The sequence below is a fragment of the Mycobacterium sp. ZZG genome, from assembly GCF_054786995.1.
Genome location: NZ_JBTBFV010000004.1, coordinates 1 through 114,606, shown reverse-complemented (window position 1 = coordinate 114,606; position 114,606 = coordinate 1). Strand labels below are relative to the sequence as shown.

Genomic DNA, 114,606 nt, shown 5'->3' with positions numbered 1-114,606 from the left:
GCTGGACGAGATCACCTACGACAACGACGTCCGCGTCGTGGTCCTCACCGGCGCAGGCGCCGGGTTCTCCTCCGGTGCCGATCACAAGTCAGCCGGCTCCGTGCCGCCTGTGGAGGGTCTGACCCGGCCCGCCTTCGGCTTGCGGTCGATGGAGGTGCTCGACGAGGTGATCCTGGCGCTGCGACGGCTGCACCAGCCGGTCATCGCGGCCGTCAACGGCGCCGCGATCGGAGGCGGCCTGTGCCTGGCGCTGGCCGCCGACATCCGGGTGGCGTCCACCGATGCGTACTTCCGGGCCGCCGGCATCAACAACGGCCTGACGGCCAGCGAGTTGGGCTTGAGCTACCTGCTGCCGCGGGCGATCGGATCCTCTCGAGCGTTCGAGATCATGCTGACCGGTCGTGACGTCGACGCCGAGGAGGCCGAGCGCATAGGACTGGTCTCGCGCCGGGTTCCGGCGCAGGAACTGCTGCCGACCTGCTACGACCTCGCCGCACGCATCGCGGCGTACTCGCGTCCCGGTACCGAGCTGACCAAGCGCACGCTGTGGAGCGGGCTGGACGCCGGATCGCTGGAGTCACACATGCAGACCGAAGGCCTGGGGCAGCTCTACGTCCGGCTGCTGACCACCAACTTCGAGGAGGCGGTGGCAGCCCGCAAGGAGAAGCGGCCGCCGCGCTTCACCGACGACAAGTGAGCGATTGGCCATCGATTGGCCTCAGCCCGGCACCAGCAACTAGCCTTTCAGAAGCCACCCGCGGCATGGGGTATCACCATGCCCTCGTTTCCCTCAGGAGCATCAGCGTGATCACCGCCACGGACCTCGAGGTCCGCGCAGGAGCGCGCACGCTGCTCGCCATCGACGGGTCGGCGCTGCGTGTGCAGCCCGGCGACCGGATCGGACTGGTCGGCCGTAACGGCGCCGGCAAGACCACGACGATGCGCATCCTGGCCGGCGAGGGCGAACCGTACGCCGGCTCGGTCACCCGCACGGGTGAAATCGGTTACCTGCCACAGGATCCCAAAGAGGGTGATCTCGACATGCTGGCGCGGGACCGGGTGCTCTCGGCGCGTGGCCTGGACACCCTGCTCTCGGATCTGGAGAAGCAGCAGGCGTTGATGGCCGAGGTCGCCGACGACGCCGCTCGCGACAAGGCCGTCCGCCGGTACGGGCAGCTGGAGGAGCGGTTCGCCGCGCTCGGGGGCTACGCCGCCGAGAGCGAGGCCGGGCGGATCTGCGCGAGCCTCGGGCTGCCTGACCGGGTCCTCACCCAGCCGCTGCGCACCCTGTCCGGTGGTCAGCGCCGCCGCGTGGAGTTGGCCCGGATCCTGTTCGCCGCGTCCGAGAGCGGCAGCGGGTCGGCGACCACACTGCTGCTCGACGAGCCCACCAACCACCTCGATGCCGACTCGATCGGCTGGCTGCGCACGTTCCTGCAGAACCACACCGGCGGACTGGTCGTCATCAGCCACGACGTCGATCTGCTGGCCGACGTCGTCAACCGGGTCTGGTTCCTGGACGCCGTCCGCGGCGAGGCCGACGTGTACAACATGGGCTGGCAGAAGTACCTCGACGCCCGCGCCAGCGACGAGCAGCGGCGCCGCCGCGAGCGCGCCAACGCCGAGAAGAAGGCGGGCGCGCTGCGGGCGCAGGCCGCGAAGATGGGCGCCAAGGCCACCAAAGCCGTTGCAGCCCAGAACATGCTGCGTCGTGCCGAGCGGATGATCGCCGAGCTGGACGCCGAGCGGGTGGCCGACAAGGTGGCCCGGATCAAGTTCCCGACCCCCGCGCCGTGCGGCAAGACCCCGCTGGTCGCCAAGGGCCTGACCAAGACGTACGGCTCACTGGAGATCTTCACCGGCCTCGACCTGGCCATCGACCGCGGTTCGCGCGTCGTGGTGCTCGGGCTCAACGGTGCGGGCAAGACCACGCTGCTGCGCCTGCTGGCCGGAGTGGAGACCCCCGACGCGGGCGGGCTCGAACCCGGGCACGGACTCAAGATCGGGTACTTCGCGCAGGAGCACGACACCCTCGACAATCTCGCCACGGTGTGGGAGAACATCCGGTCCGCCGCCCCCGACACCGGGGAGCAGGATCTCCGGGGCCTTCTGGGCGCGTTCATGTTCACCGGTCCGCAGCTCGACCAGCCTGCCGGCACGCTGTCGGGCGGTGAGAAGACCCGCCTCGCGCTCGCCGGACTCGTCGCGTCCACCGCGAACGTGCTGCTGCTCGACGAGCCGACGAACAACCTCGACCCGGCTTCGCGGGAACAGGTGCTCGACGCGCTGCGCAGCTACCAGGGTTCGGTGGTGCTGGTGACCCACGATCCCGGCGCCGCCGAGGCGCTCAACCCGCAGCGGGTGCTGTTGCTGCCCGACGGCACCGAGGACTTCTGGTCCGACGAATACCGCGACCTGATCGAACTGGCCTGAGAATCCGCCGCCGCCCTGTGTCAGGCGTCACCCGGCTGGGTATGCGAACGCTACATCCGTGCACAGCAGCGGGGAAGGCGTCGAAGGTGAACAAGAACGGGAAGTCGAGAGATCAGCTGATGACCGAACTGCGCAGCGCCTACGAGCGCGGCGCCAGTATCCGGTCGTTGGTGGCCGAGACCGGCCACTCCTACGGCTCGATACACAGCATGCTGCGGGAATCGGGTACGACGATGCGTAGCCGGGGCGGCCCCAACCACCGCGGTCGCAAGGCCAGCTAGTCACTGCTGGCGGACCGAGTCCTCCACCAGATCCAATACGGCGCCGAGCCTTTCGGGATCGTCGCCGGAGGCCAACCGCGCGACCAGCCCGTCGAGCACCAGCTCCAGGTAGGTGCGCAGCACCTCTCCCGGCACATCGTCACGCAGCCGCCCGGCCTGCTTCTGTCGGCGGAGCCGCTCGGCGGTGGCCGCCGACAGCTCGGCCGACCGTTCCGACCAGCCCCTGCTGAACGCCGGGTCGTTGCGCAACTTGCGCGCGATCTCGAGCCGGGTGGCCAGCCAATCGAATTGGTCGGGCGCGGCCAGCATGTCGCGCATCACCTGGATCAAGCCCTCGCGCGCCGCGACATCGGCCATCCGCTCTGCGTCCTCACGCGCCAGTTCGAAGAACAGCGTGTCCTTGTCGCGGAAGTGATGGAATATCGCACCGCGCGAGAGCCCGATCGTCTGCTCCAGTCGGCGGACCGTGGCCCGGTCGTAGCCGTACTCGGCGAAGCACCGCCGGGCACCGTCGAGGATCTGGCGGCGGCGTGCCGCCAGATGATCGTCGGTCACCCGAGGCATGTCAGATGCTCAGGCCTTCAGCATGTTCCGCAGCACGTACTGCAGGATGCCGCCGTTGCGGTAGTAGTCCGCCTCACCGGGGGTGTCGATCCGCACCACCGCGTCGAATTCCACCGTCTCGCCGCCGTCCTTGCTGGCCTTCACGTGCACCGTCTTCGGCGTCTTGCCCTCGTTGAGGGCCTCGATGCCGGTGATGTCGAAGGTCTCGGTGCCATCGAGTTTCAGCGACGCCGCCGACTCCCCTTCGGGGAACTGCAGCGGGATGACGCCCATGCCGATCAGGTTGGACCGGTGGATCCGCTCGAACGACTCGGTGATGACTGCCCGCACGCCCAGGAGGCTGGTGCCCTTCGCCGCCCAGTCGCGCGACGAGCCCGAGCCGTACTCCTTGCCGCCGAGCACCACCAACGGGATGTTGTTCGCGGCGTAGTTCTGCGCGGCGTCGTAGATGAACGCCTGCTCGCCGCCCTTGGTGAAGTCGCGGGTGTAGCCGCCTGAGACGTCGTCGAGCAACTGGTTGCGCAGCCGGATGTTGGCGAAGGTGCCGCGGATCATCACCTCGTGGTTGCCGCGTCGCGAGCCGTAGGAGTTGTAGTCCTTCTTGTCGACGCCGTGCTCGTCGAGGTACTGGGCCGCCGGAGTGCCCGGCTTGATGCTGCCAGCGGGGGAGATGTGGTCGGTGGTCACCGAATCACCCAGCAGGGCAAGCACTCTGGCGCCCTTGATGTCGGTCACCGGTTCCGGCTCGGCGGGCATACCGTCGAAGTACGGTGGCTTGCGGACATATGTCGAGTCCTCGTCCCACTCGAAGGTGTTGCCGCTCGGCGTCGGCAGGTTGCGCCACCGCTCGTCGCCCTTGAACACGTCGGCGTAGTTCTTCCGGAACATCTCGGTGTTGATGGCCGAGGCGATGGTGTCGTCGATGTCCTTCTGCGACGGCCAGATGTCCTTGAGGAACACGTCGTTGCCGGCCTCGTCCTTGCCGAGCGGCTCGGTTTCGAAGTCGAAGTCCATGGTCCCGGCCAGCGCATAGGCGATCACCAGCGGCGGGGACGCCAGGTAGTTCATCTTGACGTCCGGGTTGATGCGGCCCTCGAAGTTGCGGTTACCCGACAGCACCGCCGTCACCGAGAGGTCGGCGTCGTTGATCGCCTTGCTGATGTCCTCGGGCAGCGGGCCGGAGTTGCCGATGCAGGTCGTGCAGCCGTAGCCGACGAGGTAGAAGCCGAGCTTCTCCAGATACGGCCACAGGCCGGCCTTTTCGTAGTAGTCGGTCACGACCTGCGAACCCGGCGCCATCGTGGTCTTCACCCACGGCTTGGACGTCAGCCCTTTCTCGACCGCGTTGCGGGCCAGCAGGGCGGCACCCAGCATCACCTCGGGGTTGGAGGTGTTGGTGCACGACGTGATCGCCGCGATCACCACCGCGCCGTGATCGATGATGCAGTCGCCGCGCTCGGAGTTCTTGATCTCCACCGGTTTGCTCGGCCTGCCGTTCGAGCCGACCGCCGCGGACGGGATGACGCTGTCCTCGTCGGCGAACGACAGCGCGACCGGGTCGCTGGCCGGGAACGACTCGTCGACGGCCACATCGACCTTGGTGTATTCGACGGGCATGTGCTCCTCGACGTAGTTGTGAATGTCCTTGCGGAACGCGGCCTTCGCGTCAGACAGCGGGATGCGGTCCTGCGGACGCTTCGGCCCCGCGATCGATGCGACCACGTCGCCGAGGTCGAGCTCGATGTACTCAGAGAACTTCGGCTCCCGCGTCGGGTCGTGCCACAGTCCCTGTTCCTTGGCGTACGCCTCCACCAAAGCCAGCTGCTCGTCGCTGCGGCCGGTCATCCTCAGGTAGTCGATCGTCACCTCGTCGATCGGGAAAATCGCTGCGGTGGAGCCGAATTCCGGGCTCATGTTGCCCAGGGTGGCGCGGTTGGCCAGCGGCACCTCGGCGACGCCCTCGCCGTAGAACTCGACGAACTTGCCGACCACACCGTGCTTGCGCAGCATCTCGGTGACGGTCAGCACGACGTCGGTCGCGGTGACACCGGGCCGGCGCTCGCCGGTCAGCTTGAAGCCGACGACACGGGGGATGAGCATCGAGACCGGCTGGCCGAGCATCGCGGCCTCGGCTTCGATACCGCCGACGCCCCAGCCGAGCACGCCGAGGCCGTTCTCCATCGTGGTGTGGCTGTCGGTGCCGACGCAGGTGTCCGGGTAGGCGACGCCGTCGCGGTTCATCACGACGCTGGCCAGGTACTCGATGTTGACCTGGTGCACGATGCCGGTGCCGGGCGGCACGACCTTGAAGTCGTCGAACGCGCCCTGGCCCCAGCGCAGGAACTGGTAGCGCTCACCATTGCGCTCGTACTCGATCTCGACGTTGCGCTCGAACGCGTCGGGGCGGCCGAACAGGTCGGCGATCACCGAGTGGTCGATGACGAGGTCGGCGGGGGCCAGCGGGTTGACCTTCTGCGGGTCGCCGCCGAGCTCGCCGACCGCCTCGCGCATGGTGGCCAGGTCGACGATGCACGGGACGCCGGTGAAGTCCTGCATGATCACGCGGGCGGGGGTGAACTGGATCTCGATGCTCGGATCGGCCTGCGGATCCCAGTTCGCGATCGCCTCGATGTGATCCTTGGTGATGTTGGAGCCGTCCTCGGTGCGCAGCAGGTTCTCCGCGAGCACCTTGAGGCTGTAGGGAAGTTTCTCGGTACCGGGGACCGCGTCCAGGCGGTAGATCTCGTAGCTGTTGTCTCCGACCTTCAGCGTGTCCTTCGCCCCGAACGAGTTCAGGGATGAATTCTTGCTGCTCACATCAACTCCCGGATTTCGACCATCGCCGCGACGGGCTGTGTCGGCGGCGTTTGTAACCTTAACAGTACGCTTGTCCTATATGTAACCCCAGGCCGGCACCCAGTCTCGTCCTCGGTCCAGCGTGCTGCCACCCGTGCCGGGTACCCAGAATGTCGCGCCCGTGTCGTGTGCGCGGCGCCTCGGCGGTCGGCTACGGTTGCTGCCTGTGACCGGACCGCTCTTCGTGCCGTTCCTGCCGACCTACATCCCGCCGGAGTTGTGTCAGACCGTGGGCATCGACCCGGCCTCACCCGGCGCGCCCGACGTGTGCATGGACGTGGTCGGTGCCGACGTCGCCGAAGCGGGCGTCAGCGCCCGGGGGCTGGATCCGGCGCAGGTGTCGCAACTGCAAGAGGTGGTCGCCGACGCCGGGAATCAGGGCATCGATCTGAAGATCGTGGTGATCGGGGCAAATCCGCCGATCCACACCCCGCTGCGCGACATCGCGACCGAGGTCGGCGCGGACAACCCCGGCGCCACCGTGCTGGTGCTGAGCCCGTCGTTCGCCGGCACCTACAGTCCTGAGTTCGACCGGGTGACCCTCGAGGCCGGCGAGGATCTGGCCAAGACGGGTAATCCGGTGCAGTCGTCGAAGAATTTCGTGGGGGAGTTGACGGAGTCTCACTTTCCGTGGACGCCATTCACGATTGTCCTTGTTTTAGCGGTCACTTTGGCCGTGGTGGGCATCCGATTCCTGCAGAAATGGGGCAAACGTGCCTCTGATTCAGATATGCCTGCCGCCAGCTCTGAATGACGCTGCGCTGCGGCGTCAGCAAATTCAATGATTACCGTTTGATAACGCCGATTGCAATTACATTGTTGTAATTTGTGGCTAAAGTTTCCTTAGCGTCAGATGTGACGTACGGTGCAATCGGTGCCTGATGTTGCGGTTGTTCCTCATGTGACTTCTGTTCTCTAGGCGCCCGGACCTGTGCCGACACGTAAGCGTGGAGCCTGAGGAGACTTGAGCCGAATGAGACGCACCCCCGGCAGCGCCTCCGCCTCGCGGCTGTGCGCGGCGTCGCTCGCCATGGGAATGGTGATCACGCTGCCCAACCTCGCGCCGCAGTTGGCGCTCGCGCAGCCCGCCCAGCAGAGCGGCCTGGCCCGGCTGGTGACCGACGTCGCGACCGTCAACCAGAAACTCCAGGACCTCGGCGCGCAGATCCAGATGCAACAGGAGAGCGTCAACAAGGCGATCCTGGACGTGCAGACCGCCCGGGAGAAGGCCGAGTCCGCGCGGCTGGAGATCGACGCCAGTGCGCAACGCGTCAAGGACGCCAACGCCGCGATCGCCGCCGCGCAAGACCGGTTCGACACCTTCGCCGCGTCGATGTACGTCAGCGGGCCTTCGAGCTCGTACCTGAGCGCATCCGACCCGTCGGACATCCTGCACACCGCCGCCACCGGGCAGGCCCTGTCGATGAGCTCGCAGAAGGTCATGGCCGACCTGCAGCGGGCGCGCACCGAACAGGTCAACCGAGAGTCCGCGGCACGGCTGGCCAAGCAGCAGGCCGACGACGCCGTCAAGGCGGCCGAGACCAGCCAGCAGGACGCCGTGGCCGCGCTGACCAACGCTCAACAGACCTTCAAGGCCCAGCAGGCCGAACTCGACCGGCTCACCGCCGAACGTGCGCAGGCCCAGGCCAAACTGCAGGAGGCCAGGACGCTGGCGGCGCCGTCCGGGACGGCGCCCTCCGCGCCGTCGGGCGGCACCCCGTCCGCCGCGCCGGTGGGTGCGGCCAAACCCGCCCCGGCCGGCGCGCACCCGGACTGGGACGTCGACCCCGCCACCGGTAACCGCGAGACCGCCTGGGACATGACCCTGCCCCAGATCCCGAGCGCATTCGTCAGCGGCGATCCGATCCAGATCATCAACGCGGTCCTGAAGATCATCACCACCTCGTTGAAGGTCACCCAAGAGCTCGGCCGCAAGTTCCTGCAGAGCATCGGCCTGCTGCCGACGCCGACGGGTATCACCAACGGGGCCATCCCGACGCTGTACGGCAGGCAGGCCACCGAGTACGTGATCAAGCGCGGCATGTCCCAGTTGGGTGTGCCGTACTCGTGGGGCGGCGGCAACGCCTCGGGCCCGAGCCGCGGAATCGACCGTGGCGCAAACACTGTCGGCTTCGACTGCTCCGGGCTGATGCTCTACATGTTCGCCGGAGTCGGCATCAAGCTCGACCACTACTCGGGTTCGCAGTACAACGCCGGCCGCAAGGTGCCGTCGTCGCAGATGCGCCGCGGCGACATGATCTTCTACGGCCCCAACGCCAGCCAGCACGTCGCCATGTACCTCGGTGACGGGCAGATGCTGGAAGCGCCGTACACCGGCTCCGTCGTCAAGATCTCGCCGGTGCGCACCAGCGGTATGACCCCGTACGTGACCCGAATGATCGAGTGGTGATCGCCCTGCGTCGCTTCGTCATCGCGTTGGCCGCTGCCGCCGCGCTGCTGGCCGGGGCCGTGGCCCCGGCCAACGCCCAACCCAGTCTGTGGGATCCGCTTCTTCCGATGCGGCCCAGCGCCGGGGCGCCAGGTGATGCTCTGGCGATCGCGAATGCGTCGCTGGCCGTCACCGCGCAGGCTACCCAGGCCACCATGGGCATGGGCCGCAAGTTCCTGCAGAGCCTCGGTCTGGTGCCCCCCGACGCGCCCAGCGTCGCACCCGGCAGCGTGCGAGGTGCCGCCGCCGTCGAGTACGTCATCAAGCGCGGCGCCTCCCAGCTCGGCACCCCCTACTCGTGGGGCGGCGGCAAGCCGACGGGCCCCAGCACCGGCGTGGAGCGCGGCGCCAACACCGTCGGGTTCGACTGCTCCGGCTTCACCCAATACTCCTTCGCCGGCGTCGGCGTGCTGATCCCGAAGTATTCGGGCGATCAGTTCAACACCGGTCGCCGCGTCCCGATTCAGCAAGCCAAGCGTGGAGACCTCTTGTTCTGGGGTCCCGGCGGTAGCCAGCACGTCGCCATCTATCTCGGCAACGGCAAGATGCTGGAGTCCGGAGGCACCGCCGACAAGGTGGTCGTCAGCTCGGTCCGGATGGCGGGCCTGCAGCCGACGGTGCAGCGCATCATCGAATCCTGAGTGTGGCCTGAGTTAAAGCTGAGCAACCCGGGCGACGTCGACGGATCTGCGCACGCCTGGAATAGTTGACGGCGAGCGCACGGCCATGACCGGCCGGTGCCGCGATGAAGCCGCGATGAACCAGTTGTACGGCGCATGTGGAAGGAATGTTTGATGACCTCACCGAGTGGACCGCCGCAGGGCGCTGGAGGATTTCCCGGACCGGCCCCGACTCAGGGCTACTCCTCCGGTGCGCACGCCGCGGGTGCGGCGCAGTCCAACGGTGGCCTGCAGAACGAGGTGCACACGCTGGAAAGGGCGATCTTCGAGGTCAAGCGCATCATCGTCGGACAGGATCAGCTCGTCGAGCGGATGCTGGTCGGCCTGCTCGCCAAGGGGCACGTCCTGCTCGAAGGTGTGCCCGGGGTGGCCAAGACGCTGGCCGTCGAGACCTTCGCCAAGGTCGTCGGCGGAACGTTCGCCCGTATCCAGTTCACCCCCGACCTGGTGCCCACCGACATCGTCGGTACCCGCATCTACCGGCAGGGCAAAGAGGAGTTCGACATCGAACTCGGCCCCGTGGTGGTCAACTTCCTGCTCGCCGACGAGATCAACCGTGCGCCGGCCAAGGTGCAGTCGGCACTGCTGGAGGTGATGGCCGAGCGCAAGATCTCCATCGGCGGCAAGACCTTCCCGCTGCCCAGCCCGTTCCTGGTGATGGCCACCCAGAACCCGATCGAGCAAGAGGGCGTCTACCAGCTTCCGGAAGCGCAGCGCGACCGCTTCCTGTTCAAGTTGAACGTCGACTATCCGTCGCCCGAGGAAGAGCGCGAGATCATCTACCGGATGGGTGTCAAGCCGCCGGAGCCCAAGGCGATCCTCAACACCGGCGATCTGCTGCGCCTCCAAGAGGTCGCTGCCAACAACTTCGTCCACCACGCGCTCGTCGACTACGTGGTCCGCATCGTCACCGCGACCCGCGAGCCCGAGAAGTTCGGCATGCCCGACGCCAAGGCGTGGATCGCCTACGGCGCCTCCCCGCGTGCTTCGCTGGGCATCATCGCGGCGTCCCGGGCGCTGGCCCTGGTGCGCGGCCGCGACTACGTGATCCCGCAGGACGTCGTGGAGATCATCCCGGACGTGCTGCGGCACCGCCTGGTGCTCACCTACGACGCGCTGGCCGACGAGATCTCCGCCGAGACGGTGGTCAACCGCATCATGCAGACGGTCGCGTTGCCACAGGTCAATGCCATTCCGCAGCAAGGTCATTCGGTGCCGCCCGTAGTGCCGGCCGCGGCCGGCGCGGCGAGCGGTCGCTGACCTGGTGACACGCTCAAGCCGGTCTGTCGACCTGCCGTCGATGCAGCGCGGGGAGATCCGGGACCCTGCGCTGACGGCGGCGCTGCGCAAGCTCGAGCTGACGGTGCGCCGCAAGCTCGACGGCGTGCTGCACGGTGACCACCTCGGGCTGCTCCCGGGCCCGGGATCCGAACCGGGGGAGTCGCGGGTCTACCAGCCCGGTGACGACGTCCGACGGATGGATTGGTCGGTGACCGCACGGACCACCCATCCGCACGTGCGGCAGATGATCGCCGACCGGGAACTGGAGACCTGGCTGGTGGTCGATGTCTCGGCCAGCCTGGACTTCGGCACGGCCAACTGCGAGAAGCGTGACCTGGCCGTCGCCGCGGCGGCGTCGATCGCGTTCCTCAACAGCGGCGGCGGCAACCGGATCGGCGCGATCATCTCCAACGGCGAGACGATGCGCCGCGTGCCCGCACTGTCGGGTCGGATGCACGAGCAGGAGTTGTTGCGGGCGATCGCCACCACGCCGCGCGCGCCGGTGGGCGTGCGCGGGGACCTGGCCGCGGCTATCGACGCGCTGCGCAGACCGGAACGGCGCCGCGGCATGGCGGTGATCATCAGCGACTTCCTCGGCCCGATCAACTGGATGCGTCCGCTGCGCGCCGTCGCCGGCCGGCACGAGGTGCTCGGTATCGAGATCCTCGACCCGCGCGACATCGAACTGCCCGACGTCGGTGATGTCGTGCTGCAGGACACCGAGACCGGCCGGACCCGCGAGTTCACCATCGACGAGCAGTTGCGCACCGACTTCGCCAAGGCCGCTGCCGCGCACCGGGCCGATGTCGCGCGCACCCTGCGCCGTTGCGACGCGCCGCTGCTGACCCTGCGCACCGACCGGGACTGGATCGCCGACGTGGTCCGCTTCGTGGCGAGTCGGCGCCGCGGCGCCCTCGCCGCGCGGTGATGAGGCCCACCATTGCTGATGACGATGACTGATAAACACGAAATGACAAGTGCCGTATGACTTTGCCGTTGCTCGGACCGATGTCGCTGTCGGGTTTCGAACACCCCTGGTTTTTTCTCTTCTTCATTGTCGTCCTCGGGCTGATCGCTCTTTACGTAATCGTGCAGCTGTCCCGCCAGAAGCGGATGCTGCGCTTTGCGAACATGGAGCTGCTGGAGAGCGTGGCCCCGAAGCGGCCCAGCCGCCTGCGCCACCTTCCCGCGGTGCTGATCTTCCTGTCGCTGGTGTCGTTCACCATCGCCATGACGGGCCCGACGCACGACGTGCGCATCCCGCGCAACCGGGCCGTGGTGATGCTCGTCGTCGACGTGTCCCAGTCGATGCGTGCCACCGACGTCGCCCCCAACCGGCTCGTCGCCGCGCAGGAGGCCGCCAAACAGTTCGCCGACCAGCTGACCCCCGGCATCAACCTCGGGTTGATCGCCTACGCGGGTACCGCGACGGTGCTGGTGTCGCCGACCACCAACCGGGAGGCGACCAAGACCGCGATCGACAAGCTGCAGCTGGCCGACCGCACCGCCACCGGCGAGGGCATCTTCACCGCACTGCAGGCCGTGGCCACCGTCGGCGCGGTCATCGGTGGCGGTGACGAACCGCCGCCGGCGCGCATCGTGTTGATGTCCGACGGCAAGGAGACCGTGCCGTCCAACCCGGACAACCCCAAGGGCGCCTACACCGCGGCGCGCACCGCCAAGGACCAGGGCGTGCCGATCTCCACGGTGTCGTTCGGCACACCCTACGGGTACGTCGAGATCAACGACCAACGCCAGCCGGTGCCCGTCGACGACGAGATGCTCAAGAAGATCGCCGACCTCTCCGGAGGGGACGCGTTCACCGCGTCCAGCCTGGAGCAGCTCAAACAGGTCTTCACCAACCTGCAGGAGCAAATCGGTTACGAGACCATCAAGGGCGACGCCAGCGTGGGCTGGTTGCGGGTCGGCTCACTGCTGCTGGCGCTGGCCGCGCTGGGAGCGCTGCTGATCAATCGGCGGCTGCCGAACTGAGTAAGGCGATTTCTTAAGAATGGTGGGCAACGGCTAAGTTGACGAACATGACTGTCGCTGAGAACCCCGCCGACACCGAAGCGCACTCCACGGGCGGCCGTCCCACGTTCGTGTCGCGTTCTGTGCTGGTGACCGGCGGTAACCGCGGCATCGGCCTGGCGATCGCCCAGCGGCTGGCCGCCGACGGCCACAAGGTCGCCGTCACCCACCGCGGCTCCGGCGCGCCGGAGGGCCTGTTCGGTGTCGAGTGCGACGTCACCGACAACGACGCCGTCGACCGCGCGTTCACCGCGGTCGAGGAACACCAGGGTCCGGTCGAGGTGCTGGTGTCCAACGCCGGCATCTCCAAGGACGCGTTCCTGATGCGGATGACCGAGGACAGGTTCACCGACGTCATCGACGCCAACCTCACCGGTGCGTTCCGGGTCACCCAGCGGGCATCGCGGACCATGCAGCGCAAGCGGTTTGGCCGGATCATCTACGTCGGGTCGGTGTCGGGCATGTGGGGCATCGGCAACCAGGCGAACTACGCGGCGTCCAAGGCCGGCCTGATCGGCATGGCGCGTTCGATCTCACGCGAGCTGTCGAAGGCCAACGTCACCGCGAACGTGGTGGCACCCGGTTACATCGACACCGAGATGACCCGCGCGCTCGACGAACGCATCCAGAAGGGCGCGCTGGATTTCATCCCGGCCAAGCGCGTCGGCACCGCCGCCGAGGTCGCCGGCGTGGTCAGCTTCCTGGCGTCTGAGGACGCGAGTTACATCGCCGGCGCGGTGATCCCCGTCGACGGCGGCATGGGAATGGGCCATTAGCGCGACCGTGACAACAGGGTCACCAGCCCCGACGGCACAGCGCATGAGAAGAGATAAGGACTTTTCACGATGACAGGGTTTCTCGAAGGCAAGCGCATCCTCGTCACGGGGATCATCACCGACTCCTCGATCGCGTTCTACATCGCCAAGGTCGCCCAGGAGGCCGGCGCCGAACTGGTGCTGACCGGCTTCGACCGGATGAAACTGATCCGTCGCATCGCCGACCGCCTGCCCAAGCCTGCGCCGCTGATCGAACTCGACGTACAGAACTCCGAGCACCTGGACACGCTCGCCGACCGGGTCACCGCCGAGATCGGCGACGGCAACAAGCTCGACGGGGTGGTGCACTCCATCGGCTTCATGCCGCAGACCGGCATGGGCATCAACCCGTTCTTCGACGCCCCCTACGAGGATGTCGCCAAGGGCATCCACATCTCGGCCTACTCGTACGCGTCGCTGGCCAAGGCGGTGCTGCCGATCATGAACTCCGGCGGCGGCATCGTGGGCATGGACTTCGACCCGACGCGCGCGATGCCTGCTTACAACTGGATGACCGTCGCCAAGAGCGCTCTGGAGTCGGTCAACCGGTTCGTCGCCCGGGAAGCCGGCAAGGTCGGTGTGCGGTCCAATCTCGTTGCTGCAGGACCGATCCGGACGCTGGCGATGAGCGCCATCGTCGGAGGTGCGCTCGGCGAGGAAGCCGGCGCCCAGATGCAGCTGCTCGAGGAGGGCTGGGATCAGCGCGCGCCGCTGGGCTGGAACATGAAGGACCCGACACCGGTGGCCAAGACGGTGTGCGCATTGCTGTCCGACTGGCTCCCGGCCACCACCGGGACGGTCATCTTCGCCGACGGCGGCGCCAGCACCCAGTTGCTGTGACATCCCGTGACGTTTGACGCCCTGCTGCTGTTGTCGTTCGGGGGACCCGAGGGCCCCGAGCAGGTGATGCCGTTCCTGGAGAACGTGACCCGCGGGCGCGGCATCCCGCGGGAGCGGCTGGAATCGGTCGCCGAGCACTACCTGCACTTCGGTGGGGTCTCGCCGATCAACGGCATCAACCGGGACCTGATCACGGCGATCGAGGCCGAACTCGCGCGGCGCGGCGTGGCACTGCCGGTCTACTTCGGTAACCGCAACTGGGAACCGTACGTCGAAGACGCTGTTGCTGCGATGCGGGACAACGGTATTCGTCGTGCTGCGGTGTTCTCGACGTCGGCGTGGGGCGGCTATTCGGGGTGTACCCAGTACCAGGAGGACATCGCCCGCGGCCGTGCCGCTGCCGGGCCCGAGGCGCCTGAGCTCGTCAAGCTGCGTCAGTACTTCGACCATCCGCTGTTGATCGAGATGTTCGCCGACTCCATCAGGGCCGCCGCGGCGACCCTGCCCGCCCAGGTGCGCGACCAGGCTCGTCTGGTGTTCACCGCGCACTCGATCCCGCTGCGGGCGGCATCGCGTTGCGGGCCCGACCTTTACGAGCGTCAGGTGGGCCACACCGCAGCGTTGGTGGCGGCCGCCGCCGGATTCCCGGAGTACGACCAGGTATGGCAGTCGCGGTCGGGTCCGCCCCAGGTGCCGTGGCTGGAGCCCGACGTCGGCGATCACCTGAAGGCGCTGGCGGCCGACGGTGTCGCGGCGGTGATCGTCTGCCCGGTCGGTTTCGTCGCCGACCACATCGAGGTGGTCTGGGACCTGGACAACGAGCTCGCCGAACAGGCCGCCGAGGCCGGCGTCGCGTTCGCGCGGGCGTCGACACCCAACGCCCAGCCCCGCTTCGCGCAACTCGTGGTCGACCTGATCGACGAAGTACGCCTTGGCCTTCCGGCGCAGAGAGTCGGTGGGGGACTGGTGCCGGGTTACGGCAGCAGCGTCAACGGCGCGCTGTGTACGCCTGACTGTTCGGCCTGAGCCGCCCCGCAGGGCAGTCTTTCATCGCCGCTCGGAGCCGTCGGCGGCTGTCCACGCGTACGGCAGGAACTTGCCGTCGAACGTGACCACCACCCGGTCACCGTCGGGATGGGTCTTGCGCTCGACCTCGACGCTGAAGTTGATCGCGCTCATGATTCCGTCGCCGAACTGCTCACCGATGAGCTCCTTGATCGCGCCGCCATAGACCTGCAGCGCCTCGTAGAACCGGTAGATGGTCGGGTCGGTCGGTACCGCGGTCGGCAGCCCGCCCCGCATCGGCACCGCAGCCAGCACCGGGACTGCCGACTCGTCCAGCCCGAGGATGTCGGCGAGGAGCTTTCCGGACCGCTCTGGCACCGGGTGCTGACCCAGCAGCGCCGCGATGGTCCACACCACCGGTCTGTCGATCGCGTCGGCGAGCTGCTGCCAGGTCAGGCCCTTGGCCACCCGGGCCGCCACGATCGCGGCGGTGACGTCATCGCGGGTCATGCGTTGGCCTTGACCGGGATGTCGAAGTCCGCTGCGCCGGCGGGCCGGTTCCATTCCCCGCCGGTGCGGGCGTGGGTGGCATACAGCGTGAGCCCGACGAACGCCAGGCCTCCCACGAGATTGCCGACGACGGTGGGGATCTCGTTCCAGATCAGGTAGTCGGCGACGGAGAAGTCGCCGCCGAGCATCAGTCCCGACGGGAAGAGGAACATGTTCACCACCGAGTGCTCGAAACCCATGTAGAAGAACAGCATGATCGGCATCCACATCGTGATGACCTTGCCGGACACCGACGTCGACATCATCGCCGCGACGACTCCGGTCGACACCATCCAGTTGCACAGCACCCCGCGTATGAACAGCGTCAGCATGCCTGCGGCACCGTGGTCGGCGTAGCCGACCGTGCGGCTGGACCCGATCTCACCGAGTCGCAGGCCGACCTCGTTGGGATCCACGGTGAATCCATAGGTCAGTGTGACGGCGATCATCACCGCGACGGTCAGGGCCCCCAGGAAGTTGCCGAGGAAGACCAGACCCCAGTTGCGCAGCATCGAGCCGACCGTGACGCCCCGCCGCTTGTCGAGCAACGCGAGCGGCACCAGCGTGAAGACCCCGGTGAGGAGGTCGAACCCCATCAGGTACAGCAGGCAGAAGCCGACCGGGAACAGCACCGCGCCGAGCAGCGCGTTGCCCGTCTGCACGGTGATGGTGACGGCGAACGCGGCGGCCAGAGCGAGAATCGCGCCGGCCATGTACGCGCGGATCACCGTGTCCCGGGTCGACATGAAGGCCTTGTTCTCGCCGGCGTCGATCATCTTGATGACGAACTGCGGCGGGTCCACGTAGGACATGACGTCGCTCTCCTTGAATTCTGTGCGGCGGCCGGCCCGCGAGGGCCGTGGCCCGGACTGCCGGTGCCCGCGTCATCGGTGACACCAGAGGCGTTTCTGCCGCGAACCAGCATCACCGGCCGCTGTGACCCCGGTGTGAACTCATTGACAGGATCGCGTCACAAAGACATCACCGTGGGGTGCGGACTGCCGTGAGGTCCGGCCGGTCGGCGCAGGTGCGCGTCGAAGGTGTCTTCCGTTCTCGCTGCAGCACAGCAGGATTGGCCAACAGGGTGGGCGCGACGGCCCAGATGTGCGCCTGAGGGGCGGTGTGTCAGGGCCGCCAGGCGGAGTGCAGCACCGCGTCCACCGCGGCCAACCGGGCCGAGCGCACCACGGTGGCCAGCGGCCGCAGCGCGTCGCTGGCCAGCTGAACCTCGGACGAACTCTGCAGTCCGATCGGGATCAGTCCGGAACTGACGGTGATGATGGCGTCGATGTGCGCGGCGTTCTCCAGCACCCGCACCGCCCGGGTGGGGGCGTGGTCGGGGATGCGGTGCATGCGCGTGGCGTCGAGGACCTGCTCGACAAGCCGGCGCGGATCGGCGACCTCGCCGCCCGGGGCGCCGGCGCGCAGCGCGCCCAGCGCGTCGGCGGCTGAGCGCACCGCGTCGCGCAACTGATACTCGGCCTCGCCGAGATCGAAATGACCCGCGGGCGGCGCCGACGAGAACGAGTACACCGTCCACGACAGCCCGCTCAGTTCCGCCGAGAACTCGAAATCGTCGTCGGGATCATCGGGAAAGCTGTCCTGGTATTCGAAGTCGGGCACCAGCCCGATCGCTCCGTCGATCCCGTTGACCGTCACCGCCTCGCCGGAGGCGATGGCGTCGCGACCGAACTGCGTCCCCGGCGGCAGGCCGCGCACGTCGCCGGGAACGGGCAGCGTCAACGCGATCGTCGGTTGCGCATCGCTGCGGCCGGCGGCGGTGCGGATCGTCTGCAGCAACGACATCGAGGCGGCGTCATCGAGATCGGGCCACGACAGCCCCGTGCGTTCGGCGGCCACCGAATCGTAGGCCGTGACCGAATGCTTTGGCGTCCACTGGGATAACGCGTCAAGGACATCGTCGGGCGCCGCCGCGCCTGCCAACCAGGCGTTGGCCCATACCGAGAGTGAAACACTGGGGCACCACATGATGGCTGCAGTGTAGTTGTTAGCCGCTGATCCGGTAGGTTGCCGCGTTAGGCTGGCGTCATGCCTGTCCCGCTGATCTGGCTGATCGCAGCACTGGCGCTCGCCGGCGCCGAGGCGCTCACCGGCGACATGTTCCTGCTCATGCTCAGCGGTGGCGCTCTGGCCGCGGCCGGGTCCAGCTTCCTGCTCGACTGGCCGGTCTGGGCCGACGGCCTGGTGTTCCTGATCGTGTCGGTGCTGTTGCTGGTCGGGGTGCGCCCGGCGCTGCGTCGCCGTCTGGCGTCCGGCAAGGGTCTGCCCGAGCCGGTGAAGGCACTGGAGGGCAAGAGCGCGCTGGTGCTCGACCGCGTCGCCCAGCACGAGGGTCAGGTGAAGCTCGAGGGCGAGGTGTGGACGGCCCGGCCGTACAACCAGGACGACGTCTACGAACCCGGCGATCACGTGACCGTCGTGCACATCGACGGCGCCACCGCGGTCGTCTCCAAGATCGTCTAGGGAAGGAGTTCCACGTGGATGGCGCTATCGCAGGACTGATTCTGCTGGCCGTGCTCGTCGTCTTCGCGGCGGTGGTCGTCGCGAAATCGGTCGCGTTGATCCCGCAGGCCGAGGCGGCCGTGATCGAGCGCCTCGGGCGTTACAGCAAGACGGTGTCCGGGCAGCTGACGCTGCTGGTGCCGTTCATCGACAAGATCCGCGCCCGGGTCGACCTGCGCGAGCGGGTGGTGTCGTTCCCGCCGCAGCCGGTGATCACCGAGGACAACCTCACGGTGAACATCGACACCGTCGTGTACTTCCAGGTGACCAATCCGCAGGCCGCGGTCTACCAGATCAGCAACTACATCGTCGGAGTCGAGCAGCTCACCACCACCACGCTGCGCAACGTCGTGGGCGGCATGACGCTGGAGCAGACCCTGACGTCGCGCGACTCGATCAACGGGCAGCTGCGCGGTGTGCTCGACGAGGCCACCAACCGGTGGGGACTGCGGGTGGCCCGCGTCGAGCTGCGCAGCATCGATCCGCCGCCGTCGATCCAGGACTCGATGGAGAAGCAGATGCGCGCAGACCGCGAGAAACGCGCGATGATCCTGACCGCCGAGGGCAGCCGGGAAGCGGCCATCAAGCAGGCCGAAGGCCAGAAGCAGGCGCAGATCCTCGCCGCCGAGGGCGCCAAGCAGGCCGCGATCCTGGCCGCTGAGGCCGATCGACAGTCCCGGATGCTGCGCGCCCAGGGCGAGCGGGCGGCCTCGTACCTGCAGGCGCAGGGGCAGGCCAAGGCCATCGAGAAAACGTTCGCGGCGATCAAGGCCGGCAGGCCGACACCGGAGTTGCTCGCTTACCAGTACCTGCAGACTCTGCCGGAGATGGCCAAGGGCGAGGCCAACAAGGTGTGGCTGGTGCCGAGCGACTTCGGTTCGGCCCTACAGGGATTCACCAAGCTGCTGGGCGCGCCGGGGTCCGACGGGGTGTTCCGCTACACGCCGTCGCCGGCCGACGACACGGCGCCGAAGTCCGACGACGAGGAAGTCGCCGACTGGTTCAACACCGAGACCGATCCCGCGATCGCGCAGGCCGTGGCCAAGGCCGAGGCCGAGGCGCGCACCCCGGTCCAGGGGGCCGGACTTCTGTCGGCTCCGGAGGCGCCCGGCCAGTTGGCTGCGCCGCGGCACGGGGCGCCGGAGCAGTGAGCGCGCTGACCTCGCCGCGCACCTACGCCGTGCTCGCCGCGGTGCAGGCCGCCGACGCGGCGGCGTGTGTCGGCCCGATCGCGCCGGTCAAGAAGGCGTTCGACGACGTCGGCCTGCCCGAGGAACTGCGCCCGTTGATTCCGGTGGTGAAGGCCGCCAGTGCGGTGGGGTTGCTGTCGGTGTTCCGCTGGCCGGCGCTGGCCCGGCTGACCACGTTCATGCTCGCGGTCTACTTCACGCTCGCGGTCGGCTCCCACGTCCGGGCCAGGGACTGGAGCCCGGGTCTGGTCGCGGCGTCGTCGCTGCTCGCGCTGTTCGGAGCGATGACGGTGAAAGGGCCGGACGTCAGGACGCCGTGACCGGTGTCTGGCTGCGCCGGTGGGTCCTGATCTCGTAGATCAGACCGGCCACGCCGAGCGCCGCGGTGCAGACCGACACCACCAGCAGCAGCGGGCTGACCCGTCCGGTCAGCGCGTCGCCGAAGATCACGATGGCCGATGTGCCCGGCAGCACGCCGGCCAAGGTGGCCAGCGTGTAAGGCACCACCCGCACCGATGACGCCCCCGCGGCATAATTGAGCACCGAGAACGGCACGGCCGGAATCATCCTGGTGGCGAGTACGACGGGCCAGCCCCGCTCCCGCAGCCGCCGGTCGACGGCGTCGACGCGGGGATGTGACACCCATCGGCTGACCTGCCAGCCCACGGTGCGGACCAGCAGCAGCGCGATGATCGCGCTGAGCGTGCTCGCGGCCACTGCGATCGGGATGCCCAGCACCGGGCCGAACAACAGTCCGGCGGCGAGTGTGAACGCGGTACGCGGAAACGGGAAAACCGTGACCACGACGTGCGCGGCGAAGAACGCCAGCGGGAACCACGCTCCGACCGAGGTGGCCCAGTCCCGCAGCTGCAGCGCGGTCGGTAGCGGCACGAACAGCGCAACTGCGACGAGAATCACAATCCCGCCCAGGACCGCGGCGAGCTGTCCCCGCGGTGCCGTCTTCAGCGTGGCGACGACCGTGGCACCGACGGTACGAAGCGTGCTGACTACGGATTTCACGCTTACCAAGAGTACGGGGGCGTAGCTGATGCGCTCGGCGACCGCTCCGGTGCCGTGCGCCACCGGCGCACGCTGGTGTGATGGCCATCATTTAGCCTGATGGCTGTGCAGAAACCCAGCGCCGGCGCTGCCGGTGGAGTAATCGACGCCGATCTGGACCGGTGGCGCTCCGCTGTGGCGGGCGTTCTGGCGAAGTCTTTGAAGCGGGATCCCGCCGACCTGCCGGCCGAGCCCGAGCGTCTGCTCGATTCGGCCACCTACGACGGATTCCCGGTCAAGCCGCTCTACACCGCTGCCGACGAAGGTGCCGAGCCCGCCCTGCCGGGCCGGTGGCCGTTCGTGCGCGGCGGCGACGCCCTGCGGGACACCAAGTCCGGGTGGAAGGTCGCCGAGGCGTTCCCGGCCGAAGCCGGAAGCGTCGCCGAGGCCAACGGTGCCATCCTGCTGGCGCTGACCGAAGGTGTCAGCGCGCTGGTGCTGCGGGTCGGTGACACCGCCGGCGCGGTGGCGCCCGGCGACCTGGAGCGGTTGCTCGACGGGGTCTACCTGGACCTGGTGCCGGTTCTGGTGGAGGTCGCCGGCGACGGGTCGGCCTTCCGCGCCGCCGCCGATGCGCTGCTGGCGCTGCTCACCGGCCTTGACGAGGACCAGCGTTCGCGGCTGTCGATCGACCTCGGCGCGGACCCGCTGACGGCGCCGCTGGCCGGCCACCCGGCGCCCGAGGCCGCCGACGTCGTGGCGATCGCCCGGAAGGCGCTGGAGTACGACACGCACGTGCGGGCGGTCACCGTCGACGGTCCGGCTTTGCACAACGCCGGCGCCAACGCCTCCTGGGAACTCGGTGCCTCCGTCGCCGCGGGCGTCGCCTACCTGCGGCTGTTGACCGACGCCGGGCTGTCGACGGCGCAGGCGCTCGGACAGATCAGCTTCCGTGTCGCCGCCGACGACGACCAGTTCATGACCATCGCGAAACTACGTGCTGCGCGCCAACTCTGGGCCCGCGTCGCAGAGGTGGTCGGCGAACCCGAAGCCGGGGCGGCCACCCTGCACGCCACCACGTCGCTGCCGATGATGACCGCGCGGGACCCGTGGGTGAACATGCTGCGCACCACCGTGGCCGCGTTCGCCGCGGGAGTCGGGGGCGCCGACACGCTCGTGGTGCACCCCTTCGACGTCGCGATCGATGGTGGATTCCCCGGTACGGCACGCAGTTTCGCGCGCCGTATCGCCCGCAACACCCAGCTGCTGCTCCTCGAGGAATCCCACCTGGGGCAGGTGCTCGACCCGGCGGGCGGCTCCTGGTTCATCGAGGACCTCACGCGCAGCCTCGCCGAGCAGGCTTGGCAGAACTTCCAGGAGATCGAGGCCCGCGGCGGATTCGAGGCGGCGCGCGAGCACATCAGCGCCCGCATCGCCGAGGTCGCCGAGCGGCGCGCCGACGACATCGCGCACCGGCGCACCGCCGTCACCGGTGTCAACGAATTCCCCAATCTGGACGAAGTGCCGCTGCCCCAAGGGGATCCGCTCCCGAACGTGCAGCGCTATGCGGCGGCCTTCGAGGCGCTGCGGCACCGTTCGGACGCCCATCTGGAGAAGACCGGTGCCCGGCCGAAGGCGATGCTGCTGCCCCTGGGGCCGTTGGCCGAGCACAACATCCGCACCACCTTCACCGCGAACCTGCTGGCCTCCGGCGGGATCGAGGCCGTCAACCCCGGCCCCCTGGACGCCGCTGCCGTCGGGGCCGCGGTCACGGAGGCCGGTGTCACCGAGATCGCGGTGATCTGCGGCACCGACGCCCGCTACGCCGGTGAGGTGTCGGCCGTCGTCGACGCTGCGCGCGCCGCCGGGGTGGCACACGTCCTGCTGGCGGGACCGGAAAAGGCGGTCGCCGAAGCCGATTCGAAGCCCGACGGCTACCTCACCGCGAAGATCGACGCGGTGAGCGCTCTGTCGGACCTGCTGACCCGATTGGGGGCATGACATGACCGTGCACGATGTCGCCGGCGAGCAGGCCGGCGCTGCCGGGGCGAACAGCATCCAGAGCTTCGCCGACGTCCCGCTGCAGGGGGACACCACGGTGAGCTCGCCGACCCCGTCGGACGTCGACGGCCAGGTGTCCGCGGCCGCGGCCGCACACGGGTACACCGCCGACCAGTTGGACTGGTCCACCCCGGAAGGCATCGACGTCAAGCCCGTCTACATCGGCGCCGACCGTGACTCGATCGTCGAGGCGGGTTACCCGCTGCACAGCCTGCCCGGCGAACCGCCGTTCGTGCGCGGCCCGTATCCGACGATGTACGTCAACCAGCCCTGGACCATCCGCCAGTACGCCGGGTTCTCGACGGCCGCGGAGTCCAACGCGTTCTACCGGCGCAACCTGGCCGCGGGACAGAAGGGTTTGTCGGTGGCGTTCGACCTCGCCACCCACCGCGGTTACGACTCCGATCACCCGCGCGTCGCCGGCGACGTCGGCATGGCGGGCGTGGCGATCGACTCGATCCTCGACATGCGCCAGCTCTTCGACGGTATCGACCTGTCCTCGGTGTCGGTGTCGATGACCATGAACGGAGCCGTGCTGCCCATCCTCGCGCTGTACGTGGTGGCCGCCGAGGAGCAGGGTGTGCCGCCGGAGAAGCTCGCCGGGACCATCCAGAACGACATCCTCAAAGAGTTCATGGTCCGCAACACCTACATCTATCCGCCGAAGCCGTCGATGCGGATCATCTCCGACATCTTCGGTTACACCAGCGCGAAAATGCCGAAGTTCAACAGCATTTCGATCTCCGGCTACCACATCCAGGAGGCGGGCGCGACGGCCGATCTGGAGCTCGGTTACACGCTGGCCGACGGTGTGGAGTACATCAAGGCCGGCCTGGACGCCGGGCTGGACATCGACAAGTTCGCGCCGCGGCTGTCGTTCTTCTGGGGCATCGGCATGAACTTCTTCATGGAGGTGGCCAAGCTGCGCGCCGGCCGGCTGCTGTGGAGCGAGATGGTGTCGCAGTTCGACCCCAAGAGCTCCAAATCGTTGTCGCTGCGCACCCATTCGCAGACCTCCGGCTGGTCGCTGACCGCCCAGGACGCGTTCAACAACGTGGCGCGCACCTGCGTGGAGGCGATGGCCGCCACCCAGGGGCACACGCAATCCCTGCACACCAACGCCCTCGACGAGGCGCTCGCGCTGCCCACCGACTTCTCGGCCCGCATCGCCCGCAACACCCAGCTGCTGCTGCAGCAGGAGTCGGGCACCACACGCCCGATCGACCCGTGGGCCGGTTCGTACTACGTCGAGTGGCTGACCTATCAGCTGGCGGAGAAGGCGCGCGGCCACATCCGCGAGATCGCCGAGCACGGCGGTATGGCGCAGGCCATCAACGAGGGCATCCCGAAGCTGCGCATCGAGGAGGCGGCCGCGCGCACCCAGGCGCGCATCGACTCCGGACAGCAGACCGTGATCGGCGTGAACCGCTACCAGGTCGACGAGGACCACGAGATCGAGGTTCTCAAGGTCGAGAACAGCCGGGTGCGGGCCGAGCAGATCGCGAAACTGGAAAAACTCCGCGCGGAAAGGGATGAGCGCGGGACACAATCCGCGCTGGCCGAGCTGACCCGGGCCGCCGCGGCGACCGGTACCGCCGGAGTGGATGGCCTGGGCAACAACCTGCTGGCGCTGGCGATCAACGCCGCGCGCGCCAAGGCCACCGTCGGCGAGATCTCGGATGCGCTGGAGAAGGTGTACGGCCGGCACCAAGCCGAGATCCGCACCATCGCAGGGGTTTATCGAGACGAGGTGGGTATGGCGAGCAACGTGAGCAGCGCGACCGAGCTCGTCGAGAAGTTCGCCGAGGCCGACGGCCGCCGGCCCCGCATCCTGGTCGCCAAGATGGGTCAGGACGGCCACGACCGCGGCCAGAAGGTCATCGCGACCGCGTTCGCCGACATCGGCTTCGACGTCGACGTCGGCTCGCTGTTCTCCACCCCTGAAGAGGTCGCCCGACAGGCGGCTGACAATGATGTCCACGTCGTCGGGGTGTCCTCGCTGGCGGCCGGTCACCTCACGTTGGTACCTGCGCTGCGCGACGCGCTGGCCGAGGTGGGCCGGCCCGACATCATGATCGTCGTCGGCGGGGTCATCCCCCCGGGTGACTTCGACGAGCTGTACGCCGCCGGCGCGACCGCGATCTTCCCGCCCGGCACCGTCATCGCCGATGCCGCAATCGGGCTGCTGAACAAGCTGGCCGAACGACTCGGGTACAGCTTGAGCTAGATGAATCAGCCGGTCCACGAGCTCGCCGACCTCGCAACCGCTCTGCGCAGCGGCGACCGCTCGGCCCTGGCGAGGGCGATCACGCTGGTCGAGTCGACCCGCCCCGACCACCGGCAGAAGGCACAGGAGCTGCTGCTGGAGCTCATGCCCGAAGCCGGCAGCGCGCTGCACGTGGGGATCACAGGCGTGCCCGGGGTCGGCAAGTCGACGACGATCGAAGCGCTCGGCATGCACCTCATCGAGCAGGGGCACCGGGTGGCGGTGCTTGCGGTCGACCCGTCCTCGACGCGGACCGGGGGATCGATCCTCGGTGACAAGACCCGGATGGCGAAGCTGGCGGTGCACCCGGACGCCTACATCCGGCCCTCACCGACGTCGGGAACCCTCGGTGGGGTTGCCAAGGCCACGCGCGAGACGATCGTGCTGCTCGAAGCCGCCGGCTACGACGTGATCCTGGTCGAGACGGTTGGAGTCGGGCAGTCCGAGGTGACCGTCGCCAACATGGTCGACACGTTCGTCTTCCTCACGCTGGCGCGCACCGGCGACCAGTTGCAGGGCATCAAGAAAGGGGTGCTCGAGCTCGCCGACATCGTGGTGGTCAACAAGGCCGACGGTGAGCACGCCGTCGAGGCCAAGGCCGCCGCGCGCGAACTCGCCGGGGCCATCAGGCTGATCTATCCCCGTGAAACGCTCTGGCGTCCACCGGTTCTGACGATGAGCGCGTTGACCGGCGCCGGGCTCGCGGAGCTCTGGCAGACGATTCTCAGACACCGTGACGTGCTCACCGGGGCCGGACAGTTCGAGGCCAGGCGGCGCACCCAGCAGGTGGAGTGGACATGGTCGATGGTCCGTGACACCGTGCTCGACCGAGTGCTGTCGAGTCCCGGGGTGCGCGCGATCCGCGGTGAGGTCGAGCGTCGGGTTCGCGACGGCGAGCTCACCCCGGCGCTGGCCGCGCAGCAGATCCTCGACGCGGTCGAACCGGCACCGAAAAGCTCCGGCTAACGAATAGGTAAACTCCCGTTAGTTTGCCGCGTGCCGGGGTAAATTTACCCTCGTGACGGGCGTAGACAACCCGGAGCGCGGTGCGGCGCTCTCTCACGGCCATGGTGCGGCTCTGCCCCGCGGCCTACAGGGCGCTGCCGACCCCAATTTCTCCTGCGCTGTGCGCGCGTTCGCGCAGCTTTTTCCGTGGCGCCGCCTCGGCGGCGGAGCGCTGTCGGTGTACCTCGACGGCGAGCCGGTGGTGGACGTGTGGACCGGGTGGGCCGACCGCAAAGGCACCCGGCGCTGGACCGCCGACACCGCACCGATGGTGTTCTCGGCGACCAAAGGGGTCGCGGCCACTGTCATCCATCGGCTGCACGACCGGGGCCTGATCGACTACGACGCGCCCGTCGCCGAGTATTGGCGGGAGTTCGGCGCAAACGGTAAGGCGACGATCACGGTGCGCGACGCCCTGCGTCACCGGGCGGGGCTGTCTCAGCTCAACGGTGTCGCCAAAGCCGACCTGCTCGATCATCTCGGGATGGAGGACAGGCTCGCCGCGGCGCCGCGAAGCTGGCTCCACGGCAAGCCTGCCTACCACGCGTTCACGTTCGGCTGGCTCCTTTCCGGACTTGCCCGTGCGGTTACCGGCAAAGGGATGCGGGAGCTGATCCGCACCGAAGTGGCCGCCCCGCTGAACACCGACGGACTCCATCTGGGCCGGCCGCCGGTGCAGGCCCCCACGCAACCCGCCCAGATCATCGGTCCGCAGACGCGGTTGCAGAATCCGGTGTTCAACCTGGTGGCTCCGCGCGTCGCGGCGTTGCCGTTCTCGGCCGCGTTCGGCGCGATGTACCTGCCCGGGGTCAAAGCGCTGGTGCAGGGAGACACCCCGCTGCTGGACAGCGAGATTCCCGCCGCCAACGGTGTCGCGACCGCGCGGGCGCTGGCCCGCATGTACGGCGCGATCGCCAACGGCGGACGGATCGACGGCACCCAGTACCTGTCCAGCGAGACCGCGGCCAAGCTCATCGGCAGGACGAGCCTGCGGCCTGACCACAGCATGATCATGCCGCTGTCGTTCCACCTGGGTTATCACGGTCTGCCCTTCCCCGGGATCCTGCCCGGGTTCGGTCATGTCGGGCTCGGCGGCTCGCTGGGATGGGCCGATCCGCAGACCGGGCTGTCCTTCGGCTACGTACACAACCGGCTGCTCACTCCGCTGGTCGTCAGCGATCAGGCCGGCTTCGTCACCACCGCGGCCCTGATCCGTCGCGGGGCCGCGCTGGCCCGCAAGAACGGCTACCGCCCGGTGCGCGAGTACGGCGCGCCGTTCACGGAGGTCACCTCCACCGCGGTATGACCGCCGGGCTCAGCGGTTCGCCGTGGTGAACCAGCGGGTCTTGATTCGCCACGAGTAGGCGGACGTCAACGCGAAACCAGCGCCGCAGGCGCAGGCGAACACCCAGACCAGCGTGGTGCCCTGGACGGTCTGCAGCTGGGGGACGAACGCGGTGGTGATGCGCACCACGCAGGCGCCGATCCCCATCGCCGACGCGAACAGGTAGACGTTGGCGACCTGCCGGGACCGCGGGTCGGTGCGCAGGACCATGAGCGCTCGGATGCCGTAGCCGAGCAGGTAGATCAGCATGCCGCAGAGCAGCAGCCAGTACACGTTGAGCCAGAAGTCGGTGGGCACGTCGAAGAAGTCCCGGCGGTAGACCGAGGCTCCGTTACCGAGCCAGAACGCGGCCAGCAGAAGCGGGATGCACACCGTCGCCGGACGCTCGATGTGCTGACGGAACCGTTGCTGCAGGGCGTGGTCCTGTTCCAGCCTGCCCAGAGTGTTGTAGACGACTGCCGACGCGGCGACGATGTAGCAATCGTGGCCGAGATAGTCCTCCAGGTTCCACTTCCCGGTCAGGGAGTACAACAGCGGGCCGAGGGTCTCCGAGGCCAGGGGCGACATCAACAACACCGCCATGCCCTGCAGCGCAATGTTGAGCGTCGCGGCGACCTCCCAGCGGCACGACCAGGTGACGCGGCGAATCCACAAGCTCCACGCGATGCACATCAATGTGATCGCGATGAGTGATGCCAGAGCCATAGGGAATCGCTTTCGAGCGGGCCGTTGTCAGCAAATTGTATGCGCTGAAAGGCCTAAAGGGGAGGAGCGTCCATCCGCGGTGTCAGTTCCGAGAGTCGCGTGCGGCGGGTTGTTTCCGCCTTGGTGGTGGTCCCCGGCAGGGTGCTCACCGCTGGGCCGACCGGGCCGGTCGCCTCGATGTACTGCCACACCTCCTGCCGGCTCATCAGGCCGAACTGAATCTGCAGGTCGGGGTAGCTAAGCGCGAAGCGGTCGGCGACCAGTCGCAGTTCCTCGGCCGAGGGGTAGTCGGCCTCTTTGATCCGCCGGTAATAGGTGCTGCTGGAGATGCCGAGCGCGTCAATGATGTCCTTGGCGTCGATCTCTCCGTCGAGGAGATAGTCGAGCAGGGCTTTCAGCTGTCTGCCGTTCTCATCAGTGCGGGGCATTTGTCCACCATAATGTGCGATCCCTCGTTTGGGCAGCCCCTCCCGGCAAATAGATAACACGCCCTTTATTGACATGGCCGTCACAGTTTTGGGAGCGGTCTCCCAAATTTGGGACATTCGCTGTACGGTTAGCCACATGGTCGCTCCATACATCTCGGACGAGGTCAAACAAGGGCCCGTCCACTCCGCGCCGGTAGCGCTGGAGGTGTTCGATCGCCCCGCGATCGACGTGCTGCCCGCTCGGTCACGCAAATTCGCCACCACGCCGTCGAGCGAACTGACCGAGGAACTCGACGGTGCGGCGGAATGGCTGGGCGTGCAGGTCGAGGAGATCTTGCTGGCCGCCCTCGCGCGCACCTTGGGCCGCACCCGCGGTGACGGGTCCGTCGCCGTCGACGTCACCGGCGGTCATCGCCGGCTCAACCACCGGGTCTCCATGTTGTGCGCGACGCAGATGCCGATGGCTCCGACCGAGATGCTGCAGGGCGCCCACAGCGCGCTGGCGGCGGCGCCTGGTCATCCGGTGGCGCAGTCCGAGGTGCTGCTCAACGTCGCCGACGGTGCGGACGACGGGCCGAGCGCCCGCGCGCTGGAACTCCGGGTCCAGCGGGTCTCCGGATTGCTGCACATCGACTGGTGGTACGACGAGTCCCGCCTCGACGAGTACTCCGTCCAAGAGATGGCCGAGCAGTTCCCGCTGGCCGTCATCGAGATCACCTCGGACGCAGCGGCGCCGCTGTAGACGCGCCCGCTAAACTGGGACGATCGGCGTCGATCCGGTCATCACCGGGGAGCCTTCGGAAGAACAGCGGGAGCCGCAGTGCTCACGCCCAGTAGAACCGAACGGGTGGGCCCGTCATCGCCCTGACTTGAGTGGCGCACCTTGGTGGTGCGCAAGCGGGGTGGTACCGCGGCGCTCGCGCACCGGCGCGACGTTCGTCCCCGTGCCTGAAGTCGACATGGCACGAGGAGCACGACGTCCGTGACCGCATATCCGAAGCCCGCCGCCGGCGCCCCGAAGTTTCCGGAGCTGGAAGCCGAGGTGCTGAGCTACTGGGACAGCGACGACACGTTCCGGGCCAGCATCGCGCGCCGCGACGGCGCCCCAGAGTACGTCTTCTACGACGGCCCGCCCTTCGCCAACGGGCTGCCGCACTACGGGCATCTGCTGACCGGCTACGTCAAGGACATCGTGCCGCGCTACCAGACGATGCGCGGATACAAGGTGGAGCGCCGGTTCGGGTGGGATACCCACGGTCTGCCCGCCGAGCTGGAGGTACAGCGCCAGCTCGGCATCACCGACAAGGCCCAGATCGAAGAGATGGGCATCGAGAAGTTCAACGAGGCCTGCCGTGAGTCGGTGCTGAAGTACACCGACGAGTGGCGGGCCTATGTCACCCGGCAGGCCCGCTGGGTCGATTTCGACAACGACTACAAGACCCTCGACATCGGTTTCATGGAATCGGTGATCTGGGCCTTCAAGCAGTTGTGGGACAAGGGTCTGGCCTACGAGGGCAACCGGGTGCTCCCGTACTGCTGGAACGACGAGACGCCGCTGTCCAGCCACGAACTGCGCATGGACGACGACGTCTACCAGAATCGGCAGGACCCGGCCCTCACGGTGGGGTTCCGGATCACGTCGGGCGATCTCGCGGGCGCCTACCTTCTGATCTGGACGACGACGCCGTGGACGCTGCCGTCCAACCAGGCGGTCGCGGTCAATCCCGACGTCACCTATGTCGTCGTCGAGTCCGACGGCAAGCGATTCGTACTCGCCGAGGCACGGCTCGGCGCCTACGCACGCGAACTCGGCGAGGAGCCGACCGTCGTCGCCACGTACCACGGCCGCGAGCTTCTCGACGTGCACTACGCGCCGCCCTTCCCGTATTTCATGGACTCGCCGAACGCTTTTCGAGTACTGCCTGCAGAGTTCGTCAGTACCGAAGACGGCACCGGTCTGGTGCACATGTCGCCGGCATACGGCGAAGACGACATGGCGACAGCGCAGGCCGGCGGCATCGAGGCCGTCACGCCGGTGGACGCCAAGGGGCGCTTCGACGCGAGTGTGCCCGACTACGCCGGTCAACACGTGTTCGACGCGAACCCGCAGATCATCCGCGACCTGAAGAACGGCACCGGGGCGGCGGCGGTCAACGGTGCGGTGCTGCTGCGCCACGACACCTACGAACACTCCTACCCGCACTGCTGGCGCTGCCGGAACCCGCTGATCTACCGCGCGGTGTCGTCGTGGTTCATCAAGGTGACGCAGTTCCGGGAGCGCATGGTCGAGCTCAATCAGCAGATCACCTGGTATCCCGAACACGTCAAGGACGGGCAGTTCGGCAAGTGGCTGGCCGGCGCGCGCGACTGGTCGATCTCACGGAACCGCTACTGGGGCACGCCGATTCCGGTGTGGAAGTCCGACGATCCGGCCTATCCGCGAATCGATGTCTACGGCAGCCTCGACGAGCTCGAGCGTGATTTCGGGGTCCGGCCGGACAACCTGCACCGGCCCTTCATCGACGAGCTGACCCGGCCCAACCCCGACGATCCGACCGGGAAGTCGACGATGAGGCGCATCGAGGATGTGCTCGATGTGTGGTTCGACTCCGGGTCGATGCCTTTCGGGCAGGTGCACTACCCGTTCGAGAACCAGGACTGGTTCGACGGAGTCGATTCCGCCGACCCTGACAAGCGGGTTGTCGGGCATTTCCCCGGCGACTTCATCGTCGAGTACATCGGCCAGACCCGCGGCTGGTTCTACACGCTGCACGTCCTGGCCACCGCGCTGTTCGACCGCCCGGCGTTCCGCACGAGCGTGTCGCACGGCATCGTGCTCGGCAACGACGGCCAGAAGATGAGCAAGTCGCTGCGCAACTACCCGGACGTGTCCGAGGTGTTCGACCGCGACGGTTCCGACGCCATGCGCTGGTTCCTGATGGCCTCGCCGATCCTGCGGGGCGGCAACCTTATCGTCACCGAACAGGGCATCCGCGACGGTGTCCGCCAGGTACTGCTCCCGCTGTGGAACGCATATTCGTTCCTGGCGCTCTACGCGCCGGAGAAGGGCACCTGGCGCACGGACTCGACGCACGTGCTGGACCGCTACATCCTGGCCAAGCTCGCGGTGCTGCGCGACGATCTGACCGCCTCCCTTGACGTGTGCGACATCTCGCAGGCGTGTGACCAGCTGCGGCAGTTCACCGAGGCGCTGACGAACTGGTATGTGCGACGGTCGCGTTCGCGGTTCTGGGAAGAGGACCGCGACGCCATCGACACGCTGCACACCGTGCTCGAGGTGACGAGCCGGTTGGCCGCGCCGCTGCTTCCGCTGATCACCGAGGTGATCTGGCGCGGCCTGACCGGGGAACGGTCGGTGCACCTGACCGACTGGCCGGAAGCCGGCGCGGTGCCCGCCGATCCGCAACTGGTCGCCGACATGGACCTGGTGCGCGAGGTCGCCTCCGCGGGGTCGTCGCTGCGTAAGGCGAAGAAACTCCGCGTGCGTCTGCCGCTGCTGAAACTGACTGTGGCCGTGCAGGATCCGAAGAGGTTGGAACCCTACCGGGATCTCATCGCCGATGAGCTCAACGTGAAGTCCGTCGAACTCACCGATGACATCGCCGGCCACGGCCGCTTCGAGCTGACCGTCAACGCCCGGGTCGCCGGACCGCGCCTGGGCAAGGACGTGCAAGCGGCGATCAAGGCGGTCAAGGCGGGGGAGGCGGTCGTCAACGACGATGGCACGCTCACCGCGGGCCCGGCTGTGTTGCGGCCCGAGGAGTACAGCTCGAGGCTGGTCGCCGCGGATCCCGAGTTCACCGCCGCGCTGGCCGACGGAGCCGGGCTGGTGGTGCTCGACGGCACCATCACCCCGGAGCTGGAAGCCGAGGGCTGGGCCAAGGACCGGATCCGCGAGCTGCAGGAGCTGCGCAAGTCCACCGGACTTGACGTCTCCGACCGCATTTCGGTGGTGATCTCGGTGCCGGCCGAGAACGAGCAGTGGGCCCGGACCCACCGCGATCTCATCGCGGATGAGATCCTGGCGACCAGTTTCGAGTTCGGCGATCCCGCCGACGCGACCGAGATCGGCGACGGCGTGCGGGTGGCGATCAGCAGAGCGTGACGGCCCGCGCGGCGGTGGGCCGGCGAGGGTCACCCCGCGCTGACGCGGGCGCTGCGACCGGAGAACGCCACCACGTCACCCGGATGCAGCTGCCTGCCGCGGCGCTGCTCGGTGTCGCCGTTGACGGTGACCAGGCCGTCGGCGATCACCGACTTGGCGTCGGCGCCCGAATCGATCAGCCCTGACAGCTTCAGGAACTGACCGAGCCGGATCGATGCGTCCCGGATCGCGACGTCGGCCGGCTCACTACTCGGGTGTGCCATACCGCCACGGTATCCGGCACCGCCTAGCATCGGCGGATGTGGCCGCCCGATGGGTCCTGCACCTGGACATGGATGCGTTCTTCGCTTCCGTGGAACAGCTGACCCGGCCCACGCTACGGGGCAGACCTGTGCTCGTCGGCGGGCTGGGCGGGCGCGGGGTGGTCGCGGGTGCCAGCTACGAGTCTCGGGTTTTCGGTGCCCGCTCGGCCATGCCGATGCACCAGGCCCGCCGGCTGGTCGGCGCCGCCGCCGTCGTGCTGCCACCCCGCGGAGTGGTCTACGGACTGGCCAGCCGCCGGGTGTTCGAGACCGTGCGGGCCAAAGTGCCTGTGCTCGAACAGCTGTCGTTCGACGAGGCGTTCGGCGAGCCGGCCGAGCTGGTGGGCGCCGCGCCGGCCGAGGTCGCCGCGTTCTGCGAGGAACTGCGAGCCGAGGTGGCCGAGGCCACCGGGCTGGTCGCCTCTGTGGGCGCCGGGTCGGGCAAGCAGCTGGCCAAGATCGCGTCGGGACTGGCCAAACCGAACGGCATCACGGTGGTGCCCCGCGACGAGGAGCGGGCGCTGCTCGACAGGCTGCCGGTGCGTCGGCTCTGGGGCATCGGGCCGGTGGCCGAGGAGAAGCTGCACCGGCTGGGTATCGAGACCGTCGGCGAGTTCGCCGCCCTCACCGACGCCGAGGTGGGCAACATCCTCGGCCCCACCGTGGGACCCGCGCTGCACCGGCTGGCGCGCGGTGTCGACGACCGGCCGGTCGCCGAGAACGCCCCGGCCAAACAGATCAGTGCGGAGTCGACCTTCCCCGAGGACCTCACCACGATGTCGCAGCTCGCCGACGCCGCGGGGCCGATCGGCGAGCACGCGCACCGGCGGCTGCTCAAGGACGGACGTGGGGCGCGCACCGTCACCGTCAAGCTCAAGAAATCCGACATGAGCATCCTGACAAGGTCGGCTACGTTGCCCTACGCCACCACCCACGCGGGCACCCTGATCGCAACAGCGCGGCGGCTGTTGCTCGACCCGGTGGAGATCGGGCCCATTCGTCTTATCGGCGTCGGCTTTTCGGGTCTCTCGGAGGTGCAGCAGGAGTCGTTGTTCCCCGACCTGGAGCTGATGGCCACCGAAGAGGTCGCCGGGGACGGCGCACCGCAACCGGCCGCGGATCTTGCCCCGGCCGCGCCGGCGTGGCGTGTCGGCGACGACGTCGCGCACCGCGACCTCGGGCACGGGTGGCTGCAGGGCGCCGGTCACGGGGTGATGACGGTGCGGTTCGAGACCCGAAGCAGCGGACCGGGACCGGCGCGCACGTTTCGCGCCGACGACCCCGACATCACGCGCGCGAACCCGGTGGACAGCCTGGACTGGCCGGAGTACGTCGAACAGCTCGCCCGCCGGGACAGCCCGTAGCGCTCAACCCCAGCGGGCGAAGACCGGTGCGGGGTCGGCCGCCGCGGCCAGCGACGCCATCAGCAGCACCCGGGCCTGCGGCGGCCGCAGCCGGGGCGCCACGAACGCGCCCGCGTCCACCAGAGCGCGCCCGGGCCCGTAACCGGGGCTGACCGCGCCGCCCGGGACACGGGTGGACACCGCGACGGCGAGCCCGCTGCGGCAGTGCCGGCGGACGCCCTCGATCAGGGCCGCGCCGGCGTTGCCCGCGCCGAGCCCCTGCAGCACGACGCCCCGGGCGCCGGCGGCCACGCACGCATCGAGTGCGACGGTGTCCGCGCCCGGGTACGCGGCGACGATGTCGACGCGCGGAGCGTCCGCGGCGCGCAAGGCGCCGAGATATGGGCGGGTCTTTCCGCCGTCGACGCGATGCCCGGTGAAGCTCTGCAGGTCCGTGGTCGCGACCTTGCTCAGGCCGAGGGCGCCGAACACCTCACCGGCGAAGCTCACGACCACACCGCGTCCGCGGGACTCGGGTCGGGCCGCGACGGTCAGCGCGTCACGCAGGTTGGCCGGACCGTCGGCGTCCGCCGCGTCGGCGCTGCGCTGCGCGCCGGTCAGCACCACGGGTGCGGCGCCGTCGTAGGTGAGCTCGAGCCAGAGCGCGGTCTCTTCCATCGTGTCGGTGCCGTGGGTGATGACGATGCCGGTCGCGCCGGCGCGGGCCGCCTCGTCGACCGCGGCGCCGATCCTGTCCCAGTCGGGCGGGGTGAGTTGCGAGCTGTCCACCGTCAGCGCGTCGACGACCTCGACGTCCAAGCCGGCGGTCAGGTCTGCGCCGGACCGGGTCGGGCGCTTCACCCCCTCGGCGTCGGCGCTCGTCGAGATCGTGCCTCCGGTGGCGATGACAACCAGGCGACCCATGGGTGGGATTCTCGCCCATCACCGCTTTGCGATGATGGACGCGTGACAGACGAATCGTCGGGACCGGTCGAACCCACGACCGGCGAGGAGTCGGCGGCGACGCCTGCGCCGCGCCGGCTGCGCCTGCTCTTCACCGTCGCCGGGGTGGTGCTCGTCCTGGACATCGTCACCAAGGTGCTCGCGGTCAAGCTGTTGACGCCGGGTCAGCCGGTGTCGATCATCGGCGACACGGTGACGTGGACGCTGGTGCGCAACTCGGGGGCGGCCTTCTCGATGGCGACCGGCTACACCTGGGTGCTGACCCTGGTGGCCACCGGGGTCGTCATCGGCATCATCTGGATGGGCCGGCGGCTGGTGTCGCCGTGGTGGGCGCTCGGGCTGGGTCTGATCCTCGGCGGCGCGATGGGCAACCTGGTCGACCGCTTCTTCCGCTCGCCCGGACCGCTGCGCGGCCACGTCGTGGACTTCCTGTCCATCGGGTGGTGGCCGGTGTTCAACGTCGCCGACCCGTCGGTGGTCGGCGGCGCGATCCTGCTGGTGGTGTTGTCGCTGTTCGGATTCGATTTCGACACCATCGGACGGCGCCGGCCGGACGGCGGCGACGGCACCGTGGGGCCGCGCCCGCCGGAGGGCGGCGACGAGAACGGATGACGACGCGATCGATGCCGGTTCCCGAGGGGCTGGCGGGCATGCGGGTGGACGCCGGGCTGGCGCGCCTGCTCGGGTTGTCCCGGACGGCGGCCGCCGCGATCGCCGAGGAGGGCGGCGTCGAACTCGACGGAGCGCGGGCCGCCAAGTCCGACAAGCTGACCGCGGGTGCCTGGCTCGAGGTCACCCTGCCCGAGGCGCCCGCGCCGGTGGAGAACACCCCGGTCGATATCGAAGGCATGGAGATCCTGTACGCCGACGACGACATCGTCGCGGTCGACAAACCGCCGGGGGTCGCCGCGCATGCCACCGTCGGCTGGCACGGCCCCACCGTGCTCGGCGGGCTCGCCGCCGCCGGCTTCCGGATCAGCACCTCGGGCATTCACGAGCGGCAGGGCATCGTGCACCGTCTGGATGTCGGCACCTCCGGCGTCATGGTGGTGGCGCTGTCCGAGCGGGCGTACACCGTGCTCAAGCGCGCATTCAAGCAGCGCACCGTCGAGAAGCGTTACCACGCGCTGGTGCAGGGCCACCCGGATCCGTCCAGCGGCACCATCGACGCGCCGATCGGCCGGCACCGGGGCCACGACTGGAAGTTCGCGGTCGTCGAGGACGGCCGGCACAGCGTCACCCATTACGACACACTGGAAGCCCACCAGGCGGCCAGTCTGCTCGACATCGAGCTGGAGACCGGGCGCACCCATCAGATCCGGGTGCACTTCGCCGCGCTGCATCACCCCTGCTGCGGCGACGTGACCTACGGCGCCGACCCGACGCTGGCGAAAAGGCTTGGGCTGGAACGTCAGTGGCTACACGCCCGGTCGCTGGCGTTCGCGCATCCGGCCGACGGCAGACGGGTCGAGATCGCCAGTCCCTATCCGGCCGACCTGCAGCACGCGCTCGACGTGCTACGCGGTCAACACCGGTGAGGTCGGGTCTGCTCTTCGGCGCGGGGGCCTACATGATGTGGGGTCTGTTCCCGGCGTTCTTCCCGCTGCTCAAACCGGCGGGAGCAGTGGAGATCCTCGCGCACCGCATCATCTGGAGCTTCGCGCTGATGGTCGTCGTCGTCGCGGTGGTGCGACGGCTCGGCGACCTGAAACAGATCGACCGCCGCACCTGGCTTCTGCTGATCGCGGCGGCCGGGCTGATCTCGGCGAACTGGCTGATCTACGTGTACGCGGTGAACAACGGGCATGTCGTGGACGCGGCCCTCGGCTATTTCATCAACCCGCTGGTGGCCATCGCGCTCGGGATGGTGATCTTTCGCGAGAAGCTCAACCGCTGGCAGGTCGCCGCGCTGGCGGTCGCGGTGGTCGCGGTGGTGATCCTGACGGTGCAGGTGGGGCAACCGCCGCTGGTGGGCCTCGGTCTGGCGCTGTCGTTCGCGCTGTACGGCGCGGTCAAGAAGTCGGTGCGCACCGATCCGCGGGTGAGCGTCGGCCTGGAGGCCGCGATCGCGACACCGTTCGCCGTTGCGTACCTGGTGGTGTTGCAGAGCGGCGGGAACGGCACGCTCACCGGCCACGGCGCCGGCCACGTCGCACTGTTGATCCTGTCCGGAGTGCTGACCGCGCTGCCGTTGCTGCTGTTCGCGGCGGCCGCACAGCGTCTGGCGATGGTGACGCTGGGGCTGCTGTTCTATGTGACGCCGGCGATGCAGCTGTCATGGGGAGTGCTGGTCGGGGGCGAGCCGATGCCGCCGATGCGGTGGGTGGGTTTCGCCCTGATCTGGTTGGCGCTGGTGGTGTTCACCGCCGACGCGGTTCGCCGTACTCGCGCCGAGCGGCGGTCGTCTCAGCCCGCCCCGGTGTGAACTTTGCGCAGTTTGCCGTTGACCGTCTCTCAGCTATGTCATAGCGTTTGCCCGTGGAGGACGACACCCCGGCGGCGCCTGCGGTTCGCAAGCGCGGCCGCCCAGTGGGTGCCGATTCCGAGCAGACCCGCCGCTCGATCGTGCGCGCAGCCCGCGACCTGATCGCCGACCGGGGCTACCACGCTGCGACGTTCCAGCAGATCGCGGCCCGGGCCGGGGTCAGCAGGCCGACGCTGCACTACTACTTCTCCACCCGCGAAGAGCTCTACGAGGTGCTGCTGGCCGACGCCCGCGAGCAGCTGGAGCGCTGCGCCGCCGACGCGATGCGGGAGGTCTCGCTCCTCCCGCAGCTGGCGGCGTTCACCGCGGGAATGCAGCGACTGGGCGCCGCCCAGCCGGCACTGGTCAAGATGGTGATCACCGCCAGGATCGACCATCACCGCGGCACGCACCGCCACGACGCCGCGACCGCTGTCGTCACGGCCTCGCACGCGTTCTACGACGCTGTGGTCGTCGACGCGGTGCGCCGCGGCGAGCTGCCCCCCGACACCGACGCGCATGCGGTCGCCGACATGCTCGGCGCGCTGTTCTGGGGGCTGGCCTTCCATGCGGGGTTCGTCGCAGACGCCCACGGCGCACAGGACGCCGATCCGATTGCCAGGCAATTGTTTCTCGTGCTCGGCTGCGGATTGCTGAATCCGCAGAGGGCGGCAGCCGTCGACGCGTGATCGGAAGAACGCGAGACACGCAGCCCGACACGCCGGGCGCTGTCGGCCGGCGGTCCTAGACTGGCTTGCCTATGAGCGGCTCATTCGTGCATCTGCACAACCACACCGAGTACTCGATGCTCGACGGCGCCGCGAAGGTCAAGCCGATGCTCGCCGAGGCCCAGCGGCTGGAAATGCCGGCGATCGGCATGACCGACCACGGAAACATGTTCGGCGCCAGCGAGTTCTACAACGCCGCCACCGACGCCGGCATCAAGCCGATCATCGGTGTGGAGGCCTACATCGCCCCGGCGTCGAGGTTCGACACCAAGCGGGTGCTGTGGGGTGACCCCAGCCAGAAGAGCGACGACGTGTCGGGCAGCGGCTCGTACACGCACATGACGATGGTCGCCGAGAACGCCACCGGGCTGCGCAACCTGTTCAAACTGTCGTCGTTGGCCTCGTTCGAGGGGCAGCTGGGCAAGTGGTCGCGCATGGACGCCGAGATCATCGCCGAGCACGCCGAGGGCATCATCGCCACCACCGGCTGCCCGTCCGGCGAGGTCCAGACCCGGCTGCGGCTGGGGCACCGGCAGGAGGCGCTGGACGCGGCCGCCAAGTGGCGGGAGATCTTCGGCCCGGAGAACTTCTTCCTCGAGCTGATGGATCACGGTCTGGAGATTGAACGGCGGGTTCGCGACGGCCTGCTGGAGATCGGGCAGAAGCTCGGCATCCCGCCGCTGGCCACCAACGACTGCCACTACGTCACCCGCGAAGCGTCGCGCAACCACGAAGCCCTGCTGTGCGTGCAGACCGGCAAGACGCTGTCGGACCCGACGCGGTTCAAGTTCGACGGCGACGGCTACTTCCTCAAGTCCGCGGCGGAGATGCGGGCGCTGTGGGACGACCAGGTGCCCGGCGCGTGCGACTCGACACTGCTGATCGCCGAGAGGGTGCAGTCCTACGCCGACGTGTGGACGCCGCGCGACCGGATGCCGATCTTCCCGGTGCCCGAGGGGCACGATCAGGCGTCCTGGCTGCACCACGAGGTGATGGCCGGCCTGGAACGGCGCTTCCCGGGGGCGGTGGGCCAGGAGTACATCGACCGCGCCGAGTACGAGATCAAGGTCATCTGCGACAAGGGCTTCCCGTCGTACTTCCTGATCGTCGCCGACCTGATCAACTATGCGCGCTCGGTCGACATCCGGGTCGGACCGGGCCGCGGGTCGGCGGCCGGGTCCCTGGTGGCCTACGCGCTGGGCATCACCAACATCGACCCGATCCCGCACGGGCTGCTGTTCGAGCGCTTCCTGAACCCGGAACGCCCGTCTGCCCCCGACATCGACATCGACTTCGACGACCGGCGGCGCGGTGAGATGCTGCGCTACGCGGCGAACAAGTGGGGCAGTGACCGCGTCGCTCAGGTCATCACCTTCGGCACCATCAAAACCAAAGCTGCACTGAAGGATTCGGCGCGCGTCAACTACGGCCAGCCGGGCTTCGCGATCGCCGACCGGATCACCAAGGCGCTGCCGCCGCCGATCATGGCCAAGGACATCCCGCTCTCGGGTATCACCGACCCGAACCACGAGCGGTACAAGGAGGCTGCCGAGGTTCGCAGCCTGATCGACACCGACCCGGACGTGCGGACCATCTACGAGACCGCGCGCGGGCTGGAGGGGCTGGTCCGCAACGCCGGCGTGCACGCCTGCGCGGTCATCATGAGCTCGGAACCGCTCATCGACGCGATCCCGCTGTGGCGCCGGCCGCAGGACGGCGCGGTCATCACCGGCTGGGACTACCCGTCGTGTGAGGCCATCGGGCTGCTGAAGATGGACTTCCTGGGGCTGCGGAACCTGACGATCATCGGGGACTGCATCGAGAACATCAAGGCCAACCGCGGTACCGATGTCGACCTGGAGTCGCTGGCCCTCGACGATCCGTTGGCCTATGAGTTGCTCGGCCGCGGCGACACGCTCGGGGTCTTCCAGCTCGACGGCGGGCCGATGCGCGACTTGCTGCGCCGCATGCAGCCCACCGAGTTCAACGACATCGTCGCGGTGCTGGCGCTGTACCGGCCCGGCCCGATGGGCATGAACGCCCACAACGATTACGCCGACCGCAAGAACGGCCGCCAGCCCATCAAGCCGATCCATCCCGAACTCGAGGAACCGCTCAAGGAGATCCTGGCCGAGACCTACGGCCTGATCGTCTACCAAGAGCAGATCATGTTCATCGCCCAGAAGGTCGCCTCCTACACCATGGGTAAGGCCGACGCGCTGCGAAAAGCCATGGGTAAGAAGAAACTCGAGGTGCTCGAAGCCGAGTACAAGGGTTTCCGGGAGGGCATGACCGCCAACGGTTTCAGCGAGGGCGCAGTCAAGGCGCTGTGGGACACCATCCTTCCGTTCGCCGGCTACGCGTTCAACAAGTCGCACGCCGCGGGGTACGGCCTGGTGTCGTACTGGACGGCCTATTTGAAGGCCAACTACCCGGCCGAGTACATGGCGGGCCTGCTCACCTCGGTCGGCGACGACAAGGACAAGGCCGCGGTCTACCTCGCGGACTGCCGCCGGCTGGGCATCACCGTGCTGCCGCCGGACGTCAACGAATCGGTGCAGAACTTCGCCTCCGTCGGCGACGACATCCGTTTCGGCCTCGGCGCGGTGCGCAACGTCGGCGCGAACGTCGTTGCGTCCCTTGTCCACACGCGCGACGAGAAGGGCAAGTACACCGACTTCTCGGACTACCTGAACAAGATCGACATCGCCGCCTGCAACAAGAAGGTGACGGAATCGCTGATCAAGGCCGGCGCGTTCGATTCGCTGGGCCATCCGCGCAAAGGTCTGTTCCTGGTGCACACCGACGCGGTGGACTCGGTGCTCGGCACCAAGAAAGCCGAGGCCATGGGTCAGTTCGACCTGTTCGGCGGCGGCGACGGCGGGACCGGCTCCGACGCGGTGTTCACCATCAAGGTGCCCGACGAGGAGTGGGAGGACAAGCACAAGCTCGCCCTCGAGCGGGAGATGCTCGGCCTGTACGTGTCCGGCCACCCGCTCAACGGGATCGCGCATCTGCTGGCCGCGCAGGTCGACACCCAGATCCCGGCCATCCTCGACGGCGACGTCGCCAACGACACCCAGGTCCGGGTCGGCGGCATCCTCGCCTCGGTGAACCGCCGGGTCAACAAGAACGGCCTGCCCTGGGCGTCGGCGCAGCTGGAAGATCTCACCGGCGGGATCGAGGTGCTGTTCTTCCCGCAGACCTACTCGATGTTCGGCGCCGAGATCGCCGACGACGTGGTGGTGCTCGTCGGGGCCAAGGTCGCGATCCGCGACGACCGCATCTCGCTGATCGCCAATGAGCTTGTGGTGCCGGACTTCTCCAGCGCGCAGGTCAACCGTCCGGTCGCGGTGAGTCTGCCGACGCGCCAGTGCACCGTCGACAAGGTGTCGGCGCTCAAGCAGGTGCTGGCGCGGCATCCCGGCACCGCGCAGGTTCACTTGCGGCTGATCAGCGGGGAGCGCATCACCACGCTGGAACTGGACCAGTCGCTGCGGGTCACACCGTCCTCGGCTCTGATGGGCGACCTCAAGGAACTGTTGGGCCCGGGCTGCCTCGGGGGGTAAGCCCGCCGGCGGCGCGCCGTTTCAACTCGTGGCCCCGGGGTATTCGCGGCGGATTGCCGACCGGAAAGGCTACGAGTATGGACGCATTGACCTTCCTCCGCGCGGATCACAAGAGCGTGCTGGGCATGCTGGAGGTGCTCGACGGCGCGTCCTCGGGATCCGCGGCCCAGATGAGCGGGCTGAAAACCATGGTGAAGAACCTTGTCATCTCCGAGTCGCAGCACGAGGCGATCGAGCAGCAGTTCTTCTGGCCGGTCGTCCGCGATGTGCTCGGGAACGACGGCGAGGAACTTGCCGACCGTGCGATCGAGCAGGAACAGGCGGGAAAGAACCTGCTGCAGCGACTCGAAGACGGCGCGCCCGGCGAGCATGACTACCACGAAGCCCTGCAGGAGTTCGTCAAGGCCGGCCGTGAGCACATCAGGTACGAGCAGGACGTGGTGTGGCCGAGGTTCCGGGCGGCGGTCAGCCGCGAGGACCTCGAGACGCTGGGCGAGAAGCTGGAGGCAGCGAAGAAGATCGCGCCGACACGGCCACACCCTGACACCCCGGGCAGCTCCACCGCGCAGAAGACGATGGGTCTCGGCGCCGCGGTCGTGGACCACGTGCGCGACGCGGTCAGTGGCCGTGACACCGAGAACCCACCCGACCCACAGACGCACTGACCTCGCAGCGAAGGCCGGCGCCGCTATTGCACGGCGCCGACCTTGCTCATGAATCAGGTTGCCGGACTGTGTTGTTCATGGGTGAAGGGCTTCTCGCTGCGCACGGCGGGCTGGCCCTGCGGACTCCGTTGCGCGCCCTTGTTCTTGCGTGTCTCCCCGCCGAGCCACTGCTCGGCCGGGTTCTCGACGTACTTCCATTCCATGCCTTGTGGCCACGGCCCCTGACCTTCGTTCCACGGCCCGCGCACCGATCCCTGGCCGTTGGACATGTTGAAGGCGACGTTCTGGAAGCGGTCGTCGCCGGGCAGTTGGCCCGGTGGGAAGTTGACCGGCAACTCGTTGAGCGCGGCGGTGAATTGCTGGTAGTGGGTGACCTCCCTGGTCATGAGGAAGGTCAACGTGTCCTGCACTCCCGGATCGTCGGTGAACTGCTTGAGGTATTCGTAGACGATCTTCGCCCGCGACCGCAGCCAGGTTGCTGCGCAGGTCGACGGTCGGGTCACCATTGGCGTTGACGAATGTGCCCTGCCAGGGGACGCCGGCGGAGTCCCTGACGTCGGGCCCGCCGCCGGTGAGCGTGAAGTACAGCGGGTTGACCGCGACGCTGTGGATGATGTCGTCGCGACCGTCACGGCTGGCCATTGCCGGCATCCAGTCGCAGCGCTCGTTGGCCATCTTCAGGTCGTCGTTGAGCCCGTCGAGGAGCATGGTGATCATCGATCCGACCATCTCCAGATGGCTGAACTCTTCGGTGGCGATGTCCATGAACAGGTCGTACATCTTCGGGTTCTTCTGCCGGAGGACGAAGGCCTGCGTGAAGTACTGCATCGCGGCTTTCAGTTCGCCGTTCGCGCCGCCGAATTGCTCCTGCAACAGTGTGGCGAAGCGGGGATCCGGCTTCTCGACGCGTACCTCGAACTGAAGGTCCTTGTTGTGAATGAACATAAAAGACTCCCGCGCTGATCGATTGACAGATCGGCGCCGAGTACCCGAGAGGGCGGGTGTTAAACAGATCACACCCGGCCGCAGCGAGGCGATCCGCTCGGGACCGTGCCTAGTGTCGCAGCGAGCAGGCCAGGCCCAGAGTCAGCCACAGCACGGTGGCGACGCCGGCGCCGCTGAGCACTGCGGGACCGGCGGACAACGTGACCCCGCCGACGACGACGAACGTCAGCAGTCCGAGCAGCAGGGCGAGCACCTTGTACGCGGGCCACGCGACGCCGGCGATCGAGAACGACGCGGCCGGACGGGCCACGACGGCTCGGAAGTGTTCGGCGGTCGTCATACGATTGACGATAGCTCGTATCAGAAGTTTCGGCCACCCGAAACGCTGGTTGAGGAGCGGCTTATTTTGTTAGCTCGGCTAGCGGATCGACGCGGCGCATTTTCCCCGGGACGGGGTGCGGTGGCACCATTATCCGGTGTCCGCAGAGCTGAGCAGCAGTCCCCGTATCGATCCCGCCGCGCCGTTGCGCGCCGTGGACATCGACGAGGCCGCCAAGCGAATTTCGGGCGTCGTGTCCCAGACGCCGCTGCAGCTCAGTGACCGACTGTCGGCGCTGACCGGGGCGCAGGTGTACCTCAAGCGCGAGGACCTGCAGGCGGTCCGCTCCTACAAGCTGCGCGGTGCCTACAACCTGCTCATGCAGCTGAGCGCCGAAGAGAAGGCCGCCGGTGTGGTGTGTTCCTCGGCCGGCAACCACGCGCAGGGCTTCGCGCTGGCCTGCCGGTCGATGGGGGTGCGCGGCCGCGTGTACGTCCCCGCCAAGACCCCGAAGCAGAAACGCAACCGGATCCTCTACCACGGCGGCGAGTTCATCGAGTTGATCGTCGGCGGCAAGACCTACGATCTCGCCGCCCAGGCGGCCCTCGACGACGTCGCGCGTACCGGCGCCACGCTGGTGCCGCCGTACGACGATCTACGCACGATGGCCGGTCAGGGCACGATCGCGGTGGAGATCCTCGATCAGCTCGGCGCCGAACCGGATCTGGTGGTCGTGCCGGTCGGCGGCGGTGGCTGCATCGGCGGCATCACCACCTATCTGGCCGAGTGCACCGCGACGACGTCGGTTCTCGGTGTCGAACCCGCCGGAGCGGCGTCGCTGGTCGCTGCGCTGGCCAAGGGTGAACCGGTCACGCTGCCGGAGGTCGACCAGTTCGTCGACGGCGCGGCCGTCGCGCGGATCGGCGCCCGACCCTTCCAGGCGCTGTCAGCCGCCGGCGACATGGTCTCGATCACCACGGTCGACGAGGGTGCGGTGTGCACCGCCATGCTCGATCTGTACCAGAACGAGGGGATCATCGCCGAACCCGCCGGCGCGCTGTCGGTGGCCGCGCTGATGGATGCCGACATTCAGCCGGGGTCCACGGTGGTGTGCCTGATCTCCGGCGGCAACAACGACGTGTCCCGCTACGGCGAGGTGCTGGAACGCTCGCTGGTTCATCTCGGTCTGAAGCACTACTTCCTGGTCGACTTCCCGCAGGAACCGGGCGCGCTGCGCAGGTTCCTCGACGAGGTGCTCGGACCGAACGACGACATCACCCTGTTCGAGTACGTCAAGCGCAACAACCGCGAGACCGGTGAGGCGCTGGTCGGCATCGAGATGGCCTCGGCATCAGACCTGGAGGGTCTGCTGGCGCGGATGAACGCCTCGGAATGCCACGTCGAACTCCTGGAACCGGGGTCGCCGACCTACCGTTACCTGACCTGACGCCGGAGCACTGCGACCGAGTGCCCCCCGATACGGGTGCGGCCGTCCTCGACCGCGGGTTCCTCCCAGGCCAGCACGACCTCGCCCGCCACCGGGACCTCGACGGGGTCCGCTCCGAGGTTGCACACCACCGCGAGCGCTCCGCGATGCATCACGAACCAGCGGGCGGCCTCGTCATAGTCGATATCCAGATGGTCCAGCCACGGGTCGGCCATGTCGGGTTCACGGTGCCGCAGCGCGATCAGTCCGCGGTAGAACTCCAGCAGGCGCGCGTGCTCGCCGGTGCCGCGCTCGTCCCACTTCAGCTTCGACCGCTCGAAGGTCGCCGGATCCTGAGGATCCGGGATTTCGTCGGCGTCCCAACCGTGTTCGGCGAACTCCCGCTTGCGGCCCTCGGCGGTCGCCCGCGCCAGCTCGGGCTCGGGATGCGAGCTGAAGAACTGGAACGGTGACGAAGACCCCCACTCCTCGCCCATGAAAAGCATTGCGGTGTAGGGGGATCCCAGCGCGAGGGCAGCCTTGACGGCCAGCTGTCCGGTGGTCAGGTTCTGCGACGGCCGGTCGCCGATCGCCCGGTTGCCCACCTGGTCGTGGGTGAGTGTGTAGGCCAGCAGGCGGGTGGCCGGGATCTCGGAGGTGTCGAGCGGCCGGCCGTGCCGGCGACGGCGGAACGACGAGAAGGTGCCGGCGTGGAAATACCCGTGCCGCAGCGTCTGGGCCAGTGTCTTCAGGCTGCCGAAGTCACCGTAGTAGCCCTGACGCTCGCCGGACACCGCGGTGTGGATCGCGTGGTGGATGTCGTCGTCCCACTGCGCGGTCATGCCCAGGCCGCCCCGGTCACGCGGGGTGATCAACCGCGGGTCGTTCATGTCGCTCTCGGCCACCAGCGACAGCGGCCGGCCGAGTTCAGCTGCCAGAGCGTCGGTTTCGGCTGACAGCTCCTCGAGGATGTGGATCGCGGTGGTGTCGACGAGCGCGTGCACGGCGTCCAGCCGCAGTCCGTCGGCGTGGAATTCGCGCATCCAGCGCAGCGCGCAGTCCAGAATGTAGCGCCTCACCTCGTCGGCCCCGGCGTCGGCGATGTTGATCGACTCGCCCCACGGGTTGGAGCCGCTCGACAGGTATGGCCCGAATTTCGGCAGGTAGTTGCCGGAGGGGCCGAGATGGTTGAACACCGCGTCGATCAGCACCCCCAGCCCGCGGGCATGGCAGGCGTCGATGAAGCGGATCAGGCCGTCAGGACCGCCGTAGGGCTCGTGCACCGCGTACCACAGCACGCCGTCGTAGCCCCAGCCGTGGGTGCCGCCGAAAGCGTTGACCGGCATGAGCTCGACGAAGTCGACACCGAGATCGACCAGGTGGTCCAGTCTGCTGATCGCCGAGTCGAAGGTGCCTTCGGGGGTGAAGGTGCCGACGTGCAACTCGTAGATCACCGCGCCTTCGATCGCGCGGCCCTGCCATCCGGCATCGCTGGGCGCGTCGGGAGCGGACCGCCACAGCTGTGAGCGTTCGTGCACCCCGTCGGGTTGCCGGGGGGAGCGAGGATCGGGCAGCACCTTGGGGTCGTCGTCGAGCACGAAGCCGTACCGCGCATCCTGGGCGGCGTCGACGACGGCGCGCCACCAACCGTCCTCGCCGCGGCGCATCGGGTGCAGCGTGCCGTCGACGTCGAGCTGCACCCGTTCGGGACGCGGCGCCCACACGCGGAATTCGTGGTCAGGCATCGTCACGCACCAGCAGAGCCACGGGAAGGGCGGTGAACAACGTCGCGGCGGGCACTGAGCCCCGGTGCGTTGCGCCGGTCAGGCGGTCGGTCCAGGTCCCGTCGGGAAGTGTCAGGGCGGTGTCGCCCCAACCGGTCTCCTCCAGGCGTGCCGTCCAGCGGCCGGCCGCAACCACGACGTCGTCGCCGCGCTGGAAGGAGACGACGTGCTCTGCGGCGCAGCCGTCGGCGAGCAACGGGCGGTACCGGCCGGACAGGAACGTTTCGGGGCGTTCGCGGCGCAGGCGCAGGGCCGCGCGCACCACCCGGATCTTCGGATGGTCTCCGGCGGCCAGCGCCTGACGCCGGGCGTCATAGTCCACCGGACGCCGGTTGTCCGGGTCGACGAGGCTGTCCTCCCACAGCTCGGTGCCCTGATAGACGTCCGGGATGCCGGGGGCGGTCAGCGCGATCAGCTTCTGGCCCAGGGCGTCGTTGCGGCCGTGGATGTCGAGGCGGGCCACCAGTGCACTCATCTCGAGCCCGATCGGACCGTCGATGACGGTGTCCAACCAGTCGTGTACGGCACGTTCGAACGATTCGTCGGGATCGTTCCACGACGTGTGCAGCGCTGCCTCGCGGATCGCCTTCTCCGTGTAACCGTGCAGGCGTTGCCGCAACGAGTCCGTGACGTTGCCGTCGGCGGGCCAGACTCCGAAGACGTTCTGCCACAGGAAAAGGCCGGTCACCGGGTCCGGCGGGGGAGCACTGCGCTGCCAGCCCTGCACGAGTTCGGACCACAGCGACGGCACCTGGGACAGCACCCCGATGCGGGCGCGGACGTCTTCGCCGCGTTTGGTGTCGTGGGTGGTCAGCGTCGTCATGGCCTGCGGCCACAGCGCGGCGCGCACCGAGGCGCGCTGGTGGAACTCGGCGACACTGACCCCGAAACGGTCCGGCTCGCCGCCGACCTCGTTGAGCGACACCAGCCGGGCGTCGCGGTAGAACAAGCAGTCCTCCATCGACTTCGCGGTGGCGGCGCCGCAGAGCTGCTGCAGCCGCACCTCGACCTCGCGATGGGGCAGTGCGGTGGCGAGCAGCGCCAGCGGCTCGGCCAGATCTGGTTGGGCGGAGGCGGTTTCGGCGATGGCCAGCGGCAGCACGCCCGACAGCGCCCGGTAGTCGGACCGGTAGACGCCGACGTGGCTGAGCAGCGCGGCGATCGACTCGGGCAGGCGGTCGTGGTCGCGGCCCACGGCGGCGGCGACGGTCCGGCGCAGCCGGGCGAGCTCACTGGCGAGCGTGACCGTGACGGCCTGCACCTTCAGTGCACGCGCGTGTGCGTGAGCCGCGGCGTGGTCCACCCCCGCAGACTCGACCAGTTCGGTCAGCGCCTGCGCCCCGGACGGGTCGATGAACACCCCGCCGCTCTCGCGCAATGCGTCGTAGCCGGTGGTCCCCGCGACGGGCAGCCCAGTGTCCAGCGCCTCGTCGACCGCGAGGATCTTCTCGATCACGATCCATGCCTGCGGTCCGGCCAGCTCCCGTAGCCAGTCGAGATAACCTGCGGGATCGGACAATCCATCCGGATGATCGATACGGATTCCGTCGACCACGCCTTCATCGAACCACCGCTTGACCTCGGCGTGCGTGGCGTCGAAGACCGCACGGTCCTCCTGGCGCAGTCCGGCCAGCGAGGTGATCGAGAAGAACCGACGGTAGCCGCACACGTTGTTGCGCCAGCCGGTCAGCTTGTAGTGCTGCCGGTCGTGTACCTGCGCACCCGTGCCGTTGCCGGTGCCCGGTGCGATCGGCCAGGTCCGGTCACCGAGGCGCAGCACGCCGCCGTCGACGGTCAGATCCGCGACGTCGTCGTCGGATCCGAGCACCGGCAACACGATTCGGCCGTCGGGGTCCAAGGTCCAGTCGATGTCGAAGTAGGAGCTGTACTGCGATTCGCGGCCGTGGGTCAGCAGATCCCACCACCACGCGTTCTGCTCGGGTACCTCCACGCCGACGTGGTTGGGCACGATGTCAACCACGACCCCGAGCCCTGCCGCACGCGCCCGCTGCACCAGGCGTTCGAACCCTTCGGCGCCACCGAGTTCGGCGGAGATCGTCGTCGGGTCGGTCACGTCGTATCCGTGGGTGGAGCCTTCTCCGGCCGTCAGGATCGGTGACAGGTACAGGTGGGAGACCCCGAGGTCGGCAAGGTAGTCGATGAGGTTCTCGGCGTCGGCGAAGGTGAACGCCTCGCCGCTGGCCGGTCCGCGCATCTGCAGCCGGTAGGTCGAGAGCACGGCCATGTCAGGCCGTCTTACGCAGGACGAGAAGCGAGCGCGGTTCCACCGAGACCGTCTGCCCGGCAACCACTTCCAGCGTGCTCACGCCCTGCGGGTCGGCGGTGTCGATCGCGCCGGCCCACTCGTTGGCGTAGTCGCCGCCGGGTACCACGAACTCCAGCGCCTGGTCGTGGGCGTTGAAGCACAGCAGGAATGAATCGTCGGCGACCCGCTCGCCACGCTCGTCGGGCGCCGGGATCGCGTCGCCGTTGAGGAACACCGACACGCACTGGAAGCCCGAGCCCCAGTCTTGCTGGGTCATCTCGGAGCCCGACGGGTTCAGCCACGCAATGTCGCGGATCTGTTCCCCGGTGCGCAGCGGTTTGCCCTCGAAGAACCGGCGGCGGCGGAACACCGGGTGGTCGGTGCGGAACTTGATCACCTTGCGGGTGAATTCCAGCAGGTCGGCGTTCTTCTCACACAGCGACCAGTCCATCCAGGACAGCTCGGAGTCCTGGCAGTACACATTGTTGTTGCCCTGCTGGGTGCGGCCCATCTCGTCGCCGTGCGCGAGCATCGGGGTGCCCTGCGACAACATCAGCGTGGCCAGGATGTTGCGCATCTGCTTACCGCGCAGCGCGAGGATCTCCGGGTCGTCGGTCGGGCCTTCGACTCCGCAGTTCCACGAGCGGTTGTGGCTCTCCCCGTCGCGGTTGTCCTCACCGTTGGCCTCGTTGTGCTTCTCGTTGTAGGACACGAGGTCGTTGAGGGTGAACCCGTCGTGGCAGGTGACGAAATTGATGCTGGCACTTGGCCGTCGGCCGGTGGCCTCGTACAGGTCTGACGACCCGGTCAGCCGGGACGCGAACTCTCCTAGGGTTGCGGGCTCTCCCCGCCAGTAATCACGCACAGTGTCGCGATACTTCCCGTTCCATTCGGTCCACAAACCTGGGAAATTACCGACCTGATAGCCGCCTTCGCCGACGTCCCACGGCTCGGCGATCAACTTGACCTGACTGATCACCGGGTCCTGCTGGATGATGTCGAAGAACGCCGAGAGGCGGTCGACGTCGTAGAATTCGCGGGCGAGCGTGGAGGCCAGGTCGAAGCGGAACCCGTCGACGTGCATGTCCAGCACCCAGTACCGCAGGGAATCCATGATCAACTGCAGGGTGTGCGGGTGCCGGGCGTTGAGGCTGTTACCGGTGCCGGTGAAGTCCTTGTAGTAGCGCAGGTCGCCGTCGAGCAGACGGTAGTACGCGGCATTGTCGATTCCGCGGAAGTTGACCGTCGGCCCGAGATGATTGCCTTCGGCGGTGTGGTTGTAGACCACGTCGAGGATCACCTCGATCCCGGCTTCGTGGAACGCGCGCACCATGGTCTTGAACTCGGCCACCGCACCGCCGGCGCTGCGGGTGGCGGCGTACTGGTTGTGCGGGGCGAAGAACCCGAAGGTGTTGTAACCCCAGTAGTTTCGCAGTCCGAGATCGAGCAGTCGGTGGTCATGCATGAACTGGTGCACCGGCATCAGTTCGATCGCGGTGACGTTCAGTGACTTCAGGTGGTCGATGATCGCCGGGTGGGCGAGGCCGGCGTAGGTGCCGCGCAGTTCGTCGGGAACCCCGGGATGTGTTTGCGTCATCCCCTTGACGTGCGCTTCGTAGATCACTGTCTCGTGGTAGGGGGTGCGCGGCGGCCGGTCCGAACCCCACTGGAAGAACGGGTTGATCACCACGCTGGTCATGGTGTGACCGAGTGAGTCGATGCGCGGGGGGACTCCGCCGCTGGCTGGGTCGTCGGCCTCCAGATCGAACGAGTACAGCGCCTGCGAGAACCGGAAGTCGCCGTGGAAGGACTTGCCGTACGGGTCAAGCAGCAGCTTGCTCGGATCGCACCGGTGTCCGGCGCCGGGATCCCACGGGCCGTATACCCGGAACCCGTACCGCTGGCCCGGGGTGATGGTGGGCAGGTAGCAGTGCCAGACGTACCCGTCGACCTCGTCGAGGTTCACCCGCTCTTCGCTGCCGTCCTTGCCGATCAGGCACAGTTCGACCCGTTCGGCGACTTCCGAGAACAGCGAGAAGTTGGTTCCGGCACCGTCGTAGGTGGCGCCGAGCGGGTACGGGCTTCCGGGCCAGACCGCGTAGACAGACGAACCCTCGGCCGAGGCCATCAGTCGGACCACCATCCGGTGGCGGCGGCGATCTGGCGGCCGAGTTCGGCGGTCATCGTGCGCATGTACGTCGACGAGATGTGGTGCGCGTCGTGATACAGCAAGACGTTGCCCTCCACAGCCCGGCAGTAGTCGGCGCGACACACCGCATCGCTCATGTCGAGCGGCTTGAGCAGCGGAAAGCGTTTGACATAGTCCAGCGTCGGGTTGCGATCCGACAGTACTTCGGAGCGCTCGATGCCGCACGACACGGCGTCGCCGCCGTCGGCGAGGCAGTCCGACGGGAAGAACGGTTCACCGTCCCGCACCATCCACGGGGTGTCACGCATGGCCAGAACCGGAATCTTGTGTTGCGAGAACGCTTTCCAGATACCGAGATAGCTCGATGGCATCACGTCGCCCGGTTTGATGTTCCACGGCCGGGTGGACGTGGTGAACACGAAATCCGGCTTGTTGGCGATGATCTTCGGCAGCACCCGGTCGTTCCACTGGCGGCACTTGGGATAGGGATCGTTGTTGCCCATCACCAGGGGCATTTCCTCTGTCGTCAGCGGGCAGCCCATCTTCAAGTAGGTGACGACCTTGAAGTGGTGGGTACGCCCCAGCAGGTCCAGCGCGGTGATCCAGTGCTCGGCGTGCGAGCCGCCGGCCAACGCGATGGTCCGGGAGGCCGACGGGTCACCGTAGGTGCAGTTGATGACGCCGACGTTGTCGAAGTCGCTGATGCACCCGTCCAGGGTGGATTGCGGGATGTCGTTTTTGGCCTCCAGTGCCGTCGGACGCATCGGCAGGGTCGGCACGCGGGCGTTGTTGACCAGCGCCAGTGCTCCCGGGTAGTCCCGCAGCGGCAGCGCGGCCAGTTCCTCGCCGTGGGCGCGTAACACCGTGACGTGCTCACGCCAGGTGAACGACGTCGCCGTCAGCGCCACGCCGAGCAGTGCGACGGTAGAGCCCAGCACGATCGTCGGGCGGCGCAGCCGCGCCGTGAACGGGACCTTGGTGATCGGCGCGGTGGCCGCCGCCGTACCGCGGGCGCGCAGGGGCTCCTCGACGAAGCGGGTGGTCAGCCACGCGAGCACACCCGAGACCGCCAGGATGCCTGCACCCTCAAGGAAGGTGACCCGCGTACCGCCCGTCTGGGCCAGGTAGAAGATCAGCAGCGGCCAGTGCCACAGGTACAGCGAGTAGGCCATCGCGCCCAGTGCCACGAACGGTTTCGAGGCCAGCAGTCGGTTCGGCGCCGGGATACGGCCCTTGGTGTGCGGATCGGCGTACCGGTTGGCGGCGGTGAGGATGAACAGCACGGTCGCCCCGACCGGCACCAGCGCCCACGGCCCGGGGAATTCGCGTACCCCGTCGATCAGCGCGCCGCAGGACAGGATCGCGCCGAGGGCGACGACCGCCAACAGCGTGCGCAGCCACATCGGGCAGCGCACGTAGGGCACCACCGCACCGATCAGCGCCCCGAGCAGCAGTTCCCAGGCGCGCGCGACGCTGTCGTAGTAGGCCGTGGCCTGGTCGGCGGTGTGCGCGTGGATCGCGTAGACGAACGACGCGACGATCAGCGCGATGAGCAGCACGACGAACGCGGCCCGTGCATGCCGGCCGAACAGCCGCCGAAACACCCACGCCGACACCATGATCAGCGCAAGGAACGCGATGTAGAACTGGCCCTGCACAGACATCGACCAGATGTGCTGCAGCGGGCTGACCGTCTCGCCGGCGCGCAGGTAGTCCGAGGCCGTGCGGGCCAGCTCCCAGTTCTGGTAGTAGCCGAGGCTGGCCAGGCTCTGGTCGGCGAAGGTCTCCCACCGGGTGGAGGGCTGGATCAGGATGGTCAGCACCGCCGACACCGCCAGCACCACGACCAGGGCGGGCAGCAACCGCCGGACCAGCCGGGTGACCTCGGGCACCGGACGCAGCGACACCCCCGGCGTCAGCGCTCCGCGTAGCAGCCGGCCACCGAAGAAGAAGCCGGACAAGACGAGGAACACGTCGACGCCGCCGGAGACCCGCCCGAACCACACGTGGAACACCGCCACCAGGGCGATGGCGACCCCGCGCAGACCGTCCAGGTCGTGCCGGTAGAAGCCTGAGTTGCGGGTGCCCATGCCGGAGCCGCGCGCCGTGCGCGCAGCCTGATTCGGGCCCGGGGCGGTGGGGGGCGCCGGCCGGGCGGGGGCGAGGGTCATCATGGTCGACGGCTAATCTACCGAAGGTGCCTGCGTTGACGCCTATCGAGATCAGCGCCATTGACGCCGCTCACATCTGGCATCCGTACAGCCCCATCGGCGCCGACGCGCTCGCACCGGTGGTCGCGGTAGGCGCCCGCGGAGCGTGGTTGACGCTGGTCCATCAGGGCCGTGAGGTCCGGGTTCTCGACGCGATGGCCTCGTGGTGGACGGCGGTGCACGGGCACGGCCACCCCGTGCTGGATGCGGCGATCACCCGGCAACTCGCGACGATGAACCACGTGATGTTCGGGGGATTGACCCACGAACCCGCTGCGCGGCTGGCCCAACTGCTGGTCGACATCACCCCGGCGGCCCTGGAGACCGTCTTCTTCAGCGACTCCGGGTCGGTGTCGGTCGAGGTGGCGGTCAAGATGGCGCTGCAGTACTGGCGCAGTACCGGTCACGTCGGCAAGAGCCGGTTGATGACCTGGCGCGGCGGCTATCACGGTGACACCTTCACTCCGATGAGTGTGTGTGACCCGCAGGGCGGCATGCACGAGCTGTGGACGGGGCAGAACTCGCTGCTCGCCGACCAGGAGTTCGCTCCGCCGGTGCCCGCCGGCTACGACCCCGACTACGTCGACGCGTTCGCCGCGCAGCTCGCCGCCCACGCGCACGAACTCGCGGCGGTCATCGTCGAACCCGTCGTGCAGGGCGCCGGCGGGATGCGGTTCCACGACCCCCGCTACCTGGCGGAGCTGCGCCGCCTGTGCGATGAGCACGGCGTGCTGCTGATCTTCGACGAGATCGCCACCGGCTTCGGCAGGACCGGCGCGATGTTCGCCGCCGATCACGCGGGGGTGTGCCCGGACATCATGTGCGTAGGCAAGGCTCTGACCGGCGGATACCTGACGCTGGCCGCCACCCTGTGCACCCGCGACGTCGCCGAGACCATCAGCACCAACCCGCCGGGGGCGCTGATGCACGGCCCGACGTTCATGGCGAACGCGCTGGCCTGCGCGGTGAGCGTGGCGTCGGTGGAGTTGTTGCTGTCCACGGACTGGCAGGCGCAGGTGCGCGGTATAGAGGAAGGACTGCGCGAAGGCCTCGCGCCGGCGGCGGCGCTTGCCCACGTCGCCGACGTCCGCGTACTCGGCGCGATCGGCGTGATCGAGCTCGACCGGCCGGTGGACCTGGCGGTAGCCACCCCGGTGGCGATCGAGCACGGAGTCTGGCTCCGGCCGTTCCGCAACCTGATCTACGTGATGCCGCCCTACATCTGCACCCCCGCGGAGATCGCGCAGATCACCTCGGCGATGGTCGAGGTCGCGCGTGCACTAACCTGAACGGTGTTCAACTGCCGGCCCGCCGGCGTGTTCAACTGCCGGCCCGCCGAGGAGCACCGTGACGCGCGTAGACCTTTCGCCGTTGGCCTGGCTCGACGAGGTCGAGGCGCAGCGGCGTGCCGCCGGACTGCGGCGCTCCCTTCGCACCCGCGCGCCGGTGGGCGCCGAACTGGACCTGGCCTCCAACGACTACCTCGGTCTCTCCCAGCACCCCCGCGTCATCGACGGCGGTGTCGCGGCGTTGCGCACCTGGGGCGCCGGTTCGACCGGCTCCCGCCTGGTGACCGGCAACACCGAGCTACACGAGGAGTTCGAGAACGCGCTCGCGAGGTTCGTCGGCGCCGAGTCCGCGCTGGTGTTCTCCGCCGGGTACACCGCCAACCTGGGTGCCGTCGTCGCCCTGTCGGGTCCCGGCTCGCTGCTCGTGTCCGACGCGTTGACGCACGCCTCACTGGTGGACGCCTGCCGGCTGTCACGGGCCCGCGTCGTGGTCACACCGCACAACGACGCCGCCGCCGTCGAGCAGGCGCTGGCCGACCGCTCCGAGGAGCGCGCCGTCGTGGTCACCGACTCGGTGTTCTCCGCCGACGGCGACCTCGCGCCGCTGCGCGCACTGCACGCCGCCTGCCGCCGGCACGGCGCGCTGCTTATCGTGGACGAGGCGCACGGGCTCGGTGTGCGCGGGGCGGGCGGTCGCGGACTGATCGACGAGGTCGGATTGGCAGGTGCGCCCGACATCGTCATGACCACCACGCTGTCGAAGGCGCTGGGCAGTCAGGGCGGGGTGGTGCTGGGGCCCGCCGCGGTGCGCGCACATCTCGTCGACGCGGCCCGTCCCTTCATCTTCGACACCGGTCTGGCACCCGCCGCGGTCGGCGCCGCCCACGCCGCGCTGCAGGTGCTGATCGAGGAACCCTGGCGGGCCCAACGCGTCCTCGACCACGCCGCGACGCTCGCCACACTCTGTGGCGTGCCGGAGGTGCCCACCTCGGCCGTGGTGTCGGTGATCCTCGGCGAGCCAGAGGTCGCCTTCGGCGCGGCCGCGGCCTGTCTCGAACACGGGGTACGTGTCGGTTGCTTCCGCCCCCCGACGGTGCCCGCGGGTACCTCCCGGCTGCGGTTGACCGCGCGCGCATCGCTGACCGACGACGAGATGACCCTGGCTCGCGACGTCCTCACCCATGTGCTGGGCGCCCGATGAGCGTCCTGGTCGTCACCGGAACCGGGACCGGCATCGGCAAGACGGTCGCCACCGCTGCGCTGGCGTGTCATGCGCGCCTGGCCGGTGTCGAGGTCGCGGTGTGTAAACCGGTGCAGACCGGCACCCAGGACGGCGACGACGACCTCGCCGAGGTGGCTCGACTCGCCGGGATCGGTGAACTGTATCCACTGGCGAAGTTCCCCGAACCTCTCGCGCCGCTGGCCGCCGCGCAGCGGGTCGGCGCCGAACTGCCCACCCGCTCTCAGATCCTGGACCTCGTCGCCGCCGCGGACGGTCCGGGCCGGCTCACCCTGGTCGAGGGCGCGGGCGGACTGCTGGTGGAGATCGGTGCCGACGGCACGACGCTGCGCGACGTCGCCGCCGACCTCGGCGCACCGGTGCTGACCGTCGTGGCGCCGGGTCTGGGCACGCTGAACCACACCGTCCTGACACTGGAAGCCTTGGCGCACCGGCAGATTCCGAGCGCCGGCCTGGTGATCGGCGCGTGGCCGGCCCAACCCGGTGTCGCCGAGATTGACAACCGCGACGCGCTGGCCCGTCTGGGCCCTGTCCGCGCGGCCTTGCCCGCCGGTGCCGGGTCGCTCGGACCCGCGGATTTCGAGCGTCTGAGCGCGGACGCATTCGACCGGAGCTGGGTCCAGAGCCTGGTGGCCTGATGGTGCACTCCGTCGAGCTGCTGTTCGACGCCGGGACCGAGGTCGCGGTGCGCGAAGTCTGGGATGAACTGGGCCGCAACGGGGTTCGCAGCTTGTCCGGGCACCGCTCGCCGACGAACCGGCCACATGTGACACTGACCGTCGCCACCAAGATCGACGCCGGCGCCGACGATGCGCTGCGCCCGCTGCTCCAGCAGTTCCCGCTGAGCTGTGTGATCGGTGCGCCGATGGTCTTCGGCGGCGGACGCTCCGTCACGCTGGTGCGCCTGCTGGTGCCGAGCCGGGAACTACTCGGCCTGCACGCCGAGGTTTACCGGGTATGCCTGCCGCACATCTCCGAAGGTGTACTGCCGCATTCCGATCCGGGCCGGTGGACACCCCACGTCACGCTGGCGCGCCGGGTACCCGTCGAGAGGCTACCCACTATCTTCGCGCTGCGCCGTCTCTTCCGGGACATCGAGGCGACCGCGGTCGGGCTGCGGCACTGGAACGGTGACGACCGCGTGGAGCATCGCATCTGAGCGCGGCCCGGGCGGCAGCAGCGGCGTCGAGATCGGGTTGCGATGACGCAGAGCGACACGTGTCGGTGAGTCAGGAAGGCGGGTCCGCGTCATACCGCGTCAGACCCGTTCCCGCGGCGGTATTCATCTCGATGCCGTCGAGGAGCAGGTGCAGGCCGAACCTGAATCGGGCGCTGGGATCCTCGGTCCACACGGTCTCGACCACATCGGCCCCGGCGGCATCCCACTGCAGGCGCGACTGCTCGTCGACGGTGAAGCCGAGCACGTAGTAGAGGACCGTGCGGGCGGCCAGCTCGGCGTGGTCGGCGCCCACGCCCGCCTCGGCCGTCGCCTCGGCCAGACGGCCCAGCAGGTGCGTCATGGCATCGGACCGGCCGGCCGCGAAGCTGGCCGACACCAGCTCCGCCCCGTCGGTGTGTGAGAGCAGGGCGTCGCGCAGCGCTGCGCAGGCGGTGCTGACCCGGGTGCGCCAGTCACCGCCGACCTCGCCGACAGGCTGCAAGATCCGGTCGGCCACCGCGCCGAGAAGCTGCTGCTTGTCGGCGAAGTGCCAGTAGAGCGCGCCGGGGGAGACGTTGAGCTCACGGGCCAGCCGCCGCATCGACAGGTCGGCGATCCCGTAGTCGTCCAGCAGTGACGTCGCCGCGTCGACCACGTCCCGTTTGTGGAGCTGCACGGCGATACCCTAACCTGAACGGTGTTCAACTGTCGGCCCGGCCGACGTGTTCAACTGTCGGCCCCGCCGACGTGTTCACCATTCAGACGGAGGACTTTCGGTGACCGACATTCTGGCAGTGGCACGTGAGCAGGTCCTGGAGCGCGGCGAAGGCCTCGATCAGGACCAGACGCTTCAGGTGCTCCAGCTGCCGGATGACCGACTCGACGACCTGCTGGCCCTGGCCCACGAGGTGCGGATGGCGTGGTGCGGCCCCGACGTCGAGGTCGAGGGCATCATCAGCCTCAAGACCGGCGGCTGCCCCGAGGACTGCCACTTCTGTTCGCAGTCGGGCCTTTTCGCCTCGCCGGTGCGCAGCGCCTGGCTGGACATCCCGAGCCTGGTGGAAGCCGCCAAGCAGACCGCCAAGACCGGGGCCACCGAGTTCTGCATCGTCGCCGCCGTCCGCGGCCCCGATGAGCGGCTGCTCGCTCAGGTCGCCGCCGGCATCGAGGCGATCCGCAACGAGGTCGACATCCAAATCGCTTGCTCGCTGGGCATGCTCACCCAGGACCAGGTCGAGCGGCTCTCAGCGATGGGCGTGCACCGCTACAACCACAACCTCGAGACCGCCCGGTCGTTCTTCACCAACGTGGTGACCACCCACTCCTGGGAAGAGCGTTGGGACACACTGCAAATGGTGCGTGAAGCCGGCATGGAGGTGTGCTGCGGCGGCATCCTCGGCATGGGGGAGACTCTCGAACAGCGCGCCGAGTTCGCTGCCAACCTGGCCGAGCTCGACCCCCATGAGGTCCCGTTGAACTTCCTCAACCCGCGGCCGGGCACTCCGTTCGGTGACCTCGAGGTGCTGCCTGCCACCGAGGCGCTCAAGGCCGTCGCTGCGTTCCGGCTGGCGCTGCCGCGCACCATGCTGCGGTTCGCCGGCGGTCGCGAGATCACCCTGGGCGACCTCGGCGCCAAGCAGGGCATCCTGGGCGGCATCAACGCCGTCATCGTCGGCAATTACCTGACCACGCTGGGCCGGCCCGCCGAGGCCGATCTCCAGCTGCTCGACGACCTGCAGATGCCGATCAAGGCGCTCAACGCGACGCTGTAGTCCGACGGCACGGTAGAACCGATCAGGTGATGGTCACCGACAGCACAGAGCTCCCCACGCCGGTAGGCGCGGGCGTGTTCAACGTCTACACCGGCGCCCAGGCGGGCAGCGCGGTCCCCACAGCGGCCCAGCTGGGCCTGGAGCCGCCGCGGTTCTGCGCCGCGTGCGGCCGCCGGATGATCGTTCAGGTTCGCCCCGACGGCTGGTGGGCCAAATGCTCGCGGCACGGGCTGGTGGACTCCACCGACCTGGACCGGTACCGATGACCGGTCAGGCCGCCGCGCCGGCGGTCTCCCGCACCCGCGCGATGCTGACCGCCGTGGCCGGGCTCGCCGCATCCGGAATCGTCGTCGGCGCGCTGTGGGCCTGGCTGGCACCGCCCATCCACGGGGTGATCGCGTTGACCCGCAGCGGCGACCGGATCAAGGCCGCGCTCGGCGCCGAGTCCGACCACTGGTTCACCTCGGCCGCCCTCGTGGTCGGCATGCTCTCGGTGCTCGCCGTCGTGGCAGCGGTGCTGGTGTGGCAGTGGCGGGCACATCGCGGACCGGCCATGGTCGCGGCCCTGGCGGTCGGTGCAGTCGCCGGGGCGGCGACCACCACCGGCGTCGGCGCGCTGCTCGCACATCTGCGCTACGGCGACATCGACCTCGCCGCCGCGCCCGTCTCCGAGCAGCAGCGGGTGCACTACATCACCGAAGCTCCGGCGGTGTTCTTCGGCCACTCACCGCTGCAGATCGCGGTGACGCTGCTCTATCCCGCGGCGGTCGCCGCGATCGTGTACCTGCTGGCCGCGGTGGCGACCCCGCGCGACGATCTCGGCGCATGGCCTCCGATCGAATATCCCGTCGGGACTACTGGTCGAACCGGGACAGGGGTTGACGTTCCACCCGTCGTCCCAACATCACCTGCGCCGTGATCTTGCCGAGGGTCAGCATGCCGCGGTAGGTCGACGGGTTCAGCAGCGTCGGCCACTTGGTGCGCGAGATGTGCGTGCGCAACGGCCGCCCCGCGAACCGGTCGCGCAGCCAGCGCAGGGTCATCGGCGCCGACATCGGGTGCAGCAGCAGGTGTTCGCTGAGTGCGTCGCGATGGTAGGTGACGCTCGCGCCGCCCCTGGTGTAGGTCTGGGTCAGCTCGTCGATGTCGTCGACCGAGATGATCCGGTCGTGGACGGCCTGAACGATCAGCACCGGGACCTTCGGCGCCGCGGTGCCGAGTTTGATGCTGTCGAACACGTGCTGGACTTCGGGCGAGAGGAGGATCTCCTCGAGCGGACGGTCGATCATGTGGGCCATGTCCTTGCCGGCGAGGCTGAGCATGGCGTGGGCGGTGGTCATCTTCTCGATGCGGGCGAGCATCGCCTTGCCGTCCTCGGTGGCGTGCTGCTGGATAATGCGGTTCAGGTCGGGATAGATGTGGGTGAGCGCGGCCACCACCATGGCCGGCAGCCCCGAGTAGATGCTGCCGTTGAGGCGGCGGAACGCGTGTCCGAGGTCTCCGACCGGTGAGCCCAGGACGGCGCCGACCACGTTGAGGTCGGGGGCGTAGCTGTCCTGGACCTCGGCGGCCCACGCCGACGCCAGTCCGCCACCGGAGTAGCCCCACAGGCCCACAGGGGCGTCCTGGGACAGCCCCAACGGCGCGTGGTTGACGGCCGCGCGGACCCCGTCGAGCACGTGGTAGCCGGGCTCGAACGGGGCGCCCCACATGCCGGCGGTGCCCTCGTGGTCGGGAACCGACACCGCCCACCCCTCGGCGAGTGCGGCGGCGACGAGCAGGAACTCGAACTGCGCGACGGAGCCGAGGGCCTTGGCGCCGCGCCGCAGCGCGTAGGACGGGAAACATCGTCCCGCCACGGCGTCGATGGCGCACTGGTAGGACACGATAGGCATGGGCCGGTCCGAGGTCCGCTCGGCCGGGACCACCAGGGTGGTCACAGTGGCCTGCGGCTCTCCGTTGAGGTCTGTGGTGCGGTAGAGCAGCTGGGTGGCGTGGAATTTCTGAGGTATCACCCCGAGGAACGCCAGCTCGACGTCGCGGGCACGCAGCACTGTGCCGGGACGGGCGTGTTCAAAGCCCTGCGGGGGTTCGTAGAAGGGATCCTTGGCCGGGAGCATCGGCCGGGACCTGGGCTGGAGCGGTTCATGAACCGGTTGGCCGATCCACTCGGCGTCGGTCGACCGTGCCACATTGCCCACGTCCATCTAGGCATTCTTACTTAAGAAGCCCTTAAGAAGCCAGTCGACTCACCCGGGCGGACGCAACGCGGCGAACTCATCGGTGACGCGGTACCGCGAGTCCGTGAACCGGTAGAGCGCGGCCGGGCGACCGCCACTGCGCCCGGAGCGGGCCGTGGTGCCGGTGCGGGTGATCACCCGGCGGCGCTCCAGCACTCGTTGCAAGTTGGTCGCGTCGACTGGGTGCCCGAGGGCCGCGCTGTAGATGTCACGAAGCGTCGACAGGGCGAATTCCGCTGGCGCCAAAGCGAATCCGATGTTCGTATAGGACAGCTTGGCGACCAGCCGGTTATGCGCGTGCGCCACCATCGGACCGTGGTCGAACGCCGTTGCGGGCAGATCGCTGACCGGGTGCCAGCGGGTGTCCGGCGGTAGCTCCGGTGTGGCGGGGGAGGGCACCAGGCCGAGGAACGTCGAGGCGATGGTGCGCGGCCCGGGGACGCGCTGCGGTTCGGAGAAGACGGCCAGTTGCTCCAGGTGGGCCAGCTCACGCAGATCCACCTTCTCGGCGAGCTGGCGCCGGACCGAACTCGTCAGGTCCTCGTCCGGGCCCAGGCGGCCACCTGGCAATGCCCAGCGGCCCTTCTCCGGATCCAGGGCACGTTCCCACAGCAGCACGTGAAGTGCGGGTTTGCCGCTGGTGGCCGGTGAGGCGCCCTGCCGCACCTGGAACACCGCGGCGAGTACCTCATGCTCGGTGCTAGTATGAGCCATGTTTTCGATTGTAAGTCGAAAACCTCGATGACGTGAAGGAGTCAGCGATGACGGTGCTCGCTGGAAGGCTCGACGCGGAACTGACGGACCGCATCGTGGACGGCCCGGGCGGTTTCTCGGGCGTCGACGGGGACGAGGCGTGGGCCGCCGAAGTGCGCCGTCTCCTCGACCTGCGGGGCGCGACACTGCTGGCGCACAACTACCAGCTGCCCGCCATCCAGGACGTCGCCGACCACGTGGGCGATTCGCTCGCGCTGTCGCGGATCGCCGCGGAGGCCCCCGAGGACACCATCGTGTTCGCCGGCGTCCATTTCATGGCCGAGACGGCCAAGATCCTCTCGCCGGAGAAGACGGTACTGATCCCGGATCAGCGGGCCGGGTGCTCGCTGGCCGACTCCATCACCGCCGAGGAATTGCGGGCGTGGAAGGCCGAGCACCCCGGTGCGGTGGTGGTGTCCTACGTCAACACCACCGCCGCGGTGAAGGCCGAGACCGACATCTGCTGCACGTCCTCGAACGCCGTCGAGGTCGTGGCCTCGATTCCCGAGGATCGCGAGGTGCTGTTCTGCCCCGACCAGTTCCTCGGCGCGCACGTCCGCCGGATGACAGGCCGCAAGAACCTGCACGTGTGGGCCGGGGAATGCCATGTGCACGCCGGAATCAACGGTGACGAGCTTGCTGACCAGGCGCGCAGCCATCCCGATGCCGAGCTGTTCGTTCATCCTGAATGTGGTTGCGCCACTTCGGCTCTCTACCTCGCCGGCGAGGGCGCCTTCCCCGAGGATCGGGTCAAGATCCTGTCCACCGGTGGCATGCTCGACGCCGCCCGCAAGACCGGGGCCCGCCAGGTGCTGGTGGCCACCGAGGTGGGCATGCTGCACCAGTTGCGGCGCGCCGCACCCGACATCGACTTCAAGGCCGTCAACGACCGTGCGTCGTGCCGGTACATGAAGATGATCACCCCGGCCGCAATGCTGCGCTGCCTGGTCGAGGGGGCCGACGAGGTCCATGTCGATCTCGACACCGCCGCGCTGGCGCGTGCCAGCGTGCAACGGATGATCGAGATCGGGCAGCCCGGCGGCGGGGAATGACCGCGCCGGCGTGCGGCGGGGCGGGCGTGTGGCGCCAGCGGGCCGACGTCGTCATCGTCGGCACCGGGGTTGCCGGGCTCGCCGCCGCACTGGCGGCGCACCGGCGCGGCCGCAAGGTTCTGCTCCTGAGCAAAGCCGGTGAGACAGCCACCTTCTACGCCCAGGGCGGGATCGCGGTCGTCCTGCCCGATGCCCTGCGGGCAGACGGCGACTCGGTCGACGCCCACGTGGCCGACACGCTGGCCGCCGGCGCCGGGCTGTGTGATCCCGAAACGGTCCGCTCGATCGTCGCCGACGGCTCTCGCGCGGTCTCCGACCTGGTGGCTGCCGGCGCCCGTTTCGACGAGACGGCCCCTGGGCGGTGGGCACTGACCCGGGAGGGCGGCCACACCCGGCGGCGCATCATCCACTCGGGAGGGGACGCCACGGGTGCTGAGGTGCAGCGTGCGCTCGACTACGCGGCAGCGACACTGGACATCCGCCGCAACCACGTCGCGTTGGACCTGGTGGTCGACGGCAACGCGGTGGCGGGGGTGTCGGTGCTAAGCCCCGACGGGTTCGGCGTCGTGTACGCGCCGTCGGTGATTCTCGCGACGGGCGGTCTGGGGCATCTGTACTCCGCCACCACGAACCCCGACGGCTCGACCGGTGACGGCGTCGCGCTCGCCCTGTGGGCCGGCGTGCCGGTCGCCGACCTCGAGTTCATCCAGTTCCATCCGACCATGCTCTACACCGGCCCGGGCGGTGGTCGGCGTCCGCTGATCACCGAGGCCCTGCGCGGCGAAGGTGCGAAACTGATTGACGCCCAGGGTCTTTCAGTGACAGCCGGGGTGCACCCGATGGGGGATCTGGCCCCCCGTGACGTGGTGGCGGCGGCAATCGAGACGCGGTTGTCCGACACTGGGGATGCGTGCGTTTATCTCGACGCGCGGGACGTGGCCGATGTCCCGGCGCGGTTCCCGACCGTCTACCGGGCGTGCCTGCAGGCGGGAGTCGATCCCGTCCGGCAGCCGATCCCGGTGGTGCCCGGCGCCCATTACAGCTGCGGCGGCGTGGTCACCGACGTGTACGGGCGCACGCAACTCGCGGGGCTCTTCGCCGCCGGGGAGGTCGCTCGCACCGGCATGCACGGCGCCAACCGGCTCGCCTCCAACAGCTTGCTCGAGGGGTTGGTCGTCGGCGGGCGCGCCGGTCAGGCGGCGGCCACCCACGCCGAATCTGTCGGCCCCAGCCGGGTGATGGATCCCGCCCCGGTGATCCGGCCCGTCCTGCCGCGCGCCGAGCTGCAGCGGGTGATGACCCGGCACGCGTCGGTGGTGCGCCACGGTGACGGGCTGAGGGAACTGATCCGCCGGCTCGATACGGCGACGCCGCGCGCGCTCCGGTCGCTGGCGGACTTCGAGGACGCGGCGTTGACCGCGGTAGCCGGCGCGGTGGCGGCCTCGGCCCTGGCGCGCACCGAAACCCGTGGCTGCCACCACCGTTCGGACTTCCCCGACCCGGATCCGGTGGCGGTCACCTCGGTGGGCGGGGCGGCCCGGGCCGCTGCGGTGGTGGGATGCCGATGACGCTCACCGACACCGAGCTCACCGAGGCTCGCGCCGTGATCGTGCGCGCGCTCGACGAGGATCTGCGCTACGGACCCGACGTGACGACACTGGCCACCGTGCCCGCCGAGGCGCGCACCACCGCGTCGATGGTGCCCCGCGAACCTGGTGTGGTTGCCGGCCTAGACCTGGCGCTGCTGGTGCTCGACGAAGTGCTCGGCGCCGGCGAATACCAGGTAAAACACCGGGTCGCCGACGGCACCCGGCTGGACTCCGGCGAGGTCGCGCTCGCCGTGGAGGGTCCCACGCAGGGTCTGCTCACAGCGGAGCGCACGATGCTGAACCTGGTGTGCCATCTGTCCGGCATCGCGACCGCCACGGCGGCCTGGGTCGAGGCGGTCTCCGGCACCGGAGCGCAGATCCGGGACACCCGCAAGACGCTGCCCGGCCTGCGGGCGCTGCAGAAGTACGCGGTGCGGGTCGGCGGCGGCACCAATCACCGGCTGGGCCTGGGCGACGCCGCGTTGATCAAGGACAACCACGTCGCCGCCGCCGGTTCGGTGGTCGCCGCGCTGCGTCAAGTACGTTCGGCGGCACCGGATCTGCCGTGTGAGGTGGAGGTCGACTCGCTGGAGCAGCTCGACGAGGTGCTCGCCGAGGATGTGGAGCTGGTGCTGCTCGACAACTTCCCGGTGTGGCAGACACAGATCGCGGTGCAGCGCCGTGACGCGCGCTCACCGGGCACCAAGCTGGAGTCCTCGGGCGGTCTGGCCTTGGAGAACGCCGCCGACTACGCCGGCACTGGCGTGGACTATCTGGCGGTCGGGGCGCTGACCCACTCGGTGCGGGTGCTCGATCTCGGGTTGGATCTGTAGACCATGAAAGTGTCGCCGGCCGTCGCGATGTTCGCACTCACCACTGCGGTGCTGGCTCTGGGGGTCGCGGTGTGGGCCCTGCTGCGCACCGTGGACTCCGGACCCGACTACACCGACCAGCAGCGCGCCGAGGCCACGGCGGGGATCTGCGCGGCGTTCCAGACTGTGCGCACCGGCGTTGCGACCAACACCAACGTCGAGGCGCCGGGCGACATCGCCGGGGCGCTGGCAGCCGCGGCCAACGCCCGGGTGGCGCTGCTCGACGGCGGGCAGTACCTGCTGGCCCGGCTGGACCCGGCCACCCCCGGCGACCTGGCTGGGGAGGTGCGCCGGTTCGCCGACCAGCTGATGGACATCGGCGCCGCGGCCACCGCAGGTGTGCCGAACGACGATCCGGCGCAGGCGGCGCGGCTGCAGGACGCCGAGGCGGCGAGCACCGCGATCAGCGGCCGCTGCCGATAGCGGTCAGGCCGGCGCCGACCCGCGCCGCAGCAGCGACAGCACCACGGCGGCGCCGGCGAACAGCCCGGAGAACACCCGGTTGAGCAGGGTCTGCTGACGCGGGGTGCGCAACCAGGCGAGCAGGCGCACGGCCAGTCCGCTGTAGAGGCCCATCACCACCACGTCGACGGCGACCATCGTCACGCCGATCGCGACGTACTGCGGCAGCAGCGGCGCCGTCGGCACCACGAACTGCGGCATCACAGCGAGGAAGAACAGCAGACCCTTCGGGTTGGTCGCGTTCACCAGGAAACCCCGCACCAGCAGCGACCTGCGTCCCCCCGGGACCGCACGGTCCACCTGCGCGCTCAGGTCGACGGCCGCACTGCGCCACTGCCGCACCGCCAGATAGATCAGGTATGCCACCCCGATCCACTTGATGACGGTGAAGGCGAGGACCGAGTTGGCAACCGCCGCACCGAGGCCGATCGCGACCAGGGTCAGCTGCAGCATCAGGCCCACCTCGAGACCGGCGATGCTCCAGTAGCCCCGCTTGACGCCGTGCGCCATGCCGGTGGCCATCGACTGAACGGCCCCGGCACCCGGCGACACCGCGATCGCGACCGCCGCGCCGACGAACGCCAGCCACATCTGCCACGTCATGGGATCGAGTGTGGCAGGTCCGGTCAAGCGATATCGGCGACGAAAACCCCCGACCGTTTTGCCAGCATCTGCGCCACCCGCGGCAGCGTCGGATCCTCGGTGCCGGCCGGCAACACCCGCGGCCGGACCAGGTGCAGTGAGCTGCGGCCGATCTGGATGTCGGCCTCGCCGGCCGCCAGCACGTTTTTGACCCAGTTCGTCTTGCCGTGCGCCAGCCCGATCGCGAGCACCGAGCCCTTGCGGTACGGCGTGACGATCGTCTCGTAGTCCGTACCCGAGGTGCGGCCCCGGTGCTTGATCACACCGAGTCCCGGCATCCTCTTCGACAGCGGCCGCAACAACGGGTTGATGTACTTGATCTGCAGTTTCTCGAACCACGGCGGGAAGATCATCGGCACGCCGGGCGCGTTGTTCGGGTGGGTGTTCCTGGGGGTCCGCTCGGACATGACGCCTCCGATACCGATTTGTGCAGCTCTGGGACAATGGTCAGCGTGAATGTATCGCCAGGGCTCCTGCGGCGCATCGATCTGCGCGGCACGACATTGTCGGCGGCCCGCCTGCGCTCGGCACTGCCGCGCGGCGGTGTCGACGTCGACACCGTCGTCCCCAAGGTCAGGCCGATCGTCGACGCGGTCGCCGCGCGCGGAACCGACGCCGCACTCGAATACGGCGCCTCCTTCGACGGCGTCCGTCCCGATCGGGTGCAGGTGCCTCAGGACAAACTCGCCACGGCGCTCGCCGTGCTCGATTCCGATGTCCGTGCCGCGCTGGAGGTCGCGATCGAGCGGGCCCGCGCCGTGCACGCCGATCAGCGCCGCACCGACACCACGACCACACTCGCCCCGGGCGCCACCGTGACCGAGCGCTGGGTACCGGTCGAACGGGTCGGGCTCTACGTGCCCGGCGGCAACGCCGTCTATCCGTCCAGCGTCGTGATGAACGTCGTCCCGGCGCAGACCGCGGGGGTGGACTCCCTGGTGATCGCGAGCCCACCCCAGGCGGGGAACACCGAGCCGTTCACCGGGCTGCCGCACCCGACGATCCTGGCAGCGGCCGCGCTGCTCGGCGTCGAGGAGGTGTGGGCCGTCGGCGGCGCCCAGGCCGTCGCGCTGCTGGCCTACGGCGGCACGGACACCGACGGGCAGACCGAACTGGCGCCGGTGGACATGATCACCGGGCCCGGCAACATCTACGTCACCGCCGCCAAGCGCATCTGCCGTTCACAGGTCGGTATCGACGCCGAAGCCGGCCCCACCGAGATCGCGATCCTGGCCGATCACACCGCCGATCCGGTGCACGTTGCGGCGGACCTGATCAGCCAGGCCGAACACGACGAGATGGCCGCCAGCGTGCTGGTCACCGACAGCACTGAGCTGGCCGATGCCACCGACCGTGAGTTGGCGGTGCAGCTGGAGACCACCGTGCACCGCCGACGGGTCACCGCGGCGCTGAGCGGGCAGCAGTCGGCGATCGTGTTGGTCGACGACCTCGACGCCGGGGTGCGCGCCGTGAACGCCTACGCCGCCGAGCACCTCGAGATCCAGACCGTCGAGGCCGCCGGCGTCGCAAGCAGAATCCGTTCTGCCGGCGCGATCTTCGTCGGGCCGTACGCACCGGTGAGTCTGGGTGACTACTGCGCCGGGTCGAACCATGTGCTGCCCACCGCCGGCTGCGCGCGGCATTCCAGCGGACTGTCGGTGCAGACGTTCCTGCGTGGCATCCACGTGGTGGACTACACCGAGGCGGCGCTCAAAGACGTGTCCGGTCACGTGATCACGCTGGCGCAGGCCGAGAACCTGCCGAGCCACGGCGAAGCCGTGCGGCGGAGGTTCGAACGGTGACGAATCCGGTCCCCGGCGCAGCGATCTCCCTCGACGATCTGCCGCTGCGCGACGACCTGCGCGGGAAGTCGCCCTACGGCGCTCCGCAGCTCTGTGTTCCGGTGCGGCTGAACACCAACGAGAACCCGCACCCGCCGACGCAGGCCCTGGTCGACGACGTGGCCGAGTCGGTGCGGGCGGTGGCAGCCGAACTGCACCGCTATCCCGACCGCGACGCCCTCGCCCTGCGCACCGACCTCGCCGCCTACCTGACCGCCAAGACCGGCAACCCGGTCGGCGTCGAGAACGTTTGGGCCGCAAACGGTTCCAACGAGATCCTGCAGCAGCTGCTGCAGGCCTTCGGTGGGCCGGGCCGCAGCGCGATCGGTTTCGTGCCGTCGTACTCGATGCACCCGATCATCTCCGACGGCACCCAAACCCGGTGGCTGGTGGCCCACCGCGGCGATGACTTCGGCCTCGACGCCGCGACCGCCGCGACCGCGATCAAGGAGCACCACCCCGACGTCGTGTTCGTCACCAGCCCCAACAACCCGTCGGGACAGAGTGTTTCGCTCGAGGACCTGGTGCTGTTACTCGACGAGATGACCGGCGGCATCATGATCGTCGACGAGGCCTACGGCGAATTCTCCTCGCAGCCCAGCGCGATCCGGCTGATCGAGTCCTATCCGACCAAGCTTGTCGTCAGCCGCACCATGAGCAAGGCGTTCGCGTTCGCCGGCGGCCGGCTCGGCTACCTGGTGGCCGCCCCGGCCGTGATCGACGCGATGCTGCTGGTGCGCCTGCCGTATCATCTGTCGTCGATCACCCAGGCCGCCGCGCGCGCAGCGCTGCGCCACGCCGACGACACCCTGGGCAGTGTCGCGGCGCTGATCGCGGAACGCGAACGGGTGTCCGAGGCGTTGACGGGCATGGGTTTCCGGGTGATTCCCAGCGACGCGAACTTCGTGCTCTTCGGTGAGTTCGCCGACACCCATGCCACCTGGCAGCGGTATCTGGATGACGGCGTACTGATCCGCGACGTCGGCATCCCCGGATACCTGCGCACCACCATCGGCCTGGCCGAAGAAAACGATGCGCTGCTGGCCGTCAGCGCCCGAATAGGAGCACCGTGAGCGAACCGATTCGTCCCGCCCGACGCGCAAGAGTCGAGCGCAAGACCAAAGAGTCCGACATCGTCGTCGAGCTCGACCTCGACGGCACTGGGCAGGTCAGCGTCGACACCGGCGTCCCGTTCTTCGACCATATGCTCACCTCACTGGGCAGCCACGCCAGCTTCGACCTGACGATCAAGACGGTCGGCGACATCGAGATCGAGGGCCACCACACCATCGAGGACACCGCGATCGTGCTCGGTCAGGCGCTCGCGCAGGCGCTGGGCGACAAGCGGGGTATCCGCCGCTTCGGTGATGCGTTCATTCCGATGGATGAATGCCTGGCCCACGCGGCGGTCGACGTGTCGGGCCGCCCGTACTTCGTGCACACCGGCGAGCCCGACTACATGGTGCAGTTCACCATCGCCGGTTCGGCCGCGCCGTACCACACGGTGGTGAACCGGCACGTCTTCGAATCGCTGGCCTACAACGCCCGCATCGCGCTGCACGTGCGCACCCTCTACGGCCGCGACCCGCACCACATCACCGAGGCCGAGTACAAGGCCGTTGCCCGCGCACTTCGTCAGGCTGTCGAGTACGACCCGCGTGTCACCGGCGTGCCGTCAACCAAAGGCAGCCTGTGACAAAGAAACTCGTCGTCCTGGACTACGGTTCGGGCAATCTGCGCTCCGCGCAGCGCGCGTTGGAACGGATCGGCGCGCAGGTCGAGGTCACCGCTGATCCCGACGCGGCCGCCAACGCCGACGGCCTGGTGGTGCCCGGCGTCGGCGCGTTCGGGGCATGCATGACGGGGCTGCGCGGGATCGGCGGCGAGAAGATCATCGCCGACCGGGTGTCGGCCGGTCGTCCGGTGCTCGGGGTGTGCGTGGGCATGCAGATCCTGTTCGCCCGCGGTGTGGAGTTCGGAGTGGAGTCGCGCGGGTGCGGGCAGTGGCCCGGCTCGGTGATCCGGCTGGACGCGCCGGTGATCCCGCACATGGGCTGGAACGTCGTCGACGCCCCCGCGGGCAGCGTGCTGTTCAAGGGCATGGACGCCGACACGCGCTTCTACTTCGTGCACTCCTATGCCGCCCAGCAGTGGGAGGGCGATCCCAGCGCGCTGGTGACCTGGGCCACCCACCATGTGCCGTTCCTGGCCGCGGTCGAGGACGGCCCGCTCTCTGCTACGCAGTTCCACCCGGAGAAGAGCGGGGACGCCGGCGCTGAATTACTGTCGAACTGGGTCGGGGGGCTAAGTTGACCGTCGTGAAAAGCGCCGGGGCGAATTCCTCCGCTCGACTGATCCTGCTGCCCGCCGTCGACGTGGTCGAGGGCCGCGCTGTCCGGTTGGTGCAGGGGCAGGCCGGCAGCGAGACCGAGTACGGCTCGGCGCTTGATGCGGCGCTGACGTGGCAGCGCGACGGCGCTGAGTGGATCCACCTGGTCGACCTCGATGCGGCGTTCGGCCGCGGCTCCAACCGCGAACTGCTCGCCGAGGTGGTCGGTCAGCTCGATGTCGCCGTGGAATTGTCCGGCGGGATCCGCGACGATGACTCCCTCGCCGCCGCGTTGGCCACCGGCTGTGCCCGGGTGAACCTGGGCACCGCCGCGCTGGAGAACCCGCAGTGGTGCGCGAAGGTGGTCGCCGAGCACGGCGAGAAGGTCGCGGTCGGCCTCGACGTCAAGATCGACAACGGTCAGTACCGGCTGCGCGGCCGCGGTTGGGAGACCGACGGCGGTGACTTGTGGACGGTGCTGGAACGTCTTGACCGCGAGGGATGTTCTCGTTTCGTCGTCACCGACGTAACCAAGGACGGCACCCTCAACGGGCCCAACCTGGAGCTGCTGGCCCAGGTCTGCGAACGCACCGACGCGCCGGTGATCGCGTCCGGCGGGGTGTCCAGCCTGGACGACCTGCGCGCCATCGCGACGTTGACAGACCGGGGCGTCGAAGGCGCGATCGTCGGAAAGGCGCTCTACGCCGGGCGATTCACGCTGCCACAGGCTCTCGACACGGTCCGCGCGTGAGCCCCGGGCCACAGCAGCTCGCTGACCTACTGGACACCGCCGCTGGCGTGCTCGACGCCGCCTCGGCCCAGTTCGTCGCCGGGCACCGCGCCGATTCGGCGGTGGCCAAGAAGGGCAACGACTTCGCCACCGAGATCGACCTGGCGATCGAGCGCCGTGTGGTCGCCGAGCTCACCCGGCTCACCGGGATCGGGGTGCACGGCGAGGAATTCGGCGGCGAGTCGGTGGAGGCCGAATCCGTGTGGGTGCTCGACCCGGTCGACGGCACCTTTAACTACGCGGCTGGATCCCCGATGGCTGCCATCCTGTTGAGCCTGCTGTCAAAGGGCGAGCCTGTGCTCGGCCTGACGTGGCTGCCGTTCATGGGTCAGCGCTACACCGCCATCGCCGGTCAGCCCGTGCACTGCAACGGCGATGCGCTGGACCGGCTCGTACCGGTTGCGCTGGCCGAATCGATGGTGGGCACAGGAACTTTCAATATCGACTCGCGTGGACGCTACCCGGGCCGCTACCGGATCAAGGTGCTGGAGAATTTGAGCCGGGAGTGTTCCCGGATGCGGATGCACGGCGCCACCGGCGTCGACTTCGCCTATGTCGCCGCTGGAATCCTCGGTGGTGCGGTCAGTTTCGGTCACCACATCTGGGACCACGCGGCCGGCGTCGCGCTGGTGCGCGCCGCGGGCGGCATCGTGACCGATCTGACGGGGGAGGAATGGACGGCGTCCTCGCCGTCGGCGCTGGCCGCCGCGCCGGGTGTGCACGAAGAGATCCTGGCGCTCGTCCGCGCCGCCGGCGACCCGCAGGACTACCTGTGAAGCCGGCAAGCGACGTCGCGACCCGGGTGATCCCGTGCCTGGACGTCGACGACGGCCGGGTGGTCAAGGGCGTCAACTTCGCCAACCTGCGTGACGCCGGCGACCCGGTCGAACTCGCCGCCGCCTACGACGCCGAAGGCGCCGATGAGTTGACGTTCCTCGATGTCACCGCGTCGTCGTCGGGACGTTCGACGATGCTCGATGTGGTGCGGCGCACCGCCGAGCAGGTGTTCATCCCGCTCACCGTCGGCGGCGGCGTGCGTTCGGTCGCCGATGTCGACGTGCTGTTGCGCGCCGGCGCCGACAAGGTGTCGGTGAACACCGCGGCGATCGCCCGTCCCGAGCTGCTCTCGGAGCTGTCGCGGCAGTTCGGATCGCAGTGCATCGTGCTGTCGGTCGACGCGCGTACCGTGCCGGAGGGCCAGGAAGGGAGTGTGCCCACACCGTCGGGCTGGGAGGTCACCACACACGGCGGCAGGCGCGGCACCGGCCTCGACGCCGTCGAGTGGGCCGCGCTCGGGGCCGAACTCGGCGTGGGAGAGATCCTGCTCAACTCGATGGACGCCGACGGCACCAAGGCCGGGTTCGATCTGAAGATGCTGCGCGCGGTACGCGGGGCCGTCACGGTGCCGGTCATCGCCAGCGGCGGGGCCGGTGCCGTGGAGCATTTCGCTCCTGCGGTGTTCGCCGGCGCCGACGCGGTGCTGGCCGCGAGCGTGTTCCACTTCCGGGATCTGACCATCGGTGAGGTGAAGGCGGCGATGAAAGCCGAAGGGATCACCGTGCGATGAGCGCTTGCGCGAAGAGCCGAGGGCCGCGATGAGGGCTCTGGACCCCTCCATCGCGTCGCGGCTCAAGCGAAACGCCGACGGGCTGTTCACCGCGGTGGTGCAGGAACGCGCGACCGGGCAGGTGCTGATGGTCGCCTGGATGGACGACGACGCGTTGGCCCGGACGTTGGAAACCCGTGAGGCGACGTACTTCTCGCGTTCGCGTGGTGAGCAGTGGGTGAAGGGCCTGACCTCCGGGCACACCCAGCACGTGCATTCGGTGCGACTGGACTGCGACGGCGACACCGTGCTGCTCGAAGTCGATCAGGTCGGCTCGGCGTGCCACACCGGTGATCACACCTGCTTCGACGCAGACCTGCTGCTGGCACCTGAGGCCTAGAGGATCCGGGTCGCTTTCGCTCTGGCGGTCCAGCGGCCCTCGTCGTAGCCGACCGACACAGGATGGGCGAACGCCTCCGACACGGTGTCGGTGGTGATGGTCTGGCGGGCGGGCCCACGGGCCACCGCGCGTCCCTCCGCGATCAACAGCGCATGCGTGGTCGTGGTGGGGAGCTCCTCGAGATGGTGTGTGACGAGGATCGACGCGACCTCGGGGTGGGTCTGGTCGAGCGCGTCGAGGGTTTCCAGCAGCTGTTCGCGCGCGGCGACGTCGAGCCCGGTCGAGGGTTCGTCGAGCAGCAGCAACCGCGGTTCGGCGATCAGCGCCCGGGCGATCAGCGTGCGGCCCCGTTCCCCCTGGGACAGGGTGGGCCACACGTCATCGGCTTTGTGGGACAACCCGACCGACGAGATCATCGCCTCCGCGCGGGCGTTCTCCTTCACCGTCGGACTCCACCGCATCGGGGTGTCGATCGTGGCGGTGATGCCGGTCATCACCACCTCGCGGACGGTCAGCGAGTACTGCAGCTGATGGCGCGGGTTCACATGTCCGATGTGGTGACGCAGCCGGGCCAGATCCACCCGGCCCATCTGGTCACCGAGAATGCGCACCGTCCCCGACGTCGGGAACGTCACGGCCGCACAGAAACCCAGCAGCGTGCTCTTGCCGGCGCCGTTGGGTCCCAGCAGCGCCCAGTGCTCACCGGTGTTCACGGTCAGCGAGATGCCGTCGAGGATCTGCTTGCCGTTGCGCCGGAAGGTCACATCGACGAGCTCCAGCACCGGTGTCATGACCGGTTGCGCAGCGCCTCGAGGGCCTTGTCGGCGTGGGTGTCCATGCTGAACTCGCTGGCGATGACTTCGAGCACGGTGCGGTCGGTGTCGATCACGAACGTGGTGCGCTTGACCGGCATGAACTTGCCGAGCAGCCCGCGCTTGACGCCGAACTGTGTGGCGACGGCGCCGTCGTCGTCCGACAGCAGCGGGTAGTCGAACTTCTGCTGCTCGGCGAACGCGGCCTGCTTGGCGACCGGGTCGGCGCTGATGCCCACCCGGCTGGCGCCGACGGCGGCGAACTCGGCTGCCAGATCCCGAAAGTGGCACGCCTCCTTGGTGCATCCCGGTGTCATCGCGGCCGGGTAGAAGAACAGCACCACCGGACCGTCGGCGAGCAGCCCGCTCAGCGTTCTCGGCGCGCCGGTCTGGTCGGGCAGCTCGAAGTCGTCGACCCGATCGCCCGGTTTGAGGGGATTCATGTTCTCAACCGTACTTCTGGGACAATCTCTGCGTGCAGACGACCGCCACCCTGAGCGCGACGACCACGCGTGAGGACTTCCGGGCGCTGGCCGCCGAGCACCGGGTGGTCCCGGTGACCCGCAAGGTGCTCGCCGACAGCGAGACGCCGCTTTCGGCGTACCGCAAACTCGCCGCCAACCGGCCCGGCACGTTCCTCCTCGAGTCCGCCGAGAACGGGCGGTCGTGGTCGCGGTGGTCGTTCATCGGCGCCGGTGCGCCGTCGGCGCTAACGGTCCGCGACGGCGAGGCCGTGTGGCTGGGCGCCGTCCCGCAGGACGCGCCGTCGGGCGGTGACCCGCTGCAGGCGCTGCGCGCGACGCTGACACTGCTGGAGACCGCGCCGCTGCCGGGTCTGCCGCCGCTGTCGTCGGGCCTGGTCGGGTTCTTCGCTTATGACATGGTGCGCCGTTTGGAGCGGCTGCCGGAGTTGACCGTCGACGACCTCGGGCTGCCCGACATGATGCTGCTGCTGGCCACCGACATCGCCGCCGTGGATCATCATGAGGGCACGATCACGCTGGTGGCCAATGCGGTGAACTGGAACGGCACCGACGAACGCGTCGACTGGGCCTACGACGACGCCGTGACCCGGCTGGACGTGATGACCGCGGCACTGGCCGAACCCCTGTCGTCGACCGTCGCGACCTTCGGCCGGCCGGCGCCCGTGCACCGGGCCCAGCGCACCGTCGAGGAATACACCGCGATCGTCGACAAGCTCGTCGGCGACATCGAGGCCGGCGAGGCGTTCCAGGTGGTGCCGTCGCAGCGGTTCGAGATGGACACCTCCGCCGACCCCCTCGACGTGTACCGGATGCTGCGGGTCACCAATCCGAGCCCGTACATGTATCTGCTCAACGTTCCCGATGAGCTTGGGGGACTGGACTTTTCGATTGTGGGGTCGAGTCCGGAAGCGCTGGTCACCGTCAAGGACGGCCGCGCCACCACTCACCCGATCGCCGGCACACGCTGGCGCGGCGACACCGAGGAGGAAGACCTCCTGCTGGAGAAGGAGCTGCTCTCCGACGACAAGGAGCGCTCCGAGCACCTGATGCTCGTCGATCTCGGCCGCAACGATCTGGGGCGGGTCTGCCTGCCGGGCACGGTCAAGGTGGAGGATTACAGCCACATCGAGCGCTACAGCCACGTCATGCACCTGGTCTCGACGGTCACCGGGTTACTGGCCGACGGCAAGACCGCGCTGGACGCGGTGACCGCCTGCTTCCCGGCCGGGACGCTGTCCGGCGCCCCCAAGGTACGGGCGATGGAGCTCATCGAGGAGGTCGAGAAGACCCGGCGCGGCCTGTACGGCGGGGTGCTCGGCTACCTCGACTTCGCCGGCAACGCCGACTTCGCGATCGCGATCCGCACCGCGCTGATGCGCGGCGGCACCGCCTACGTGCAGGCCGGTGGTGGCGTCGTCGCCGACTCCAACGGGCCCTACGAGTACAACGAGGCCTCCAACAAGGCCCGTGCGGTGCTGGCGGCGATCGCGGCGGCCGAGACGTTGAGCGAGCCGTGACCCGCATCGCGCAGTTGCTCCTGGTGCTCGCCGCGGCGGGCCTGTGGGGGGCGTCCCGGCTGACATGGGTGCAGATCACCTCCTTCGACGGCTTGGGGCAGCCGAAGGCCACCGACCTGGCCGGGTCGACGTGGTCGACGGCGCTGATCCCGCTGGCCCTGCTGGTGCTCGCCGCTGCCGTCGCGGCGCTCGCCGTACGCGGCTGGGCGCTGAGGGCGCTGGCCGTGCTGGTGGCGGCAGCGAGCGCGGGAATGGGATACCTGGCGATCAGCCTATGGGTCATGGCCGACGACGCGGCGCGGGCGGCGCGGCTGGCCGAGGTGCCGGTGGCCGACCTGCTCGATACCGAGCGGCACTACACCGGCGCCGTGATCACACTGGTCGCCGCGGTGCTGTCGCTGTCCGGCGCGGTGCTGCTGATGCGCTCGGCGACCCACCGGCGCGCCGAGGCGGTGCGCTACTCACGCCGCCCGGCCCAGCCCGAGGATGGTGACGCGGACATGTCGGAGCGGATGATGTGGGACGCGCTCGACGAGGGCCGCGACCCGACCAATCCGGACAACCAGGGGCGGTGACGAAGCATGGCTCGGTTGCGACTACCCTTCATAACGAATCGAACGGCCGTCAGGGGAAGGGAAACGACGCCTATGGGTTCGGCGACCGTGCTCGACTCCATCATCGAGGGGGTGCGCGCTGACGTTGCCGCTCGCGAAGCCGTCGTCAGCTTGGACGAGGTGAAGGAGCGAGCCCAGCGCGCTCCGGCTCCGCTTGACGTGATGGCGGCGCTGCGTTCCCCCGGTATCGCGGTGATCGCAGAGGTCAAACGTGCCAGCCCGTCGCGCGGCGAGCTGGCCCAGATCGGCGATCCCGCCGAACTCGCCCGCGCCTACGAGGACGGCGGTGCGCGGGTCATCAGCGTGCTGACCGAGCAGCGGCGCTTCAACGGGTCGCTCGACGACCTCGACGCGGTGCGGGCCGCGGTGTCGATTCCCGTACTGCGCAAGGACTTTATCGTCCGTCCCTACCAGATCCACGAGGCCCGGGCCCACGGTGCGGACATGTTGCTGTTGATCGTCGCGGCGCTGGAACAACCAGTGCTGGAGTCGCTCCTGGAGCGCACCGAGTCCCTGGGCATGACCGCCCTGGTGGAGGTGCACACCGAGGAGGAGGCCGACCGCGCGCTGCAGGCCGGGGCCTCGGTGATCGGGGTGAACGCCCGCAACCTCAAGACCCTGGAGGTCGACCGGGACTGCTTTGCCCGCATCGCCCCCGGATTGCCGAGCAAGGTGATCCGCGTCGCCGAGTCGGGAGTGCGGGGCACCGCCGACCTGCTCGCCTACGCCGGTGCCGGCGCCGACGCGGTGCTGGTCGGGGAGGGCCTGGTCACCAGCGGGGATCCGCGCAGTGCTGTTGCCGACCTGGTGACCGCCGGTACCCATCCGTCGTGCCCGAAGCCAGCGCGTTAAGTGGTTGATTTCGCCGGGCCGGAACTGCCGCGCGCCAGCGCCGCGGTCGCCGAGCCCACGTCCCACGACCCCGACGAACGAGGGCACTTCGGTGTCTATGGCGGCAGGTACGTTCCTGAGGCACTGATGGCCGTCATCGAGGAGGTGACCGCCGCCTACGAGAAGGCCCGCGGTGACCAGGCATTCCTCGATGAACTCGACAGGCTGCAACGCCACTACACCGGGCGGCCCTCGCCGGTGTACGAGGCCGAGCGGCTCAGCGAGCACGCCGGTGGAGCGCGCATCTTCCTGAAGCGGGAAGACCTCAACCACACCGGATCCCACAAGATCAACAACGTGCTGGGGCAGGCCCTGCTGGCCAAGCAGATGGGCAAGACCCGGGTCATCGCCGAAACCGGCGCCGGCCAGCACGGCGTGGCCACCGCGACGGCGTGCGCCTTGATGGGACTGGAATGCGTCATCTACATGGGTGCGGTGGACACCGCGCGGCAGGCGCTCAACGTGGCACGGATGCGGCTGCTCGGCGCGTCGGTGGTCGCGGTGGAGTCGGGTTCCAAGACGCTGAAGGACGCGATCAACGAGACGTTCCGTGACTGGGTCACCAACGCGGACAACACCTACTACTGCTTTGGGACGGCCGCCGGACCCCACCCCTTCCCGATGATGGTGCGCGACTTCCAGCGGGTGATCGGTCTCGAGGCTCGCGCCCAGATGCTCGACCAGGCCGGCCGGCTGCCTGACGCGGTGGCCGCGTGCGTGGGCGGCGGGTCCAATGCGATCGGCATCTTCCACGCGTTCATCGACGACCCCGGTGTGCAGCTGTACGGCTTCGAAGCCGCCGGAGACGGTGTCGAAACGGGTAGGCACGCCGCGACATTCACCGGCGGCTCACCGGGAGCCTTCCAGGGTTCGTACTCCTACCTGTTGCAGGACGAAGACGGCCAGACCATCGAATCCCACTCGATTTCAGCCGGTCTGGACTATCCCGGCGTCGGGCCCGAGCATGCGTTGCTCAAGGATTTGGGACGCGCGCAGTACCGCCCCGTCACCGACACCGAGGCGATGGACGCACTCTCGCTGCTGAGCCGCACCGAGGGGATCATCCCGGCGATAGAGTCCGCGCATGCGGTGGCCGGGACGCTGAAGCTGGGCCAAGAGCTGGGATCCGGGTCGATCATCCTGGTCAATCTGTCCGGTCGCGGCGACAAAGACGTCGAGACGGCCGCCAAGTGGTTCGGTCTGATGGAGGACGGGACGGCATGAGTCGCCTGGCCGGGTTGTTCGAATCCTGCCGCGCCGACGGCCGGTCGGCGCTGATCGGTTATCTACCGACAGGTTTCCCCGACGTCGATTCGTCGATCGCGGCGATGGTCGCTCTGGTCGAATCAGGTTGTGACATCGTCGAAGTCGGTGTCGCGTATTCCGACCCGGGGATGGACGGGCCCACGATCGCCGCGGCGACGGAGGTGGCGCTGCGCGGCGGTGTGCGGGTGTACGACGCGCTGCGTGCGGTCGAGGCGATCAGCGACGCGGGCGGTCGCGCCGTGGTGATGACCTACTGGAACCCGGTGCTGCGCAAGGGCGTTGACACGTTCGCCCGCGACCTGGCCTCGGCAGGCGGGCTCGGCATGATCACGCCGGACCTGATCCCGGACGAGGCGGGGGAGTGGCTGGCGGCTTCGGAGGCCCACGACCTGGATCGGATTTTCCTGGTGGCGCCGTCATCGACGCCGGAGCGGCTGGCCACGACCGTGCACGCGTCGCGCGGGTTCGTCTACGCCGCCTCGACGATGGGCGTCACCGGCGCTCGGGATGCGGTGTCGAACGCCGCGCCGGAGCTGGTGCGCCGGGTCAAGGCCGTGGCCGACATTCCGGTGGGCGTCGGGCTGGGGGTGCGCTCACGCGAGCAGGCGGCCGAGATCGGCGCTTACGCCGACGGGGTGATCGTCGGTTCAGCCCTGGTGTCGGCCCTCAAGGAGGGCATCCCGGCGGTGCGGGCGCTGACCGAAGAGCTCGCTGACGGTGTGCGACAGAGGATCACTGCGTGACGACAACGGTCCTGGCGTTCATCCCCAGTCCGTCTCAGGGGGTCTGGCATCTAGGGCCGTTCCCCGTCCGCGCGTACGCGCTGTTCATCATCGCCGGCATCATCGCCGCGCTCGTGATCGGCGACCGGCGATGGGTGGCCCGCGGCGGTGAACCCGGCGTCGTCTACGACGTGGCGTTGTGGGCGGTGCCGTTCGGCCTGATCGGCGGACGCCTCTACCACGTGATGACCGACTGGCGAACGTACTTCGGTGAAGACGGTGTGGGCGCCATGGCCGCGCTGCGGATCTGGGACGGTGGTCTCGGTATCTGGGGTGCGGTGGCGCTCGGCGGTGTCGGCGCGTGGATCGCGTGCCGACGACGGGGCATACCGCTGCCCGCGTTCGGTGACGCGATAGCGCCGGGAATCGTTTTGGCACAGGGGATCGGGCGCCTCGGCAATTACTTCAACCAGGAACTGTACGGCCGTGAGACCACGCTGCCGTGGGGACTGGAGATCTACGAGCGGGTGAACGCGGCCGGCGTGCCGGATTCGCTCAACGGGGTGTCGACCGGTGAGCTGGTCCAGGTCGTGCATCCCACCTTCCTGTACGAGTTGCTGTGGAACCTGCTTGTGTTCGCGGTGCTGATCGTCGTCGACCGCCGGTTCAAGATCGGCCACGGTCGGCTGTTCGCGCTGTATGTGGCGGGGTACTGCGTCGGCCGGTTCTGGATCGAGCTGATGCGCAGCGACACCGCGACCGAACTGGCCGGCATCCGGATCAATTCGTTTACCTCGACGTTCATCTTCATCGGTGCCGTCGTGTACATCATGGTCGCGCCGAAGGGTCGTGAAGACCCGGCCACACTGCGCGGCCACGCCGCCGCCGAGGCCGGCGTCGAGGACCGGGCGAAGGATCTGGCTGTCGCCTCGGCCGTCGGGATCGTCGCCGCGGCGAAGGTCGCCGACGAGGACGAGGCCACGGCGTCGGCGCAGGAGGACGCAGAGTTGGAAGCCTTGGTCGCCGAGTTGGAATCCGCCGAGCCGGAGGATCGGAGCGCCGCCGCGTCCGCGGGTCTCGGGGCGGTGGAGGGCGATGAGGTCGCCGAGGCTGTCGCGGAGGCGCCGGAGGCTCATGCGGCTGCCGTCGAGGGTGAGGCGGAGGCCGAGCTGTTGGCGGCCCGGGCTGACTCCGACAGTTCGGAAGCAGCTGAAGAAGGTCTCGAGGGTGTCGACGCCGTGGAGGTCGCCGAGGTCGATGTCGACTCGGTGATGGAGCCTCATGAGGCGGCTGAGGGTGAGGCGCAGGCTGACGAGTCGATCGTCGAGATCGAGGGTGAGTCACAGGCCGAGGCCGAGGCTGAGACCGTCGGTGTGGGTTCGGTGGAGTCCGATGAGGTGGCTGGGGCTGTCGCCCAGGCGTCGGAGGCTCATGAGGCCGCGGTTGTGGGTGTGGCCGATGCTGAGGCGTTGGTCGATGAGGCTGAGGCCGAGGCTGAGGCGTGGGTCGATGAGGCTGAGGCCGATGCTGAGGCGTTGGTTGAGGATGAGGCCGACGCTGAGGGTGGCGGTGTAGCCGAGCTGGTTTCCGAGGAGACTGAGCCGGAGGCCGAGGCTGAGGCGTGGGTCGATGAGGCTGAGGCCGATGCTGAGGCGTTGGTCGAGGATGAGGCCGACGCTGAGGGTGGCGGTGTAGCGGAGCAGGTTTCCGAGGAGACTGAGCCGGAGGCCGAGGCTGAGGCGTGGGTCGATGCGGCTGAGGCCGATGCTGAGGCGTTGGTCGAGGATGAGGCCGACGCTGAGGGTGGCGGTGTAGCCGAGCTGGTTTCCGAGGAGACTGAGCCGGAGGCCGAGGCTGAGGCGTGGGTCGATGAGGCTGAGGCCGATGCCGAGGCGTTGGTCGAGGATGAGGCCGACGCTGAGGGTGGCGGTGCAGCCGACCAGGTTTCCGAGCAGGCTGAGTCACAGGCCGAGGCTGAGGCGTGGGTCGATGAGGCTGAGGCCGATGCTGAGGCGTTGGTCGAGGATGAGGCCGACGCTGAGGGTGGCGGTGTAGCCGAGCAGGTTTCCGAGGAGACTGAGCCGGAGGCCGAGGCTGAGACCGTCGGTGTGGGTTCGGTGGAGTCCGATGAGGTGGCTGGGGCTGTGGCCCAGGCGTCGGAAGCTCATGAGGCTGCGGTCGAGGGTGAGGCCGATGCTCAGGGTGCCGGTGTAGCCGAGCAGGTTTCCGATATGGGCGAAGTCGCAAAAGGCGACACCGAAACCGGACTTGCTGGGGAACCGGAGGACGCCGAGACCCAGGCCGAGGCCAGCGCCGAAGTGGCTGAAGGCGACGCCGAGTCGGTCCCGCAACCGGCGGATTCTTTTGAAGCAGAAGCGAAGCCAGAATCCACCCCCGACGAGCCGGAGGTCGCGCGGCGCCCTTCTCCCGCCCAATCGTTCGCCGGCACAGTCCGATCCGAGGTTGCGGGCCGAGTCCGTGAGTGGATTCGGCGTCGCCGCGATCGCTGACCGTCCGTCGGCGGTGCCACGGTAACCGGGCCGGGAAACCCGAAGGCCGCAAAATTCAGATGGTCACGCGGTAGCGTCGTAAGTTGCTGGCAGGGTCGCCGACCTGCCCGACGATCGGCGAACCCCTGGCGAGGTGGTGACGGGAGACAACCATGAAGCGCTGTATCGTCGGAGCATCGGCTGCCCTGCTGATACCCATCGGGCTCATCGCCTCAGCACCGCCCGCCGGTGCCGGTTGTCTGTACGGAGGACCCGTTATCAGCAAGTGCGATGGACCTGTCCAATCCGACGGCACCTGGCAACGCTGCGTGGCAGTGGCCCGCTTGGTGCCCAGCGGTTTCAGTTCGCATCTGGTGCCCGAGAAGCACTGCGGCCTGATGAGTCCCGGCCATTACACCCCGGATCTGGCGTTCGCCGACCCACCGACGCACATCAACGACTGAACGGCGGCCCAGCCTATTCGCCAGCCGGTCCGGTCGCGACCGAAACCGTTGTCCTGGTGTGATTCTCGATGGCGGTGACACCCACCCAGCACCACCACCCCCATCTCCAGATCCCGTGGTCAGCGGGGTCACATCCGGACCTGATCGGAGTAGACTGATCGCTGCGATCGGAGCAGGTCATGACCACAAAATTGCCTCTTGAGCTGGCGTGGATTCTGGCGTTGGGCATCGGGGTGCTGCTGTCCGCTTCTCAGGCGAACGCGATACCGCAGTGCGTCAACACAGCCCCAAACACCACGCAGTGCCAAACCAACGGTAGTTCGCAGATCACCACGCAACCCGGCCCCTGGACGTACAACTACGGTTGGCCCGGATGGGGCTGGGGGTTCGGTTGGCCCGTGTTCGGGTTCGGTTTCGGCTGACGCACCCGCACGTCGGGCCGCGTAAGTCGGCCCGACGGTGGAGCGCGCCCGCGGACGGAAACGCCCGCACCGCCACCTGCTGAGAGGTGGTGGGCTCTGGCATGCTGGTGTGATGACCGAGCCCCCGTACAGCGGTAACGACAGCGGAAATCCGCACACGCCACCACCGTCGCAGCCGGGCTATGCGACACCGGGACCGCAGTACGCACCCCCTCCCGGCGGCTATCCGCCGCACGTGGGCGGTTATTCGGCCGGATACCCCGACCCTGCCGCACCGTGGGGCCGCCACCCGATCACCGGCGAACCGCTGTCGGACAAATCCAAGGTAGTAGGCGGGCTGCTGCAGCTGCTCGGCCTTGTCGGGCTGGTCGGCATCGGCCGCATCTATCTGGGCTACACGAAGCTTGGCGTCATCCAGCTCGTCGTGGGGCTACTCACGTGCGGCATCGTCGCCATCATCTGGGGCATCGTCGACGCAGTCCTCATCCTCACCGACAAGGTGCGCGATCCGGAGGGGCGTCCGCTGCGCGATGGGACCTAGCTCCACCTCACCCACCCGTCACCGACTGCTGGTCGGGCTCGGCGCCGCGACCGCGGCCGCCGGCGCGCTCGCCTACATCGGCATCGGTGACCCGCACAGCCCGACGTTCGTGTTTCCGCCGTGCCCGTTCCAAGCTCTGACCGGGTGGAACTGTCCGGCCTGCGGTGGGCTGCGCATGACCCACGATCTGCTGCACGGTGATCTGGCAGCGGCGTTCGTCGACAACGCCTTCATCCTCATCGGTGCGCCGCTGTTCCTGGCCTGGGTTCTGCTGCGCCGTCGCCACGGCAGGCCCGCCTTCACCATGCCCACCTACGTGGTCGTCATCACAGCGGTCCTGGCGTGGACGGTGGTCCGCAATCTGCCTGGATTCCCGCTGGTCCCGACGGTTCTCGACGGGTAGCTCTGCTGCGGCGCTGATACACTCGACCGACGGGCCGGTGCAGTCCCTGATTCGAATTCAGGACTGGAGGCCGGTGTCCATGCTCTATTCGGCTTTGCCCGAACCCCAAGGTTTGTACGACCCCGACAACGAGGTGGATTCCTGCGGGGTGGCCATGGTGGCCGACATCCAGGGCCGCCGTTCACACTCGATCGTCGCGGACGGTCTGATCGCGCTGGAACACCTTGAGCACCGCGGCGCTGCAGGCGCCGAAGCCAGCAGCGGCGACGGTGCCGGCATCCTGATCCAGCTACCCGTCGAGCTGCTGCGTGAGGTCGCCGACTTCCCGCTGCCAGAACCCGCCGCCGACGGGGCCAACACCTTCGCCGCAGGCATGTGTTTTCTGCCGCAGGACCACAGCGCCCGCGAAAGCGCCCGCGAGACCGTCGAAGCCATCGCCGCCGACGAGGGCCTTGAGGTGCTCGGCTGGCGCGAGGTGCCCGTCGATCCTGCCGGAGCCGAGCTGGGTTCCACGGCGGTCAACTGCATGCCGCACATGGCGCAGCTGTTCGTCACCGCGCCCGTCCGTGGCGGGGTCCGGCCGGCCGGGCTCGAACTCGACCGGCTGGTGTATCCGGTGCGCAAACGCGCTGAACGTGACGGCGTGTACTTTCCGTCACTGTCCAGCCGCACCATGGTCTACAAAGGGATGCTGACCACACTGCAGCTGCCGCAGTTCTTTTCCGATCTCCGCGACCAACGCTGTGTCAGCGCGATCGCCATCGTGCACAGCCGCTTCTCCACCAACACGTTCCCGTCCTGGCCGCTGGCCCACCCGTTCCGCTTCGTCGCCCACAACGGTGAGATCAACACCGTGCGCGGCAACCGCAACCGCATGCGCGCCCGCGAAGCCAAGCTTGCCAGCGCCACCATCCCCGGCGACCTGAGCAGGCTGTCGCCGATCTGCACGCCCGGCGCCTCCGACTCGGCGTCTTTCGACGAGGTCCTGGAGCTGCTCCACCTCGGCGGCCGCAGCCTGCCCCATGCCGTGCTGATGATGATCCCTGAAGCGTGGGAGAACACCACCACGATGGAACCGCCCGAGCGTGCCTTCTGGCAGTTCCACGCATCCCTGATGGAGCCTTGGGACGGGCCCGCCTGTGTCACCTTCACCGATGGCACGCTCGTCGGAGCAGTATTGGACCGCAACGGATTACGGCCCGGACGGTGGTGGCGCACCATCGACGACCGCATCATCCTGGCCAGTGAGGCCGGTGTGCTCGACGTGCCGTCGGCCGAGATCGTCGCCAAGGGCCGGCTGCAGCCCGGCAAGATGTTCCTGATCGACACCGCCGCGGGGCGCATCGTCTCCGACGATGAGATCAAAGAAGAACTCGCCGCCGCCGAACCCTACGGCGAATGGCTGCATGCCGGTCTGCTGGATCTGAAGACGCTGCCCGACCGCGCCCGGGTGCATCCCAACCACGAATCGGTGGTCCGCCGGCAGGTCAGCTTCGGCTACACCGAGGAGGATCTGCGAATTCTGTTGACCCCGATGGCCGCCTCGGGCGCCGAGCCGCTGGGGTCGATGGGCACCGACACGCCCGCCGCTGTGCTGTCGCAGCGGTCGAAGCTGCTCTACGACTACTTCGTCGAACTGTTCGCCCAGGTGACCAACCCGCCGCTGGACGCGATCCGCGAGGAGATCGTGACATCGATGGCCCGAGTGATGGGGCCCGAGCAGAACCTGCTGGAACCGTCGGCCGCGTCCTGCCGCCAGATCCGGCTCAGCTGGCCGGTTCTGGACAACGACGAGCTCAACAAGATCGTCCACATCAACGACGACGGTGAACATCCCGGCCTGCGCACCGCGGTGCTGCGGGCGCTCTACGACGTCGAACGCGGCGGTGAGGGGCTGGCCGACGCGCTGGAGGACCTGCGCCTGCGCGCCAGCGACGCCATCGCCAAGGGCGCACGCACACTGGTGATTTCGGACCGGGACTCCGACCACACCAAGGCGCCGATCCCGTCGCTGCTGGCGGTGTCGGCCGTGCACCACCACCTTGTGCGCACCAAGGAACGCACCACCGTCGCGCTGGTCGTCGAGACCGGCGACGCCCGCGAGGTCCATCACATCGCGATGCTGATCGGCTTCGGCGCGGCCGCGGTCAACCCGTATCTGGCGTTCGAGTCCATCGAGGATCTCATCCGCGAAGGTGAGCTCACCGGGATCGAACCGGTCACCGCGGTGCGCAACTATCTCAAAGCGCTCGGCAAGGGTGTGATGAAGGTGATGAGCAAGATGGGCATCTCGACGGTCGCCTCCTATACCGCCGCACAGGCGTTCGAAGCCATCGGTATCGACAAGAACGTCATCGACGAGTACTTCACCGGCACGCCCACCCAGCTCGGCGGCGTCGGTCTCGACGTCATCGCCGAGGAGGTGAAGCTGCGGCACCGCCGCGCCTACCCGGAGAACCCGACCGAGCGGGTGCACCGGCGGTTGGAGGTCGGCGGTGAGTACGCGTTCCGCCGCGAGGGCGAGCTGCATCTGTTCAGCCCGGAAGTGGTTTTCCTGCTTCAGCATTCGACGCGCACCGGCCGCTACGAGGTGTTCGAGAAGTACTCCGCCGAGGTCGACCGACTGGCCCGCGAGGGGGGAGCACTGCGCGGCCTGTTCGAATTCAAGAAGGGGATGCGGCCCGAGGTCCCGCTCGAAGAGGTGGAATCCGTCGACTCCATCGTCACCCGCTTCAACACCGGTGCGATGAGCTACGGGTCGATCTCGGCCGAGGCCCACGAGACGATGGCCGTGGCGATGAACAACCTCGGTGGCCGGTCCAATTCCGGCGAGGGCGGCGAGGACGCCGAGAGGCTCTACGACCCGAACCGGCGCAGTGCCGTCAAGCAGGTCGCATCGGGCCGGTTCGGTGTCACCAGCGACTACCTGGTCAACGCGACCGACATCCAGATCAAGATGGCGCAGGGTGCCAAACCCGGTGAGGGCGGCCAGCTTCCGGGATACAAGGTGTATCCGAACATCGCCAAGACCCGGCACTCGACGCCCGGCGTGGGGCTGATCTCCCCGCCGCCGCACCACGACATCTACTCGATCGAGGACCTTGCGCAGCTGATCCACGACCTCAAGAACGCCAACGCCGACGCGCGCATCCACGTCAAGCTGGTGAGCTCGGTCGGCGTCGGGACGGTCGCCGCTGGTGTGTCCAAGGCGCACGCGGACGTGGTGCTGATCTCCGGCTACGACGGCGGCACCGGTGCTGCGCCGTTGACCAGCCTCAAACACGCCGGTGCGCCTTGGGAGATCGGCTTGGCCGACACTCAGCAGACCCTGATGCTCAACGGTCTGCGCGACCGCATCACCGTCCAGTGCGACGGCGGCATGCGCACCGCCCGCGACGTCATGGTCGCGATGCTGCTCGGCGCCGAGGAGTACGGGTTCGCCACCGCGCCGTTGGTGGTGTCGGGATGCATCATGATGCGGGTCTGCCACCTCGACACCTGCCCGGTCGGGGTCGCGACGCAGAACCCCGAACTACGGAAGCGATATACCGGCAAGCCCGAATTCGTGGAGAACTTCTTCCGGTTCATCGCCGAGGACATCCGTCGGTATCTGGCCGAGCTCGGTTTCCGCAGCGTCGACGAGGCGGTCGGGCACGCCGAGATGCTCGACACCGCCGAAGGCATCGCGCACTGGAAGAGCAAGGGTTTGGACCTGTCGCCGATCTTCGCGGTGCCCGCCGACGCTCACACCGGCCGGCCCGCCGCCCGGCGCCGGGTCCGCGACCAGTACCACGCACTCGATCAGGCCCTGGACCAGACCCTGATCCAACTGGCCGAAGGCGCCCTCGAGGACGCGCACCCGGTACGCCTGGAATTGCCCGTCCGCAACGTCAACCGGACCGTCGGAACCCTGCTGGGCAGCGAGATCACCCGACGTTACGGTGCCCAAGGACTGCCCGAGGACACCGTGCACATCACCCTGACCGGGTCCGCGGGACAGTCCCTGGGCGCGTTTTTGCCGCCCGGGGTCACACTGGAGCTCGTCGGAGACGCCAACGACTACGTCGGCAAAGGTCTTTCGGGCGGCAAGATCATCGTCAAACCGCAGAACGACGTGCTGTTCCTGCCGGAGGACAACGTGATCGCCGGCAACACGCTGCTGTTCGGGGCGACGTCCGGTGAGCTGTACCTGCGCGGCCGGGTGGGGGAGCGCTTCGCGGCACGGAACTCGGGTGCGCTGACCGTCGTCGAGGGCGTCGGCGACCACGCCTGCGAGTACATGACCGGCGGCCGGGTGGTGGTGCTGGGCAAGGTGGGCCGCAACATGGCGGCGGGCATGTCGGGCGGCATTGCGTTCGTGCTCGGCCTCGACCCGAAGCGGGTCAACACCGACATGGTGGAGCTGCAGCGGCTCGAACCGGAGGATCTCGCGTGGCTGCACGATGTCGTCACCCGGCACGCGCGGTACACCGGCAGCGCCGTCGCGACCTCGTTGCTGTCCGATTGGCCCAGGCGCAGCGCCCAATTCACCAAGATCATGCCGCGCGATTATCAGCGCGTGCTGCAAGCGACCCGGATGGCGAAGGCCGAGGGCCGCGATGTCGACTCTGCGATCATGGAGGCCAGCCGTGGCTGATCCGCACGGATTTCTCGAAGTCGCCAAGGTGGAGGCCGCCAAGCGGCCGGTCGACGAACGGGTCGGGGACTGGCGCGAGGTCTACGAACGTCAGGATCCGCACCAGCGCGCCGGCGAGGTGTCCCAGCAGGCCCGGCGCTGCATGGACTGCGGAATTCCGTTCTGCCACTCCGGAACTGCCGGCTGTCCGCTGGGGAACCTGATCCCCGAGTGGAACGACCTGGTGCGCCGCGGCCGGTGGGACGCAGCCAGCGACCGGCTGCATGCGACCAACAACTTCCCGGAGTTCACCGGCCGGCTGTGTCCGGCTCCGTGCGAGGCCGCCTGCGTGCTGTCGATATCCGAGGAGCACACCGGCGGCAGCGTCACGATCAAACGCATCGAGCAGACCATCGCCGACCAGGCCTGGATGGACGGCATCGTCGAGCCTCAACCCGCGGCGATCTCCACCGGAAAGAAGGTGGCGGTCGTCGGGTCCGGTCCGGCCGGACTGGCTGCCGCACAACAGCTCACCCGGGCCGGTCACGACGTCACCGTGTACGAGCGCGACGACCGCATCGGCGGGTTGATGCGCTACGGCATCCCCGAATACAAGCTGGAGAAGTCCACGCTGAACCAACGGCTGGCCCAGATGCGCGCGGAGGGGACCCGTTTCGTCACCGAATGCGAAGTGGGAGTGGACCTTCCGGTGGAACAGCTGAGGGCCCAGCATGACGCTGTCGTGCTCGCGGTCGGCGCGCTGCGGGCCCGGGACAACGACGTCGAGGGGCGCGGCCTCCACGGTGTGCATCTGGCGATGGAGCACCTGGTCCCGGCCAACCGGGAGTGTGAGGGCGACGGACCGAGCCAGATCAGCGCCGAGGGCAGGCATGTGGTCATCATCGGCGGCGGTGACACCGGGGCCGATTGCCTCGGCACCGCGCATCGGCAGGGCGCCACGTCGGTGACTCAGCTGGACTACAACCCCGAACCGCCCGAGTATCGCGACGAGTCGCGGTCGCCGTGGCCGACGTGGCCGATCGTGCTGCGCACCCGGTTGTCTCCGGCGCATGCCGAGGGCGGGCACCGGCGCTACGAGGTGGCGGTGCAGCGGTTCCTCGGCGACGATCGCGGCAACCTGCGAGCGATCGAGATCGCCGAGGTGAAGGTCGAGCGCGACGAGACGGGACGCCGGCACATCGTTCCGGTCGGCGACACCTTGGAGATACCGTGCGACCTCGCGTTGCTGGCCATCGGGTTCGACGGGGTCGAGCGCATGACGCTGCTCGACGAACTCGGTCTGTCGCTGAACCGGCGCGGCACCCTCTCGTGCGGATCGGACTGGCAGACCGACGCACCCGGGGTGTTCGTCTGCGGCGACGCCCATCGCGGCGCGTCGCTGATCGTGTGGGCGATCGCCGAAGGTCGCAGTGCGGCGCACGCCGTGGACGCCTATCTGATGGGTGACTCGGATCTCCCGGCGCCGGTCCGGCCCGGTGCGCTGCCGCTGGCCGTCATCTGAATCGATCAACGACTATGCTCGGTAGCCGTGAATAGACGCGGGAAGATCGTCTGTACGTTGGGTCCGGCCACCGCCTCCGACGAGGCCGTCAGGCAACTCGTCGAGTCCGGGATGGACGTCGCCCGGCTCAATTTCAGCCACGGTGAGTACTCCGATCACGAAGCGAACTACAAGCGTGTCCGTGCCGCGTCCGACGCCACCGGGCGGGCCGTCGGAATCCTCGCCGACCTGCAGGGGCCGAAGATCCGGCTCGGCAGGTTCGCCGACGGACCCACCGTGTGGGCCAACGGCGAGACCGTCCGGATCACCACCGAGGACTTCCTCGGCAACCACGACCGGGTCTCCACCACCTACAAGCGGCTGGCCCAGGACGCCCGCCCCGGCGACCGGGTCCTCGTCGACGACGGCAACGTCGGTCTGGTCGTCGAGCACATCGACGGCACCGACGTGGTCTGCACCGTCACCGAGGGCGGCAAAGTCAGCAACAACAAGGGCATGTCCCTGCCCGGCATGAACGTCTCGGCGCCCGCGCTGTCGGAGAAGGACATCGACGATCTCGAGTTCGCGCTGCGCCTGGGCGTCGACCTGGTCGCGCTGTCGTTCGTGCGCTCGCCCGCCGACGTCGAACTGGTCCACGAGGTGATGGACCGTGTCGGCCGGCGGGTCCCGGTGATCGCGAAACTGGAGAAGCCCGAGGCCATCGACAACCTCGAAGCCATCGTGCTGGCGTTCGACGCGATCATGGTCGCCCGCGGTGACCTCGGCGTGGAGCTGCCGCTGGAGGAAGTTCCGCTGGTCCAGAAGCGCGCGATCCAGATGGCGAGGGAGAACGCCAAACCCGTCATCGTGGCCACCCAGATGCTGGAGTCGATGATCGAGAACTCACGGCCCACCCGGGCGGAGGCGTCCGACGTCGCCAACGCGGTGCTCGACGGCGCCGACGCGGTGATGCTGTCGGGGGAGACCTCGGTGGGTAAGTTCCCGTTCGAGACGGTGCGCACCATGGCGCGCATCATCTCCGCGGTCGAGGAGAACTCGGTGGCGGCGCCGCCGCTGACCCACGTGCCCCGCACCAAGCGAGGGGTGATCTCCTACGCCGCGCGCGACATCGGTGAACGCCTGGACGCGAAGGCACTCGTCGCCTTCACCCAGTCCGGCGACACCGTGCGCCGGCTGGCCCGGCTGCACACGCCGCTGCCGGTGCTGGCGTTCACCGCGCTGCCCGAGGTGCGCAGCCAGTTGGCGCTGACCTGGGGCACCGAGACGTTCATCGTCCCGCACATCGACACCACCGACGGAATGATCCGCCAGGTCGACCAGTCGATGCTCAACCTCGGCCGCTACAAGCGGGGCGACCTGGTGGTCATCGTCGCGGGTGCGCCGCCCGGCACAGTAGGCTCCACGAATCTGATCCACGTCCACCGCATCGGGGAGGACGACGTCTAGCCGCCGAGGGAGTGTCTGTGTCGCCACATGCCGACTTCGAGGAGCTGCTGGCGATACTCCACCTGGACCGGCTTGATGACGACACCTTCGTCGGCGTCCACCCGAGCAAGAACCCGGTCCGAACCTTCGGTGGGCAGATGATGGCGCAGGCGTTCGTGGCCGCCAGCCGCAGCCTGAACCATCCCACGCCCCCGAGCGCGCTGTCGGTGCACTTCATCGCTGGTGGTGATCCCGAGCAGGATCTGGAGTTCCGGGTGGTGAGGTTGCGCGACGAGCGGCGTTTCGCAAACCGCCGCGTCGACGTGATGCAGAAGGGCGAGCTGCTGACCACCGCGATGGTGTCCTACCTGGCCGGCGGAAAGGGTCTCGAACACGGCGTGGAGCCGCCGCCACCGACCGACCCGCTGTCGGTGCCGCCCATCGACGATCTGTTGCGCGGTTACGAGCAGGTGGTTCCGCATTTCGCCAACGCGTTGCGTCCCATCGAATGGCGGTACACCAACGACCCCGCCTGGATCATGCGGGACAAGGGTGACAAGCTCACCCACAACCGGGTGTGGATGAAGGCCCAGGGGGTACTGCCCGACGACCCCGTGCTGCACGCCGCGGCGATGGTGTACTCGTCCGACACCACGGTGCTCGACTCGATCATCACCACCCACGGATTGTCGTGGGGACACGACCGGATCTTCGCGGTCACCACCAACCATTCGGTGTGGTTTCACCGGCCGGTGCGGTTCGACGACTGGGTGCTGTACTCGACGACCTCCCCGGTGGCCGCGGAGTCCCGGGGGCTGGGCAGCGGCCACTTCTTCGACCGATCGGGTCAGCCGCTGGCCACGGTCGTGCAGGAGGGCATCGTCAAGTACTTCCCCGGGCGGGCTACGGCGTCGGAGTGACGGTGACGGAGAAGGACTCCTCGACCCGCTCGGTGAACTCGTCGGCACACCGCTGCACGGCCTCCTGGTCGGACCCGGCCCGCTGCAGGCAGTCGATGTAGTCGCCGCCACCGAGGTCGTTGAACAGCGCGACCCCCAACGTCGCATAGACCACGACCAGGACGAGCCCGGCGACGATCGACACGGCGCCCAGCACGATGCCGGCCAGGGCGACGCCGCCGTTGGTGGCCTCACCTCGCTTGACCCGGCCCCGGGCGACGAAGCCGAGCACGATCGCAGCGATGCCGAGCAGCACGCCGCCGGCGACCGTCCAGCACAGCAGCAGACCGACGATGGCCAGCACCAGCGCCGCGGTGCCCAGACCGTTCTTCGGGGCCGCCGGCGTCGGCGGGTACCCGCCGTATCCGCCATAGCCGCCGTACCCGCCGTAGGGCTGCGGCGGATAGCCGCCGGGGTAGCTGCCGGGCGGAGGAGGCGGCGGTTCGCTCATGCCGGTGAGATTACCGTCACAGGGACATCCCGGGGCAGATGATGAGTGGCAACGACGACCGTGCGGCCGGCGTCGAACATCGCCCCCGGCGTGAGGATGTCGGTCAGCATCCGGTCGGCGTCGGCCGCGTCGAGGTGCTCGGTCGGTTCGTCGAGAAGGATCGTCGGGGCGGTGGACACCAGCGCTCGGGCAAGCAGCAACCGCCGGCGCTGCCCGGCCGAGACCGCGGCGGCGCCGCCGACGAGTACCGTCGACAGCCCCTGAGGCAACCCGTCGAGCCACGCACTCAAACCGACGCGCCGCAACGCATCCCGCAGCTCATCGTCGGTCGCGTCCCCGCGTGCCACGAGCAGGTTGTCGCGCACCGTGGTGGAGAACAGGTGGGCATCTTCGGCGAAGAACACCCCCGGTGTCTGCATCAGCAGGGTGGTCTTGCCGCTGCCGCTCGGCCCGACCACCGCGAGGCGCTCGCCGGGCTCCAGGCGCAACGGGGCGACGACGGGCCTGCTGCGGTCGCCGTCTGCGGGTTCGGTGAGAGCGAGCAGACGCCGGGCGGCGATGCGCCCCCGGGTCAACGCCACGGCGGCGCCCGGCAACGCTGCGGTCGCCTCGAACGCCGCCAACGGCACCAGCATCAGGATCGCGAGGGTGGTGGGCGCGACGGTGCCCGCCAATGAGATTCCGGCGAACAGAGCCCCCAGCACGCTGACCCCGACGGCGGCGGTCGGTGCGGCCGCGGCGACGGCCGCCGGTGCCGCGGCCCGGTCGACCGCCCGGCCCCAGCGGCGCTGTTCGGCGCCCGCCTCGGCGATCACGTCGGCGAGTCGGCCGCTGACCCGCAGTTCGGGGGCGTGTTCGAGGGCCAGCATCACCGCGTTGTCGCGCTGTGAATGATGTTCGGTGGCAACGCTTTCCGCAGCTGAAGCGGCGCGGGCGGCCAGTGCCGGCGCCACCGCGCCGGCGATGAGGAGGCAGACCGTCAGCACCGCTGCCGTCGCCGGCGAGATGACGGCGATCACCGCGACGGCGGCCGCCCCCAGAACGGTGGCGACGCCGATCGGGACGACAGCCCGCACCACGACGTCGGACATCTCGTCCACCCCCGCACCGACGCGGGACACCAGATCGCCGCTGCTGCGCCGCATCACGACGTTCTCCGAGCCGTCGGCGAGCCTGGTGAACAACCGTGCCCGGGCGGTGCCTGCCGCCCGCAGCGCGGTGTCGTGTGAGGCCAGCCGCTCGCAGTACCCCAGCACGCCGCGCGAGATGCCCAGGGCCCTCACGGTGACCGCGGCGACGGTCAGGTGCAGCACCGGCGGCATCTCCCAGGCCCGGGTGATCAGCCACGCCGACACCGCGGTCAACGCCAGCGCGCTGCCGAGTGACAAGGCCCCCAGCAGCACGGCCAGCGCGATTCGTGGCGCCCGCGGGGCCAGCAGAGGCCACGCCTGGACGAGGGGGTCAGGACCGGACACGGTCACCGCCCATGTCCACCACCACATCGCCGATCGCCAGGACGGAGGCGCGATGTCCCACCACGATCACCGTGGCCCCGCCGGCGGCGCGACGCGCGATCGCCTCCAGCACCCGCGCTTCGGTGGGTCCGTCGAGGTGGGCGGTGGGTTCGTCGAACAGAACCAGCGGCGCCCCGGATCCGAGTACCCGGGCCAGTCCGAGTCGCTGCCGCTGCCCGAGCGACAGCCCGACCCCGCCGCGCCCCACCACGGTGTCGAGACCGGCGGGCAGCGTGGCGAGCACCTCGTCCAAACAAGCGTCCCGGCAAGCGGCTTCGAGATCATTCAGCGGGCCGAACAGCTCCAGGTTCTGCCGCACGGTGCCCGGGATCAGCACGGGTCTCTGCGCCAGCCATCCCACCTGCGACCACCACTGCCGCGTATCCAGGTCACCCACGTCGAGGCCGTTGATCTGGATCCGCCCGGCCGTCGGGCGGTCCAGGCCGAGGATCGCCTGTAGCAGCGTGGATTTGCCGATGCCGTTCGGACCGGTCAGTACCGTCACGCGGCCGGGCTGTGCCGTCATCGCCGGGACGTCGACCTCGACGGTGACCGCAGCACCCGGCACCGGCGCGTCTCCGGCAGGCGGCTGCCGGGCGGCGTCGATGAACCGGAACGCCGCCTGCACCGCCGTCTTGCCGTCCTGGGAGGCGTGGAATGCGGCTCCGACCCGGCGCAGCGGCCAGAACACCTCCGGGGCGAGCAGCAGCGCGGTCAGCCCGGCGGTCAAGGTCATCTCACCGAACACCAACCGCATGCCGACCCCGACCGCGACCAGCGCCACCCCGAGCGTGGCCAGCAATTCCAGCACCAGCGCGGACAAGAACGCGATGCGCATCGTGGCCATCGCCGAACGGCGGTGCGCGGCACCCAGTTCGGCGATCCGCTCCGCGGCCCCTTCTGCTCTGCCCAGCGCCCGCAGGGTGGGCAGGCCCGCCACCAGGTCCAGTAGCCGAGACTGCAACGTCGACATCGCCGTCAGCGCCGCTGCCGACCGGTCCGCCGTGGCCAGACCGACTAGGATCATGAACACCGGAATGAGCGGCAGCGCGATCAGCACGATCACGGCGGATTTCCAGTCGTAGAGCGCGATGACCACCGCGGTGGCCGGGGTCAGCACCGCGGCCAGGAACAGCGAGGGCAGGTAGGCGATGAAGTACGCCCGCAACCCGTCGAGTCCCCGGGTGATCACCACCGCGGCGTCGTCGCGGTGGGTGGCGAGCTCGCGCGGCGGCAGCGAGGTGGCCGCCGTCAACACCTGTTCGCTCAGGTCGGCGATGACGGCGCTGGCCCCGTGCTGGGCGAGCCGGCCCTGCTGCCACTGCACCAGGGTGCGAGCCGTCCACAGCGCCGCCAGGGTCGTGATCTGGGCGGCGAGCGCGTCGACGCTGCGGGAGGCCGGGTCGGTGATCACCCGGGCGACCACATCGGCAAGGACGACCGCCGAGGCGATCGTGCACGCCGCGATGAGCACGCCGCAGACCGTGGTGACGGCCAGGAATCGGCGCGTCGCCGTCGAGGCTCGCCACAGTCGCGGGTCGATCGGGGCGCGGGTGGGATCGGTCAGGACGGCCGCCTCGACAGTCCGATGGATTCCGGAATGGCCTCGGCGGTGACGCGTTTGCGGAACACCCAGTAAGACCAGGCCTGGTAACCCAGCACCAGCGGCAGCAGGGTCAGCGACGCCCACGACATGATCTTGAGCGTGTACGGCGTCGAGGACCCGTTGTAGATCGTCACGTTCCAGTCCGGGTTCAGTGTCGACGGCAGCAGATTGGGATACATCGAGCCGAAGATGAGCACTGCCACCGCGGCGATCACGATCACCATGGACACGAATGCGAGCCCCTCACGGCGCTGTCCCCACATCAGGGCCACCGCGGTCAGCAACGCGAGCACCGCGACAGCGAGCGCCCACCAGGTCCAGGTGCGGCCGTAGGCCAGCTGGGTCCACAAGCCGAAGCCGCCGGCGAGCACGATCGTCGGCACCGACATGATGCGGCCCACGCGGAAGGCGTCCTCGCGCAGGGCGCCCGCGGTGCGCAGCGCGAGGTAGACCGAGCCGTAGAACACGAACAGCGTCGCCGTCGCAAATCCGCCCAGCAAGGTGTACGGGCTGAGCACGTCACCGATGCCGGCATGGGCCTGGCCGTCGGCGTCGATCGGCAAGCCGCGCAACAGAATCGCGAATGCGACACCCCACAGGAACGCGGGTAGCCATGAGCCGAGCGCGATCCCGACGTCGGCCCAGCGCCGCCACTGCGGATCGTTGATCTTGCCGCGCCATTCGATGCCGACGATCCGCAGGATCATGCCGAACAGGATCGCCAGCAGTGGCAGGTACAGCGCCGAGAACAGCGTCGCGTACCAGTTGGGGAACGCGGCGAACATCGCTGCGCCCGCGGTGATCAGCCACACCTCGTTGGCGTCCCAGACCGGGCCGATGGTGTTGAGGACCGCGCGGCGCCGGTTGTCGGGATCGCCGGGCCCCATGGTGCCCATCGGGGCCATCAGCATGCCGACGCCGAAGTCGAAACCCTCGAGCACCAGAAAGCCGAGGAACAGCACGGCGATCAGGACAAACCACAGTTCCTGGAGTCCCATGACAATCTCCTAGTAGGCGAACGACAGGGGTGCGACGTCGTTCTCGTCGGGCGGTGCCGGAGGCGCCGGTTCGGAGTCGTGTTCCTGCGGGCCTTCGGTCACGTATCGCCGCAACAGGTAGAACCACACCACCGCCAGCGCGCCGTACAGCAGCGTGAACACCGCCAGCGAGAACATCACGGTGCCTGCCGCGTGGTTGGACACGCCCTCCTGCACGGTCATCCGGACCATCGGGTCACCCGTGGGATTGGGGACCACCACCCAGGGCTGCCGGCCCATCTCCGTGAAGATCCAGCCGGCCGAGCTGGCCAGGAACGGCGTTGGAAGGGTCAGCAGTCCGAAGGTTCCGTACCAGCGCTGGTCGGGGATCCGTCCCCGGCGGGTCAGCCAAAGGCTCACCAGCGCGAACGCCACCGGCACCAGCAGCAATCCGATCATCGCGCGGAATGACCAGTAGGTCACGAACAGGTTGGGGCGGTAGTTGCCGGGACCGAACTTCTGCTCGGCCGCGCGTTGCAGATCCTCGACGCCCTGCAGCGTCACACCGGAGAACTTGCCCTCGGCCAGGAAGGGCAGCACATAGGGAACCTCGATGAGGTGGATGACGCTGTCGCAGTTGTTGTGCGTCCCCACGGTCAGGATCGAGAAGTCGGGGTCGGTTGCGGTGTAGCACAAGGATTCCGCCGACGCCATCTTCATCGGCTGCTGGTCGAACATGAGCTTGCCCTGGATGTCGCCGGTGAAGAACAAGCCCGCGGCGGCGATCAGTGCGACCAGACTGCCCAGGATCGTGGCGGGGCGGTACATGGTCCTGGCTTCGACGTCTTCACCGCCGCGCCGCTGTGCGCGCACCATCAGCCACGCGCAGATGCCGGCGACGAACGCCCCGGCGGTCAGCAGTGCCGCGGTGATGGCGTGCAGCGAGGCCCAGATGGCGGTGTTGTTGGTCAGCAACGCCACGAAATCGACGAGTTCGGCCCGCCCGGTCTCCGGGTTGTAGCGCGCGCCGACCGGATGCTGCATGAAGGAGTTCGCCGCGATGATGAAGTAGGCCGAGGCGTTGACGCCGAACGCGACGATCCAGATGCAGGCCAGATGGACCAGGCGCGGCAACCGGTTCCAGCCGAAGATCCACAGGCCGATGAACGTGGACTCGAAGAAGAACGCGATCAGGCCTTCGAAGGCGAGTGGGGCGCCGAAGATGTCACCGACGAAGCGGGAGTACTCGCTCCAGTTCATCCCGAACTGGAACTCCTGCACGATGCCGGTCGCCACACCTATCGCGAAGTTGATCAGGAACAGCTTGCCGAAGAAGCGCGTCAGCCGGTACCAGGCGGTGTTGCCCGTGACGTGCCAAACCGTCTGCATGACGGCGATCAGCGGCGCCAGCCCGATGGTCAGCGGGACGAAGATGAAGTGATAGACGGTGGTGATTCCGAACTGCCACCGCGACACATCCAATGCGTCCATGCGCCACTCCCAGGCTCTACAAGTCCGATTTACGACAAAGTGTAGTAGAGGTCGGGCGTCGCATGGCTAGGACTTTCGTCTCATTCCGGCGCGGACGTGACGACCGGATCTCTGGTCGGCGCGAGGTTCTTACTGGCCGAGCGGATGCCGAAGGCCGACACCACCTCGAACACGCCGAGCACGATCAGCCAGATGCCGACGACCATCGTCAACGTGGCCAACGAGTCGAAGGGCGAGGCGAGCATGATCACGCCGGCGATGAGGCTGACCACGCCGATGAAGATCTCCCACCCTCGACCGGGCAGAGTCGGGTCACTGATGGCCGACACCGCGGTGGCCACCCCGCGGAAGATGAACCCGATACCGATCCAGATGGCCAGCAGCAGGATTGATTCCTGCAGGCTGCGGAAGCACAGCACCGCCAGGATCAGGGCGGCCGCGCCGCTGAGGAACAGCAGTACCCGTCCGCCGGCGGACACGTGAAGGCTGAACGCGAAGACCACCTGCGAGACGCCTGCGATCAACAGATAGGCGCCGAAGAAGATCGCGGCCACCACCACGGTGATGGCCGGCCAGACGAGCACCATGACGCCCAGCGCGACGGCGAGAAGGCCGGACACCAGCGCCGACTTCCACAGGTGCTGCAACATGCTTGGGGGAGCAGCGGTTTCCATGCGCGCAGTGTGACACACGGGCGACATGCCTACCCTGTTTTCGCAGTACGGCTGTGATGTCTCCATCGTGTCGTTAATGTCCTGTTACCGGCGCTGCGCGCCGGATCATCGGTCGTTAACGTTCCTGGCTGGGAATGCCTGGTTCTGAGGGGACTCAGGCGGAAACGCGGACGACCCGAAGAAGAAAGTAGAGGCAAACCTGTGTTGGGTGGAATCCAAGACCGCCGGACCAAGATCTGGCGCATCGCGGCCATCTTCGCTGCGACCGGCGCCCTGGCCCTGTCGGGCTGTTCGAGCAGCTCGGAGGAACCTAGCGACGAGGGATCCCCGACCGCGGCCGCGCCCGCGGAGAAGGTCGAGGCGATCGCGAACACCGTGCCGGAGGCCATCAAGTCGACCGGGAAACTCGTCGTCGGCGTGAACATCCCGTACGCGCCGAACGAGTTCAAGGACGAGAGCGGCAAGATCGTCGGCTTCGACGTCGACCTGATGAACGCCATCGCCGGCACCCTGGGTCTCACCCCGGACTACCGGGAGGCCGACTTCGCCAAGATCATCCCGTCGATCCAGGGCGGCACCTTCAACGTCGGCATGTCGTCGTTCACCGACAGCAAGGAGCGCGAGCAGCAGGTCGACTTCGTCACCTACTTCTCGGCCGGCACGCTGTGGGCGCAACCCGCCGGAGGCGACATCGACCCGGAGAACGCGTGCGGCAAGAAGGTCGCGGTGCAGGCGACGACGGTCCAGGAGACCGAAGAGCTGCCCGCGCGCAGCAAGAAGTGCACCGACGAGGGCAAGCCCGCGATCGAGGTCATCCCGTTCGACAGCCAGGACGCCGCCACGAACGCGGTGGTGCTCGGCCAGGCGGACGCCATGTCGGCCGATTCCCCGGTGACGCTCTACGCGATCAAGCAGACCAACGGCAAGCTCGAACAGGCCGGCGAGACCTTCGACTCGGCGCCCTACGGGTGGCCGGTCGCGAAGGGTTCCCCGTTGGCGCAGTCGCTGCTGCAGGCGCTCGAGCATCTGATCGAGAACGGAAAGTACAAGGAGATCGCCGCCAACTGGGGGCTCGAAGAGGGCATGATCGACAAGCCGGTGATCAACGGCGCGGTCTCCTAGGAGACGTTGACAGCGATGAGTGATGCCGGCACGCCGCCACAGTCGATCGACGCCGTCCCGCTGCGCCATCCGTGGCGGTGGCTGGCGGCGGCCGTCATCCTCGTCATGGTCGGGCTGTTCCTGTACGGGGCGGCGACCAACCCGGCCTACGGCTGGTCGACGTTCAGGGAGTACTTCTTCCACGAACGCATCCTGCTCGGCGTCTTCAACACGCTGCAGCTGACCATCTACTCGATGATCATCGGCATCGTGCTGGGTGTCGTTCTCACCGTGATGCGACTGTCTGACAACCCGGTGCTCAGTTCCGTGGCGTGGGTCTTTCTCTGGATTTTCCGCGGCACGCCGATCTACGTGCAGCTGGCGTTCTGGGGCCTGTTCCCCACGATCTACCGGAACATTCAGCTCGGCGTACCGTTCGGCCCGTCGTTCTTCCACATTGAGCTACAAGACCTTTCGATTCCGTTTGTGCTCGCGGTGATCGGACTGGGCCTCAACGAAGCCGCCTATATGGCCGAGATCGTGCGTGCCGGGATCATGTCGGTCCCCGAAGGTCAGATGGAAGCGTCGACGGCGCTGGGCATGTCGTGGGGCAAGGCCATGCGCCGAACCGTCCTGCCGCAGGCGATGCGCGTGATCATCCCGCCGACCGGCAACGAGCTGATCAGCCTGTTGAAAACGACGTCACTGGTCACCGCCGTGCCCTACGCCTTCGACCTGTACAGCATCGCCACCCGCGAGATCGCCGCCCGGATCTTCGAGCCGGTGCCGCTGCTCCTGGTCGCCGCTGCGTGGTACCTGGTGATTACGAGCATCCTGATGGTGGGCCAGTTCTACCTGGAGCGGTACTTCTCCAGGGGAGCCTCGCGCAAGCTGACCACAAAACAGCTTGAGGCTCTCGCGTTGGCACAACTGCCTCCGGTGAAATAGAGGACGGGTATGACGGCAGATGCAATCAGTGCGACGCCGATGGTCAAGGCGGAGTTGGTGTGCAAGGACTTCGGTGCGCTCAAGGTGCTCAAGGGCATCACACTGGATGTGCACAAGGGGCAGGTGCTTGTCCTGGTCGGCCCCTCCGGATCCGGTAAGTCAACGTTCCTGCGGTGCATCAATCACCTCGAGACCGTCAGCGCCGGCCGACTCTACGTTGACGGATCGCTGGTCGGCTACAACGAGCGCGGCGGCAAACTGCACGAGATGAAGCCTCGCGACGTGGCGCGGCAGCGCCGCGACGTGGGCATGGTGTTCCAGCATTTCAACCTCTTCCCGCACCGGACCGCGCTGGGCAACGTCGTCGAGGCGCCCATCCAGGTCAAGGGGGTCGGGAAAAAGGAGGCCACCGAGCGGGGCCGGGAACTGCTGGCGCAGGTCGGTCTGGCCGACAAGGCCGAAGCGTATCCGGCGCAGCTTTCGGGCGGTCAGCAGCAGCGCGTGGCGATCGCCAGGGCGCTGGCGATGAATCCGAAGCTGATGCTGTTCGACGAACCGACCTCGGCGCTGGATCCCGAACTGGTCGGTGAGGTGCTGGGCGTCATGAAGAAGCTGGCGTCCGAAGGCATGACGATGATCGTGGTGACCCACGAGATGGGCTTCGCCCGCGAGGTCGCCGACCAACTGGTGTTCATGGACGGCGGTGTGGTGGTGGAGCGCGGAGATCCGCGTGAGGTGATGGCCAACCCTCAACACGAACGGACGAAGGCGTTTCTCTCCAAAGTGATGTGACGCCCGATCCGGCCACGCCGCTGTGGCGGGCCGCCCAGGTGTTCCGGCTGCTCAGCTGCGTGTACGCGTTGGGCTTCCAGCTCGCGGTCAACGACGATCTCGAACATCCCGCGGCCGGCTGGGTGCTGTTCGTACTGCTGATCACCTGGAGTGCGGCCTGCGCGGTCGCCTATCTTCGTGGTTTCGGGCGGCGCCGCGCCTGGGTGCTGGCCGAGATCGCTGTCGTTGTCGCCCTGATGCTGTCCACGGAGCTGATCGCCTCCGATCAATGGGTACTGGACAACCAGTCGTGGCCGACCACGTTGTGGGCCACCAACGCCACGATCTCGGCGGCCATCCTGTCCGGACCGGTCGCCGGAATGATCGCAGGGGTGGCGGTGGTCGCGGCCAGCGCCGCGCTGAAGGGGTACGTCAGCATCGACGTCGGCCGCAACGCCACCATCGTGATCGAGTTGGCGGTCGGACTCGCGGTCGGTCTGGCCGCCCAGACGGCCCGCCGTGCGCACGCCGAACTGGAACGGGCCGCCCGGTTGTCGGCGTCGTTGCAGGAGAGGGAACGACTGTCCAGGCAGGTTCACGACGGGGCGATCCAGGTGCTGGCGTTGGTGGCCCGCCGCGGGCGTGAGATCGGGGGAGACACCGCCGCACTGGCCGAGCTGGCCGGCGAGCAGGAGCGGGCGTTGCGCCGGCTGGTCAGCACCGCCGAGCCCGCATCGCGCGACAGCCCGGCGTCCGACCTCGCCGCGATGCTGCGGCGCTGGGCATCGGATCGGGTGTCGGTCAGCGTGCCCGCCGATCCCGTGTTGCTCGACGCCGCCGTCGCCGACGAGTTGTGCGCCGCGATCGGCAACGCGCTCGACAACGTGGACCAGCATGCTGGAGCCGGGGCGCACGCGTATGTTCTTGTCGAGGACCTGGGCGACACGGTGACCGTCAGCGTCCGCGACGACGGCGTGGGCATACCGGAAGGGCGGCTGGCCGAAGCGGTCGCCGAAGGTCGTATGGGTGTCGCGAATTCAATTGTGGGAAGGATGAATTCGTTGGGCGGTCAGGCTGTGCTGAACACCGGCCCGGGGTTGGGTGTGGAGTGGGAGCTGACTGTGCCGCGTACCCCGGACGCATCGCGATGACCGGTCAGCCCATCTCGGTGATGGTGGTCGACGACCACCCGATCTGGCGTGACGCGGTGGCACGGGACCTGGCTGACGAGGGTTTCGACGTGGTGGCCACGGCGGACGGCGTGGCCTCGGCGAAGCGCCGCGCCGCAGTGGTGAAACCCGCTGTGGTGCTGATGGACATGCGGCTGGGTGACGGGGACGGCGCCCAGGCGACCGCCGAGGTCCTCGCGGTGTCCCCGGCGTCCCGGGTGCTGGTGTTGTCCGCCTCCGATGAGCGCGACGACGTGCTGGAAGCCGTCAAGGCGGGCGCGACGGGATACCTGGTCAAAAGCGCTTCCAAGCAGGTGCTGACCGACGCGGTGCGCGCCACCGCGTCGGGTCGGGCAGTGTTCACCCCCGGCCTGGCGGGTCTGGTGTTGGGGGAGTTTCGGCGCATCGAGCGCGACACCCCGGCCGGGCCCACGTTGACCGAGCGCGAGATCGAGATTCTGCGCCATGTCGCCAAGGGGCTCACGGCCAAGCAGATCGCGTCGCGACTGTCCCTGAGTCATCGCACAGTCGAGAACCACGTCCAGGCCACGTTCCGCAAACTGCAGGTCGGCAACCGCGTCGAGCTGGCCCGCTACGCGATGGAGCACGGTCTGGACGAGTAGTTGTACTCATCCGCCGGGGCGTGCCCGTTGTGACGATGGCGGTATGACGCAACCGCACACCGCCGTCATCACCCGGCTCTCCGCGGACTTCGCCGCGATCTCACGGCAATTGGCCAGGGTCTCTGCCGATCTGGCCGAACTGGACCGGATCCTGGCCGACCGCCCGGTACCTGTGCCACCGTCAGCGGCCCCGGCCCCGGCCCCGCCGCCGTACTGGCCGCAGTATGCCCCGGCGCCGCAGCGACCTTGGCCACCGCCGGTGCCTCCCGCTGGACCCGCCGCGCCCAGAAAGCCCATGGAACGTTCGGAGGGCTGGATCGGCAAGCTGCTGGCTGTCGCCGGGGTGGCGGTCACGCTGATCGGTGTCGTGCTGCTGCTGGTGCTTGCCGCCCAGGCCGGAATCCTGCGCCCCGAGTTCCGGGTCGGCGCCGGTGCCGTCCTGGCCGCGGGCCTGGTTGCGGCGGGATGGTGGCAGGACAGCCGGCCCGGGGGACGGGTGGGCGCGATCGCCCTGGTTGCCACCGGGGTGGCTGCGGCCTACATCGACGTCATCGCTGTCACGGCGATCTATGACTGGATGCCTGCAGCCATCGGGCTGATCGTTGCATCCGCGGTCGCGGCCGGCGGTCTCGCCGTGGCGCGGCGCTGGGATTCCCAGCACCTGGGCCTGCTCGTGCTGGCGCCGCTGATCGGACTGGCCCCGATCGTGACCGACGGAATCTCGCTGCTGCTGGTCGGATTCATGCTGACGCTGGCGGCGGTGTCGTTGCCCGTCCAGCTGGGCAGGGACTGGCTGTGGCTGCACGCCGCACGCATCGCCGCCGCGGTGCTGCCGCTGCTGGCGGCCCTGGCGGCCCGGCACATCGCCGGCCGGCATGATCTCTGGCTCGCCGGCGCGTGCGGAATCGCCGCCGCGATCGCGCTGACCGCGGCGCTGATCCTGTTGCCCGGCACCAGGAATCGCGCCGCGCTGGCGCTGCTGACCGCGGCCGGTCTGCTGCCCGTGCTCTGCGTGGGGTTGGCGGTGGACCGCATCGTCGCGGCATTGATGGCCGCGGCACTGGCCGCGGCGCTGCTGGCCGTCGTGCTCGTCGCCGACCGTTTGCCCGGGGTGTCGGGTGTGGTGCGGCAGGTGTTCGCGGCGACGTCGGCGATCGCCGCGCTGATCGCCGTGACCGCCGCGTTCGACGGCCGCGTCGCCGGGCCCGTGCTGCTGGCGATGGCGGTGGTGGCGGTGGCCGCACGGCGCGACACCGTCGCCCGCTGGGCGGCGATCGGCTTCGCGACCATCGGCGCCTGCGCGCACCTGAGCTATTCGCCGCCGGACATGTTGCTCGAGGCCACCCGGATCAGCACCGGCACCGGCGTCTCCACCCTGGTGTCCAGCCTCCTGCTGGCGGCTGCCGCGGTCGCGATCGTCTGGGCCTGGGATCCCACCGAGAGCGCATTGTGGCTGGGGGCCGCAGCGGTGGTCATCTACGCGGTCACGTCGTTCACGGTGACCGCCGGGGTGCTGATCTCCGACGGGGACGGGGGTTTCTTCGCCGGGCATATGGCCGCAACCATCTGCTGGATCGCGATGGCGGCGGCAGCGTTCGGCCTTGCCGCCCGCCTGCCGCGGGAGGCCCGGTCGGTCCCGATCAGCGGGGGATTGGGCCTGGTTGCCGCGGCCATGGCCAAGCTCTTCCTGTTCGACCTGGGCACGTTGGACGGGATGTTCCGGGTGGGGGTGTTCATCGCCGCCGGGCTCACCCTGCTCGGGATGGGCGCCGGGTACGCACGGTTGCTGGACAGGCAGGACAAGGAGGCTGTGACGAGGAACACCCGCTAAACTGGACTCAGTCTAAAAAAGGAGTGGTTGTCATGAGCATGAGCATCACGAAGAACGCACGCAGGACCGAAGCCGAGGTCGTCAATGTCCAGGCCTCTCCGGAGCTCGGCGCCGCACTTCAGCAGGTGTTGGTCGATCTGATCGAACTCCATCTGCAGGGTAAGCAGGCGCACTGGAACGTCGTCGGCACCAACTTCCGCGATCTGCACCTGCAGCTCGACGAGGTCGTCGACTTCGCGCGGGTGGCCAGCGACACCGTCGCCGAGCGGATGCGCGCCTTGGACGCGGTGCCCGACGGCAGGTCGGACACCGTCGCGGCGACGACGTCGCTGCCGGAGTTTCCCGCCTACGAGCACAGCACCGGTGACGTCGTCGACTTGATCACCGTCCGTGTCTACGCGGTGGTGGACACCCTCAGGTCGGTGCACGACACCGTCGACGCCGAGGATCCGAGCGCCGCCGACATCCTGCACCAGCTGATCGACGGGCTGGAGAAGCTGGCCTGGCTGGTCAAGTCGGAGAACCGGAAGGTGTGACACCCTCCGCGGAGCGGGGAAGTCGGCCACCCTCCGCCGAGCGGGCGCATCTGCCAGAGTCGGCCCGATGCCCCACCAGGTACCAGGTGTGCATCGGGCCTTTGCCCTTGATGTCGACGACGCCGCGTTCCTCGAGGACGAACTCGTGGCGTAGTCGCTCCTGCACCGTGTCCGGCACCTGAATTCGGCCTTCGACGTCGGTGGTCTCCATCCGCGACGCGACGTTGACCGCGTCACCCCAGACGTCGTAGAAGAACTTCTTCGCCCCGACGACGCCGGCGACCACCGGTCCGCTGGCCATGCCGATCCGCAGCGGGACGTCGCGTCCCTGCGGGTCCTTCAGGTCGGCGACCGCGTCGGCCATGTCCAGGGCGAGGTCGGCCAGCGCCTGAAGGTGGTCCGGCCGGGGAGTGGGCACCCCGGCCACCACCATGTACGAGTCGCCGCTGGTCTTGACCTTCTCCAGGCCGTGCCGGTCGACGAGCGCGTCCAGGTCGGTGTACAGCCGGTCCAGGAAACGCACCAGGTCGGCCGGCGCGGTCTCGCTGGCACGCGCGGTGTAGCCGGCGATGTCGGCGAACAGGATCGACGCGTCGTCGTACCCGTCGGCGATGACCGTGCGCGTGGGTTCCTTGAGCCGCTCGGCGATGGTCTCGGGAAGAATGTTGGCCAGCAGCTGTTCTGAGCGGTCGTACTCGGCCTCCATGGCGGCCTCGGCCCGCTCGATCTCGCGCAGGGTGTACCAGATCGTGGCCACGATCATCACCGCCGACCCCACCACCGAGCTGACGAAGCCGACGGTCAGCGTCCAGGACGGCCCGAGCCCCCGGTCGTGGGGCACGGTCAGTTCCAGCGCGATCGTCAGGGCCACACCGACCGCGGCGATGGCCGAGGCCAGCGCGATCCGCTCGATGCCGAGGATCAGCACCACCAGCGAGGACGCGACCAGGAAGTAGAACTGCAGTCCCGAGCCGGTACCGACGGTGTAGCAGAAGAAGCCGACCGAGGTGTAGGCGAAGACCACGAACGTCAGCGGGGCTACGAGTGGCCCGAGCGGACACAGCCGTGGGATCGCCAAAAACACTACGCCGCAACAGATGTTGATCGCGCCCACCCACCACAGCGCGCCGCCGAGGATCAACTGGAAGATTCCGAAACTGATCGACACGGCCGCGGCGATCCAGCTGGCGATCACCAGCACGCGCAGCCGCCGGGCCACACGGTCGTCGCGGTGCCGGCTCGGTGACCAGGGACGGCGGCCCAGCGTAACCTCGGGCACACAGACCGGCCGTAGGTTCCGCACCCGCAAAGGTTATCGCCGCGACGCCTGTCGACCTGGCGGAATAGGCGGATCGTCAGAGGCGCGAGTGCGCCGACCAGGTGGTGCCCTCGGTGAGATTCGAACTCACACTGTACGGGTTTTGAATCCGTTTCCTCTGCCAGTTGGGATACGAGGGCGCGCGGCCTACCACCATAGAGGATGGCCCCGCGCTCGCTCATCCCGCCTGCGCCGTTCACAATGTTGTCCATGTCTTCTGCTCCCGCGTCGCCGTCCGACTCCGTCGTCACGCCGCGCCGAGTCCTCGTGGCCGAGGACGAGGCCCTCATCCGGCTCGACCTGGCGGAAATGCTGCGCGAGGAGGGCTACGAGATCGTCGGTGAGGCCGGCGACGGTCAAGAGGCCGTCGAGCTGGCCGAGGCGCTGCGCCCGGATCTGGTGATCATGGACGTCAAGATGCCGCGCCGCGACGGTATCGACGCCGCCTCGGAGATCGCCAGCAAGCGCATCGCCCCGATCGTGATCCTGACCGCGTTCAGCCAGCGTGAACTCGTCGAACGCGCCCGCGACGCCGGGGCGATGGCCTACCTGGTCAAGCCGTTCAGCGTCACCGACCTCATCCCGGCGATCGAGGTCGCGGTCAGCCGCTTCAGCGAGATGGCCGAGCTGGAGAAGGAAGTCGCCAACCTCTCCGACCGGCTGGAGACCCGCAAGCTCGTCGAGCGGGCAAAGGGTTTGCTGCAGACGAAGCAGGGGATGACCGAGCCTGAGGCGTTCAAGTGGATCCAGCGCGCGGCGATGGACCGTCGTACCACGATGAAGCGGGTGGCCGAGGTGGTCGTCGAGACGCTGGACCCGCCCACCGACACGCCGTCGTAACCGGCGAAAATCCGGCGCGGCGCGGCCGCGCCGTTAACTCTGCGTTTCCACGCCGCGTCTTTTGACCGGTCACGCCGAATTATCCGCGCGACGCGTTTTCCAACAGCACGCACCGCGGGCATGCGTTGGTTATGGTCGTCGGCGAAGCATCGCCGCCGTGTCGTTTCGGTTTCTGGACGGTCCGGCCGACGGCGTCGAGCAGAACACTGAACCGGAGGTGATACGTGCGCGGTCGCGTGGCACGCAAGGCATTTGCTGTCGGAAGCGCGGGTCTGGTTGTGCTGGCCTTGGCCGGCTGCAGTCAGGGCACGCCCGAAGAAGAGGCGTCGCAGACGAACCTCAAGATCGTGGAAAAGGTGCAGATCGACGAGAACGGCGCCGAGGTCGCCGCGTCGCAGGGTGCTACGCCTGCCGACCCGGCCGGCGACGGAAACGCCACCTGCCCGCCGGTGTCCATCGCGATGGCCGGAGCGCTCAACGGCCCCGACGCCGCACTGGGCATCAACATCAAAAACGGTGTGCAGTTGGCGGTCGACAAGCACAACGCCGCCAACCCGGGCTGTCAGGTACAGCTCATCCCGTTCGACACCGAGGGAGATCCGCAGAAGGCCACCGGCATCGCCCCGCAGATCGTCAACGATCAGTACACGATCGGTCTGGTGGGACCGGCTTTCTCCGGTGAGACCAAGGCCACCGGCGGCGTCTTCGACCAGGCCGGTCTGGTCGCCGTCACGGCGTCGGCGACCAACGTCGACCTGTCCAAGAACGGCTGGAAGACGTTCTTCCGCGGGTTGGCCAACGACGGCGTGCAGGGCCCGTCGGTCGCCAACTACCTGAAGAACTCCCTGGGACACAAGAAGGTCTGCGTCGTCGACGACAGCACCGACTACGGTCTGGGTCTGGCACAGGCCGTTCGCGAGACGCTCGGGCCGGTGGCCGACTCGGCCTGCAACATCTCGGTGAAGAAGGGTGACAAGGACTTCTCGGCGGCTGTCACCCAGATCAAGGGCGCCGCTCCCGATTCGGTGTTCTTCAGCGGCTACTACGCCGAAGCGGCTCCGCTCGCGCAGCAGCTCAGGGACGGCGGCTTCGAGGGCGTCTTCGCCAGCGCCGACGGCACCAAGGACCCCGAGTTCGTCAAGCAGGCCGGCGAGTCGGCCAAGGGCGCTGTGTTGGCATGCCCCTGCGGGCCGGCCACCGGGTCTTTCGCCGATGAGTACACCGAGAAGTTCAATCAGGAGCCCGGTACCTACAGTGCCGAGGGTTACGACCTGGGCACGATCCTTCTGAAGGGCATCGACTCGGGTGCGATCACCCGGCCCGCGCTGCTCGACTACGTGCGTAACTACCAGGGCCAGGGTGTGGCCCGCGAGTATCAATGGACTCCGGAAGGTGAGCTCACCACCACTCTGATCTGGATCTACGACGTCCAGTAAGGGCTGAGGCGAAGCGCGTTCGAGACATCCGACTCGGGCGCGCTTCGTCGTTGTCGCACAAGAACTTCCGCATCGCTGAGGAGCCCACCGCCGGATGAACCTGGCCGCAAACATCAACTTCAACGTCGGAGCGCTGGTGGACAGCTTCTGGCAGTTGACGATCGACGGCCTGTCATGGGGAGCGATCTACGCCTTGGTCGCTGTCGGCTACACCCTCGTGTTCGGTGTGCTGCGACTGATCAACTTTGCGCACTCGGAGATCTTCATGCTGGGCATGTTCGGCGCGTACTTCGCGCTGGACGTCATCCTGGGTTTCACGCCGAGCGGCAACGCCTACAGCAAGGGCGTAGCCCTGACGATCGTCTATCTGGGCTTCGCGATGCTGTTCGCGATGCTGGTGTCCGGCAGCGCGGCCGTGGGATTGGAATTCATCGCCTACCGCCCGCTGCGCAAGCGCAATGCGCGGGCGTTGACGTTCCTGATCACCGCGATTGGGATGTCGTTCGTGCTGCAGCAGTTCGTGCTGTTCATCCTGCCCAAGCTGATACCGGGCTACGGCGGTCCGAACGCCCAGCAGCCCATCGTGCTGGTGCAGCCCAAGACCCAGTTCGAGCTCTTCGGGGTGGCCGTCTCGAACGTCACGGTCGTGATCGTGGTCTCAGCGCTCGTGCTCGCGGTGCTCACTGACACCGCGATCAACCGCACGAAGTTCGGCCGCGGCATCCGTGCCGTCGCGCAGGACCCGACCACGGCCACGTTGATGGGGGTCTCGCGGGAACGCATCATCATGACGACGTTCCTCATCGGTGGGTTGCTCGCCGGCGCCGCCGCGCTGCTGTACACCCTCAAGGTCCCGCAGGGCATCATCTACTCGGGCGGATTCCTGTTGGGTATCAAGGCGTTCTCGGCCGCCGTGCTCGGCGGGATCGGCAACCTGCGCGGGGCGCTGCTCGGCGGTCTGCTGCTCGGCGTGATGGAGAACTACGGGCAGGCCGTGTTCGGCACCCAGTGGCGTGACGTCGTCGCGTTCGTGCTGCTGGTGCTCGTACTGCTGGTTCGTCCGACCGGCATTCTCGGTGAGAGCCTCGGGAAGGCACGCGTATGACGCGAGTGATGGACTGGTGGGACGGACTGACCCGTCCGCAGAAGTGGGTGTTCGGGATCATCCTGTTCACCGGGATCGCGCTGTCCCCGCTCTTCACGCCGGCGTTCCTGGACACTCCGGGTATCAGCTTCGGCGGCACCATGGCCCAGTTCGCCATGGTGGCGATCATCGCGATCGGCCTCAACGTCGTCGTCGGTCAGGCCGGTCTGCTCGATCTCGGCTACGTCGGGTTCTATGCCGTGGGCGCCTACACGGTGGCGCTGCTCACCAGCCCCGAGAGCCCGTGGAACCAGATGAGTCCGAAGGGCATTCTCACCACGCCGTGGGCGTGGCTGGCCTGTGTGCCGCTGGCGATGGCGGTCACCGCGCTGTCCGGACTGATCCTCGGTACCCCGACACTGCGGCTGCGCGGCGACTACCTGGCGATCGTGACCCTCGGCTTCGGCGAGATCATCCGGCTGCTGGCCGACAACCTCGCCGACATCACCAACGGGCCCCGGGGACTCAACGAGGTCGCGTTCCCGCACTTCCGGGAGGACGCGCAGCACCCCGAAGGGGTGTTCTCCGTGGCGAATTCGAGCGGCGACGCGAACTACGGCACGTGGTGGTTCTGGTTGGGGCTCATCCTGATCGTCGGCATCCTGCTGCTCGTCGGCAACCTCGAGCGCAGCCGTGTCGGGCGCGCCTGGATCGCTGTGCGGGAGGACGAGGACGCCGCCGAGGTGATGGGGGTCAACGCCTTCAAGTTCAAGCTGTGGGCCTTCACCATCGGCGCGGCGATCGGCGGGCTTTCGGGCGCGCTGTACGCCGGGCAGGTTCAGTACGTGGCTCCGCCGACATTCAACATCATCAACTCGATGCTGTTCCTGTGCGCGGTGGTGCTCGGCGGGCAGGGCAACAAGCTGGGTGTGATCCTGGGTGCGTTCATCATCGTGTACCTGCCCAACCGCCTTCTCGGCGTTCACTTCCTGGGCATCGACATGGGCAACCTGAAATACCTGTTCTTCGGGTTGGCGTTGGTGGTGCTGATGATCTTCCGGCCGCAGGGTCTGTTCCCGGCACGCCAGCATCTGCTCACCTACTCCAGCGCCGCGCGCAAACTGCTGCGCACCCAGCCGACCGATACGGAGCCGGTCAAATGACGTCGCCCGACGAAGAGGTGTTCGAGGAGAGCATCGCCGAGATCGCCGGCGTGCACCGCGAGATCCGGGCTGACGAAGGCGAGGTCCTGCTGCAGACCACGGATCTGACCGTGAAGTTCGGTGGGCTCACCGCGCTGGATGCCGTCACGTTCAACATCCGCCGCGGGGAGATTCTGGGATTGATCGGACCCAACGGCGCCGGTAAGACCACCTGCTTCAACGCGATCACCGGTGTCTACCGACCGACCTCGGGATCGGTGACGTTCGACGGCTCGACGATCGAGCGGATCAAACGCCACCAGATCACCCGGCTGGGGATCGCCCGCACGTTCCAGAACATCCGGCTGTTCGGTGAGATGACCGCGCTGGAGAACGTCATGGTCGGTACCGACGCCCGGCACCGCACCTCGGTCCCCGGGGCGTTGATCCGCTCGCCGCGGCACCGCCGCGAAGAGCGGTCGGCGATCGAAAGATCGGCTGCATTGCTCCATTTTGTGGGGATTGCGCACCGCGGCGAGGAGAAGGCGAAGAACCTGCCCTACGGCGACCAGCGCCGGTTGGAGATCGCGCGGGCGCTGGCCACCGAACCCAAGCTGCTCTGCCTCGACGAGCCGGCGGCCGGCTTCAACCCGAGTGAGAAGTCGGCGTTGATCGACCTGATCCGCAAAATCCGCGACGAGGGTTACACCGTGTTGCTGATCGAACACGACATGCGACTGGTGATGGGGGTGACCGACCGCATTGTGGTGCTGGAGTTCGGCCGTAAGATCGCCGACGGACTGCCGGCCGAGATCCGCGAGGACCCGAAGGTCATCGCCGCCTATCTGGGAGTGCCCGACGATGAGCTCGCCTGAAAACACCGCCGCACAACCTGATTCCCGTCCGGTGTTGCTGGAAGTGCGCGATGTCGTCGTGCACTACGGCCGGATCAAAGCTCTGCACTCGGTGTCGCTGACCGTGCACGAGGGTGAACTGGTCACGCTGCTCGGGTCCAACGGCGCGGGCAAGACCACGATGATGCGCGCGATCTCAGGCCTGCTGCCGCTGACGTCGGGGTCGGTCTGGTTCGACGGCAGAGACATCAGCCGGGTCAAGGCGCACAAGCGGGTGGCCGACGGTTTGATCCAGGCGCCGGAGGGCCGTGGTGTCTTCCCGGGTATGACGATCATCGAGAACCTGGAAATGGGCTGCTACGGACGTAAATTCGCCTCGAAGGGCGAACACGACGAGCGCCTCGACTGGGTGTTGGAGACGTTTCCGAGGCTCGCGGAGCGTCGAAGCCAGGTCGGGGGAACGCTTTCGGGCGGGGAGCAGCAGATGCTGGCAATCGGCCGGGCGTTGATGGCGCGGCCGAAAGTGCTGCTGCTCGACGAGCCGTCGATGGGGTTGGCGCCGATGGTGATCTCGCAGATCTTCAAGATCATCGCCGAGATCAACGGGACCGGCACCACGGTGCTGCTGGTCGAACAGAACGCCCAGCAGGCGTTGAGCCGCTCGGACCGGGCCTACATCCTGGAGACCGGGGAGGTCACCCGCACCGGCGATGCTCGGACATTGTTGGCCGACAAGAGTATCCGCGCGGCCTACCTCGGCGTGGCCTGATCTCTCCGCCCCCCCTTTTTTCGGTGCACTTTCCTACTCGCGAGCGTGCGTGTCTGCGGGCGACATGCCGGGTAATTCGGCGATTCTGCGCACGCTCGCGCGGGGTGGGGGTGTTTTAGGTGGCGAGGATGACTGAGGAGCCGTGGCCGAAGAGGCCTTGGTTGGCGGTGATGCCGACGGTGGCGCCTTCGACTTGGCGGCCGGTGGCTTGGCCTTTGAGTTGCCAGGTCAGTTCGCAGACTTGGGCGATGGCTTGGGCGGGGATGGCTTCGCCGAAGGAGGCCAGCCCGCCGGAGGGGTTGACCGGGATGCGGCCGCCCAGGGTGGTGGCGCCGGTGCGTAGGAGGTGTTCGGCCTCACCTTTCGCGCACAGGCCGAGGTGTTCGTACCAGTCCAGTTCCAGCGCGGTGGACAGGTCGTAAACCTCGGCCAGACTCAGGTCTTCGGGGCCGATGCCGGCTTCGGCGTAGGCGGCGTCGAGGATCTGGTCTTTGAACACCCGCTCGGGTCCGGGGACCACGGCGGTGGAATCGGTGGCGATGTCGGGCAGCTCGGGCAGGTGCTGGGGGTATTGGGGGGATTGCAGGCTGATCGCGCGCACCGAGGGGACTCCCTCGACCGAACCCAGGTGTTTTTCGGCGAAGGCTTTGGAGGCCACGATGAGGGCGGCGGCGCCGTCGCTGGTGGCGCAGATGTCGAGCAGGCGCAGCGGGTCGGACACCACCGGGGAGGCCAGCACATCGTCGACGGTGGCTTCTTTGCGGTAGCGGGCGTTGGGGTTGG

At 68.4% G+C, this 114,606-nt stretch carries 105 protein-coding genes, 1 tRNA gene and 1 pseudogene (1 of these 107 only partly in view); 75 read left to right on the top strand and 32 right to left on the bottom strand.

Features of this window, described 5'->3' with window-relative positions:
• The 3 genes from ACXMYJ_RS04310 to ACXMYJ_RS04300 form a co-directional block, all read left to right on the top strand.
• Positions 1-697: the 3' portion of an enoyl-CoA hydratase gene (locus ACXMYJ_RS04310; protein WP_460354245.1), read on the top strand. 134 nt of this gene lie to the left of the window's left edge; the window shows 697 of its 831 coding nt (coding positions 135-831); the start codon falls outside the window, past its left edge; it ends in the stop codon at positions 695-697.
• 107 nt (positions 698-804) lie between these two features.
• Positions 805-2,433: an ABC-F family ATP-binding cassette domain-containing protein gene (locus ACXMYJ_RS04305; RefSeq protein WP_460354242.1), complete on the top strand. Its 1,629-nt coding sequence runs from the start codon at positions 805-807 to the stop codon at positions 2,431-2,433.
• 86 nt (positions 2,434-2,519) lie between these two features.
• Positions 2,520-2,714, top strand: a complete 195-nt coding sequence (locus ACXMYJ_RS04300) for a helix-turn-helix domain-containing protein (protein WP_260752201.1) — start codon at positions 2,520-2,522, stop codon at positions 2,712-2,714.
• On the opposite strand, the gene ACXMYJ_RS04295 is transcribed toward ACXMYJ_RS04300, so the two are convergent.
• Both ACXMYJ_RS04295 and acnA read right to left on the bottom strand, forming a co-directional pair.
• On the bottom strand, positions 2,715-3,278 hold the full coding sequence (locus ACXMYJ_RS04295; RefSeq protein WP_260752205.1) for a TetR/AcrR family transcriptional regulator: 564 nt from the start codon (positions 3,276-3,278) through the stop codon (positions 2,715-2,717). It lies immediately after the preceding gene.
• A gap of 9 nt (positions 3,279-3,287) precedes the next feature.
• Positions 3,288-6,095, bottom strand: coding sequence for an aconitate hydratase AcnA (acnA, locus tag ACXMYJ_RS04290; protein ID WP_460354240.1), 2,808 nt, complete (start codon positions 6,093-6,095; stop codon positions 3,288-3,290).
• Positions 6,096-6,300: 205 nt separating this feature from the next.
• On the opposite strand from acnA, the gene ACXMYJ_RS04285 reads away from it, so the two are divergent.
• The 9 genes from ACXMYJ_RS04285 to ACXMYJ_RS04245 all read left to right on the top strand — a co-directional run bounded on the left by ACXMYJ_RS04285 (position 6,301) and on the right by ACXMYJ_RS04245 (position 15,256).
• Positions 6,301-6,888, top strand: a complete 588-nt coding sequence (locus ACXMYJ_RS04285; protein ID WP_443186570.1) for an Rv1476 family membrane protein — start codon at positions 6,301-6,303, stop codon at positions 6,886-6,888.
• Positions 6,889-7,107: 219 nt separating this feature from the next.
• On the top strand, positions 7,108-8,544 hold the full coding sequence (ripA, locus tag ACXMYJ_RS04280; RefSeq protein ID WP_460354237.1) for an NlpC/P60 family peptidoglycan endopeptidase RipA: 1,437 nt from the start codon (positions 7,108-7,110) through the stop codon (positions 8,542-8,544).
• Positions 8,544-9,224, top strand: coding sequence for an NlpC/P60 family peptidoglycan endopeptidase RipB (gene ripB, locus ACXMYJ_RS04275; protein WP_260758093.1), 681 nt, complete (start codon positions 8,544-8,546; stop codon positions 9,222-9,224). Before ripA ends, ripB begins: the two co-directional genes overlap by 1 nt.
• A 153-nt stretch (positions 9,225-9,377) precedes the next feature.
• The gene (gene moxR1, locus ACXMYJ_RS04270; RefSeq protein ID WP_260752212.1) at positions 9,378-10,523 is read left to right on the top strand and encodes a chaperone MoxR1; all 1,146 of its coding nucleotides are present in this window, start codon (positions 9,378-9,380) and stop codon (positions 10,521-10,523) included.
• A gap of 40 nt (positions 10,524-10,563) precedes the next feature.
• On the top strand, positions 10,564-11,472 hold the full coding sequence (locus ACXMYJ_RS04265; protein WP_260758094.1) for a DUF58 domain-containing protein: 909 nt from the start codon (positions 10,564-10,566) through the stop codon (positions 11,470-11,472).
• Between the two features lie 56 nt (positions 11,473-11,528).
• A complete protein-coding gene (locus ACXMYJ_RS04260) occupies positions 11,529-12,536 on the top strand; it encodes a VWA domain-containing protein (protein ID WP_260752213.1) in 1,008 nt (335 codons plus the stop codon).
• Between the two features lie 47 nt (positions 12,537-12,583).
• On the top strand, positions 12,584-13,351 hold the full coding sequence (gene fabG1, locus ACXMYJ_RS04255; protein WP_260752215.1) for a 3-oxoacyl-ACP reductase FabG1: 768 nt from the start codon (positions 12,584-12,586) through the stop codon (positions 13,349-13,351).
• Positions 13,352-13,420: 69 nt separating this feature from the next.
• A complete protein-coding gene (gene inhA, locus ACXMYJ_RS04250) occupies positions 13,421-14,230 on the top strand; it encodes an NADH-dependent enoyl-ACP reductase InhA (RefSeq protein ID WP_260752216.1) in 810 nt (269 codons plus the stop codon).
• Between the two features lie 6 nt (positions 14,231-14,236).
• Positions 14,237-15,256 (top strand): ferrochelatase, encoded by a 1,020-nt coding sequence (locus ACXMYJ_RS04245; RefSeq protein ID WP_260752218.1) that lies wholly within the window; start codon positions 14,237-14,239, stop codon positions 15,254-15,256.
• A 21-nt stretch (positions 15,257-15,277) separates the two neighbouring features.
• On the opposite strand, the gene cynS is transcribed toward ACXMYJ_RS04245, so the two are convergent.
• The 3 genes from cynS to ACXMYJ_RS04230 all read right to left on the bottom strand — a co-directional run bounded on the left by cynS (position 15,278) and on the right by ACXMYJ_RS04230 (position 17,773).
• On the bottom strand, positions 15,278-15,745 hold the full coding sequence (cynS, locus tag ACXMYJ_RS04240) for a cyanase (protein ID WP_260752219.1): 468 nt from the start codon (positions 15,743-15,745) through the stop codon (positions 15,278-15,280).
• Complete coding sequence (locus ACXMYJ_RS04235) at positions 15,742-16,596, bottom strand: formate/nitrite transporter family protein (protein ID WP_460354231.1); 855 nt, start codon at positions 16,594-16,596, stop codon at positions 15,742-15,744. The genes cynS and ACXMYJ_RS04235 overlap by 4 nt, the downstream gene beginning before the upstream one ends.
• Before the next feature lie 313 nt (positions 16,597-16,909).
• A complete protein-coding gene (locus tag ACXMYJ_RS04230; protein WP_460354228.1) occupies positions 16,910-17,773 on the bottom strand; it encodes a hypothetical protein in 864 nt (287 codons plus the stop codon).
• Positions 17,774-17,833: 60 nt separating this feature from the next.
• Here ACXMYJ_RS04230 and ACXMYJ_RS04225 point away from each other — a divergent pair, with 60 nt between their 5' ends.
• From ACXMYJ_RS04225 to ACXMYJ_RS04215, 3 genes are read left to right on the top strand one after another with little or no spacing between them, the layout of a single operon-like run.
• A complete protein-coding gene (locus ACXMYJ_RS04225) occupies positions 17,834-18,268 on the top strand; it encodes an NfeD family protein (protein WP_460354225.1) in 435 nt (144 codons plus the stop codon).
• A gap of 14 nt (positions 18,269-18,282) precedes the next feature.
• Positions 18,283-19,458 (top strand): SPFH domain-containing protein, encoded by a 1,176-nt coding sequence (locus ACXMYJ_RS04220; protein WP_460354222.1) that lies wholly within the window; start codon positions 18,283-18,285, stop codon positions 19,456-19,458.
• The gene (locus ACXMYJ_RS04215) at positions 19,455-19,817 is read left to right on the top strand and encodes a DoxX family protein (RefSeq protein WP_460354220.1); all 363 of its coding nucleotides are present in this window, start codon (positions 19,455-19,457) and stop codon (positions 19,815-19,817) included. Before ACXMYJ_RS04220 ends, ACXMYJ_RS04215 begins: the two co-directional genes overlap by 4 nt.
• Here ACXMYJ_RS04215 and ACXMYJ_RS04210 read toward each other — a convergent pair.
• Positions 19,804-20,517 carry a TVP38/TMEM64 family protein gene (locus tag ACXMYJ_RS04210; RefSeq protein WP_460354217.1) on the bottom strand — a complete coding sequence of 238 codons (714 nt, stop codon included), beginning with the start codon at positions 20,515-20,517 and terminating at the stop codon, positions 19,804-19,806. The two genes, ACXMYJ_RS04215 and ACXMYJ_RS04210, sit on opposite strands and share 14 nt — an antisense overlap.
• A gap of 99 nt (positions 20,518-20,616) precedes the next feature.
• Between ACXMYJ_RS04210 and mutA the strand changes: the two genes are divergently transcribed.
• From mutA to lipL, 4 genes are read left to right on the top strand one after another with little or no spacing between them, the layout of a single operon-like run.
• Positions 20,617-22,497 carry a methylmalonyl-CoA mutase small subunit gene (gene mutA / locus ACXMYJ_RS04205; protein ID WP_460354215.1) on the top strand — a complete coding sequence of 627 codons (1,881 nt, stop codon included), beginning with the start codon at positions 20,617-20,619 and terminating at the stop codon, positions 22,495-22,497.
• A 1-nt stretch (position 22,498) separates the two neighbouring features.
• Positions 22,499-24,784 carry a methylmalonyl-CoA mutase gene (gene scpA / locus ACXMYJ_RS04200; protein ID WP_260752227.1) on the top strand — a complete coding sequence of 762 codons (2,286 nt, stop codon included), beginning with the start codon at positions 22,499-22,501 and terminating at the stop codon, positions 24,782-24,784.
• The gene (gene meaB, locus ACXMYJ_RS04195) at positions 24,785-25,789 is read left to right on the top strand and encodes a methylmalonyl Co-A mutase-associated GTPase MeaB (RefSeq protein ID WP_260752228.1); all 1,005 of its coding nucleotides are present in this window, start codon (positions 24,785-24,787) and stop codon (positions 25,787-25,789) included.
• A gap of 52 nt (positions 25,790-25,841) precedes the next feature.
• The gene (gene lipL, locus ACXMYJ_RS04190; RefSeq protein ID WP_260752229.1) at positions 25,842-27,134 is read left to right on the top strand and encodes an esterase/beta-lactamase LipL; all 1,293 of its coding nucleotides are present in this window, start codon (positions 25,842-25,844) and stop codon (positions 27,132-27,134) included.
• 9 nt (positions 27,135-27,143) lie between these two features.
• Here lipL and ACXMYJ_RS04185 read toward each other — a convergent pair whose 3' ends face one another.
• Entirely contained in the window at positions 27,144-27,878 is a 735-nt protein-coding gene (locus tag ACXMYJ_RS04185; RefSeq protein WP_260752230.1) for a hypothetical protein, read from the bottom strand.
• 53 nt (positions 27,879-27,931) lie between these two features.
• Positions 27,932-28,306 carry a helix-turn-helix domain-containing protein gene (locus tag ACXMYJ_RS04180; RefSeq protein WP_260752231.1) on the bottom strand — a complete coding sequence of 125 codons (375 nt, stop codon included), beginning with the start codon at positions 28,304-28,306 and terminating at the stop codon, positions 27,932-27,934.
• Between the two features lie 136 nt (positions 28,307-28,442).
• On the opposite strand from ACXMYJ_RS04180, the gene ACXMYJ_RS04175 reads away from it, so the two are divergent.
• Together ACXMYJ_RS04175 and ileS are read left to right on the top strand one after the other, a co-directional pair.
• A complete protein-coding gene (locus tag ACXMYJ_RS04175; protein WP_260752233.1) occupies positions 28,443-29,048 on the top strand; it encodes a hypothetical protein in 606 nt (201 codons plus the stop codon).
• Positions 29,049-29,288: 240 nt separating this feature from the next.
• Positions 29,289-32,432: an isoleucine--tRNA ligase gene (ileS, locus tag ACXMYJ_RS04170; RefSeq protein ID WP_460354210.1), complete on the top strand. Its 3,144-nt coding sequence runs from the start codon at positions 29,289-29,291 to the stop codon at positions 32,430-32,432.
• 29 nt (positions 32,433-32,461) lie between these two features.
• On the opposite strand, the gene ACXMYJ_RS04165 is transcribed toward ileS, so the two are convergent.
• Complete coding sequence (locus ACXMYJ_RS04165; protein WP_260752235.1) at positions 32,462-32,695, bottom strand: RNA-binding S4 domain-containing protein; 234 nt, start codon at positions 32,693-32,695, stop codon at positions 32,462-32,464.
• Between the two features lie 38 nt (positions 32,696-32,733).
• Between ACXMYJ_RS04165 and ACXMYJ_RS04160 the strand changes: the two genes are divergently transcribed.
• The gene (locus tag ACXMYJ_RS04160) at positions 32,734-34,098 is read left to right on the top strand and encodes a DNA polymerase IV (protein WP_260752236.1); all 1,365 of its coding nucleotides are present in this window, start codon (positions 32,734-32,736) and stop codon (positions 34,096-34,098) included.
• A gap of 3 nt (positions 34,099-34,101) precedes the next feature.
• On the opposite strand, the gene ACXMYJ_RS04155 is transcribed toward ACXMYJ_RS04160, so the two are convergent.
• Entirely contained in the window at positions 34,102-35,001 is a 900-nt protein-coding gene (locus tag ACXMYJ_RS04155) for an asparaginase (RefSeq protein ID WP_443186576.1), read from the bottom strand.
• Positions 35,002-35,043: 42 nt separating this feature from the next.
• Here ACXMYJ_RS04155 and lspA point away from each other — a divergent pair, with 42 nt between their 5' ends.
• From lspA to ACXMYJ_RS04125, 6 genes are all read left to right on the top strand, one after another.
• A complete protein-coding gene (gene lspA, locus ACXMYJ_RS04150) occupies positions 35,044-35,652 on the top strand; it encodes a signal peptidase II (protein WP_260752238.1) in 609 nt (202 codons plus the stop codon).
• Complete coding sequence (locus tag ACXMYJ_RS04145) at positions 35,649-36,578, top strand: RluA family pseudouridine synthase (RefSeq protein ID WP_260752239.1); 930 nt, start codon at positions 35,649-35,651, stop codon at positions 36,576-36,578. The genes lspA and ACXMYJ_RS04145 overlap by 4 nt, the downstream gene beginning before the upstream one ends.
• A complete protein-coding gene (rarD, locus tag ACXMYJ_RS04140; RefSeq protein ID WP_460354205.1) occupies positions 36,575-37,465 on the top strand; it encodes an EamA family transporter RarD in 891 nt (296 codons plus the stop codon). Before ACXMYJ_RS04145 ends, rarD begins: the two co-directional genes overlap by 4 nt.
• Positions 37,466-37,518: 53 nt before the next feature.
• Entirely contained in the window at positions 37,519-38,193 is a 675-nt protein-coding gene (locus tag ACXMYJ_RS04135) for a TetR/AcrR family transcriptional regulator (protein ID WP_460354202.1), read from the top strand.
• 71 nt (positions 38,194-38,264) lie between these two features.
• On the top strand, positions 38,265-41,801 hold the full coding sequence (dnaE, locus tag ACXMYJ_RS04130) for a DNA polymerase III subunit alpha (RefSeq protein ID WP_460354199.1): 3,537 nt from the start codon (positions 38,265-38,267) through the stop codon (positions 41,799-41,801).
• Between the two features lie 77 nt (positions 41,802-41,878).
• Entirely contained in the window at positions 41,879-42,466 is a 588-nt protein-coding gene (locus ACXMYJ_RS04125; RefSeq protein WP_260752243.1) for a hemerythrin domain-containing protein, read from the top strand.
• A gap of 53 nt (positions 42,467-42,519) precedes the next feature.
• Here the strand turns inward: ACXMYJ_RS04125 and ACXMYJ_RS04120 are convergent.
• Both ACXMYJ_RS04120 and ACXMYJ_RS04115 read right to left on the bottom strand, forming a co-directional pair.
• Positions 42,520-43,411 (bottom strand): annotated as a pseudogene (locus ACXMYJ_RS04120) (manganese catalase family protein).
• A 109-nt stretch (positions 43,412-43,520) separates the two neighbouring features.
• On the bottom strand, positions 43,521-43,751 hold the full coding sequence (locus tag ACXMYJ_RS04115; RefSeq protein WP_260752245.1) for a hypothetical protein: 231 nt from the start codon (positions 43,749-43,751) through the stop codon (positions 43,521-43,523).
• 136 nt (positions 43,752-43,887) lie between these two features.
• On the opposite strand from ACXMYJ_RS04115, the gene ilvA reads away from it, so the two are divergent.
• Entirely contained in the window at positions 43,888-45,177 is a 1,290-nt protein-coding gene (ilvA, locus tag ACXMYJ_RS04110; protein WP_260752247.1) for a threonine ammonia-lyase IlvA, read from the top strand.
• Here ilvA and treZ read toward each other — a convergent pair.
• Genes treZ through ACXMYJ_RS04090 form a run of 4 tightly spaced genes read right to left on the bottom strand, consistent with a single transcriptional unit; the run spans position 45,165 to position 53,529 of the window.
• Entirely contained in the window at positions 45,165-46,901 is a 1,737-nt protein-coding gene (treZ, locus tag ACXMYJ_RS04105; RefSeq protein ID WP_260752248.1) for a malto-oligosyltrehalose trehalohydrolase, read from the bottom strand. The two genes, ilvA and treZ, sit on opposite strands and share 13 nt — an antisense overlap.
• Positions 46,894-49,185, bottom strand: a complete 2,292-nt coding sequence (treY, locus tag ACXMYJ_RS04100) for a malto-oligosyltrehalose synthase (protein ID WP_460354194.1) — start codon at positions 49,183-49,185, stop codon at positions 46,894-46,896. The genes treZ and treY overlap by 8 nt, the downstream gene beginning before the upstream one ends.
• A 1-nt stretch (position 49,186) precedes the next feature.
• On the bottom strand, positions 49,187-51,349 hold the full coding sequence (gene glgX / locus ACXMYJ_RS04095; RefSeq protein ID WP_260752250.1) for a glycogen debranching protein GlgX: 2,163 nt from the start codon (positions 51,347-51,349) through the stop codon (positions 49,187-49,189).
• On the bottom strand, positions 51,334-53,529 hold the full coding sequence (locus ACXMYJ_RS04090) for an acyltransferase family protein (RefSeq protein ID WP_460354190.1): 2,196 nt from the start codon (positions 53,527-53,529) through the stop codon (positions 51,334-51,336). The genes glgX and ACXMYJ_RS04090 overlap by 16 nt, the downstream gene beginning before the upstream one ends.
• Before the next feature lie 23 nt (positions 53,530-53,552).
• Between ACXMYJ_RS04090 and ACXMYJ_RS04085 the strand changes: the two genes are divergently transcribed.
• From ACXMYJ_RS04085 to ACXMYJ_RS04070, 4 genes are read left to right on the top strand one after another with little or no spacing between them, the layout of a single operon-like run.
• A complete protein-coding gene (locus ACXMYJ_RS04085; RefSeq protein ID WP_460354187.1) occupies positions 53,553-54,854 on the top strand; it encodes an adenosylmethionine--8-amino-7-oxononanoate transaminase in 1,302 nt (433 codons plus the stop codon).
• A 58-nt stretch (positions 54,855-54,912) separates the two neighbouring features.
• Positions 54,913-56,055 carry an 8-amino-7-oxononanoate synthase gene (locus ACXMYJ_RS04080; protein ID WP_460354184.1) on the top strand — a complete coding sequence of 381 codons (1,143 nt, stop codon included), beginning with the start codon at positions 54,913-54,915 and terminating at the stop codon, positions 56,053-56,055.
• Complete coding sequence (gene bioD, locus ACXMYJ_RS04075) at positions 56,052-56,732, top strand: dethiobiotin synthase (RefSeq protein WP_260752254.1); 681 nt, start codon at positions 56,052-56,054, stop codon at positions 56,730-56,732. The genes ACXMYJ_RS04080 and bioD overlap by 4 nt, the downstream gene beginning before the upstream one ends.
• Positions 56,732-57,253, top strand: a complete 522-nt coding sequence (locus ACXMYJ_RS04070; protein ID WP_460354182.1) for a 2'-5' RNA ligase family protein — start codon at positions 56,732-56,734, stop codon at positions 57,251-57,253. The genes bioD and ACXMYJ_RS04070 overlap by 1 nt, the downstream gene beginning before the upstream one ends.
• A 70-nt stretch (positions 57,254-57,323) precedes the next feature.
• Here the strand turns inward: ACXMYJ_RS04070 and ACXMYJ_RS04065 are convergent, their stop codons facing one another.
• Positions 57,324-57,929 carry a TetR/AcrR family transcriptional regulator C-terminal domain-containing protein gene (locus ACXMYJ_RS04065; protein ID WP_260752256.1) on the bottom strand — a complete coding sequence of 202 codons (606 nt, stop codon included), beginning with the start codon at positions 57,927-57,929 and terminating at the stop codon, positions 57,324-57,326.
• Positions 57,930-58,029: 100 nt separating this feature from the next.
• On the opposite strand from ACXMYJ_RS04065, the gene bioB reads away from it, so the two are divergent.
• From bioB to ACXMYJ_RS04050, 3 genes are read left to right on the top strand one after another with little or no spacing between them, the layout of a single operon-like run.
• The gene (gene bioB / locus ACXMYJ_RS04060; RefSeq protein ID WP_260752257.1) at positions 58,030-59,025 is read left to right on the top strand and encodes a biotin synthase BioB; all 996 of its coding nucleotides are present in this window, start codon (positions 58,030-58,032) and stop codon (positions 59,023-59,025) included.
• Between the two features lie 29 nt (positions 59,026-59,054).
• Positions 59,055-59,291 carry a biotin synthase auxiliary protein BsaP gene (gene bsaP, locus ACXMYJ_RS04055; RefSeq protein WP_443186653.1) on the top strand — a complete coding sequence of 79 codons (237 nt, stop codon included), beginning with the start codon at positions 59,055-59,057 and terminating at the stop codon, positions 59,289-59,291.
• Positions 59,288-59,944, top strand: coding sequence for a DUF2567 domain-containing protein (locus ACXMYJ_RS04050; protein ID WP_460354178.1), 657 nt, complete (start codon positions 59,288-59,290; stop codon positions 59,942-59,944). The genes bsaP and ACXMYJ_RS04050 overlap by 4 nt, the downstream gene beginning before the upstream one ends.
• On the opposite strand, the gene ACXMYJ_RS04045 is transcribed toward ACXMYJ_RS04050, so the two are convergent.
• Together ACXMYJ_RS04045 and ACXMYJ_RS04040 are read right to left on the bottom strand one after the other, a co-directional pair.
• Complete coding sequence (locus ACXMYJ_RS04045) at positions 59,880-61,232, bottom strand: lipase family protein (protein ID WP_460354176.1); 1,353 nt, start codon at positions 61,230-61,232, stop codon at positions 59,880-59,882. The two genes, ACXMYJ_RS04050 and ACXMYJ_RS04045, sit on opposite strands and share 65 nt — an antisense overlap.
• Before the next feature lie 42 nt (positions 61,233-61,274).
• On the bottom strand, positions 61,275-61,979 hold the full coding sequence (locus ACXMYJ_RS04040) for an NUDIX hydrolase (protein WP_460354174.1): 705 nt from the start codon (positions 61,977-61,979) through the stop codon (positions 61,275-61,277).
• Positions 61,980-62,026: 47 nt separating this feature from the next.
• Between ACXMYJ_RS04040 and nadA the strand changes: the two genes are divergently transcribed.
• Genes nadA through ACXMYJ_RS04020 form a run of 4 tightly spaced genes read left to right on the top strand, consistent with a single transcriptional unit; the run spans position 62,027 to position 65,954 of the window.
• The gene (nadA, locus tag ACXMYJ_RS04035; RefSeq protein ID WP_460354172.1) at positions 62,027-63,070 is read left to right on the top strand and encodes a quinolinate synthase NadA; all 1,044 of its coding nucleotides are present in this window, start codon (positions 62,027-62,029) and stop codon (positions 63,068-63,070) included.
• Positions 63,067-64,638 (top strand): L-aspartate oxidase, encoded by a 1,572-nt coding sequence (locus tag ACXMYJ_RS04030; RefSeq protein WP_460354170.1) that lies wholly within the window; start codon positions 63,067-63,069, stop codon positions 64,636-64,638. Before nadA ends, ACXMYJ_RS04030 begins: the two co-directional genes overlap by 4 nt.
• Positions 64,635-65,492, top strand: a complete 858-nt coding sequence (nadC, locus tag ACXMYJ_RS04025; protein WP_460354167.1) for a carboxylating nicotinate-nucleotide diphosphorylase — start codon at positions 64,635-64,637, stop codon at positions 65,490-65,492. The genes ACXMYJ_RS04030 and nadC overlap by 4 nt, the downstream gene beginning before the upstream one ends.
• Before the next feature lie 3 nt (positions 65,493-65,495).
• On the top strand, positions 65,496-65,954 hold the full coding sequence (locus tag ACXMYJ_RS04020) for a hypothetical protein (RefSeq protein WP_460354164.1): 459 nt from the start codon (positions 65,496-65,498) through the stop codon (positions 65,952-65,954).
• 3 nt (positions 65,955-65,957) lie between these two features.
• Here ACXMYJ_RS04020 and ACXMYJ_RS04015 read toward each other — a convergent pair whose 3' ends face one another.
• Both ACXMYJ_RS04015 and ACXMYJ_RS04010 read right to left on the bottom strand, forming a co-directional pair.
• Positions 65,958-66,596: a LysE family transporter gene (locus ACXMYJ_RS04015; RefSeq protein ID WP_460354162.1), complete on the bottom strand. Its 639-nt coding sequence runs from the start codon at positions 66,594-66,596 to the stop codon at positions 65,958-65,960.
• 23 nt (positions 66,597-66,619) lie between these two features.
• On the bottom strand, positions 66,620-67,042 hold the full coding sequence (locus ACXMYJ_RS04010) for a nitroreductase family deazaflavin-dependent oxidoreductase (RefSeq protein WP_460354159.1): 423 nt from the start codon (positions 67,040-67,042) through the stop codon (positions 66,620-66,622).
• Between the two features lie 36 nt (positions 67,043-67,078).
• Between ACXMYJ_RS04010 and hisD the strand changes: the two genes are divergently transcribed.
• The 8 genes from hisD to hisI are packed head-to-tail and all read left to right on the top strand — an operon-like array spanning position 67,079 to position 73,541.
• Positions 67,079-68,437 carry a histidinol dehydrogenase gene (gene hisD / locus ACXMYJ_RS04005; protein WP_460354157.1) on the top strand — a complete coding sequence of 453 codons (1,359 nt, stop codon included), beginning with the start codon at positions 67,079-67,081 and terminating at the stop codon, positions 68,435-68,437.
• Entirely contained in the window at positions 68,434-69,549 is a 1,116-nt protein-coding gene (locus tag ACXMYJ_RS04000) for a histidinol-phosphate transaminase (RefSeq protein ID WP_443186598.1), read from the top strand. Before hisD ends, ACXMYJ_RS04000 begins: the two co-directional genes overlap by 4 nt.
• The gene (gene hisB / locus ACXMYJ_RS03995) at positions 69,546-70,172 is read left to right on the top strand and encodes an imidazoleglycerol-phosphate dehydratase HisB (RefSeq protein ID WP_443186599.1); all 627 of its coding nucleotides are present in this window, start codon (positions 69,546-69,548) and stop codon (positions 70,170-70,172) included. The genes ACXMYJ_RS04000 and hisB overlap by 4 nt, the downstream gene beginning before the upstream one ends.
• A complete protein-coding gene (gene hisH / locus ACXMYJ_RS03990; RefSeq protein ID WP_443186600.1) occupies positions 70,169-70,789 on the top strand; it encodes an imidazole glycerol phosphate synthase subunit HisH in 621 nt (206 codons plus the stop codon). The genes hisB and hisH overlap by 4 nt, the downstream gene beginning before the upstream one ends.
• Before the next feature lie 38 nt (positions 70,790-70,827).
• A complete protein-coding gene (gene priA, locus ACXMYJ_RS03985; RefSeq protein WP_443186655.1) occupies positions 70,828-71,556 on the top strand; it encodes a bifunctional 1-(5-phosphoribosyl)-5-((5-phosphoribosylamino)methylideneamino)imidazole-4-carboxamide isomerase/phosphoribosylanthranilate isomerase PriA in 729 nt (242 codons plus the stop codon).
• Positions 71,553-72,371: an inositol monophosphatase family protein gene (locus ACXMYJ_RS03980; protein WP_443186601.1), complete on the top strand. Its 819-nt coding sequence runs from the start codon at positions 71,553-71,555 to the stop codon at positions 72,369-72,371. Before priA ends, ACXMYJ_RS03980 begins: the two co-directional genes overlap by 4 nt.
• Positions 72,368-73,162 (top strand): imidazole glycerol phosphate synthase subunit HisF, encoded by a 795-nt coding sequence (gene hisF, locus ACXMYJ_RS03975; protein WP_260752271.1) that lies wholly within the window; start codon positions 72,368-72,370, stop codon positions 73,160-73,162. Before ACXMYJ_RS03980 ends, hisF begins: the two co-directional genes overlap by 4 nt.
• Positions 73,163-73,190: 28 nt before the next feature.
• Positions 73,191-73,541 (top strand): phosphoribosyl-AMP cyclohydrolase, encoded by a 351-nt coding sequence (hisI, locus tag ACXMYJ_RS03970; RefSeq protein ID WP_443186602.1) that lies wholly within the window; start codon positions 73,191-73,193, stop codon positions 73,539-73,541.
• Here the strand turns inward: hisI and ACXMYJ_RS03965 are convergent.
• Both ACXMYJ_RS03965 and ACXMYJ_RS03960 read right to left on the bottom strand, forming a co-directional pair.
• Positions 73,538-74,332 (bottom strand): ABC transporter ATP-binding protein, encoded by a 795-nt coding sequence (locus ACXMYJ_RS03965; protein ID WP_460354153.1) that lies wholly within the window; start codon positions 74,330-74,332, stop codon positions 73,538-73,540. The two genes, hisI and ACXMYJ_RS03965, sit on opposite strands and share 4 nt — an antisense overlap.
• The gene (locus tag ACXMYJ_RS03960; RefSeq protein ID WP_460354150.1) at positions 74,329-74,796 is read right to left on the bottom strand and encodes a peroxiredoxin; all 468 of its coding nucleotides are present in this window, start codon (positions 74,794-74,796) and stop codon (positions 74,329-74,331) included. The genes ACXMYJ_RS03965 and ACXMYJ_RS03960 overlap by 4 nt, the downstream gene beginning before the upstream one ends.
• Positions 74,797-74,828: 32 nt before the next feature.
• On the opposite strand from ACXMYJ_RS03960, the gene ACXMYJ_RS03955 reads away from it, so the two are divergent.
• From ACXMYJ_RS03955 to ACXMYJ_RS03890, 14 genes are all read left to right on the top strand, one after another.
• On the top strand, positions 74,829-76,355 hold the full coding sequence (locus ACXMYJ_RS03955) for an anthranilate synthase component I (protein ID WP_260752277.1): 1,527 nt from the start codon (positions 74,829-74,831) through the stop codon (positions 76,353-76,355).
• The gene (locus ACXMYJ_RS03950) at positions 76,352-76,930 is read left to right on the top strand and encodes a TIGR02234 family membrane protein (RefSeq protein ID WP_460354148.1); all 579 of its coding nucleotides are present in this window, start codon (positions 76,352-76,354) and stop codon (positions 76,928-76,930) included. Before ACXMYJ_RS03955 ends, ACXMYJ_RS03950 begins: the two co-directional genes overlap by 4 nt.
• A gap of 72 nt (positions 76,931-77,002) precedes the next feature.
• Positions 77,003-77,821, top strand: coding sequence for an indole-3-glycerol phosphate synthase TrpC (gene trpC, locus ACXMYJ_RS03945; RefSeq protein ID WP_260752281.1), 819 nt, complete (start codon positions 77,003-77,005; stop codon positions 77,819-77,821).
• Positions 77,822-79,084: a tryptophan synthase subunit beta gene (trpB, locus tag ACXMYJ_RS03940; protein ID WP_443186606.1), complete on the top strand. Its 1,263-nt coding sequence runs from the start codon at positions 77,822-77,824 to the stop codon at positions 79,082-79,084.
• Positions 79,081-79,869 carry a tryptophan synthase subunit alpha gene (gene trpA / locus ACXMYJ_RS03935; protein ID WP_260752283.1) on the top strand — a complete coding sequence of 263 codons (789 nt, stop codon included), beginning with the start codon at positions 79,081-79,083 and terminating at the stop codon, positions 79,867-79,869. Before trpB ends, trpA begins: the two co-directional genes overlap by 4 nt.
• Positions 79,866-82,358 carry a prolipoprotein diacylglyceryl transferase gene (gene lgt, locus ACXMYJ_RS03930; protein ID WP_460354144.1) on the top strand — a complete coding sequence of 831 codons (2,493 nt, stop codon included), beginning with the start codon at positions 79,866-79,868 and terminating at the stop codon, positions 82,356-82,358. Before trpA ends, lgt begins: the two co-directional genes overlap by 4 nt.
• A gap of 152 nt (positions 82,359-82,510) precedes the next feature.
• On the top strand, positions 82,511-82,801 hold the full coding sequence (locus ACXMYJ_RS03925) for a CDGP domain-containing protein (RefSeq protein ID WP_460354141.1): 291 nt from the start codon (positions 82,511-82,513) through the stop codon (positions 82,799-82,801).
• Positions 82,802-82,980: 179 nt separating this feature from the next.
• On the top strand, positions 82,981-83,223 hold the full coding sequence (locus ACXMYJ_RS03920; RefSeq protein ID WP_260752286.1) for a hypothetical protein: 243 nt from the start codon (positions 82,981-82,983) through the stop codon (positions 83,221-83,223).
• A 112-nt stretch (positions 83,224-83,335) separates the two neighbouring features.
• Positions 83,336-83,764: an NINE protein gene (locus tag ACXMYJ_RS03915; protein WP_460354138.1), complete on the top strand. Its 429-nt coding sequence runs from the start codon at positions 83,336-83,338 to the stop codon at positions 83,762-83,764.
• On the top strand, positions 83,754-84,167 hold the full coding sequence (locus ACXMYJ_RS03910; protein WP_460354135.1) for a DUF2752 domain-containing protein: 414 nt from the start codon (positions 83,754-83,756) through the stop codon (positions 84,165-84,167). Before ACXMYJ_RS03915 ends, ACXMYJ_RS03910 begins: the two co-directional genes overlap by 11 nt.
• Before the next feature lie 79 nt (positions 84,168-84,246).
• The gene (gene gltB, locus ACXMYJ_RS03905) at positions 84,247-88,803 is read left to right on the top strand and encodes a glutamate synthase large subunit (RefSeq protein ID WP_460354330.1); all 4,557 of its coding nucleotides are present in this window, start codon (positions 84,247-84,249) and stop codon (positions 88,801-88,803) included.
• Positions 88,796-90,304 (top strand): glutamate synthase subunit beta, encoded by a 1,509-nt coding sequence (locus ACXMYJ_RS03900; RefSeq protein WP_460354133.1) that lies wholly within the window; start codon positions 88,796-88,798, stop codon positions 90,302-90,304. Before gltB ends, ACXMYJ_RS03900 begins: the two co-directional genes overlap by 8 nt.
• A gap of 27 nt (positions 90,305-90,331) precedes the next feature.
• Entirely contained in the window at positions 90,332-91,750 is a 1,419-nt protein-coding gene (gene pyk, locus ACXMYJ_RS03895) for a pyruvate kinase (protein WP_260752295.1), read from the top strand.
• Positions 91,751-91,767: 17 nt separating this feature from the next.
• Positions 91,768-92,649 (top strand): acyl-CoA thioesterase II, encoded by an 882-nt coding sequence (locus ACXMYJ_RS03890; protein ID WP_260752296.1) that lies wholly within the window; start codon positions 91,768-91,770, stop codon positions 92,647-92,649.
• On the opposite strand, the gene ACXMYJ_RS03885 is transcribed toward ACXMYJ_RS03890, so the two are convergent.
• The 6 genes from ACXMYJ_RS03885 to ACXMYJ_RS03860 form a co-directional block, all read right to left on the bottom strand.
• Entirely contained in the window at positions 92,633-93,139 is a 507-nt protein-coding gene (locus ACXMYJ_RS03885; protein ID WP_460354130.1) for a DUF4190 domain-containing protein, read from the bottom strand. The genes ACXMYJ_RS03890 and ACXMYJ_RS03885 overlap by 17 nt on opposite strands.
• Complete coding sequence (locus ACXMYJ_RS03880) at positions 93,136-94,614, bottom strand: ATP-binding cassette domain-containing protein (RefSeq protein WP_460354127.1); 1,479 nt, start codon at positions 94,612-94,614, stop codon at positions 93,136-93,138. Before ACXMYJ_RS03880 ends, ACXMYJ_RS03885 begins: the two co-directional genes overlap by 4 nt.
• Positions 94,601-96,220 carry a thiol reductant ABC exporter subunit CydD gene (gene cydD / locus ACXMYJ_RS03875; protein WP_443186657.1) on the bottom strand — a complete coding sequence of 540 codons (1,620 nt, stop codon included), beginning with the start codon at positions 96,218-96,220 and terminating at the stop codon, positions 94,601-94,603. Before cydD ends, ACXMYJ_RS03880 begins: the two co-directional genes overlap by 14 nt.
• Positions 96,217-97,257 (bottom strand): cytochrome d ubiquinol oxidase subunit II, encoded by a 1,041-nt coding sequence (gene cydB, locus ACXMYJ_RS03870; RefSeq protein WP_443186612.1) that lies wholly within the window; start codon positions 97,255-97,257, stop codon positions 96,217-96,219. Before cydB ends, cydD begins: the two co-directional genes overlap by 4 nt.
• 9 nt (positions 97,258-97,266) lie before the next feature.
• Complete coding sequence (locus ACXMYJ_RS03865; RefSeq protein ID WP_260752301.1) at positions 97,267-98,727, bottom strand: cytochrome ubiquinol oxidase subunit I; 1,461 nt, start codon at positions 98,725-98,727, stop codon at positions 97,267-97,269.
• Positions 98,728-98,807: 80 nt separating this feature from the next.
• A complete protein-coding gene (locus tag ACXMYJ_RS03860; RefSeq protein WP_443186614.1) occupies positions 98,808-99,401 on the bottom strand; it encodes an HdeD family acid-resistance protein in 594 nt (197 codons plus the stop codon).
• 201 nt (positions 99,402-99,602) lie between these two features.
• Between ACXMYJ_RS03860 and ACXMYJ_RS03855 the strand changes: the two genes are divergently transcribed.
• From ACXMYJ_RS03855 to ACXMYJ_RS03825, 7 genes are read left to right on the top strand one after another with little or no spacing between them, the layout of a single operon-like run.
• Complete coding sequence (locus ACXMYJ_RS03855; RefSeq protein ID WP_443186615.1) at positions 99,603-100,523, top strand: ABC transporter substrate-binding protein; 921 nt, start codon at positions 99,603-99,605, stop codon at positions 100,521-100,523.
• Between the two features lie 15 nt (positions 100,524-100,538).
• The gene (locus ACXMYJ_RS03850) at positions 100,539-101,450 is read left to right on the top strand and encodes an amino acid ABC transporter permease (RefSeq protein WP_443186616.1); all 912 of its coding nucleotides are present in this window, start codon (positions 100,539-100,541) and stop codon (positions 101,448-101,450) included.
• Between the two features lie 39 nt (positions 101,451-101,489).
• Complete coding sequence (locus tag ACXMYJ_RS03845) at positions 101,490-102,242, top strand: amino acid ABC transporter ATP-binding protein (protein ID WP_260758102.1); 753 nt, start codon at positions 101,490-101,492, stop codon at positions 102,240-102,242.
• Positions 102,239-103,372: a MacS family sensor histidine kinase gene (gene macS, locus ACXMYJ_RS03840; RefSeq protein WP_260752306.1), complete on the top strand. Its 1,134-nt coding sequence runs from the start codon at positions 102,239-102,241 to the stop codon at positions 103,370-103,372. The genes ACXMYJ_RS03845 and macS overlap by 4 nt, the downstream gene beginning before the upstream one ends.
• On the top strand, positions 103,369-104,013 hold the full coding sequence (locus tag ACXMYJ_RS03835; protein WP_260752307.1) for a response regulator: 645 nt from the start codon (positions 103,369-103,371) through the stop codon (positions 104,011-104,013). The genes macS and ACXMYJ_RS03835 overlap by 4 nt, the downstream gene beginning before the upstream one ends.
• Before the next feature lie 43 nt (positions 104,014-104,056).
• Positions 104,057-105,844, top strand: coding sequence for a DUF2339 domain-containing protein (locus ACXMYJ_RS03830; RefSeq protein ID WP_460354122.1), 1,788 nt, complete (start codon positions 104,057-104,059; stop codon positions 105,842-105,844).
• Between the two features lie 32 nt (positions 105,845-105,876).
• Complete coding sequence (locus tag ACXMYJ_RS03825) at positions 105,877-106,380, top strand: Dps family protein (protein WP_460354119.1); 504 nt, start codon at positions 105,877-105,879, stop codon at positions 106,378-106,380.
• Here ACXMYJ_RS03825 and ACXMYJ_RS03820 read toward each other — a convergent pair.
• Both ACXMYJ_RS03820 and ACXMYJ_RS03815 read right to left on the bottom strand, forming a co-directional pair.
• The gene (locus ACXMYJ_RS03820; protein WP_396884539.1) at positions 106,355-107,683 is read right to left on the bottom strand and encodes an adenylate/guanylate cyclase domain-containing protein; all 1,329 of its coding nucleotides are present in this window, start codon (positions 107,681-107,683) and stop codon (positions 106,355-106,357) included. The two genes, ACXMYJ_RS03825 and ACXMYJ_RS03820, sit on opposite strands and share 26 nt — an antisense overlap.
• 78 nt (positions 107,684-107,761) lie before the next feature.
• Positions 107,762-107,838 (bottom strand) — tRNA-Leu (locus ACXMYJ_RS03815).
• 70 nt (positions 107,839-107,908) lie between these two features.
• On the opposite strand from ACXMYJ_RS03815, the gene ACXMYJ_RS03810 reads away from it, so the two are divergent.
• From ACXMYJ_RS03810 to ACXMYJ_RS03785, 6 genes are all read left to right on the top strand, one after another.
• Positions 107,909-108,538, top strand: a complete 630-nt coding sequence (locus ACXMYJ_RS03810) for an ANTAR domain-containing response regulator (RefSeq protein ID WP_260752313.1) — start codon at positions 107,909-107,911, stop codon at positions 108,536-108,538.
• Positions 108,539-108,762: 224 nt separating this feature from the next.
• A complete protein-coding gene (locus tag ACXMYJ_RS03805) occupies positions 108,763-109,974 on the top strand; it encodes a branched-chain amino acid ABC transporter substrate-binding protein (RefSeq protein ID WP_260752317.1) in 1,212 nt (403 codons plus the stop codon).
• A 94-nt stretch (positions 109,975-110,068) separates the two neighbouring features.
• Entirely contained in the window at positions 110,069-111,079 is a 1,011-nt protein-coding gene (locus tag ACXMYJ_RS03800; RefSeq protein WP_443186618.1) for a branched-chain amino acid ABC transporter permease, read from the top strand.
• Complete coding sequence (locus ACXMYJ_RS03795; RefSeq protein ID WP_260752319.1) at positions 111,076-112,221, top strand: branched-chain amino acid ABC transporter permease; 1,146 nt, start codon at positions 111,076-111,078, stop codon at positions 112,219-112,221. The genes ACXMYJ_RS03800 and ACXMYJ_RS03795 overlap by 4 nt, the downstream gene beginning before the upstream one ends.
• Positions 112,218-113,075 carry an ABC transporter ATP-binding protein gene (locus tag ACXMYJ_RS03790; RefSeq protein ID WP_443186619.1) on the top strand — a complete coding sequence of 286 codons (858 nt, stop codon included), beginning with the start codon at positions 112,218-112,220 and terminating at the stop codon, positions 113,073-113,075. The genes ACXMYJ_RS03795 and ACXMYJ_RS03790 overlap by 4 nt, the downstream gene beginning before the upstream one ends.
• On the top strand, positions 113,062-113,823 hold the full coding sequence (locus tag ACXMYJ_RS03785; protein WP_460354113.1) for an ABC transporter ATP-binding protein: 762 nt from the start codon (positions 113,062-113,064) through the stop codon (positions 113,821-113,823). Before ACXMYJ_RS03790 ends, ACXMYJ_RS03785 begins: the two co-directional genes overlap by 14 nt.
• A 115-nt stretch (positions 113,824-113,938) precedes the next feature.
• Here ACXMYJ_RS03785 and ACXMYJ_RS03780 read toward each other — a convergent pair.
• On the bottom strand, positions 113,939-114,606 hold a 668-nt coding region (locus ACXMYJ_RS03780; RefSeq protein ID WP_460354110.1), incomplete at its 5' end, for a lipid-transfer protein.

Bases quoted from the DNA above. Each gene is read 5' to 3' on its own strand.
- ACXMYJ_RS04295 (WP_260752205.1), bottom strand. From the start codon at position 3,278: ATGCCTCGGGTGACCGACGATCATCTGGCGGCACGCCGCCGCCAGATC.
- ripA (WP_460354237.1), top strand. From the start codon at position 7,108: ATGAGACGCACCCCCGGCAGCGCCTCCGCCTCGCGGCTGTGCGCGGCG.
- moxR1 (WP_260752212.1), top strand. From the start codon at position 9,378: ATGACCTCACCGAGTGGACCGCCGCAGGGCGCTGGAGGATTTCCCGGA.
- ACXMYJ_RS04265 (WP_260758094.1), top strand. From the start codon at position 10,564: ATGCAGCGCGGGGAGATCCGGGACCCTGCGCTGACGGCGGCGCTGCGC.
- ACXMYJ_RS04260 (WP_260752213.1), top strand. From the start codon at position 11,529: ATGACTTTGCCGTTGCTCGGACCGATGTCGCTGTCGGGTTTCGAACAC.
- fabG1 (WP_260752215.1), top strand. From the start codon at position 12,584: ATGACTGTCGCTGAGAACCCCGCCGACACCGAAGCGCACTCCACGGGC.
- inhA (WP_260752216.1), top strand. From the start codon at position 13,421: ATGACAGGGTTTCTCGAAGGCAAGCGCATCCTCGTCACGGGGATCATC.
- cynS (WP_260752219.1), bottom strand. From the start codon at position 15,745: ATGACCCGCGATGACGTCACCGCCGCGATCGTGGCGGCCCGGGTGGCC.
- ACXMYJ_RS04235 (WP_460354231.1), bottom strand. From the start codon at position 16,596: ATGTCCTACGTGGACCCGCCGCAGTTCGTCATCAAGATGATCGACGCC.
- ACXMYJ_RS04230 (WP_460354228.1), bottom strand. From the start codon at position 17,773: ATGTGGTGCCCCAGTGTTTCACTCTCGGTATGGGCCAACGCCTGGTTG.
- ACXMYJ_RS04225 (WP_460354225.1), top strand. From the start codon at position 17,834: ATGCCTGTCCCGCTGATCTGGCTGATCGCAGCACTGGCGCTCGCCGGC.
- mutA (WP_460354215.1), top strand. From the start codon at position 20,617: ATGGCTGTGCAGAAACCCAGCGCCGGCGCTGCCGGTGGAGTAATCGAC.
- scpA (WP_260752227.1), top strand. From the start codon at position 22,499: ATGACCGTGCACGATGTCGCCGGCGAGCAGGCCGGCGCTGCCGGGGCG.
- meaB (WP_260752228.1), top strand. From the start codon at position 24,785: ATGAATCAGCCGGTCCACGAGCTCGCCGACCTCGCAACCGCTCTGCGC.
- ACXMYJ_RS04185 (WP_260752230.1), bottom strand. From the start codon at position 27,878: ATGGCTCTGGCATCACTCATCGCGATCACATTGATGTGCATCGCGTGG.
- ACXMYJ_RS04180 (WP_260752231.1), bottom strand. From the start codon at position 28,306: ATGCCCCGCACTGATGAGAACGGCAGACAGCTGAAAGCCCTGCTCGAC.
- ACXMYJ_RS04175 (WP_260752233.1), top strand. From the start codon at position 28,443: ATGGTCGCTCCATACATCTCGGACGAGGTCAAACAAGGGCCCGTCCAC.
- ACXMYJ_RS04165 (WP_260752235.1), bottom strand. From the start codon at position 32,695: ATGGCACACCCGAGTAGTGAGCCGGCCGACGTCGCGATCCGGGACGCA.
- ACXMYJ_RS04155 (WP_443186576.1), bottom strand. From the start codon at position 35,001: ATGGGTCGCCTGGTTGTCATCGCCACCGGAGGCACGATCTCGACGAGC.
- ACXMYJ_RS04145 (WP_260752239.1), top strand. From the start codon at position 35,649: ATGACGACGCGATCGATGCCGGTTCCCGAGGGGCTGGCGGGCATGCGG.
- dnaE (WP_460354199.1), top strand. From the start codon at position 38,265: ATGAGCGGCTCATTCGTGCATCTGCACAACCACACCGAGTACTCGATG.
- ACXMYJ_RS04125 (WP_260752243.1), top strand. From the start codon at position 41,879: ATGGACGCATTGACCTTCCTCCGCGCGGATCACAAGAGCGTGCTGGGC.
- ACXMYJ_RS04115 (WP_260752245.1), bottom strand. From the start codon at position 43,751: ATGACGACCGCCGAACACTTCCGAGCCGTCGTGGCCCGTCCGGCCGCG.
- treZ (WP_260752248.1), bottom strand. From the start codon at position 46,901: ATGCCTGACCACGAATTCCGCGTGTGGGCGCCGCGTCCCGAACGGGTG.
- treY (WP_460354194.1), bottom strand. From the start codon at position 49,185: ATGGCCGTGCTCTCGACCTACCGGCTGCAGATGCGCGGACCGGCCAGC.
- glgX (WP_260752250.1), bottom strand. From the start codon at position 51,349: ATGGTGGTCCGACTGATGGCCTCGGCCGAGGGTTCGTCTGTCTACGCG.
- ACXMYJ_RS04090 (WP_460354190.1), bottom strand. From the start codon at position 53,529: ATGATGACCCTCGCCCCCGCCCGGCCGGCGCCCCCCACCGCCCCGGGC.
- bioD (WP_260752254.1), top strand. From the start codon at position 56,052: ATGAGCGTCCTGGTCGTCACCGGAACCGGGACCGGCATCGGCAAGACG.
- ACXMYJ_RS04070 (WP_460354182.1), top strand. From the start codon at position 56,732: ATGGTGCACTCCGTCGAGCTGCTGTTCGACGCCGGGACCGAGGTCGCG.
- bsaP (WP_443186653.1), top strand. From the start codon at position 59,055: ATGGTCACCGACAGCACAGAGCTCCCCACGCCGGTAGGCGCGGGCGTG.
- ACXMYJ_RS04050 (WP_460354178.1), top strand. From the start codon at position 59,288: ATGACCGGTCAGGCCGCCGCGCCGGCGGTCTCCCGCACCCGCGCGATG.
- ACXMYJ_RS04045 (WP_460354176.1), bottom strand. From the start codon at position 61,232: ATGGACGTGGGCAATGTGGCACGGTCGACCGACGCCGAGTGGATCGGC.
- ACXMYJ_RS04040 (WP_460354174.1), bottom strand. From the start codon at position 61,979: ATGGCTCATACTAGCACCGAGCATGAGGTACTCGCCGCGGTGTTCCAG.
- nadA (WP_460354172.1), top strand. From the start codon at position 62,027: ATGACGGTGCTCGCTGGAAGGCTCGACGCGGAACTGACGGACCGCATC.
- ACXMYJ_RS04030 (WP_460354170.1), top strand. From the start codon at position 63,067: ATGACCGCGCCGGCGTGCGGCGGGGCGGGCGTGTGGCGCCAGCGGGCC.
- nadC (WP_460354167.1), top strand. From the start codon at position 64,635: ATGACGCTCACCGACACCGAGCTCACCGAGGCTCGCGCCGTGATCGTG.
- ACXMYJ_RS04020 (WP_460354164.1), top strand. From the start codon at position 65,496: ATGAAAGTGTCGCCGGCCGTCGCGATGTTCGCACTCACCACTGCGGTG.
- ACXMYJ_RS04015 (WP_460354162.1), bottom strand. From the start codon at position 66,596: ATGACGTGGCAGATGTGGCTGGCGTTCGTCGGCGCGGCGGTCGCGATC.
- ACXMYJ_RS04010 (WP_460354159.1), bottom strand. From the start codon at position 67,042: ATGTCCGAGCGGACCCCCAGGAACACCCACCCGAACAACGCGCCCGGC.
- hisD (WP_460354157.1), top strand. From the start codon at position 67,079: ATGGTCAGCGTGAATGTATCGCCAGGGCTCCTGCGGCGCATCGATCTG.
- hisI (WP_443186602.1), top strand. From the start codon at position 73,191: ATGAGGGCTCTGGACCCCTCCATCGCGTCGCGGCTCAAGCGAAACGCC.
- ACXMYJ_RS03965 (WP_460354153.1), bottom strand. From the start codon at position 74,332: ATGACACCGGTGCTGGAGCTCGTCGATGTGACCTTCCGGCGCAACGGC.
- ACXMYJ_RS03960 (WP_460354150.1), bottom strand. From the start codon at position 74,796: ATGAATCCCCTCAAACCGGGCGATCGGGTCGACGACTTCGAGCTGCCC.
- trpC (WP_260752281.1), top strand. From the start codon at position 77,003: ATGGGTTCGGCGACCGTGCTCGACTCCATCATCGAGGGGGTGCGCGCT.
- trpA (WP_260752283.1), top strand. From the start codon at position 79,081: ATGAGTCGCCTGGCCGGGTTGTTCGAATCCTGCCGCGCCGACGGCCGG.
- ACXMYJ_RS03925 (WP_460354141.1), top strand. From the start codon at position 82,511: ATGAAGCGCTGTATCGTCGGAGCATCGGCTGCCCTGCTGATACCCATC.
- ACXMYJ_RS03920 (WP_260752286.1), top strand. From the start codon at position 82,981: ATGACCACAAAATTGCCTCTTGAGCTGGCGTGGATTCTGGCGTTGGGC.
- ACXMYJ_RS03915 (WP_460354138.1), top strand. From the start codon at position 83,336: ATGACCGAGCCCCCGTACAGCGGTAACGACAGCGGAAATCCGCACACG.
- ACXMYJ_RS03910 (WP_460354135.1), top strand. From the start codon at position 83,754: ATGGGACCTAGCTCCACCTCACCCACCCGTCACCGACTGCTGGTCGGG.
- gltB (WP_460354330.1), top strand. From the start codon at position 84,247: ATGCTCTATTCGGCTTTGCCCGAACCCCAAGGTTTGTACGACCCCGAC.
- ACXMYJ_RS03885 (WP_460354130.1), bottom strand. From the start codon at position 93,139: ATGAGCGAACCGCCGCCTCCTCCGCCCGGCAGCTACCCCGGCGGCTAT.
- cydB (WP_443186612.1), bottom strand. From the start codon at position 97,257: ATGGGACTCCAGGAACTGTGGTTTGTCCTGATCGCCGTGCTGTTCCTC.
- ACXMYJ_RS03865 (WP_260752301.1), bottom strand. From the start codon at position 98,727: ATGGACGCATTGGATGTGTCGCGGTGGCAGTTCGGAATCACCACCGTC.
- ACXMYJ_RS03860 (WP_443186614.1), bottom strand. From the start codon at position 99,401: ATGGAAACCGCTGCTCCCCCAAGCATGTTGCAGCACCTGTGGAAGTCG.
- ACXMYJ_RS03850 (WP_443186616.1), top strand. From the start codon at position 100,539: ATGAGTGATGCCGGCACGCCGCCACAGTCGATCGACGCCGTCCCGCTG.
- ACXMYJ_RS03845 (WP_260758102.1), top strand. From the start codon at position 101,490: ATGGTCAAGGCGGAGTTGGTGTGCAAGGACTTCGGTGCGCTCAAGGTG.
- ACXMYJ_RS03835 (WP_260752307.1), top strand. From the start codon at position 103,369: ATGACCGGTCAGCCCATCTCGGTGATGGTGGTCGACGACCACCCGATC.
- ACXMYJ_RS03830 (WP_460354122.1), top strand. From the start codon at position 104,057: ATGACGCAACCGCACACCGCCGTCATCACCCGGCTCTCCGCGGACTTC.
- ACXMYJ_RS03825 (WP_460354119.1), top strand. From the start codon at position 105,877: ATGAGCATGAGCATCACGAAGAACGCACGCAGGACCGAAGCCGAGGTC.
- ACXMYJ_RS03810 (WP_260752313.1), top strand. From the start codon at position 107,909: ATGTCTTCTGCTCCCGCGTCGCCGTCCGACTCCGTCGTCACGCCGCGC.
- ACXMYJ_RS03800 (WP_443186618.1), top strand. From the start codon at position 110,069: ATGAACCTGGCCGCAAACATCAACTTCAACGTCGGAGCGCTGGTGGAC.
- ACXMYJ_RS03795 (WP_260752319.1), top strand. From the start codon at position 111,076: ATGACGCGAGTGATGGACTGGTGGGACGGACTGACCCGTCCGCAGAAG.
- ACXMYJ_RS03790 (WP_443186619.1), top strand. From the start codon at position 112,218: ATGACGTCGCCCGACGAAGAGGTGTTCGAGGAGAGCATCGCCGAGATC.
- ACXMYJ_RS03785 (WP_460354113.1), top strand. From the start codon at position 113,062: ATGAGCTCGCCTGAAAACACCGCCGCACAACCTGATTCCCGTCCGGTG.